Annotated in this window: 99 protein-coding genes and 1 tRNA gene (1 of these 100 running past the window's edge); 48 read left to right on the top strand and 52 right to left on the bottom strand. The window is 55.7% G+C overall.

From position 1 onward, the window contains the following. Nucleotides 1-336: 336 nt before the first annotated feature. Together rpmE and prfA are read left to right on the top strand one after the other, a co-directional pair. On the top strand, nucleotides 337-576 hold the full coding sequence (gene rpmE, locus PKY88_08315; protein ID HOQ05200.1) for a 50S ribosomal protein L31: 240 nt from the start codon (nucleotides 337-339) through the stop codon (nucleotides 574-576). 93 nt (nucleotides 577-669) lie between these two features. Continuing rightward, nucleotides 670-1,761 (top strand): peptide chain release factor 1, encoded by a 1,092-nt coding sequence (prfA, locus tag PKY88_08320; GenBank protein ID HOQ05201.1) that lies wholly within the window; start codon nucleotides 670-672, stop codon nucleotides 1,759-1,761. On the opposite strand, the gene PKY88_08325 is transcribed toward prfA, so the two are convergent. After that, nucleotides 1,758-2,462 carry an isochorismatase family protein gene (locus PKY88_08325; GenBank protein HOQ05202.1) on the bottom strand — a complete coding sequence of 235 codons (705 nt, stop codon included), beginning with the start codon at nucleotides 2,460-2,462 and terminating at the stop codon, nucleotides 1,758-1,760. The two genes, prfA and PKY88_08325, sit on opposite strands and share 4 nt — an antisense overlap. On the opposite strand from PKY88_08325, the gene trmB reads away from it, so the two are divergent. The 16 genes from trmB (at nucleotide 2,447) to PKY88_08405 (ending at nucleotide 21,170) form a co-directional block, all read left to right on the top strand. After that, a complete protein-coding gene (gene trmB / locus PKY88_08330; protein ID HOQ05203.1) occupies nucleotides 2,447-3,286 on the top strand; it encodes a tRNA (guanosine(46)-N7)-methyltransferase TrmB in 840 nt (279 codons plus the stop codon). The genes PKY88_08325 and trmB overlap by 16 nt on opposite strands. Further along, complete coding sequence (gene rsmG, locus PKY88_08335; protein HOQ05204.1) at nucleotides 3,283-4,002, top strand: 16S rRNA (guanine(527)-N(7))-methyltransferase RsmG; 720 nt, start codon at nucleotides 3,283-3,285, stop codon at nucleotides 4,000-4,002. Before trmB ends, rsmG begins: the two co-directional genes overlap by 4 nt. A gap of 591 nt (nucleotides 4,003-4,593) precedes the next feature. Beyond that, nucleotides 4,594-5,721 (top strand): DUF1573 domain-containing protein, encoded by a 1,128-nt coding sequence (locus tag PKY88_08340; GenBank protein ID HOQ05205.1) that lies wholly within the window; start codon nucleotides 4,594-4,596, stop codon nucleotides 5,719-5,721. 127 nt (nucleotides 5,722-5,848) lie between these two features. After that, nucleotides 5,849-6,961 carry a hypothetical protein gene (locus PKY88_08345; protein HOQ05206.1) on the top strand — a complete coding sequence of 371 codons (1,113 nt, stop codon included), beginning with the start codon at nucleotides 5,849-5,851 and terminating at the stop codon, nucleotides 6,959-6,961. Nucleotides 6,962-7,222: 261 nt separating this feature from the next. Continuing rightward, the gene (locus PKY88_08350; protein HOQ05207.1) at nucleotides 7,223-11,218 is read left to right on the top strand and encodes a secretin N-terminal domain-containing protein; all 3,996 of its coding nucleotides are present in this window, start codon (nucleotides 7,223-7,225) and stop codon (nucleotides 11,216-11,218) included. Between the two features lie 21 nt (nucleotides 11,219-11,239). After that, the gene (locus PKY88_08355; protein ID HOQ05208.1) at nucleotides 11,240-11,557 is read left to right on the top strand and encodes a hypothetical protein; all 318 of its coding nucleotides are present in this window, start codon (nucleotides 11,240-11,242) and stop codon (nucleotides 11,555-11,557) included. Between the two features lie 93 nt (nucleotides 11,558-11,650). After that, on the top strand, nucleotides 11,651-11,932 hold the full coding sequence (locus PKY88_08360; GenBank protein ID HOQ05209.1) for a GIY-YIG nuclease family protein: 282 nt from the start codon (nucleotides 11,651-11,653) through the stop codon (nucleotides 11,930-11,932). 207 nt (nucleotides 11,933-12,139) lie between these two features. Continuing rightward, nucleotides 12,140-13,843 carry a type II secretion system ATPase GspE gene (gene gspE / locus PKY88_08365; protein ID HOQ05210.1) on the top strand — a complete coding sequence of 568 codons (1,704 nt, stop codon included), beginning with the start codon at nucleotides 12,140-12,142 and terminating at the stop codon, nucleotides 13,841-13,843. An 84-nt stretch (nucleotides 13,844-13,927) separates the two neighbouring features. Then, nucleotides 13,928-15,139, top strand: a complete 1,212-nt coding sequence (locus PKY88_08370) for a type II secretion system F family protein (protein ID HOQ05211.1) — start codon at nucleotides 13,928-13,930, stop codon at nucleotides 15,137-15,139. Nucleotides 15,140-15,156: 17 nt separating this feature from the next. Beyond that, nucleotides 15,157-15,588: a type II secretion system major pseudopilin GspG gene (gene gspG, locus PKY88_08375; protein HOQ05212.1), complete on the top strand. Its 432-nt coding sequence runs from the start codon at nucleotides 15,157-15,159 to the stop codon at nucleotides 15,586-15,588. Then, nucleotides 15,554-16,129, top strand: a complete 576-nt coding sequence (locus PKY88_08380) for a hypothetical protein (GenBank protein ID HOQ05213.1) — start codon at nucleotides 15,554-15,556, stop codon at nucleotides 16,127-16,129. Before gspG ends, PKY88_08380 begins: the two co-directional genes overlap by 35 nt. Then, on the top strand, nucleotides 16,113-17,057 hold the full coding sequence (locus PKY88_08385; protein HOQ05214.1) for a type II secretion system protein: 945 nt from the start codon (nucleotides 16,113-16,115) through the stop codon (nucleotides 17,055-17,057). Before PKY88_08380 ends, PKY88_08385 begins: the two co-directional genes overlap by 17 nt. 2 nt (nucleotides 17,058-17,059) lie before the next feature. Next, nucleotides 17,060-17,845: a hypothetical protein gene (locus PKY88_08390; protein HOQ05215.1), complete on the top strand. Its 786-nt coding sequence runs from the start codon at nucleotides 17,060-17,062 to the stop codon at nucleotides 17,843-17,845. Next, nucleotides 17,846-19,219, top strand: a complete 1,374-nt coding sequence (locus PKY88_08395; GenBank protein ID HOQ05216.1) for a type II secretion system protein GspK — start codon at nucleotides 17,846-17,848, stop codon at nucleotides 19,217-19,219. Between the two features lie 14 nt (nucleotides 19,220-19,233). Then, nucleotides 19,234-20,667: a hypothetical protein gene (locus PKY88_08400; GenBank protein HOQ05217.1), complete on the top strand. Its 1,434-nt coding sequence runs from the start codon at nucleotides 19,234-19,236 to the stop codon at nucleotides 20,665-20,667. Further along, nucleotides 20,667-21,170, top strand: a complete 504-nt coding sequence (locus PKY88_08405; GenBank protein HOQ05218.1) for a hypothetical protein — start codon at nucleotides 20,667-20,669, stop codon at nucleotides 21,168-21,170. The genes PKY88_08400 and PKY88_08405 overlap by 1 nt, the downstream gene beginning before the upstream one ends. Here PKY88_08405 and PKY88_08410 read toward each other — a convergent pair. From PKY88_08410 to PKY88_08440, 7 genes are all read right to left on the bottom strand, one after another. Further along, nucleotides 21,167-23,221, bottom strand: coding sequence for an ATP-binding protein (locus PKY88_08410; protein HOQ05219.1), 2,055 nt, complete (start codon nucleotides 23,219-23,221; stop codon nucleotides 21,167-21,169). The genes PKY88_08405 and PKY88_08410 overlap by 4 nt on opposite strands. A gap of 229 nt (nucleotides 23,222-23,450) precedes the next feature. Then, nucleotides 23,451-24,098: a response regulator transcription factor gene (locus PKY88_08415; protein ID HOQ05220.1), complete on the bottom strand. Its 648-nt coding sequence runs from the start codon at nucleotides 24,096-24,098 to the stop codon at nucleotides 23,451-23,453. A 180-nt stretch (nucleotides 24,099-24,278) separates the two neighbouring features. Continuing rightward, a tRNA-Pro gene (locus PKY88_08420) sits at nucleotides 24,279-24,353 on the bottom strand. A 732-nt stretch (nucleotides 24,354-25,085) separates the two neighbouring features. Then, a complete protein-coding gene (locus PKY88_08425) occupies nucleotides 25,086-25,757 on the bottom strand; it encodes a tetratricopeptide repeat protein (GenBank protein HOQ05221.1) in 672 nt (223 codons plus the stop codon). Between the two features lie 117 nt (nucleotides 25,758-25,874). After that, nucleotides 25,875-28,301, bottom strand: a complete 2,427-nt coding sequence (gene gyrB / locus PKY88_08430) for a DNA topoisomerase (ATP-hydrolyzing) subunit B (GenBank protein HOQ05222.1) — start codon at nucleotides 28,299-28,301, stop codon at nucleotides 25,875-25,877. A gap of 379 nt (nucleotides 28,302-28,680) precedes the next feature. Continuing rightward, entirely contained in the window at nucleotides 28,681-29,778 is a 1,098-nt protein-coding gene (gene dnaN / locus PKY88_08435; protein ID HOQ05223.1) for a DNA polymerase III subunit beta, read from the bottom strand. 405 nt (nucleotides 29,779-30,183) lie between these two features. Beyond that, a complete protein-coding gene (locus PKY88_08440; GenBank protein ID HOQ05224.1) occupies nucleotides 30,184-30,783 on the bottom strand; it encodes a hypothetical protein in 600 nt (199 codons plus the stop codon). A 165-nt stretch (nucleotides 30,784-30,948) separates the two neighbouring features. On the opposite strand from PKY88_08440, the gene PKY88_08445 reads away from it, so the two are divergent. The 5 genes from PKY88_08445 (at nucleotide 30,949) to PKY88_08465 (ending at nucleotide 34,553) form a co-directional block, all read left to right on the top strand. After that, nucleotides 30,949-31,107 (top strand): hypothetical protein, encoded by a 159-nt coding sequence (locus tag PKY88_08445; GenBank protein ID HOQ05225.1) that lies wholly within the window; start codon nucleotides 30,949-30,951, stop codon nucleotides 31,105-31,107. A gap of 141 nt (nucleotides 31,108-31,248) precedes the next feature. Continuing rightward, nucleotides 31,249-31,476, top strand: a complete 228-nt coding sequence (locus tag PKY88_08450; GenBank protein ID HOQ05226.1) for a hypothetical protein — start codon at nucleotides 31,249-31,251, stop codon at nucleotides 31,474-31,476. A gap of 862 nt (nucleotides 31,477-32,338) precedes the next feature. Beyond that, complete coding sequence (locus tag PKY88_08455) at nucleotides 32,339-32,563, top strand: hypothetical protein (GenBank protein HOQ05227.1); 225 nt, start codon at nucleotides 32,339-32,341, stop codon at nucleotides 32,561-32,563. Between the two features lie 118 nt (nucleotides 32,564-32,681). After that, nucleotides 32,682-33,500 (top strand): diadenylate cyclase CdaA, encoded by an 819-nt coding sequence (gene cdaA, locus PKY88_08460; GenBank protein HOQ05228.1) that lies wholly within the window; start codon nucleotides 32,682-32,684, stop codon nucleotides 33,498-33,500. Nucleotides 33,501-33,524: 24 nt separating this feature from the next. Next, nucleotides 33,525-34,553: a hypothetical protein gene (locus tag PKY88_08465; protein HOQ05229.1), complete on the top strand. Its 1,029-nt coding sequence runs from the start codon at nucleotides 33,525-33,527 to the stop codon at nucleotides 34,551-34,553. On the opposite strand, the gene PKY88_08470 is transcribed toward PKY88_08465, so the two are convergent. Genes PKY88_08470 through der form a run of 3 tightly spaced genes read right to left on the bottom strand, consistent with a single transcriptional unit; the run spans nucleotide 34,519 to nucleotide 39,669 of the window. After that, the gene (locus PKY88_08470) at nucleotides 34,519-36,300 is read right to left on the bottom strand and encodes a carbon starvation protein A (protein ID HOQ05230.1); all 1,782 of its coding nucleotides are present in this window, start codon (nucleotides 36,298-36,300) and stop codon (nucleotides 34,519-34,521) included. The genes PKY88_08465 and PKY88_08470 overlap by 35 nt on opposite strands. 45 nt (nucleotides 36,301-36,345) lie before the next feature. Beyond that, the gene (locus tag PKY88_08475; GenBank protein ID HOQ05231.1) at nucleotides 36,346-38,328 is read right to left on the bottom strand and encodes a tetratricopeptide repeat protein; all 1,983 of its coding nucleotides are present in this window, start codon (nucleotides 38,326-38,328) and stop codon (nucleotides 36,346-36,348) included. A 9-nt stretch (nucleotides 38,329-38,337) separates the two neighbouring features. After that, nucleotides 38,338-39,669: a ribosome biogenesis GTPase Der gene (gene der, locus PKY88_08480; protein HOQ05232.1), complete on the bottom strand. Its 1,332-nt coding sequence runs from the start codon at nucleotides 39,667-39,669 to the stop codon at nucleotides 38,338-38,340. Nucleotides 39,670-39,799: 130 nt separating this feature from the next. Between der and PKY88_08485 the strand changes: the two genes are divergently transcribed. Continuing rightward, nucleotides 39,800-40,522 (top strand): PH domain-containing protein, encoded by a 723-nt coding sequence (locus PKY88_08485; GenBank protein HOQ05233.1) that lies wholly within the window; start codon nucleotides 39,800-39,802, stop codon nucleotides 40,520-40,522. Nucleotides 40,523-40,524: 2 nt separating this feature from the next. Here the strand turns inward: PKY88_08485 and PKY88_08490 are convergent, their stop codons facing one another. The 6 genes from PKY88_08490 to ffh all read right to left on the bottom strand — a co-directional run bounded on the left by PKY88_08490 (nucleotide 40,525) and on the right by ffh (nucleotide 44,266). Then, nucleotides 40,525-40,929, bottom strand: a complete 405-nt coding sequence (locus tag PKY88_08490) for a YraN family protein (GenBank protein ID HOQ05234.1) — start codon at nucleotides 40,927-40,929, stop codon at nucleotides 40,525-40,527. A gap of 18 nt (nucleotides 40,930-40,947) precedes the next feature. Beyond that, a complete protein-coding gene (gene rplS / locus PKY88_08495) occupies nucleotides 40,948-41,304 on the bottom strand; it encodes a 50S ribosomal protein L19 (protein HOQ05235.1) in 357 nt (118 codons plus the stop codon). A gap of 36 nt (nucleotides 41,305-41,340) precedes the next feature. Beyond that, nucleotides 41,341-42,054, bottom strand: a complete 714-nt coding sequence (gene trmD, locus PKY88_08500; GenBank protein HOQ05236.1) for a tRNA (guanosine(37)-N1)-methyltransferase TrmD — start codon at nucleotides 42,052-42,054, stop codon at nucleotides 41,341-41,343. A 12-nt stretch (nucleotides 42,055-42,066) separates the two neighbouring features. Continuing rightward, nucleotides 42,067-42,447 carry a 30S ribosomal protein S16 gene (gene rpsP / locus PKY88_08505; protein ID HOQ05237.1) on the bottom strand — a complete coding sequence of 127 codons (381 nt, stop codon included), beginning with the start codon at nucleotides 42,445-42,447 and terminating at the stop codon, nucleotides 42,067-42,069. Between the two features lie 93 nt (nucleotides 42,448-42,540). Next, nucleotides 42,541-42,852, bottom strand: coding sequence for a hypothetical protein (locus tag PKY88_08510; GenBank protein ID HOQ05238.1), 312 nt, complete (start codon nucleotides 42,850-42,852; stop codon nucleotides 42,541-42,543). 1 nt (nucleotide 42,853) lies between these two features. Next, on the bottom strand, nucleotides 42,854-44,266 hold the full coding sequence (ffh, locus tag PKY88_08515; protein ID HOQ05239.1) for a signal recognition particle protein: 1,413 nt from the start codon (nucleotides 44,264-44,266) through the stop codon (nucleotides 42,854-42,856). A gap of 237 nt (nucleotides 44,267-44,503) precedes the next feature. Between ffh and PKY88_08520 the strand changes: the two genes are divergently transcribed. Next, nucleotides 44,504-45,658, top strand: a complete 1,155-nt coding sequence (locus PKY88_08520; GenBank protein HOQ05240.1) for an iron-containing alcohol dehydrogenase — start codon at nucleotides 44,504-44,506, stop codon at nucleotides 45,656-45,658. Nucleotides 45,659-45,806: 148 nt separating this feature from the next. On the opposite strand, the gene PKY88_08525 is transcribed toward PKY88_08520, so the two are convergent. Next, nucleotides 45,807-46,202, bottom strand: a complete 396-nt coding sequence (locus PKY88_08525; GenBank protein ID HOQ05241.1) for a hypothetical protein — start codon at nucleotides 46,200-46,202, stop codon at nucleotides 45,807-45,809. Between the two features lie 252 nt (nucleotides 46,203-46,454). On the opposite strand from PKY88_08525, the gene PKY88_08530 reads away from it, so the two are divergent. Next, nucleotides 46,455-47,228 (top strand): platelet-activating factor acetylhydrolase IB subunit, encoded by a 774-nt coding sequence (locus tag PKY88_08530; GenBank protein HOQ05242.1) that lies wholly within the window; start codon nucleotides 46,455-46,457, stop codon nucleotides 47,226-47,228. A 7-nt stretch (nucleotides 47,229-47,235) separates the two neighbouring features. On the opposite strand, the gene nth is transcribed toward PKY88_08530, so the two are convergent. The 11 genes from nth to pheA form a co-directional block, all read right to left on the bottom strand. Further along, the gene (gene nth, locus PKY88_08535; protein ID HOQ05243.1) at nucleotides 47,236-47,916 is read right to left on the bottom strand and encodes an endonuclease III; all 681 of its coding nucleotides are present in this window, start codon (nucleotides 47,914-47,916) and stop codon (nucleotides 47,236-47,238) included. A 15-nt stretch (nucleotides 47,917-47,931) separates the two neighbouring features. Beyond that, on the bottom strand, nucleotides 47,932-49,767 hold the full coding sequence (locus PKY88_08540; protein HOQ05244.1) for an asparagine synthase-related protein: 1,836 nt from the start codon (nucleotides 49,765-49,767) through the stop codon (nucleotides 47,932-47,934). 70 nt (nucleotides 49,768-49,837) lie between these two features. Beyond that, nucleotides 49,838-51,682, bottom strand: a complete 1,845-nt coding sequence (locus PKY88_08545) for a cytochrome c biogenesis protein CcdA (protein ID HOQ05245.1) — start codon at nucleotides 51,680-51,682, stop codon at nucleotides 49,838-49,840. 60 nt (nucleotides 51,683-51,742) lie between these two features. Continuing rightward, on the bottom strand, nucleotides 51,743-52,084 hold the full coding sequence (locus PKY88_08550) for a hypothetical protein (protein ID HOQ05246.1): 342 nt from the start codon (nucleotides 52,082-52,084) through the stop codon (nucleotides 51,743-51,745). Nucleotides 52,085-52,212: 128 nt separating this feature from the next. After that, nucleotides 52,213-52,779, bottom strand: coding sequence for a flavoprotein (locus PKY88_08555; GenBank protein ID HOQ05247.1), 567 nt, complete (start codon nucleotides 52,777-52,779; stop codon nucleotides 52,213-52,215). Between the two features lie 11 nt (nucleotides 52,780-52,790). Beyond that, complete coding sequence (locus PKY88_08560; protein ID HOQ05248.1) at nucleotides 52,791-53,021, bottom strand: DNA-directed RNA polymerase subunit omega; 231 nt, start codon at nucleotides 53,019-53,021, stop codon at nucleotides 52,791-52,793. Between the two features lie 3 nt (nucleotides 53,022-53,024). Further along, on the bottom strand, nucleotides 53,025-53,639 hold the full coding sequence (gmk, locus tag PKY88_08565; GenBank protein ID HOQ05249.1) for a guanylate kinase: 615 nt from the start codon (nucleotides 53,637-53,639) through the stop codon (nucleotides 53,025-53,027). Continuing rightward, entirely contained in the window at nucleotides 53,632-54,516 is an 885-nt protein-coding gene (locus PKY88_08570) for a YicC family protein (protein ID HOQ05250.1), read from the bottom strand. The genes gmk and PKY88_08570 overlap by 8 nt, the downstream gene beginning before the upstream one ends. Before the next feature lie 24 nt (nucleotides 54,517-54,540). Next, on the bottom strand, nucleotides 54,541-54,999 hold the full coding sequence (secG, locus tag PKY88_08575; GenBank protein ID HOQ05251.1) for a preprotein translocase subunit SecG: 459 nt from the start codon (nucleotides 54,997-54,999) through the stop codon (nucleotides 54,541-54,543). 23 nt (nucleotides 55,000-55,022) lie between these two features. Then, nucleotides 55,023-55,790, bottom strand: coding sequence for a triose-phosphate isomerase (gene tpiA / locus PKY88_08580; GenBank protein ID HOQ05252.1), 768 nt, complete (start codon nucleotides 55,788-55,790; stop codon nucleotides 55,023-55,025). A 46-nt stretch (nucleotides 55,791-55,836) separates the two neighbouring features. Continuing rightward, complete coding sequence (gene pheA, locus PKY88_08585) at nucleotides 55,837-56,907, bottom strand: prephenate dehydratase (protein HOQ05253.1); 1,071 nt, start codon at nucleotides 56,905-56,907, stop codon at nucleotides 55,837-55,839. Nucleotides 56,908-57,045: 138 nt separating this feature from the next. On the opposite strand from pheA, the gene PKY88_08590 reads away from it, so the two are divergent. Together PKY88_08590 and PKY88_08595 are read left to right on the top strand one after the other, a co-directional pair. Then, nucleotides 57,046-57,561 (top strand): methylated-DNA--[protein]-cysteine S-methyltransferase, encoded by a 516-nt coding sequence (locus PKY88_08590; protein ID HOQ05254.1) that lies wholly within the window; start codon nucleotides 57,046-57,048, stop codon nucleotides 57,559-57,561. 136 nt (nucleotides 57,562-57,697) lie between these two features. Then, nucleotides 57,698-58,327 (top strand): hypothetical protein, encoded by a 630-nt coding sequence (locus PKY88_08595; GenBank protein HOQ05255.1) that lies wholly within the window; start codon nucleotides 57,698-57,700, stop codon nucleotides 58,325-58,327. On the opposite strand, the gene PKY88_08600 is transcribed toward PKY88_08595, so the two are convergent. Genes PKY88_08600 through PKY88_08625 form a run of 6 tightly spaced genes read right to left on the bottom strand, consistent with a single transcriptional unit; the run spans nucleotide 58,263 to nucleotide 63,889 of the window. Further along, entirely contained in the window at nucleotides 58,263-59,654 is a 1,392-nt protein-coding gene (locus PKY88_08600) for a nitrite/sulfite reductase (GenBank protein ID HOQ05256.1), read from the bottom strand. The genes PKY88_08595 and PKY88_08600 overlap by 65 nt on opposite strands. 27 nt (nucleotides 59,655-59,681) lie before the next feature. Beyond that, on the bottom strand, nucleotides 59,682-61,517 hold the full coding sequence (locus PKY88_08605) for a GTP-binding protein (GenBank protein HOQ05257.1): 1,836 nt from the start codon (nucleotides 61,515-61,517) through the stop codon (nucleotides 59,682-59,684). Between the two features lie 19 nt (nucleotides 61,518-61,536). Further along, on the bottom strand, nucleotides 61,537-62,418 hold the full coding sequence (gene cysD, locus PKY88_08610; GenBank protein HOQ05258.1) for a sulfate adenylyltransferase subunit CysD: 882 nt from the start codon (nucleotides 62,416-62,418) through the stop codon (nucleotides 61,537-61,539). Between the two features lie 3 nt (nucleotides 62,419-62,421). Beyond that, on the bottom strand, nucleotides 62,422-63,162 hold the full coding sequence (locus PKY88_08615) for a phosphoadenylyl-sulfate reductase (GenBank protein HOQ05259.1): 741 nt from the start codon (nucleotides 63,160-63,162) through the stop codon (nucleotides 62,422-62,424). Then, the gene (locus PKY88_08620) at nucleotides 63,159-63,380 is read right to left on the bottom strand and encodes a DUF2061 domain-containing protein (GenBank protein HOQ05260.1); all 222 of its coding nucleotides are present in this window, start codon (nucleotides 63,378-63,380) and stop codon (nucleotides 63,159-63,161) included. Before PKY88_08620 ends, PKY88_08615 begins: the two co-directional genes overlap by 4 nt. Nucleotides 63,381-63,439: 59 nt before the next feature. Continuing rightward, nucleotides 63,440-63,889 (bottom strand): Rrf2 family transcriptional regulator, encoded by a 450-nt coding sequence (locus tag PKY88_08625; GenBank protein ID HOQ05261.1) that lies wholly within the window; start codon nucleotides 63,887-63,889, stop codon nucleotides 63,440-63,442. Between the two features lie 158 nt (nucleotides 63,890-64,047). Here PKY88_08625 and PKY88_08630 point away from each other — a divergent pair, with 158 nt between their 5' ends. Then, nucleotides 64,048-64,509: an MgtC/SapB family protein gene (locus PKY88_08630; GenBank protein HOQ05262.1), complete on the top strand. Its 462-nt coding sequence runs from the start codon at nucleotides 64,048-64,050 to the stop codon at nucleotides 64,507-64,509. A 75-nt stretch (nucleotides 64,510-64,584) separates the two neighbouring features. Then, on the top strand, nucleotides 64,585-65,670 hold the full coding sequence (locus tag PKY88_08635) for an AAA family ATPase (protein ID HOQ05263.1): 1,086 nt from the start codon (nucleotides 64,585-64,587) through the stop codon (nucleotides 65,668-65,670). Nucleotides 65,671-65,676: 6 nt separating this feature from the next. On the opposite strand, the gene PKY88_08640 is transcribed toward PKY88_08635, so the two are convergent. From PKY88_08640 to PKY88_08650, 3 genes are read right to left on the bottom strand one after another with little or no spacing between them, the layout of a single operon-like run. After that, nucleotides 65,677-66,540, bottom strand: coding sequence for a fumarate hydratase (locus tag PKY88_08640; protein ID HOQ05264.1), 864 nt, complete (start codon nucleotides 66,538-66,540; stop codon nucleotides 65,677-65,679). A gap of 2 nt (nucleotides 66,541-66,542) precedes the next feature. Beyond that, complete coding sequence (locus tag PKY88_08645; GenBank protein HOQ05265.1) at nucleotides 66,543-68,798, bottom strand: hypothetical protein; 2,256 nt, start codon at nucleotides 68,796-68,798, stop codon at nucleotides 66,543-66,545. Between the two features lie 11 nt (nucleotides 68,799-68,809). Next, nucleotides 68,810-70,594 (bottom strand): SpoIVB peptidase S55 domain-containing protein, encoded by a 1,785-nt coding sequence (locus PKY88_08650; protein ID HOQ05266.1) that lies wholly within the window; start codon nucleotides 70,592-70,594, stop codon nucleotides 68,810-68,812. 58 nt (nucleotides 70,595-70,652) lie between these two features. Here PKY88_08650 and PKY88_08655 point away from each other — a divergent pair, with 58 nt between their 5' ends. Genes PKY88_08655 through PKY88_08670 form a run of 4 tightly spaced genes read left to right on the top strand, consistent with a single transcriptional unit; the run spans nucleotide 70,653 to nucleotide 73,007 of the window. Beyond that, on the top strand, nucleotides 70,653-70,829 hold the full coding sequence (locus tag PKY88_08655) for a hypothetical protein (GenBank protein ID HOQ05267.1): 177 nt from the start codon (nucleotides 70,653-70,655) through the stop codon (nucleotides 70,827-70,829). Continuing rightward, nucleotides 70,802-71,575 (top strand): hypothetical protein, encoded by a 774-nt coding sequence (locus PKY88_08660; GenBank protein ID HOQ05268.1) that lies wholly within the window; start codon nucleotides 70,802-70,804, stop codon nucleotides 71,573-71,575. Before PKY88_08655 ends, PKY88_08660 begins: the two co-directional genes overlap by 28 nt. Before the next feature lie 4 nt (nucleotides 71,576-71,579). After that, the gene (locus PKY88_08665; GenBank protein HOQ05269.1) at nucleotides 71,580-72,653 is read left to right on the top strand and encodes an RluA family pseudouridine synthase; all 1,074 of its coding nucleotides are present in this window, start codon (nucleotides 71,580-71,582) and stop codon (nucleotides 72,651-72,653) included. A 54-nt stretch (nucleotides 72,654-72,707) separates the two neighbouring features. Continuing rightward, on the top strand, nucleotides 72,708-73,007 hold the full coding sequence (locus PKY88_08670) for a nucleotidyltransferase family protein (GenBank protein ID HOQ05270.1): 300 nt from the start codon (nucleotides 72,708-72,710) through the stop codon (nucleotides 73,005-73,007). 373 nt (nucleotides 73,008-73,380) lie between these two features. Here the strand turns inward: PKY88_08670 and PKY88_08675 are convergent, their stop codons facing one another. The 7 genes from PKY88_08675 to recG form a co-directional block, all read right to left on the bottom strand. Continuing rightward, complete coding sequence (locus PKY88_08675) at nucleotides 73,381-76,857, bottom strand: CARDB domain-containing protein (GenBank protein HOQ05271.1); 3,477 nt, start codon at nucleotides 76,855-76,857, stop codon at nucleotides 73,381-73,383. Between the two features lie 129 nt (nucleotides 76,858-76,986). After that, nucleotides 76,987-78,792 (bottom strand): ABC transporter ATP-binding protein, encoded by a 1,806-nt coding sequence (locus PKY88_08680; GenBank protein HOQ05272.1) that lies wholly within the window; start codon nucleotides 78,790-78,792, stop codon nucleotides 76,987-76,989. 95 nt (nucleotides 78,793-78,887) lie between these two features. Beyond that, a complete protein-coding gene (locus PKY88_08685; GenBank protein HOQ05273.1) occupies nucleotides 78,888-81,125 on the bottom strand; it encodes a TonB-dependent receptor plug domain-containing protein in 2,238 nt (745 codons plus the stop codon). 250 nt (nucleotides 81,126-81,375) lie between these two features. Further along, on the bottom strand, nucleotides 81,376-82,236 hold the full coding sequence (locus PKY88_08690; GenBank protein HOQ05274.1) for an HAD family hydrolase: 861 nt from the start codon (nucleotides 82,234-82,236) through the stop codon (nucleotides 81,376-81,378). A 3-nt stretch (nucleotides 82,237-82,239) separates the two neighbouring features. Continuing rightward, nucleotides 82,240-82,920: a TrkA family potassium uptake protein gene (locus tag PKY88_08695; GenBank protein ID HOQ05275.1), complete on the bottom strand. Its 681-nt coding sequence runs from the start codon at nucleotides 82,918-82,920 to the stop codon at nucleotides 82,240-82,242. A 13-nt stretch (nucleotides 82,921-82,933) separates the two neighbouring features. After that, nucleotides 82,934-84,712, bottom strand: coding sequence for a potassium transporter TrkG (locus PKY88_08700; GenBank protein ID HOQ05276.1), 1,779 nt, complete (start codon nucleotides 84,710-84,712; stop codon nucleotides 82,934-82,936). Between the two features lie 46 nt (nucleotides 84,713-84,758). Then, nucleotides 84,759-86,861 (bottom strand): ATP-dependent DNA helicase RecG, encoded by a 2,103-nt coding sequence (gene recG, locus PKY88_08705; protein ID HOQ05277.1) that lies wholly within the window; start codon nucleotides 86,859-86,861, stop codon nucleotides 84,759-84,761. 278 nt (nucleotides 86,862-87,139) lie between these two features. Between recG and PKY88_08710 the strand changes: the two genes are divergently transcribed. Continuing rightward, on the top strand, nucleotides 87,140-89,956 hold the full coding sequence (locus PKY88_08710) for a hypothetical protein (GenBank protein ID HOQ05278.1): 2,817 nt from the start codon (nucleotides 87,140-87,142) through the stop codon (nucleotides 89,954-89,956). Between the two features lie 4 nt (nucleotides 89,957-89,960). Here the strand turns inward: PKY88_08710 and PKY88_08715 are convergent, their stop codons facing one another. Next, nucleotides 89,961-90,629, bottom strand: coding sequence for a protein-L-isoaspartate(D-aspartate) O-methyltransferase (locus PKY88_08715; protein HOQ05279.1), 669 nt, complete (start codon nucleotides 90,627-90,629; stop codon nucleotides 89,961-89,963). Nucleotides 90,630-90,751: 122 nt separating this feature from the next. Between PKY88_08715 and PKY88_08720 the strand changes: the two genes are divergently transcribed. Beyond that, nucleotides 90,752-91,348, top strand: coding sequence for a hypothetical protein (locus PKY88_08720; protein HOQ05280.1), 597 nt, complete (start codon nucleotides 90,752-90,754; stop codon nucleotides 91,346-91,348). A gap of 17 nt (nucleotides 91,349-91,365) precedes the next feature. Here the strand turns inward: PKY88_08720 and PKY88_08725 are convergent, their stop codons facing one another. Together PKY88_08725 and PKY88_08730 are read right to left on the bottom strand one after the other, a co-directional pair. Next, a complete protein-coding gene (locus tag PKY88_08725) occupies nucleotides 91,366-92,190 on the bottom strand; it encodes a type II secretion system protein (protein ID HOQ05281.1) in 825 nt (274 codons plus the stop codon). 1,045 nt (nucleotides 92,191-93,235) lie between these two features. After that, entirely contained in the window at nucleotides 93,236-94,648 is a 1,413-nt protein-coding gene (locus PKY88_08730) for a Gfo/Idh/MocA family oxidoreductase (GenBank protein ID HOQ05282.1), read from the bottom strand. A gap of 209 nt (nucleotides 94,649-94,857) precedes the next feature. Between PKY88_08730 and ileS the strand changes: the two genes are divergently transcribed. From ileS to PKY88_08760, 6 genes are all read left to right on the top strand, one after another. Then, nucleotides 94,858-97,716 (top strand): isoleucine--tRNA ligase, encoded by a 2,859-nt coding sequence (gene ileS / locus PKY88_08735; GenBank protein HOQ05283.1) that lies wholly within the window; start codon nucleotides 94,858-94,860, stop codon nucleotides 97,714-97,716. A gap of 65 nt (nucleotides 97,717-97,781) precedes the next feature. Beyond that, nucleotides 97,782-98,093, top strand: a complete 312-nt coding sequence (locus PKY88_08740) for a nucleotidyltransferase domain-containing protein (protein HOQ05284.1) — start codon at nucleotides 97,782-97,784, stop codon at nucleotides 98,091-98,093. Then, nucleotides 98,083-98,382 carry a DUF86 domain-containing protein gene (locus tag PKY88_08745; protein HOQ05285.1) on the top strand — a complete coding sequence of 100 codons (300 nt, stop codon included), beginning with the start codon at nucleotides 98,083-98,085 and terminating at the stop codon, nucleotides 98,380-98,382. Before PKY88_08740 ends, PKY88_08745 begins: the two co-directional genes overlap by 11 nt. A gap of 70 nt (nucleotides 98,383-98,452) precedes the next feature. Further along, a complete protein-coding gene (locus PKY88_08750; protein HOQ05286.1) occupies nucleotides 98,453-100,930 on the top strand; it encodes a prolyl oligopeptidase family serine peptidase in 2,478 nt (825 codons plus the stop codon). 149 nt (nucleotides 100,931-101,079) lie between these two features. Next, nucleotides 101,080-102,285: a rhomboid family intramembrane serine protease gene (locus tag PKY88_08755; protein ID HOQ05287.1), complete on the top strand. Its 1,206-nt coding sequence runs from the start codon at nucleotides 101,080-101,082 to the stop codon at nucleotides 102,283-102,285. 38 nt (nucleotides 102,286-102,323) lie between these two features. After that, nucleotides 102,324-104,138 (top strand): family 43 glycosylhydrolase, encoded by a 1,815-nt coding sequence (locus PKY88_08760; protein HOQ05288.1) that lies wholly within the window; start codon nucleotides 102,324-102,326, stop codon nucleotides 104,136-104,138. On the opposite strand, the gene PKY88_08765 is transcribed toward PKY88_08760, so the two are convergent. Both PKY88_08765 and PKY88_08770 read right to left on the bottom strand, forming a co-directional pair. After that, nucleotides 104,135-104,416, bottom strand: a complete 282-nt coding sequence (locus PKY88_08765; protein ID HOQ05289.1) for a cupin domain-containing protein — start codon at nucleotides 104,414-104,416, stop codon at nucleotides 104,135-104,137. The two genes, PKY88_08760 and PKY88_08765, sit on opposite strands and share 4 nt — an antisense overlap. 11 nt (nucleotides 104,417-104,427) lie before the next feature. Beyond that, nucleotides 104,428-107,676: a family 78 glycoside hydrolase catalytic domain gene (locus PKY88_08770; protein ID HOQ05290.1), complete on the bottom strand. Its 3,249-nt coding sequence runs from the start codon at nucleotides 107,674-107,676 to the stop codon at nucleotides 104,428-104,430. Nucleotides 107,677-107,934: 258 nt separating this feature from the next. Here PKY88_08770 and PKY88_08775 point away from each other — a divergent pair, with 258 nt between their 5' ends. The 6 genes from PKY88_08775 (at nucleotide 107,935) to PKY88_08800 (ending at nucleotide 113,774) form a co-directional block, all read left to right on the top strand. After that, the gene (locus tag PKY88_08775) at nucleotides 107,935-108,210 is read left to right on the top strand and encodes a (2Fe-2S) ferredoxin domain-containing protein (protein HOQ05291.1); all 276 of its coding nucleotides are present in this window, start codon (nucleotides 107,935-107,937) and stop codon (nucleotides 108,208-108,210) included. Nucleotides 108,211-108,225: 15 nt separating this feature from the next. Beyond that, on the top strand, nucleotides 108,226-109,962 hold the full coding sequence (locus PKY88_08780) for a [Fe-Fe] hydrogenase large subunit C-terminal domain-containing protein (protein HOQ05292.1): 1,737 nt from the start codon (nucleotides 108,226-108,228) through the stop codon (nucleotides 109,960-109,962). Beyond that, a complete protein-coding gene (locus PKY88_08785; protein ID HOQ05293.1) occupies nucleotides 109,959-111,143 on the top strand; it encodes a SpoIIE family protein phosphatase in 1,185 nt (394 codons plus the stop codon). The genes PKY88_08780 and PKY88_08785 overlap by 4 nt, the downstream gene beginning before the upstream one ends. A gap of 20 nt (nucleotides 111,144-111,163) precedes the next feature. Further along, nucleotides 111,164-111,436: an NAD(P)H-dependent oxidoreductase subunit E gene (locus tag PKY88_08790; protein ID HOQ05294.1), complete on the top strand. Its 273-nt coding sequence runs from the start codon at nucleotides 111,164-111,166 to the stop codon at nucleotides 111,434-111,436. Beyond that, nucleotides 111,433-112,887 carry a monomeric [FeFe] hydrogenase gene (locus PKY88_08795; GenBank protein ID HOQ05295.1) on the top strand — a complete coding sequence of 485 codons (1,455 nt, stop codon included), beginning with the start codon at nucleotides 111,433-111,435 and terminating at the stop codon, nucleotides 112,885-112,887. The genes PKY88_08790 and PKY88_08795 overlap by 4 nt, the downstream gene beginning before the upstream one ends. A gap of 86 nt (nucleotides 112,888-112,973) precedes the next feature. Further along, complete coding sequence (locus PKY88_08800) at nucleotides 112,974-113,774, top strand: HD domain-containing protein (protein ID HOQ05296.1); 801 nt, start codon at nucleotides 112,974-112,976, stop codon at nucleotides 113,772-113,774. Between the two features lie 353 nt (nucleotides 113,775-114,127). Here the strand turns inward: PKY88_08800 and PKY88_08805 are convergent, their stop codons facing one another. Both PKY88_08805 and rpsT read right to left on the bottom strand, forming a co-directional pair. Then, a complete protein-coding gene (locus tag PKY88_08805) occupies nucleotides 114,128-115,099 on the bottom strand; it encodes an HD domain-containing protein (GenBank protein HOQ05297.1) in 972 nt (323 codons plus the stop codon). A 107-nt stretch (nucleotides 115,100-115,206) separates the two neighbouring features. Then, nucleotides 115,207-115,343 carry the 3' end of a 30S ribosomal protein S20 gene (rpsT, locus tag PKY88_08810; protein HOQ05298.1) on the bottom strand. It continues 139 nt past the right edge of the window, so the window shows 137 of its 276 coding nt (coding positions 140-276); its start codon lies off the right edge, out of view; it ends in the stop codon at nucleotides 115,207-115,209.

The raw sequence follows: 115,343 nt of genomic DNA on the forward strand, positions 1-115,343 counted from the left end.
ACACTTTTTTGTCGGCCTCCGAAAGACCAAAATCTCTATAAACTTTTGAAAGACCAGAACTTATAAATTTTCTGTAATCGATTCTCCCCCCGAAGAATCCATCTAAACGGCTATTGTAGAAGGAGTTAGCATCCTGTCAAGTCCAAAAACGGAAAAAATCGGTTATCCGTCGTCGGTCATCCGTCTTCCATCAAAAAAAGAGCGAAACGATGCCGCTTGCAGGACGCCGGCGGTCGGCCGCAAAATCAACTTCTTTCCCCAAAACCTCTTGCTTTTTCTTTTTTTCCCGCTAAAATGCTGTGTTTTCGATATGGACATAAATCGGGAGTTAAAAAAATGAAAGAAGGCATTCATCCGGAATATCACGTAGTCAAGGTCCGGTGCGGCTGCGGCAACACCTTTGAAACCCGCAGCACCGCCAAGGAAATCCATGCGGAAATCTGCTCCATGTGCCATCCGTTCTACACCGGCAAGCAGAAATACGTCGACACCGCCGGACGCATTGAGCGCTTCCAGAAGAAGTTCGGCTCCGTCGAGGAGTACTTCAAGAAGAAAGACAAGCAGGACAAAGCGTAGCTCAATCGATTACCCTCTTACGCTGTTGACCTCTGTCTTACCGACCGAGGAGCGGCAGCGTAATTTTTTTGTCCGCATTTTTCAAACACGGCCATGGCGGAATCCCAAAATCAACTGATTGTCCGCAAGCTCGAGCAGCTGGACGAGCGCTGCCGTCAGATTGAGCAGCAGATTACCGACCCGCAGGTGGCCTCCAACCCGGCCCGCCTGGTGCCCCTGACCAAAGAGCAGGGCAAACTGGCCCCGATTGTCAGCCGCTTCCGCGAATACCGCCGGCTGGAAAAGCAAATCGAGGAGGCCGCGGCCCTGCTGAACGAGCCCGGCTCCGACGGCGACCTTCGCGAACTGGCCGAAGCGGAAATCAAAGAGCTCGAAAAAAAGAAAGACGCCCTGCTGGAGGACATCAAAAACGCTCTGGTGATGTCCGACGATGCGGCCGTCGGCTCCATCATTATGGAGCTGCGGGCGGGGACCGGCGGCGAAGAGGCGGCCCTGTTCGTGCGCGACCTGTACAATATGTACCACCGCTACGCCGACAAAATGGGCTGGAAGGTTGAACTGATGGATTTTTCCCCCACGGACCGCGGCGGCTTTCGCGAGCTGATTATGAACATCAAAGGCCCGGGCGTCTGGGCCCATCTGGGCTACGAAGGCGGCGGCCACCGCGTCCAGCGCGTCCCCGAAACCGAATCCCAGGGACGCATCCACACCTCCGCCGCCACCGTCGCCGTCCTGCCGGAGGCCGAAGAGGTCGATATCGACATCAAGCCGGATGATGTGATTGAGCATGTCAGCTGTGCCGGCGGCCCGGGCGGACAAAACGTCAACAAAGTCGCCACCGCCATCCGCCTCGAACACATCCCGACGGGCATCGTCGTGAGCATGCGCGATGAACGAAGCCAGCACAAAAACCGCGCCAAGGCCTGGCGGGTCCTCCGCAGCCGTGTGTACGAATACTACCAGCAGAAGGCCCATCAGGAACGCTCGCAGGCCCGCAAATCCATGATCGGCTCCGGCGACCGCTCCGAACGCATCCGCACCTACAACTTCCCCCAGAACCGGCTGACCGATCACCGCATCAACCTGTCGCTGTACTGCCTGGACAAAATCATGCTCGGGGATATGGACGAATTGATTGCCGCCCTGCAGGATTACGACCGCCAGCGCCGGCTGGAAAATCTCTAATCCAGCGCCTCCGAATCGGCGGCCACTTTAACCAGGCGGCCCTGGCAGCGGTCGCAGGAGCAAATCCCGACCTTCTTGAGATGGGTGTTTCCGACAAACGATTTGCTGTCAATCAGCCGCGCCCCCTTGGCCTGCATCTGACGCAGCGCAATTTCCGCGGCGTGCTTTTCAAACGAGCCGACGGCATCGGCCAGCACAATCACATTGCGCCGGCGCAGCAGAAGCCCCAGCACCAGAAACTTCACCGATGTTTCAATCGGCGCCCCGATAACCAGAAAATCCGTCGCCTTCACTTCGCTGAGCATCCGGTCGGCCCGCGGCTCCTCAAACGGGTCATCGCTGCGGATTTCCTGAATCACCTGGTCGTAGCGTTCAAACAAATCCCGCGGAAAATCCGTGTAGCCGTCGGAGGCATACGCCAGCGAACGGGCCAGATGCGTATAGCGGATCTTTCGAGCCCCCTCCGTGCCCGCCAGACAATACGACGGGCCGTGATGAACGCCGTCGTTCTCGAAGACGCGCACCGTCGAAATCACGCGGATATGCTCCTTGCGCACCCAGGCTATCACGCGTCGGATATTGGCCAGGATGCGGCGGTGGTTGCGGATGCACGCCTTGCCCTCCGCGGTGAACAAATCGCGCTGCGTTCCCACGTCAATGAGAATCCGCCGTCTGCGCAATGTCAATGCCGGCCGTATCATACCTGACCTTCTTTCTGTCGGTTCTGTCCGGCGACCCTGCTCTTTGTACGCTGGGCAGGGCAAACCGTTCGGGTCCTTTGGGTGTATCGAACCGCCGGCGGCTTGACTTTATTAGTTTTTCCGGGCAAAATCGGTTTTTCGGGCGAGACGGTGCCGATAAAAACCGCAATATTTTCAAAAAAATCCAAATGCATAAGAAAATTGTCTTAAATCCGGCGTATCTTCTGGAGGCGGACTCCCTGAACGGGCCTGTTGATTGGGCCGCGCTGTTCGGCCGCACGGCACCGGTGCATATTGAAATCGGCTCCGGCAAGGGGACGTTTCTGGTGCATCAGGCCGCCGCGTTTCCGCAGACGGACTTTTTGGGGATTGAATGGTCCGCCGAATATTACCGGCTGGCCGTCGACCGCATCGCCCGCCGCCGGCTGACCAATGTGCGGATGATTCGCACGGATGCGGCCGATTTTCTCCGCCGGCACGTCGCCGACGGAACCATCGAAATGATCCATCTGTACTTTCCAGACCCCTGGCCCAAGCGACGGCACCACAAGCGGCGGTTCTTCAGCCGCGACAATCTCATTCAAATGCTTCGCTGTCTGCAGCCGGGCGGATGGATTAACTTTGCAACCGACCATGCCGATTACTATGAACAGGCCCGACGGATCGCACTGGAAGCCCAGACCGACGGGCGTGTCGAAACAGTGCCGTTTGTTCGGCCCGCCGGCGCCCGCGAAGGCGAGATGACCGGCACCAATTATGAACGAAAATATCTCAAAGAGGGGCGGGCTGTTTACACCCTCACCCTGCGAAAGAGTAAACCATGAGTGAACTGCTGTCTCTGGATGATTTGCAGGCCCTGCTGCAGCGGCACAGCCGCACCCTCGAGCGGCTGACCGAACGGCTGCTGGCCGAAAACAAAATCCACAACTTGACGCGCATCACGGATTCCGAATCCGTCCGCATCCGCCATTTCCTCGATTCGCTGGCGGCCCTGAAGGTGCTCGAACCATTCGCCGAAGGCCGGACGCTCAAGTGCATTGACATCGGCTCCGGCGCCGGTTTTCCTGTGCTGCCGCTGGCGATCGCCCGTCCGAACTGGCGGTTTGTCTCGGTGGAAGCCACAGGCAAAAAGGCCGCCTTTCAGCGGAAAGTGATTGCGGAGCTGGAGCTGAAGAACGTGGAGGTGGTGGCCGAACGCGCGGAGGAGCTGGCCCATCAGAAGCGCTTTCGCGAGCAGTTTGATGCGGCCCTGACCCGGGCGCTGGCGGATTTGTCTATTGCGGCGGAACTGTCGCTGGGGCTGGTGCGGCCCGGCGGACGCCTGCTGGCCTGGAAGGGGCCGAATATCGAGGACGAACTGAAGCGGGCGCAGGGGGCCCTCATCCAGATGGGCGCCTCCGTGGTCAAAACGTTCGAATATGTCCTGCCGACCGAACCGACCCCGGCCCGAATGACCCTCATCGCCGCCGAAAAAACCCACCCCACGCCCCCCGACCTGCCGCGCTCCTTCGCCCAAATCAAACACAACCCCCTGAAATAAACTTGCGTGCATGACGAGACACAGCTCAGACCGGCGGCCTGTCCTCCGTAGCTTCAGCGAAGAAAGAAGGCGAGAATCCATCTTTTTAAGAAGCTTCCGGCAGCCAGAAAAATCTGAAATTCGAAACGAAAAAACCAAGCATCAAAAAAATACGCGGATTGCTTTCGGGCTCGCTCTTTCTTCACCCTTCCTTTATTTTAATTCCGAATTTGCTCCCAAAACCCGGTCCACAATAGCCCCGGGCGTAAGCCCGGGGAAAGGAGATAATATTTTTGTTCTCTTTTTCCCCGCCCTTGCGGGCGGGGCTATCTTCCGGCGGACAGTGTCCAGCTGCCAGTTATCAGTCATCAGTGAGCAGTTATCAGTCATCAGGTATCTTCTAAATTCATTTGTTTTCCTTCTTCGCTTTTTTTCAAATCTGTGAAATCTGCGCAATCTGTGGTTAAAAAGTTTTTCCGTCCGCTGCAACTGCCCTCCTCAAAAAGGGACTTGCCGAAATCTCCGAGGTTGTGCTAAACTTGCAGTCTTTCTTAGCCGTAAAAGTCAAAAGGGTAAAAAAACCTGTCTATCCAGCAACGGAAAGGTAGTGATATGAAAAGAGGACTCTTTGGATTCTTTTTTGTTTTTATTCTCGGAATTGCTTTGATTTTCGGCTGCAATGAAAGCATGGCCGGCCAGGCCGATGCGGGCAAGACTTCGGTAAAACAGGAAACCCCCGCTGCAACCCCCAGCCCGGGACCTGCGCCCGCCGGACCGGCTAAGCCCGCTGAAACAAAAGAACCCAAGAAGGAAGACAAGAAATCCATCGACGGCCCAAAAATCCTCGTCACCAAGGAATTCCACGATTTCGGCGAGATTGGACCGGGGACCTATCATACCTGCACCTTTACCTTTAAGAACATCGGAAACAAAACATTAAAGATTGACCATGTCCAGAGTACATGCGGCTGCAGCGTCCCCCAGTTAGACAAGAAAGATTATGAACCCGGCGAGTCCGGAACAATCGAGGTAAAATTCCACGCCCCGACCACCAGCGGAGAAACCAAAAAGCAGCTGTATATTGTCAGCAACGATCCTTCCAACGACCGTGCCCAGCTGGAGTTACGCGCGGTGGTGCAGGTAAACGTCCAGACCGAACCGACGGAAGTGTCCTTGATGCTCAACAAGCCCAACGCCGGTCTGGGGCCTATCAAGATTAAAAGCACAGACGGCAAACCCTTCCGCATCACCAAATTCACCTCGCAGGCGGATGCCTTTACCTGTGTGTTTGACCCGAATGCCGCCGCAACAGAGTTTACCCTGACTCCCCAGGTCAATCTGGATGTATTGTCCAAAAATCCAACCGGCGTAATGACCTTCGAGGTGGACCATCCGCAGGGCGGCATCCAGATGGTCCGATATAGTGCCCTTCCGCGATACGAAATCAACCGGCCCCGGATTATCCTCCAGAACGTCAAGCCCGGCCAGAAAGAGCAAAAAGAGGTCGTCATTACCAGCCATTACGGCGATTCGCTCAAGATTGCCAAGTCCGCTTCCCGTGCCGGCCTGATGAAGATTGTCAAGCAGGAAATCAAAGATAACGCGCTGACCTTGACGATAGAGATTACGATGCCGGAACGGGAAACAGCCACTCGGCGGTACTTTTCCGACGAATTGACGATTCAATTCGACAATTCCCAAGAAGTGGAAATCCGCATCAGCGGCTGGTTTAAGAATTAAAGACCTTTTTATACCTCTTTCCGTCGCACCCAAGCGGTTTATCCAAGGAACCGCCGGCAGGACAGATTGTCTAAATTGACAGAACAAGAGTGTTTTCGTGTTTTTCGGCAGGTAAAGGCGGCTGACTATGCTCAAAGCACTGCGTATCGCCAGTCTGGCAGCTGTGATATGTGCCGTCCTCGTTCTGGCGGCGGTGGCAATCCTCGGCTTTCGGGGCGACCCGGACATCGAGGCCTTTCTGGCCAAAGAAGGAGTGGTTGAACAGTTTCGCAAGAAAAGCCAGACAGCACCCGCCGCCAAGTCCGATGCCGTGTCTCCGCTGGAGCAGGCCGCTAAGGCCTTTGCCGTACGGATCGACCCGCCGCCTCCGCCGCCGCCCCCCAAGCCCATTGAACCTCCCAAGCCGCCGGAGGTCAAACCGCCGCAACTGCCCAAACCTCCGGAGCACAAGCAGCCCACACTGAGTGCCAAGTTCACTCTGATTGCCACAGCCCGCTATCCGGACCATCCGGAAAAGTCGATGGCTCTGCTTCAGAATGTCCAGAACGAATACAAATGGTATCGGCAGGGTGAACAGGTCGGCCATCTGGTTATTCAGGAAATCAAGGACGGTTCGATTGTGCTTTATCAGGGCGGCAAGTTTAACTCCGAACTCTTTATGCCGGCCGCTCCGCCGACAAAATCCCTGCTGAAATCGGATGAACAAATCGCATCTTCTGCTCCAACAAGGCCTACATCTGTGGGTTCTTCCGGTGTCTCGGAAGAATCGGGCGAAGGGACTGAAGCCGGCCCGTCTGCCGTCTCCGCCGAAGGGAAGTCCGTTCCTTCCCGCACCCAGATTTCCCGCACCCCTCGACCGCAGCCGACTTCTGTATCTCCTCGGATTACTACCACCCTGCGAACAACAGAAGAATTGCCTGCCGTTGAAATGAGCCCCGAAGAGCAGATTCGGTCCATCGATGAAAGCATATCTGCTATTGAAAATATTATGAGACAGAGCTCTCAGGAGGGGCAAACGGAAGAAGAACGTCAGGCCGAGCAGCAGGCCTGGCAGGAGCTGCTGAAGGTGCTGGCCAAAGAAAAGGAGGCGGCTGTTCAGTCGGCTCAAGCCAAAAAGCCCGCGGAACAACCCTCTGAAGAATCCGCCGAAAAAGAAGAGAAAGCCGAACCGTCACCGTCGGAGGAAGGTCCCCGTCAGGAAAGCACTGAGAAATCAGAAAGTTCCGAGAAAATCGAATAATCCGTTGAATCCGCCCCTCTTTTATCCGATAAAACCCATCGAGCGATTTTCCTGTCTTTTCAGGGAACCCGAATACAGCCCGATGGTCTGAATAGATAGAGAATTTCTGTGAGAAAAAGTCCTGAAAGAAGACGGAAAAGTAGTATGGGCAGGCGCCCATAACCGATAAATAGATAAATACAGGATAGTTTCGGAAAGGCATCGCGGGGAGCGATTGACCTTTCCCTGTGCATTTTGACAGCAAACTGATTGGAGCAAGATATGCACTCGAACCGTTGCGGACGACCGGCAAGCCAAACAAATCGGCGACTGGTTATCGGCTTATTGGCTATCTGGTTTCTCTCGTACGAACAAATCTGCCCGGCCGGCGAACCGTCCCGTTCGGGGGTGGAGCGCAGCCGCCTGTATCGGACGAATCACCGCACAGCGGAAGAAATCAAAGCAACCCTGCTCCAACTGGGAATCGGCCGGCGTGTGGACGCCCTTTCCGACAAGATTCTCATCGTAACCAGCGACCAGTCGGACGACTTGATACGGGCCTCGAGTCTTCTTCAGATGCTCGACCATGCAAGTGTGCGCATCCTCAAGCAGTGGCAGCCGACAGATGCCGGTCTTCCGAGTACGGAATATCTGTTTGAACAGATGAAACTGTCAGAGCTTCAGGCAGGAACCCTGCTGGACCCGCCGGCCAGCAACGCATCGGACCCTCTGCTTCTGGACGAATACAAAGGGGGGCTGCTGGCCGTCGGAAGTGAGGCGATGATTGGACAGCTCGAACAGATTATCAATCAATGGATTGCCAAACACCAGCCGAAGCCGACCGCTGCGCCTGCACCGTCTGCAGAGACAACCCCTGCGCCCGCTTCCGCCCCGCAGACCGTCCCGACCACTTCGGCGGCACAAGAACCGAATCAGCCCCAAACCGAACCTGCTGCGGCGGCTCCATCGGAGCCCTCCGCTGAAACACCACCCCAGCCAACCGCGCCGGCATCTGCGGCTGAACCCAATCAGTCCGCCGCACCTCAGGAAGAGGATTTCTTCAGCCAGGAACTGATGAAGGCCCTGACAGCCGCTCAGGAGAAAGCCGAACAGCTTCAGAAAGAAATTGAAGCAGAAAAGCAAACCGCCCAAGACCAGGGCGAGGAAGAACAGGCCCTGCTGGATGTGATTGAAGCGCTTCGCCGGCGTGCGGAAACGGAGGAGACCGCCGCCGCAGAAGAACCGAATCAGCCCGAAACAGCCGCAGAAAAAACGCCCGCTGCAGAACCGCAGCCGCAGAATATCCCAACCTCTCTGCTGGCGCGCCTGGAGGAGCAGTTGTCTCGGCAGGAGCAGCAGATTGCTGAATTGAAGGCGCTGCTGGCGGAACGAAGCAAGGAGCAGGAAAGGAAAGTGCAAACCGCACCAGCCCTGCCGGAACCGGTGATTCCGGAAGGGGAGAAGGAGCTGGAGCTGACGATTACCCTGCCGGAAAAGGTGGAAATCACCCAGCTGATTGAACTGGTCGGCAAGCAGCTGGGGCTCAACTATATGTATGACCCGACTCAGGTGCGCGGCGATGTGCAGCTGAAGATTCACGATGGAAAAATCAAGGTCAAAGACACCTACGCGCTGCTCGAGTCGGTTATGCGGTTCAAGGGTTTCGTAATGACCCGGCGAGGCAATCTGGTTACCATTGTTCCGGCCAGCCAAATCAAACAGGCCGACCCGGTGATTATCTCGCCGGATGAACCGATTGTTCCGGGAGATGTGATTGTCAGCAGTGTTTTCCAACTGAAACACATTTCACCGGCGGCGGCCCAGAAGATGCTTACAGACCTGCAGCTGGGAACCTCCTTTGTACCGGTCAACGAAACCAACACGCTGATTGTAACGGATTACTCCTACCGAATGGACCGCATCAATCAGGTGATTGCGCTGGTGGACGTGGCGGGAGAGCCGAGGCGTTTTGCCTACCGTCAGCTGCAGTATACTTCGGCGGCGGACATTCTCAACAAACTGAAGACGCTGACAGCCCAGATGAGCGGCATTTCGGTGGCCTCCGCCCCCAGCTCGGAAGAGGGAGCGGCCGCCCGCTCCGCCGCTCCGGTTGTCCAGCGGGATGCGCAGGGGCGGGTCATTGCAACCCGTCCGCAGCCGACGCCTCAGCCGGCCGCCGCAGCTCCGACAGCGCCTACCCAGGACACTGTATTCCTGGACACCGATGAACGGACCAACCGGATTCTGATGATTGGGTATGCCGCCCAGATTCAGACCATTCAGGAGCTGATTGACACGCTGGATGTGCCCAAGTACTACCTGCGATATGTGCGTGAATACTTTATCCAGCATGTAGAGGCGGCGGAGGTCGTGACAGCTCTGAATGAACTGGGGCTTGCCAACGTGAGCGTCGGAACCCAGACTGCCTCCCGCCAGACGGCAGCGACACGGCCGACACTGGCCCGCACAACCCAGCCCGGTCAGCCGGTTCAGACCGTTCAGCCGACCGCTGCTCCCGCAACCGCAGCAGGCGGAGAAGACCAGCCGTACATTTCGATTCGGCCCAATACCAACTCGCTGCTGGTCAATGCGACCAAAGATCAGCACGAGGCGATTGAACTGGTGATTTCCCATGTGGATGTCAAGCAGAAGGACCAGCGGACGATTCAGGAATATGAGATTCAGAATGTTGATGCCCTCTCCGTCGTTAAGACGCTGGAGGATTTGGGGATTATTGCGCCGGGCAAGAGCGAAGAGAGCCGCAGTCAAACCCGCAGCACCGCCGCCGGCACACGCCAAACCGCCGGGCAGATGATGCAGCCCGCCCAGCCGGAGATGCCGACGGCTCTGGCCCTGCCGACCATCGAAGGCGAAACCGTGACGGAGCTGGCGGCGGCTCAGCCGCAGATTGCGATTCTCGAATCGACCAACTCGCTGCTGGTGCACGCGACACCGCGACAGCACGAGGCCATCTCGCTGGTTATCGCCCACGTGGACCGCACACTCGAGCGGGTTTCGACGCCGTATGTGGTCTATCCGCTGGAAAATCAGGACCCGGAAGAGCTGGCAGAGGTGCTTAATGAACTGATACAGGAAACGATGCAGCAGCAGGCCCAGAAGTCCTCGCCGGATGCCAAGATACAGACCGCTCCGACCCCAACGACGGCTCCTCTGCCAACCAAGGAAGAAGAACGCATTCGGATTATTCCCGACCCTAAGACCTATTCACTGATTGTGTATGCCAACAAGAAAAATCAGCAATGGGTCGGCGACCTGATTCGCGAACTGGACCAGTACCGCCCGCAGGTCCTGCTGGACTGCACACTGGTAGAGATTACTAAGAACGAAAAATTTGAATACGACCTCGATATTATCTCGAAAACTTACAGCGAAACAGATTTGCGTTCAGGCACGGGCAGCGGAGCTTTAATCGGCCAACTGGATTCGTTCACAAGCGACCGCTATGCCGACGCGAGAGTCACAACATCAGCTGAAAAAGATGTTTTCAAAGCGTTTTACAACAGCGCCCATGTGCAGGGGCTGCTGACCGCGATTCAAACCAAAGGATACGGGCGCATCATGGCCCGGCCGAAAATCTTAGTTAATGACAATCAGGAAGGAGAAATCAAAACGGAAAATCAAACCTCCATTGCTCAGCAGAAGAGCATTGTTCAGCCGGCCACCGGAACTTCACCTTCCTACACCACAACTGACGTGAGTTTCGCAGATTATTCCTCCGGAATCACCCTGAAAATCAAACCTCACATCAGCAAAGGGAATATGCTTCGGCTGGAAATCAGTCTGAACCGCAAGGACTTTGATTTCTCGCGCGGAAAAGATGTTACTGTTGCCGGAGAAACCTATCCGCGGCCGCCGGATTTGCTTTCCACGGATGTCAACACGGTCGCCACAGTCCCGGACGGCACCACCATTATTTTAGGCGGCCTGGAAACAATCAAACAGTCTAAAGGCACGTCAAAAATGCCCCTCATTGGGGATTTGCCGATTGTAGGCGGTCTATTTCGCGGCGTAGATGATTCCGGCCAGCAGGGCAAGCTTTACGTGTTCGTGAAGGCCAACATTATTCGCCCCGGCGACCGCGGCGGAATGGATGATATGCGGCGGGTATCCGGGCGGAACCGGCGGGCGTTTGAAGAGGAAGAGCGGCAGTTCCAACGGGCTCAGGACTGGCCGGGGATTGAGCCAAAACCGATGGAGCCGGAACGGGTGCTCGAAGAAGATGAAATCCAGACCAGCGAGGAAGAACAACTGTATTAAACCGGCAGAGAAAGGTCGAGTTTGGAGAACAAGAATAGATTGCCGCCTTCCTTCTTCGCTAAAAGCTTTGAAGGACAGGACGCGGGGACAGGAGGAATGGATTCCCGCCTGCGCGGGAACGACAGAGACAAAGGGAACGACAGGGATAATGGGAAGGGCAGGGATAACAAGAATGACAGAGACAACAAGGACGAAAAGCTGTGGGAAGAACAGAGGCAGTGGGAAGGAGGACAGGTCGCGGGGACAGGAGGAATGGATTCCCGCCTGCGCGGGAATGACAGAGACAGCGGAATGACAGAGACAACGGGAAGAACGCAGACAGGAAAAAAGATTGACTGAAAGGAACGACAAGACAAGGGAAGGACAGCAAGGTGCGAGAACGGCACCAGGGGCGAAGCAACCTGTCACTCCCGCGAAGGCGGGAGTCCAGACATGACGTATTATGTCTATATCCTGGCCAGTCAGCGAAACGGCACCTTGTATATCGGCGTTACAAACAATCTGAAAAATCGCGTTTTTCAACATAAAACGGAAAAAGTAGAGGGGTTTACACAAAAATACGGAGTGAAACGGTTGGTTTATTTTGAGACTTTTCGAAATATCCGGGACGCCATTGTGCGAGAAAAACGGCTGAAAAAATGGAATCGTGACTGGAAGATCCGACTGATTGAAGAAAAGAATCCCGCGTGGGATGATTTGTTTGAAAGGGTGTGAAAGAAAAGGTGCGGGGACAGGGAGGAATGGGTTCCCGCCTGCGCGGGAATGACAGGGACAAAGGGAAGGACAGGGGCAGCGGGAAGGACAGCGGCAAGGACGGCTGAGAACAAACAAAGGACAGCCGGATGTGAAAATGGCAAATGCAGCCGGAAGAACAAAGCCGGCCAGTAAAAGCACGGCTGTAAAAAGAAATGAAATAAAAACATGAAAGAATTATTAATCGAGACGGCCCGACGGACCGGGATTATCAAGCCGGAGGCCTTGGAACAGTACCTGGCCGAGCACGCCGACGATGCGCGCCGCATCGACGAGATTCTGCTGTCAGCCCCCCAGTTTACGGAAGAGGCCGTTCTGCGGCTTCTGGCCGAGACGCTCGGGCTGGAGTATGTGGAGGAAATCGACGCATCGACCGTGCCGGCGGCGTTCATCGAGGCCGTTCCGGCGCCGTACGCCCAGCACCACTACCTGATCGGCTTTTACCGCAACGGTCAGGAGGATGTGATTACCATCGCCGTCGCCAACCCGATGAATCCGCTGGTGGTGGACAACATCGCCCGCAAACTGCACAAGCCCGCCGAGATGGTGGTCAGCTCCCGGGCGGCCATCACAGCGGCCATCGACGTGGCCTATGAACAGAAAAATACGGTCATCGAAGAGGTCGCCGAGGAACTGGATTCGCAGAATCTGGACCAGCTGGTCGATGAGGCCCAGAGCAGCGACGACCTGCTGGATGTGGTCAACCGCCCGCCGGTCATCCGGCTGGTCAACGACATCCTCTTTCGGGCCCTCCAGATGCGGGCCAGCGACATCCATGTGCATCCCTACGAGAACAAAATCCAGATTCGCTACCGCATCGACGGCATCCTGTACGACACGCTCACGCTCAACCGCAATGTGCTCTCGCTGGTGATTTCGCGCATCAAGGTGATGGCCGGCATGGACATCGCCGAGCGGCGGATGCCGCAGGACGGACGCACAAGCGTGCGCATCGGCCAGCGGGAAATCGACCTGCGCGTCAGCACGGTGCCGACCAGCTACGGCGAGCGGGCGGTCCTGCGAATCCTCGACAAAAGCACCGGACTGCTGACGCTGGAGGAGCTGGGGCTCTGGAAAGAGGACAAAGAGGCCTTCGACCGGATGATTACCCGCACGCACGGCGTGATTTTTGTAACCGGACCGACCGGCAGCGGCAAAAGCACCACCCTGTATGCGTGCCTGAACCGCATCAACGCCGTCGAGAAAAACGTCATGACCGTCGAGGACCCCATCGAGTACCAGCTGGAGGGCATCAGCCAGATGCAGGTGTCCGCCAAGAAGGGGATGACCTTCGTAAACGCCCTGCGGCATATCCTGCGTCAGGACCCGGATGTGATTATGGTCGGCGAGGTGCGCGACCGGGAGACGGCGGCGATGGCGATTCAGTCCTCGCTCACCGGGCACCTGGTGTTCAGCACGCTGCACACCAACGATGCCGCCGGCGCGGTCAGCCGACTGCTGGATTTCGGCGTCGAGCCCTATCTGGTCAGCTCGTCCCTGATTTGCGTACTGGCCCAGCGCCTGGTGCGGAAGATTTGTCCGGACTGCAAAACCGTCTATCACCCGAACGCACAGGAGCAGCGCGAGCTGGGCCTGACGGACATGCCCGCCGGCGAGTTCTTCTACACCGGACGCGGCTGCAGCAAGTGCTTCGATACGGGCTACCGCGGGCGAACGGGAATTTATGAACTGATGATTGTCAACGATGAGATTCGGGAAATGATTTACCGATGCGAGACGGCCGGGGCGATTAAGAAAAAGGCCCTCGAATACGGAATGAAGACGCTGCGGATGGACGGCGCCCGCAAGGTGCTGGCAGGCATTACCACCATCGCCGAAGTCCTGCGGGTCACCCAGTCCGACAGCATGTAAAAGAATAAAGAAACCACGGATTACACAGATACAATTAAAAAATCCGTGAAATCCGTGGTTCCAGAAGAGCATCAGGACAGTCCAGTGCCGAGATTCAGTTATACAGCGATTGGAAGCGGTCAGAAGACGGAAAAAGGCGTGATTTCCGCCGAGAGCGCCTTTGCCGCCCGCAAGATGCTGCGCAGCAAGGGCCTGCATCCGACGGAGGTCACGCAGATTACCGCTGAGACCGCCGGCCGGTCGTTTCACTCCGTTTTCGGCAACAAGAAAAAGACCGTGGCGGCGTTCACGAAAGAACTGGCGACGATGCTGCGGGCGGGCATCAAGCTGACCGATGCGCTGTCGGTGCTGATTCAGCAGATTCCGGACCCGCAATTAAAGAATGCCATTACGGATGTGCGCGACCGTGTCGTGACGGGTGAGTCCTTTGCCGAGGCCCTGAGCGAATACGAGGCGTATTTTGACCTGATTTATGTGAGCATGATGCGGGTCGGCGAGGTCACCGGCACGCTGGAAGACAGCTTAACCACGATGTCCAATATGCTCGAAAAGCAGCGGCAGCTGGAAGAAAAGATGACAACCGCGATGATGTATCCGGCCATTCTGCTGACCCTTTCCGTGGTGGTGGTGCTGATTATTATGATTTTCTTCCTGCCGCTGATTACCAATGAGCTGGTCAAGGTCGGCCAGACCTTGCCGCTGACAACGCGGGCCCTGATGAAGATTTCCGACCTGCTGACCAGCGCCTGGGCTTTTGTGATTCTGGGAGTGCTGTTTGGACTGAGCTGGCTGTACAAGCGGGCGGTCCGAACGGAGCGCGGAACGGCGCTGCGCGACCGCTTCCTGCTGGCCCTGCCGGGGTTCGGCCCGCTGATTAAGCAGCGGATTGTTTCACGGTTTGCCTCTACACTGGCTACGCTGCTGAGCTCCGGAATGTCGATGGCTGAATCGCTGCGGGTCGTTGCCCAGGTGACCGGCAATGCCGTGATGGCCGAAGCCGTCCGCCAGGCCCGCGAGCGGATTCTGTCCGGCTCCGACATCGCCACACCGCTTCGGGACAGCGGGGTTATCAGCCCGTCGATTGCTCATATGATTACCGTCGGCGAAAAGAGCGGAGAACTCGAACAAATGCTCCGGATGATCAGCCAGAATCTGGAGGCCGAGTCGGATGTAGTTATTGAGCGGCTCAGCAAGTTCGTTGAGCCGATTATCATACTCTTTATGGCTGGTTTGATCGGTCTGATTGCCTATGCGACAATGGTTCCGATTATCAAATTCTCTGTTACGCAATTTTAAGGCAAACGGAGGCTGCTATGAAACACACAAATAGACGGACAAAAGGATTTACGCTGGTGGAAATTATGGCCGTGGTGCTGATTCTGGCACTGCTGATGGGAATCGCCGCCAAAAACTTCATCGGAATGACGGACAAGGCGCGCGTAACAACCACCAAAGCCACCCTGAAGGAGCTGCACGCGGCGGTCAATATGTTCAAGCTGGACACCGGCCGCTACCCCACAGAAGAAGAGGGGCTGCGGGCTCTGATTGAGCAGCCCTCGGACGTCACCGGCTGGACCGGGTATCTGGAAACCACAGATATTCCCAAAGATGCCTGGAAGAATGAACTGGTGTATGTCCTGAATCCGGAAAGCGGAAAGCCCTTTGTCATCATCAGTTACGGGGCCGACGGCAAAGAGGGCGGCGAAGGATATGATGCGGATCTGTACAGCACCGATGTGGAATAAGCACTTCGGATATGTGCTTCTGGAGGTGCTGATTGTGGTGGGGCTGCTGGCCTTCCTGCTGTCGCTGGGCGTTATCAGCTACAGCGCCCTGTGGGGCGGCCGACAATTTCAGCATCAGGCCCAGGAGCTGGTTAACCTGTTCCAGATGGCCCAGGAGGCCTCCGCTCAAAGCGACCGCCGCTACGCAGTAATTCTGGATTTTGTGGAACAAAAATATGTGCTCCGGCAGTTTGCCTCGCTGGATTTGCAGACCATTCCGGAGGAGGAGGCCGTCATTCACACCGGATACTTTACAGACCGGTTTCAGCTGGACTATGTCCTGTATGATGATTTGGAAGACACACGCGACAAAGAAAATGTCACAGAAGCCCGATTTTATGCGGGCCGTTCCGGCTGGCAGTACGGCGGCAAGGTGGTTATCCGCGATGGAGACGGCAATCCCTGGAGCATACTAATCTCGCGGATGGTTCAGCCGGTCCGGCTTGTGGAAGGCGATGTTCCCATCCTGCTGCCTCAAAAACCCGATGAAATGCGATTTTAAACAATCTGTTCGCCGCAGCGGTTTTACGCTCGTCGAGATTGCCGCCTCTCTGGCGATTCTGGTCGGGCTCCTGGCCTCTGTTCTGGTCGTTATGAACCAGGCCGTCGGAGCTTCGATGGAAATTATTGAGCGCCGCAGGGCTTTTGAGACGGCCCGGGAAAATCTCGAATCTCTCCTGACCGCATCCGCCGTCAGCGATCAGATGGAAACCGGCTACAGCGAACGATATCCGGAAATCCGCTGGGAACGGCGGGTGGAGCCCTTTTATGAACCCATCAGCAACCGAATGTGGATACGGGCCGTCAGCAGCGCCTTTTACCGCGACCGCGACGACCAGGAACAGGCGGTGGAGCTGGAACAGTGGCTGACCGGTTTGTCCGCCGAACAGGTCAAGCAGATTTTGGCCCAGCAGGAGCTGGAAGAAAAGATTCTGGACGAACTGTATGGAGAAGAAGAAAAAGCTCTCGAGGAAATGACAAAAGTCTGTCTGGAGCAGGCCGGACTGGATGCGGCCGCCTATGAAAATCTTCTTCAGCGCCAGCGGCGGCAGAAGGTCGCCTATCTGATTGAAAACGGCCTCAGCAAAGAATATGACCAATTGGTGGAAACGCTCGAGAATGACAAGTCTGAATTTCTTCAGAAACTGGGAGTAAACTTTGACCGGCTGAATGACTGTATCCGGTATCTGCAGGACAACCCTCAACTGCTGCCCAGTCGGGGCGGGAGTCCCTCGGAAATTCCGGAGGAAACCTCCCCGGATTCGCCGGCCGAACCGTCTGATGAGCCCGAATCTCCGCAGAAACCCGAGGAAGAGACCGCATCCGAGCCCTCTCTTCCGGAAGAACCGGACTGTCCGTTTGACTGCAGCAAAATTGATCCGTCGCTGAAACCGCTTATCTGCCAACTGACCGGCTGCTGCTGCAACTGAAAATGAAACGAATCGTCCCAAAACATCTTGGTCCGACCGGCGGATTTTCGCTGGTGGAAATGCTGGTTGTAGTCGCCCTGGCGGCGATGATTCTCATCGGCGTTCTGGGAGTCTACCAGCGTCTGCGGGCGGATGCATCCGCCCTGACAGGCAAACTTGACGAAACCCGTCTGGCCGAGGAGGTCCTTCAGCGAATTGCCGAAGACATCGACCGCATTGCCGCCCCGGGCTTTGATGCCGCAGTACAGGTCCGCAACAAAATTGACAACGGTTTCGCCTCCGCCCAACTGACGCTCGAATCGAAATTCTACAGCGGCCAGCCCCCTCAGCCGCGGATTTATGAGCGTGTTATTTGGCAGACGGCCTATGATATGGATGAAGGGGGTTTGATTCTGTATCGAATGCATGGAGGGCTCAATGTGGAGGACAAAGTCCTCGACGAGAATAAGAGTCTGGAGGAACAGACCCTTTTCGTTCCGACCGTCTCCGGGCTGACTTATTTTAAGGTGGAAGCCCTGGACAATGAACAGGCCGCCGCCGTTTGGTCAAAAACGGAACTTCCGAAAGGGCTCCGGATAAGTGTGTCTTTCGCACCGATGGAAGAAGGGCCCGACGGCAAATGGTATGTACCCGAAGAGAAAATCCTCCAGCGAACGGTTGCAATTGACCGGATTCGTGCAATTGCCTATCGGTTTCGCCCGAAAGTTTTGGACGTAAATGATTTCCTGCCGGAAGAATCTGTTCCGGAAGAGCCGAATCAAGTGGAACCGAAAACCCAGGAGCGATAAATGAGGCATTCACGCGGGCTTGTACTGGTAGTGGTGCTGATGGTTCTGGTTGTACTGACGGCCATGACCACCGCCCTGAGTTTGTATATTCAGCACGCCAAAAGACGCGTGAATTATATGATCGACTATCAGCGGGCACGCTATGCCTGCGATTCGGCCTTAAAATATGTCCTGTCGGTGATGCCGGAGCAGCAGTACCGCCTTGCATCCCGCGAGGGGCTGCCGGATTTTTCCGATTTGTTCTGGCTGTCCCAGGAGGACTACGCCGCATATCTTCAGGCCTGGCTGGATGTAGCAGACGAGGAGAAACTCCAGCAGGTTCTGGATTTGTCCGGCCTAACGGAAGAAGAATCCGAACCGCAACAGACCGACTTGTCGCTGTCGGAAATCCTGTCCGCTTTCGTGCAGCGAATGACAGACCCGAACGCCTCCGAAGAAACTCCTGCTGAAGAAGAGCCGAAACCGATTGACCCGCTCAAACTGGTCGTGCCTGGACCGTACGGGCCTCCCTGGCCCCTGGTGTCCAAGCCCATCGAATTAACCTTCGGAGAGGCGGAAGTCACCATCGAGATTGAAGATGAAAACGCCAAAATGCCGCTGGGCTGGGCCGTCTCCGCCAACAAAGCCGCCAAGGCGGCCCTGACTACGTTTTGTGAATGGATGTCGATGACGCCGGAGGAAATCGAAGGGCTTCACAAAGAATGTGCTCTGATTCAGGAACAGAAAACCTTTGTGATAGACCCGCAGCCAATCCTGATCAAATCCCGCACAGCCGCCGCAGCTCAGCAGACCGCTGCACCCGCTCCGGGCGGCACCACTTTCCGGACAACTCGACGTTTGCCGGGCCAGCCGACCCAGCCGAATGCACAGCCGACGCAAAACCAACCGGCTGCTCAGAGCACAGATGTTCTGCGGCCGGCCATCGCACACGCGGCGGATTTCGGCAAACTGTTTCACAGTTCCCTGCTGGACCTGGAAGGCCTGGCTCGCAGCCGGATTGACAGCGGCCTGCGAAATGAATCTCCCCTGCGGTATCTGGCCCTGTGGGGCTCTCAGGAAGTAAATATCAACACAGCTCCCCGTCAGGTGCTCGAAGCGGCATTTATGATGGTTGCCGAGAAACCGGAAGAGCTGGCGAAGACCGTTATTGAACAGCGACAAAGCAAGCCGTTCAGCACCCTGCGGGAACTGGAAGAACTGGTTCCGGAAGAAACTTCGAACCTGCGCTCCGCGGCACCGTATCTGACAACCCAGAGCGTCTTTTTCCAGATTCGAATTGTCAGCCGCTGCGGGAACGCCCGCTGTGCCGCTGTCGCAACGGTATTCAAAGACCAGAAAAAAGTGGAACTGCTGGCCGTGCTCTACGGCCGTTAAACAGGAGATTGGATGTGGAATCAAAATTCGTAATAGGTATTGCCGTAGGCCGACAAGAAGCGGAGGTGGTTGTTCTTGACATCAGCAAACCGGAGCCGCAGGTAGCCGACAGCTTTCGGGTAAGTCCGGAGCCGGATGCTTCAGAACTTCTTTCGCTTGGGGCGGCTGTCGCCCGGGCTGTACGCGCCAAAAACCTGCTGTACGAAGAAGCGGTTGTTTCTCTTCGGAGCGACTTTTTTGCCCAGTATCCTCTGCGCTCGGCGTTTTCGGAACCGCGTCAGATTGACCATACCATCAAGTATGACGCAGAAGAAGCCGCCGCAACAGACGCGGCTTCATTAGCGGTGGCTTACGAAGTAGTCCGCATCCGCCCGGACGGAGCGGATGTGATGGTCTATGCGGCCGACCGGCAGACACTCACCGACCTGCTGCTGGACCTTCAGGGGGAAGGTCTGGACCCCGTTATGATGGAGCCGGAGGCCGTCTCGCTGGCGCGGGCTCTGGAGCAGGTTTCGCCTTCGTTCCGGGAAACCGGCACTCTGTTTGTCTGGCTGTGCGGGGGGCAATGTCTCCTGCTGAAAAATGCCAACAAAGGACGGGCTGTTTACTTCCGCCGAGTTCTCCTGGCCGGAAAGGATGACCTTACGGATTCGCTTGCCCGACAGATTCAGTTAACTTTGGCCGGATGGGCCTGCGGGGAACCGGTTGAAACGGTTGTTCTGGCCGGCGAAACGGAACACATCCGTCCTGACGTTCTCTCGCAAAAACTGTCTCATCCCGTCCAAACAGAAACCCTTCGCTGGCCCGGCGAATCATCTGCCGACTCGGTTCTTGCGGCGGCGGCATGGGGTGCGGCGCTGTCGAGCATTCATCGAGGACGTCGTGCGGACTTCCGCCGTGACTTTCTGCCGTATCAGGGACGCAGGAAGATGCTGCAGAAATCTCTCCGTACCCTGAGCATTTCCCTGACGGTTATTTTTGCGGCCGTCGGACTTTATTTTCAAATGAAATCCCTGCGGCTCCAGGCTTATATCGCCCGTCTCGATGAGAAAGTTGTTGCCGAATACAAAGGATGTATGTACGGCCAAAAGCCCCCGTCCAACCAGCCGATTCTAACCCGTCTTCGGAATGTGCTCCGTCAGGTGCGTCAGCGTCAGGAGGGATTCGGCGGCGGCGATGAGGGGTCTGTGCCTGCCCGCCTGACATTCCTGATGGAGGCCCTGAACAAAACGCCGTCTTCCGTCGATATGCAGATTCAGCAGATATCCATTACAGAACGAACGATTCGCCTGATTGGCGATACGGACGGCAGACGCAGCACGCTGCAGCTTCTCGACGAGTTCAAAAAACACCCGAAACTGGATGTAGAAAGCAACCAGATTTCTCCGGCGCCGCCGCGGGATAAGTTCGAAATTGTTCTTCAGACCAAGAAGGAAGGAGGTGCCTGATGCGAAAGGATTTCTGGAAACAGCCGGATTTCTTCTTTGTTCTGCTGCCGGTCCTGGCGGCGCTATGGGCCCTGCTCAGCGGTCTGGTTTTTTACCCGCGCTATATCAAAGCGTGGAACGACAAAAAAGCCCAGTATGCAGAAGCCGCTGTCCTAATCGATCAGATTCTTCAGCTGGAGCCGGCCCGAGTCCATTACCAGGAACAGGGCGGTCAGAGCGGGGAGTTTGACTATACAACCGAGGTCGACCGCTTTACAAAAGAATTCGGAATCAGTTCGGGCAGTTATACGCTGAACGTTCGCCAGGCCATCAAGCAGAAAGGCAAAACACGCAAAAGCGCCGATTTGTCATTTAAGTCCGTAAAAGTCGAAACGGCGGCGGGGTTCCTTTCCGCTATGCTGGCCCGCTGGCCGGATTTGCAGTGTGAACAAATCGCTCTGGACAAAGCCGGAACCGCCAAAAACGAATGGAATGTGAAATTGCGGCTGGTGTATATCTATTAACGGCCCAGCGTAATCTGCAGGCAAAGGTCGCTGAGTTCCTCCACTTGTTTTTGGAGCTCATCCGGCTGAACACTCCCGCCCGTTAAAAATTTCTGAAGACGGGCGGCTTTTTCCGTCAGTGCAAGCCGATGGAATCGACGCCCCAGCTCCACGAGGCGTCCAGCGTGCTCGGCAAGCGTTTCATAATCACTTCGGGCATAACATTCGCGAATCTGTTCTATCAGGGCGGGCAGTGTTTCATACAGGTCTTCCGGACTTTCAGGCTCCGGAGAGGAGCTTTCGCCGGGAACCGAAGACGCCGCCTGAACTGACAGAAAAGAACGGAGGGTTTCATAGAGCTGACTTCGTGAAACCGGCTCAACCAGAACAGCATTGCTGCCTGCAATCTTAAATTGCTCCGCCGTCTTTTTCGACGTGTCGGATGTAATCACTACTATCGGAAGCTGTTCATCGAAATTGCGCAGTTTAGCCGCTGCTTTGCGGGCCTCCTGAACCTTCTGGAGAGCTATCAGCACCAGATTAAAGGGATTCTGCTTAAGCTCCGCAAGCGCCTCACGCAGGCCCTGAACAACGCACACGTCCAGACCGGCCCGGCGCAGCAGCAGGGAGGCGTGAATCGGATTGGGCGGATCGCTGTCAAGCAGAAGAATGCGGCCGATACAGCCGATATGACGTTCATCCTCCTGCGGCACATGGGCGGGAACTGAAGGGTCAGCCGCCGTGTTCTGCATCGGCTCCACAAAACAAGGCAAAATCAAAGAAAAGGTACTGCCTTTTCCGGGCTGGCTGGCCAGCTCCACATGCCCGCCCAACAGTCCCATCAGCCGGCGTGTTACAGCCAGCCCCAGACCTGTCCCTCCATATTTACGGCAGATAGAAGAATCCGCCTGTGTAAAGGATTCAAAAATCAGGGTCTGTTTTTCCGGTTCAATTCCGATGCCGGTATCCTGCACATCAAAACGAATCCGCTTTTGTCCGGCGGCTGTCTCCGGATAAACACGCACCGACACCCGTCCCTTCTCCGTAAACTTTATGGCATTGCCTACCAAATTCAGCAGACACTGACGAAGCCGCATTGGGTCGGTATAAATAACTCCGGGCAATTCCGGGGAACAATCCGCCTGAAAGTCAAGACCTTTGGAGCGGGCCGAATGCTCCATCAGTTCGGCCACCTCTCGAACAACCTCCGCGCAGGAACAGGGAACCATTTCGATACGCAGCTTGCCGGCCTCAATTTTTGAAAAATCAAGGATTTCATTAATCAGGGTCAGCAGATTCGAGGCAGAACGCTGAATCGTCCGGACATACTGCCGCTGCTCCTCCGAAAGGTTTTCTTCCTGCAGAATCTCTGCAAATCCGAGGATGGCATTCATCGGCATCCGCAATTCATGACTCATATGCGCCAGAAATTCGCTCTTGGCGCGGTTGGCCGCTGCGGCCTCCTCCGCCAGAATGCGGGCTCTCTCAGCGGCGGCGCGCAGCTGACGGTTGGCTTGTTCGATGCGGCGGTTGGCCAGATGCAGCTCATCCTCGGCGGCCTTTTGCTCCGTGATGTCCTGAGCAAACACAATGACGCCGGCCACCTGCCCATTCTCATCCCAATAGGGGATGCGGTCTGCCAGAACCCATCGAACCCGATTGTCGGCGGTTACGTACTTTCGAAGCTGCTTATAGAGGGGCTGGCCGCTCACAATCACCTGCATGTCTTTTTCGAGGGCCTTTTGAGCCCCGTCAGGAAATAACTCATAATAATTTTTTCCGACCAGTTCTTCCACGGAAAGCCCCACGGATTCGGCGGCACAGCGATTGGCCCGCAGGATTGTTCCCTGACAGTCGCGGTACCAAATCATTGCCGGCACGGAGTCAAAGATTGTGTGGAAATCCTTCTCCAGCCGCTCGAGTTTGGCCTGAAGCTGTTTTTGCTCTTCCAGAGACTGAATCCACTTTTGATGGGTTTCCCGAAGCAGCTCTTCCAGGGGCATTGTTCCGCCTTCGGGCAGTGCATGGCTCTGAGAAGGGCGCTTTTGCCGAGCTCGGTCTGTACTGAACATTTCAGACTGTCCCTTTCCGGAGGCCGACATTTTTTCGCGGACAAGACAAATACAAGGACTTCTTTCGGCAGGACACCCTGTCCTGCTGCATCCCGAGAGATACTTTGTCCGCAATCGGCCTTGCCGTTCAGGTTATCGGCCAAAAAAAGGACAGACTTAACATGCGGACAGGAAAAAAACCCAGCGCGTCCGATAAAAAGACAGGTGCTTTTGCTTTCCGTCTGTTCTGTTAAGGATTGTTAGGGGTTAAACCCTCCTGGACAGCATATTTTGTGAGCCCGGCAATGGTACGGATGTTCAGTTTCTGCATAATATGCTCTCGGTGTGAATCGACGGTTTTGGGGCTCAGATTCAGAATCTGGGCAATCTGTTTTGTTGTGTGTCCCTCCGCAACCAGCTGCAGAATCTCTCGTTCCCGCGAAGTCAGGACTTCTCGGGACTGCCAATTCGGATTGGTGAGCATGTTTACATAATCCGTAAACACTACCGAGGCAATCTTGGCACACAGATAGGTCTTGCCCTGCATGATCGTATCGAGGCCGGTTAGAAGTTCCGAAAAAGCAGATTCCTTGAGCATATAGCCGCTGGCGCCGGCTCGAATCATCTTGGCAACCATGGATGCATCCGAATGGGTAGACAGCGCAAGAATTTTAATGTTCGGGTTGTCCGCGAGCATTTGCTGGGTTGCATCAATCCCGTTCAGATTCGGCATCCCAATGTCCATAATGACTACATCAGGCTGCAGCTTCTTGACCAGCTCTACCGCCGTCCTGCCGTCCCCTGCCTGGCCGACCACCTCGATATCCGGACGCCTCTGCAGAAGGACACACATACCCTCCCTGACAATCTGATGATCATCCACCAACACGACTCGCATATGTCTCTCCCTGCCAAAAGAGCCCTTCACTATTTCTGTCTGTCACCGATTCAAAATCTACGAGAACGGCTCTGTGAATGAATAGTCCTCTTTTCCCTGTTCTCTGCCTATTTAATTGTCTGAAGAAACACTTTGGAGCTTCCGCTGCCCTGTCAAAAGAAGCGCTGTGCCTGCTGCCAATCGGGGCGACAGGACTTGAACCTGCGACCTCTTGACCCCCAGTCAAGCGCGCTAGCCAAACTGCGCCACGCCCCGAAAAAACCTGCTTTCCTGTATAGAATCGTACCATCTTGCCGATTTTAAGACAAGAATTTTGTTCTTTCTGCGCAAAATTTACTGTCTTTGACGGCTTTAAGGTGCCTCGGGAGCAGCTTGAAAGGAAAGGGCGGCTGAATTAATACAGTACCGCAGGCCTGTGGGCGGGGGACCGTCCTGAAAAACATGTCCAAGATGGCCTCCGCACCGACTGCATAGGATCTCCGTTCGAACCATCCCAAAACTTCTGTCAATGCGGCGAATCACGGCCCCTTTTTTCTCTACCTCATAAAAGGCAGGCCAGCCGCAGTGAGAGGGGTACTTTGTCTCTGATGAAAATAACACTTGTCCGCACCCGGCACAGGTATAAACCCCTTTCTCAAAATGAGTATTATAAACGCCTGTATATGGCGGCTCTGTTCCTTTTTCTCTCAATATATTGTATTGTTGCGGAGTAAGGAGCTTTCTCCATTCAGAATCAGAACGAAGGATTTTTCCTGCGGAGGTCTCTTTCTTCTCTGTATTTTGGTCTTTGTCGCTCACTTTTGTCTGATAATAAGTATGTTTTGAACAGATATTTCTCACCCACTTGTTTGAAGGGAAAAAACATAGTAAAAAAACTATGTGCGCACACCAAAACATTGGTTTTCTTCTGAACCACGCTTATGTTTTCTGCACTGCAAAAGGATTCAAAAAACCCTTGTAATTCGAAAAGACGAAGCGGACCGTGTCTTAGGGTGCAGCGGCAGGCTTTGCGGTTTCTTGTGAAGGAGCCGTCTTGGCAGAAGGTTGCGGAACTTGTATAACAACACCCATTTTGCCCAGCTGCTCAGCCACATCGGGCTGATAGGGGTCAATCTGGATGCTTTTTCGCAGATATTCTTCAGCCTTGACCAAATCTTTCTTGTTCAGATAGAAAAGCCCAATCTGCTTGTGAAGAAGGGCTGAATTGGGGGAGCGATCGAGGGCTTTTTGATAGCAAGTGAGGGCATAGTCATCCAGTCCCTCTGCTTGGAAGGCACGTCCAAGCAAAGTAAGTGACTCCGCTGACCCTCCGGCTTGATCAATGAAGAGTTCTGCCGCAACCGTCATACGGTCGGCTTGCCGCAAATCCTTATAAACTCGAACCTTAGCGGCTTGAGCGGCATAGTGTACCGGGTCAAACTGAAGTGCTAAGGTAAACTCCCAAGCTGCCCTGTCTAAAAGTCCTTCCCTCTGATAAATCTTTCCAAGCTGATAGTGGGCCTGCGGGTCATCAAATTTTCGGTCAATTCGACTTTGAAGCTGTATTTTCTCTGAATCAATCACATCCGGATTGACGCGGTCGGAAGGTTTTTTCCCAGTTTGACAGCCAGACAAAACCCCCACAGCGGCCGCGGCCAATATTACTGTCATTTTTTTCATCTTGGTGCCTCCCTTGCGCAAGTTTCGGCAATCCTTTATGTCAAATGTCACAGCAGATTATTCTCGACAAGACCAACAGGTTTTGCAAGCAAAAACTTCTTTCCGCTCTTGTCATTCTTAAATATCAAGATTTTGAACCTCGAGGGCGTGCTCCTGGATAAACTTTCTTCTTTTTTCCACATCATCCCCCATCAGAATACTGAACAGGCGGTCCGCTTCACCGGCATCGTCCATATCCACCTTCAGAAGGGTCCGGCGCTTGGGGTCCATTGTGGTTTCCCATAACTGTTCCGAATTCATTTCGCCGAGACCTTTAAAGCGCTTAATTTCAATATCCTCAGAGCCAATCTTGCGAATAACCGCAGGAAGCTGTTCCAGGGAAGGTACGGGGTACGTTTTCTCGCCGGCAGATACTTCGAATTTGCCGCCGGTTTCCTCCAGCTCCTCCGAACGGGACGGACGCTGAAGGAAATCCGTCATATCCATTTGGAAATCCTTTTGAAGACGCTCGTGAATTTCATTCAGGCGAACAACTTCGTGAAGCTCCTCGGCAAGAAATGTTCCGATCGACTCTTCCTGTTCCGTCCGGCTCTCAGAAACCGCCAGTTCCTCCTGACGCTTCTCAAATTCCTCTTTTGTATAAAAGAATTCACTCTGTCCCTGTGCGCGAATGTGATAAACAGGAAGGCGCGCTCCGTCAAAATAACTCTCTACAAACTCACGGAAAACGATGCCTCTTCGCTCCAGAACCGCGATGCTTCGTTCGGCATCATTGAGTATCTTAACCAGCAGGGCCAGCTTTGCCTTCTCAATCACCTGAGTCGTCTTGTCGGAATAACGGACGACGAGGCGGGCTCCTTCCAGGCCGCGGTTCTCCACAAATTTTCTCATCTGGGCCTCGCTGAGGAGGTACTGGCTCTCCTTTTTTCCTTTTTGCTGGATTTCATACAGAGGCGGCTGAGCAATGTAAATCTTTCCGGCCTCAATGAGCTGCGGCATCTGTCGGAAAAAGAAGGTCAGCAAAAGTGTGCGGATATGGGCCCCGTCCACATCTGCATCGGTCATCAGGATAATTTTTCCATAGCGGCATTTTGTAATGTCAAATTCATCGGCGCCGATACCTGTTCCGAGGGCGCTGATAATCGTGCGGATCTCCTCGTGACCGAGCATTTTTTCCAGCCGGGCTTTTTCTACATTGATAATCTTTCCCTTCAGCGGCAGGATTGCCTGGTGTTCGCGGTCACGTCCGGCTTTGGCCGAGCCGCCTGCTGAATCGCCCTCCACAATAAAAATTTCCGTGTTGTCTGTCTGCCGGCTGGAACAGTCCCAAAGCTTGCCGGGCAGGTCCGCCCCGCTGAGGGCCCCCTTTCTCCGCGTCAGCTCTCTGGCCTTGCGGGCGGCCTCCCGGGCGGCTGCGGCCTGAATGGCTTTAGTGAGAATGGCTTTGGCTGCAGACGGGTTCTCCTCAAGGTAAATCGAGAGTTTCTCGTTCACAACACTCTGAACAAAGCCGTCCACTTCCGGGTTAGAGAGCCGTACCTTTGTCTGGGCCTCAAAATGGGGGTCTCGCAGCTTAACGCTGATTACAGCGGTCAGACCCTCCCGCAAATCTTCGCCGGTCGGAGTAATATTCTTAATCATATTGGCGCTGCGGGCATAGGCATTCATGGTCCTTGTCAGCGCCGTTCGAAATCCGGACAGATGAGTGCCCCCGTCGATATTCCGTATGTTGTTGGCAAAGGCCAAAACATTCTCGACATAACTGTCGTTGTACTGGAAGGCGATTTCACACTCCATTCCGGTTTCAAGGTCTGTTTTGGAAAAATAGATTGTGTCGCAGATGGGCGTCTTCCCTTCGTCCAGATACTTTACAAAGGCGCGGATGCCGTCCGTGTAATGGAAAACCTCCTTTTTATTGAAACGGTCATCTTGAAAAGTAATGTGCACACCGGCATTCAGATAGGCCAGCTCACGAACCCGCTTCAGCAGCGTTTCATGTTTGAATTCCGTATCGGGAAAAATCTCGGAATCCGGCATAAAGGTAATCCGCGTTCCTCTTTTGCTGGCCGGACCTACTTCACGAACCGGTCCTTTCGGGACCCCTCGAACGCACTCAAATTGATAGTGCTTGCCGTTGCGCCAGACGTCTGCCTGAAGCCATTCGCTGAGGGCATTGACAACGCTCACGCCGACCCCGTGCAGGCCTCCCGAAACCCGATAGGCCTTGTTATCAAATTTCCCGCCGGCGTGAAGGGTGGTCAGCACCACCTGGAGTGCACTGACGCCCGCTTCCGGATGGATTTCCGTAGGAATACCGCCGCCGTTGTCTTCCACGGAGCAGCTGCCGTCCATGTGGATATGCACAATAATCTGGTCACAGCGTCCGGCAAGGGCCTCATCAATTGCATTGTCAAGAACCTCATAGACAAGGTGATGGAGTCCGCTTTCCTGGCGGTTTCCGATGTACATATCCGGGCGCTTCCGGACGGCCGCAAGTCCCTCTAAAATTTTAATACTGCTGGCATCGTATGTATTGGTGCTCATAGTAATCTGGTTTCTTCTGCTGGCAGAGAAAGAGGAAGCAGGCGAATTTTTTGAATCTTTGCGGAGGGACAAAGCTGACGAAAACGGCGGACCATTTCATCCGACATTGTTTTCAGCTGAAAAAAACAGGGGCCGGAAGCCGCTTCTATAGAAAGGACTCCGTTCCGGAGGCCATCCAGGCGGCAGTACGGACGCAGACTTTCCGGGACAATTTTGTCCCACACATCAAGCAGCTGTCCGTTTTGTTCCAGCTCAGCGGAGCGCTGCTTCAAAAATCGCCCGACAAGATTGGCCAGCGGCTCCGGTCTGTTTTCTCTTGGAAAATCAGGTGAAGCCGTAAGGCCCTGTCTTTTATATTGATAGAGTTCTGCGGGATGTTTCATAAATTGACCGGCATAACGATATAGAGGAAATTGCTGCCGCTTTTTATCAACCCTGGCCGATCCGGCTCTCCCAGATGAAGCTCGAAGGTATCAGCGGAAAGGACGCGGATAGCATCCAGAAGAAACTGCGGATTAAAGCCGATTTCGATAGAGGGTCCGTCATACTCGACCGCCATTTCAATTTGGGCATCACCTGTTTCAGGAGCCCGGCTCGAGAAGAGCATTTTCCCTTTTTGAAGGGAAATCTTTATCCCTTTGCTGTCCTCGCTCGAGAGCAAGGCCGCTCTTTTGACGGCGCTGAGGGCGGACGCTGTATTGAGAACGACTTTCTTCTCATAGTCTTTGGGAATGATGTCTTCGTATTTGGGGAAATTGCCTTCTACCAGTGTTGAGCTGAGCGTCACGCTTGCGCACGAAGCAGAAATCCTGTTGTCGCCGAACGAAACAGCCACGACGGATTCTGCGTCGGAAGGCAAGCGCTCCAGGAGAGCCATCGTTTTAGACGGGACAATAATTTTACCATCGGGCGATTTTGCCGCTTTCTGCAGGGCAATAACGCTGCGGGCCAGGCGCCGTCCGTCTGTCGCCACTAAATTAAGCTTCTTCCCGGCGATTTCCCATAAGACGCCGTTCAGAGCATAACGAGTGCTTTCCTTTGCCGCCGCAAAAAGAGTCTGCTGAATCGACTCCTTTAGAAGGGCCAAGGGCACCTCCAGGTCTGCCTTGCCCGGAAACTCCGGCACCGAAGGATACTGGCGGCTGTCATGTCCGTAGATAGTATATTTGCTGTCACTGGCCGTGAGATGAAGGGTCGACTCCGCCTCTTCAAGAAGAATTGTCTCGTCTGCAGTTTCCCGCACAATTGCACTGACTTTCTCAGCAGGGACAACGGCCTCTCCCTCTTCTGTAATCTCCACCTGCCCGATCTGGCAGACAATTCCCACTTCCAGGTCGGTCGCCGACAAAAAGACCCTGCCTTTATCGGTACGGATTCGGACACACTGAAGAATCGGCTTAGGGGTGCTTCGAGGAATAACGGTTCCTGCCAGCGATAACGCTTCCTGAAAAGCCAGACGATTCAGATTCAGTTTCATCGTTTTCCCCTGCAAAAAACCCTTTTTTTATCTTTTGACACATTCCGCATAATGTACCCGAAAGGATGGGTTTTGCAACTGGATTTTGAACCGCAGAGGAATCTTTGTTTTAACCAAAAAACAGAAGAATCTTTCCTATGTAAATAGGAGAATTCTTTTTATTTTTCTTGTTGTCATATGAGATGTGAAAAAGTTGCATGTTTAGACAAGAGTGTATTCTAACCCCTTTTTTGCAAACAAGTTATTGAAGTAATTTATTCAAAAGATCTTGTGGATAACCTGTAACAAAATCTGTTTGATGTGTAAGGGAATCTGTTGAGAAAGAAGGGATGATAAAATAGAGAACCTCTCTTCTTTGATGGCCTCACAGTTCTCACATTTATTCTAACAAGTTGTTCACAAGTCTCAGCGGTTTTTTTTGGATGTTCGCCAATCGTAAGCACGATAAAGGAGGGCGAGTTCAGATTTTTTCTTATCCAGATTCTCCTGAAGTGTCTTAAAAGAATCTTTATTGCGGTACGTATCCTCTTTGCCGTATTGAAGAGTAAGGGATTCAATTTCTTCTTCGAGGGAAAGGATTTTTTCTTCAATTGTTTCAATTGTCCAGGCATTGAATGGGCGAAGCTCTGGCGGAGTTGATAAAACGGTCGGCGCTGATTTTACAGATATTTCCTTTTTGCTCGTCTCTTTCTTTTCGGCAGCGGTCTTTTCGCACTGGGAGGCAATGAGCTCTGTCCACTGAGTGAAAATTCCTTTTTCATCAGAGAGCTTCTGGTACCATGAGTGGGCGGATTGTATCGTTCGGCCGTTTTTGTCTCTGCCGAGAATCAGCATTTTTTCAAAGAGGGAATCAATGAAGTAACGGTCGTGACTGACGGCCAGAACCGTTCCCTCGTAGAGGTCAAGGGCCTCCTCAAGGGCTTGACAGCTTTCAATGTCAAGGTGGTTGGTTGGTTCATCAAGGAGAAGAACATCCGGTTCCGCGAGAACCAGCTTTGCCAGCATAAGACGGCTTTTCTGACCGCCGCTGAGGGTTTCAGTTTTCTGAAAAACCTGTTCCCCCCTAAAAAGGAAGGCTGCCAGCCTGCTGCGGAGGTTTTCCTGGGTGAGATCCGGCCGAACAGAGGCGGCTTCTTCCAAAACAGATTTTCCAACGGAAAGAGTCTGGGCGTGCTGGTCCAGGTAGCCGATCCGGAGGTTTTCCCGGCGCTGAACAGTGCCTGTGTCGGAATTGTCGAGGCCGAGAAGAATTTTCAGAAGGGTTGTTTTGCCGGAACCATTGGGACCTATGACGACAATTCGATCCCCTCGCTCCAATTCTATATTTAAGTCCTGGAATAGAATATTTGTGCCGTATCGTTTTGATAAAGAAATTCCTGAGATCATTTTTTCGCCTTGCCCGGAGTATGTTCCAAAGCGAAAAAAGATTCTTTTTTCTTTTGGGAGAGATTTCAAAAATTCGGGGTTATTATGGAGGAGGCGGCGCAGGCGGGTCTTGCGTCCCCGTGCGGTACGGCGCATCCCTTCCTGATCTTTGTTGCGGGCAATAAAATCAAGGGTTTTGGCAATAAACTCTTTCCGACGGCGAAGAATGCGCTCTTCGGAAAGCCGTCTTATTTTTTTTTGTTCCAGAAAAGAGGTATAGTTTCCTTTATAAAAGACGGCTTTTCCGTCCTCTATTTCAACGATATGGTCTGACAGCTGGTTAAGAAAATAGCGGTCGTGGCTGATTAAAAGGATGGTCCCCTTATAGTTTTTCAGGAACGTCTCCAGCCATTCTATCCCCTGAAGATCAAGATGATTTGTCGGTTCATCGAGCAGAAGAACATCTGACGGCTGAACAAGGGTGCGGGCCAGTATGAGCCGAGAGAGCTGCCCGCCGCTAAGGGTTGAAACGGGGCGAAAATGAGTGTCTTCGCTCAGCCCCAGTCCGCACAGCACACTCTTAATGGATGAGTCTGGATTCCATCCCCTCTTTTGGTCTAAGAGGCGGTGAATGTGTTCATATTTTGACAGCCCCAGTCTTAAAACGTCTTGCTTGTCTGTCTCAAGTCCGCAGACAACTTCTTCAATTTGGCACGTAAGAGAGCGAATTTCCTCAAGGCCTTCGGCGGCCATGTCAAAAACGGTTTGATCTTTTCTTTCTGGGGGAAAAAGAGTTTCTTGGGGCAGATAGGCAATTTTTAGATTTTTCTGGATATAAATAATCCCTTTATCAGGGGTCTCGCTGCCGATGATTAATTTGAGGAGTGTTGTTTTGCCGCAACCGTTCGGGCCGACAAGACCAACACGCTGCCCTTTGTGAAACGAGACATTCAACCCGCAAAAGACAGATATTGACCCAAATGATTTTTCAATATTCTGAAGCGATATAATAGACATAAACGACCTTGAAAGTTTTTATTATTCAAACTATATCTGTGCTGTACTATAAGGAAAAGAGGTCTAAAAAGAAAGCAGGGCCGTTTTTCCATTGACAGTATTTCGACATAGAATTACTATCCGGTATAAGTGGGAAAGATGTTTAATGTTATGTCTGTTAGCAGCACTGGGGCTAGAAATGGGACGAATCAAACAGTATTATAAGGCGGCGGTTTTTGGACTGATTTTGGTTGGAATTGGGCTTCTGGCTGGCTGTACCGGCGCGCCGGGAGTGACTGTTAAAGAGGTGGACCAGAGACACTACCGGGCCATTCATTCAAATTGGCTGATGTTCCAGGATGATATCGATTCCATACTTCTTTTGGACAGTCCGAGCCGTTTGACGCCACTTTATACACGCTGACAGGCCTGGGTGAGAAAGACAACAGGATTCCTCATTTTAAGAAAATTAAAAACTGTTTTTCGGTGCTGCTGACGGCGAAAACGAGACGGCCCCTTAACAGAAACGGCAAGTCTTGCAGGTGATTGTAGAGCACATCTTAAGAATTTCCCCCTACGAACGACTGGTCATAGCTGCCGAGTTAATCATTATTGGGCTGGTCGTCTATGCGGTTCTGAATTTTCTGGAGGGTACTCGCGGAGAACGTCTCTTTCGGGGGATGGTGCTGGTGCTGTTTACCGGTTCGCTTGTGCTGAATCTCGGAGTCAAAACCTTCGGGATGGACCGGATAGCATTTCTTTATAACGGCTTTTTGCTGGCTGTTTTAATCGTGGCGGTGATCGCCTTTCAGCCGGAAATTCGAAGGGCCCTGATTCGAATCGGGCAAACCTCTCTTTTTACGACCGGCTCCAGCCGGCACATCAGCCGAGGCATCGAAGAGATTGTTTCGGCTGTTTCTCAGATGGCGTCTACCCGAACGGGGGCGATCCTGGTGATAGAACGCCATGTCGGCCTGGGCGAGTTCATAGAAACCGGCGTACGCCTGGATGCACGAATCTCTTCGGAATTAATCAAGACCATTTTCTATCCGGGAACTCCGCTGCATGATATGGCTTTGATTATTCGCGGGGATCGTTTGCTGGCAGCACGTGTTCAGCTGCCCCTGTCGGAGGGAGAGAGTGCTACCGGCTCTCTTGGTTCGCGGCACCGTGCAGCGCTGGGGCTGGCCAGCGGTTCTGATGCACTGGTTATCGTGGTCAGTGAAGAAAGCGGGATTATTTCGGTTGCCCTCGATGGGAAATTGGAGCGGAATGTGACCGAATCTCAGCTGCGCAGATATCTCAAAGAAGCAATGGAGGAGCGGGGGTCTGAATCCCCTCAGGAAACAGGTGCAAATTGACCGAACAATAAAGGGTTTTCGGCGGTGGCGGCGCAGATAAAAAAACTGCTTGTGGTTGCTTTCCTGTCGGCGACGATCTGGATATGGGCCTTTATGTCCCTCGAAAAGGAAACCACGCTTCTGGGGACGGTCGAACTGTCTCCGACCGCAGACCCGGATTATTTTGTGACATTTGCCGGAGGCCAGAGCCGCGCGGCGGTGAAGATTACATTTCGCGGCTCGCCGGCAAAAATTGCGGAACTGGAACGGCGGCACCGGGCAACGGATGCCGACCCGTATCGGGAGCGGCTCGATTTTTACTATGACCCGCAGGAATACGGACACCATAAGGCCGGCACTTATCAGATTCCGCTGGATGAGCTGATTCGCAAAGGGGTTCGAGTGAAGGCCCTGGCTCTGGCGGTCACGGCTTGTGAGCCCTCTGCCGTCGAGGTGCAGGTCCAGCGCCTGGTGCTCCGGGAAGTGCCGGTCGAAGTCCGGGATGAAGCCGGGCAGCTGCTGACTCCGGAGAGTGTTGAGCCCTCGCGTGTGTCAATGTACATTCGGGAGGGAACGGATACCGCCGCTCGTGTGGTTTTATCCGCCAATCAAATCGAGAATGCCCGGCTGCGTCCTGTTCGCGAAAGGCCGTTCATCACGCTGGGCCCGAATGACAAGAAACAGTATGCCTCTCAGACGGTTCTGATTCGCATGCCTTCGACGCTGCCGCTGGAAGCTCAGGTCTTCCAGACGAATCCCGGCCGCATTGGTTTTATCATGCCGGCAGAGCTCCTCGGAGCCTATAAAGTCGAGGTGCTGGATGACTTAACAACGATTCATTTCCGTTCGACGCCGGAGGCAAAGACTCAGTATCAGCAGCAGCCGTATCATCTCTTGATCCAGGTGCTCAGCGGCGATCAGCAAATGGAGCAGACGCCGCCGCGTCCAGTGATTTACAATTTTCCGCAGGACTTGGTTCGGAGAGGGATGATTCAAGCCCCGGAGCCGCCGGCAATGGTTCGGATTCGTCTGATTCCCGTCAGCTCTTCTCCTGCTCCTGCGCCGGCGCCGTAGAGCCCTTCAGGAACAATATAAGAGTTTCGATTGTCATCCAGCAGGCCAGGAGAAAAACTGCTCCGCCCAAGCCGCACAAGAGCCAATTCTGCTGGCGAAAATAACTGATTTCATTGAGAATCATTGCCCAGCCGGTCAGGGCCAGCATGATCAGGCAGGGGCCGGCGGCAACGAGGTATTTCAGCCCGCCTTTGCGCTTCAGATACATCGTAACAACCAGAAGTGCCAGAGCGGCCATCAGCTGGTTGACGGTTCCGAACAGCGGCCACAGCCGCAGGGCCCCCTTGGCATCAGCACCGAAGGAGATAGTCCTGCCGGAAGTATTGATAAAGGCCACGGCGGCCGCCGTTACAACCGCCAGCGTTGTGGCAGTCCAGCGGTTGGCCAGACGAGGGAGTTTAAAATCTGTTGCCAGTTCGCTGATGACGTACCGCTGGATGCGAACAGCGGTATCCATCGTCGTGCCGGCGAACGAGGATGCAAAAACCCCCATGATGGCCGCCCCGAGCACAGCAGGGATTCCGAGAGCCGCCAGCATGTTTGAGGCCCCGATAACAACGGGCTGAAGATTGTTTCCTAATCCGCGTCCTTCCATCCAGCCGGTGTAGAATTGGTCCCATGCAGCCCGCCCGGTCAACCCGCCGGTGCCGATTCCGAGGCCGGCGGCGATACAGATGATGACCAGAACCGCCAGCATTCCCTCCACGAGCATTGAACCATAGCCGATAAACTGGGCGTCAGTCTCGCGGGAAATTTGTTTGGGACTTGTTCCGCTGGCAACCAGCGAGTGAAAGCCGCTGATGGCGCCGCAGGCAATTGTTACAAACATCATCGGCAGCAGCGGCGGCACATCCGCAAAACGAGGCAGATAAACCGGGGCTGAAAGATGAAAATTGTCGTATCGAAAAGCCGCCGCCGGTACGGAAAGGCCCAGCAGCATCATAATCAAAAACAGCTGCCAGGCATTGATGTAATCGCGCGGCTGAAGCAGGGTTGTGACCGGCAGGGTGGAGGCAAACCAGCAGTAAATCAGAAGTATAATGGTCCAGGTTCCGGTGGAGGGGATCGGCCAGGAATCCAGAAAGGCAAAAACGCCGTGGCCGAAGCGGCTTTTCCAGAAGCCCTCCAGCCAGGCCCCGAGGGCAACCGTGGCGTACATTGCCGTCACGGCCAAGAAGGTTGAAAAGGTCAGGGGAGCATTCTTTTTATAAATGGCCCAGCCGAGAAGCACGGCAATCGGAATCTGCAGCCAAATGGCGAGAATGCATTCCGGGTACAGTTTAAATACGGTGGCGATGACCACGCCGAAAATGGCGATGATAATCAGCAGGGCCAGAAAAACGATCAAAAAGAAAATCAGACGTACACGAGGATTGATGTAGCGGGCGGCGATTTCCGAGATGCTTTTGCCTTCGTTTCGCAGAGAAATCACCAGCGTTCCAAAGTCGTGAACGGCGCCCATGAGGATGCAGCCGAGGGTTACCCAGAGGAGGGCCGGCAGCCATCCCCAGATGATGCCGATGGCGGGCCCGACAATCGGTCCGGTTCCCGCGATGGAAGTAAAGTGGTGTCCGAAAATGACTTCTTTGCGGGAGGGCACATAGTCCACTCCATCCTGAAACTCCCGGCTGGGCACAGGGGCATCCGGATTGAGCCGAAAAATTTTTCGGGCCAGAAAACGCCCGTAGGTATGGTAGGCAATCACATATCCGGCTCCGCAAATAAGCATCAGCAGAAGAGCATCCATGGTTTTCACTCCTGAAAGGGTTTGTTTCCCCTGTCTTTTTAGTTGCTATTCTACTTCTTGTCTGCAGACTTTTTCAAGAAAGGATTTGCCCTGCTGGTACAGCTGAAGACGGATATCAATTTCGGAAAGCCGTTTTGTGTCCTGTTCCTGATGAGCCAGACTCCATGCTTCTTGCGCCGCGGCCACTGCCTGCGGAAAATCCCCGACGGCAGCGTAAGCAGCGGCCAGAATATCCAGGCGGCGGGCCGTGGGCCCAAACAGTCGGACCAGATGCCGGCTGAGCGACAGCGCCTCCTGCGGACAGCGCACGGCGTCTTCTTCACAGACCGCCAGTACCCAAGCCAGATTTTCTCCTGCAGGCGAAAAATACGGATTTTGCTCCAGAGACTGACGCCAGAAATTCACCGCCTCCGCCGTTCGTCCCTGAAGGCAGCGGGCCTCTCCCAGGGCGTTCAGCAGACGGGCGTTTCGCGGGCTGTCCTGAAGAGCTTCCAGGAGGGTTTTCTCCGCCGCCTCGACCTGTCTGCTCCGCAAATAGACTTCTCCTATATATCCGAGAATCTCCGAGCGGCTCTTCGGGCGAATTGCCATCGCTTTCTGCAGATAAAACAGGGCTTTTTCATAGTTGTTTTTCTTCAGATGGAAAGATCCGAGATTCACGACACACTGAAACAGGTTCGGATACCGTTCCAGAACGGATTCCGACATTTCAATTGCTCGATCCAATTGTCCAGTTTGGGCCAGTCGATAAGCCAGATTGACCTCCAGAGTCGGATTGTCTCCGGTGACGCGAATCGAGTGTTCAAAAAGGGTGATGGTGTCTTTCCAGCGGTAGGTCTGAAGCCATGTGCCCAATAGAAGGGCCGCAAATCCTGCGGCACAGAAGACGCTGACAAAGGCAATTCGAGCAGGACGTGCTCGTGTCCACTCCCGGACTGTCCAGAAAAGGGCGATTCCGACTCCGACGGAGGGCAGATACGTGTAGCGGTCCGCCATGGCCTGTCGGCCGATTTGGACAAGGCCAATGACAGGAAGCAGAATAATCAGGTACCAAAACCATCCGACGAAAAGCCAAGGCCGCCGGCGATACTGAAGCCCGAAAAAGACGCTGATGCCCAGCAATGCCCCCAGAGATAATCCCAGCCGAATCAGACTGAAATCCGGCCGTAAGGGATATAGAACAGAGAGATTTGTTGGATAGAAGATTTTTGAAAGGTAGCGGAAATACGACACGGCAGCGTTTTCGAGCCGGTACCGAAACGGATAAACGTTCCAGTCCGTCTGTGCTCCGCCCTGTTTTTGAGCAAAATAGAGGATAAAGCAGAATCCGATGCAGAGAAGAAAAAACGGAACCTTTTCCTGCAGCAGAGGTTTCAAATCCTTAATGGTTTTCGCTCTTTCCAAAGGCCAGATGTCCAGAAGCAGAAAGACCAGCGGCCATGTGACGAGCATCCCTTTGGCCAACAGGCCGAGCAAAAGAAGAAGGAAGGTCATGCCGTATGAAAAAAAAGTTTTCTTTTTTGTAAAAGCACAATAGGCGGCGAGCGTAAGAATTCCGAAAAAACCGCACAGAACGTCTTTTCGTTCTGCCGCCCAGGCAACTGACTCCGCACGAAGGGGGTGAATGGAAAAGAAGAGAGCGGCTGCAAAGGCGCACCAGAGTGAGCCGGTGACCCGACGGAGCCATTCGAACAGGGCGGCGGCTGTCAGCAGATGCAGCAGGAGACTGGTCAGATGATGACCGGCCGGATGCAGCCCGAACAGCTCTACATCCGCCATATGACTCAAAAGGGTCAGAGGATGCCAATTGCCCAGAAAAACCGTTGTAAAAGCCCAGCGTATCGACTCAAAGGTCAGTCCCATTCGAACATACGGATTGTCCACAATGTACTCGGTGTCGTCGAAGTCGATAAAGTCGTTCTGCAGGATGTTGCTGAAGGCCGACCAGGCAAGAATTATTAGTAGACATACAGCAACAAAATTACGAGAACGAGAGGAGAAATAATTCTGTTTTGCGGACTGAACCATAATTGTTGTTCAAGACCGATCCGCTTTCCTTGTTTCTTTCGGGCGCAGAAGGAGCCGGATGGGCACCTCTTCGATGCCGAGCAGTTCGCCGAAGCGGTGGACCAGGTAGCGCTGATAGGCCGGGTCAAACAGGCTGATGCGGTTGACAAACAGCAGCAGCGTGACCGGCCGGGTCGCCACCTGTGTCGCATAATAAATCTTCGGAATAATCCCGCGGCTGTGTCCGCCCGCCTTTTCCTCCTCAATCAGCCGAACGGCCTTGTTCAGCTTGGCCGTGGGCACCTCCAGTGACGCCTGCTTGAACAGCTCCATCGCCAAATCCAGCACGCTTTGCACATTTTTGCCCTCCAGAGCCGTCGTAAAGGCAATCGGAGCCCGGCGAAGACCGGCCATCGCTTTTTCCAGATAGTCGGCATAATCCTGCGACCCGGCCCGGTCTTTGGCCAGATCCCATTTGTTGATTACGAGGATGCAGGGCTTGTATTCCTCCTGAATCAGGTGGGCCAGTTTTTTATCCACTTCCGAGACCGGCTCCGTAGCATCCATCACGAGCAGAACCACATCCGCCCGCCGAATGCTCTTGATGACGCGCGTGTAGCCGTAAAACTCGATATCGTTCTGCATCCGGCTCTTCTTGCGGACGCCGGCCGTATCGATGATGATAAAGCACTTGCCGTCCTTTTCGAAGCGGACATCCACAGCATCGCGGGTTGTCCCAGGGATTTCGCTGGTAATCACCCGCGGCTGCCCCACGACGGCATTCAGGAAGGTGCTTTTGCCGACATTGCGTCGTCCGACAATGGCCAGTTTCATCACGGCTTCTTTCGGGGTTTCCGCAGGCAGATGGGCAAGGGCCTCTACGATGCGGTCCAGCAGTTCCGTCCGGTTGATTTTCTGTTCCGCCGATACACAAATCGGCAGGCCGAATCCGAGCGGGGCAAAATCGGCGGCGGCGGAAAAAAGAGAGGGAGTGTCGGCTTTGTTTGCCGCCAGAATGACCGGCAGATTGTGTTTGCGCAGCAGTACGGCGATTTCCTCGTCCAGCGGGGTCAGCCCCTGACGAATATCCACCAGAAAAATCACCAGATTGGCGCTGCTGATGGCCTGAAAAATCTGGTTTTCGATGTGCTCTTCCAGAGCATCCGAATCCACAATGCCGTATCCGCCGGTATCTACCAGTTCAAAGTAGCGGTCTTTGTGGCACAGGATGGTGCTGATGCGGTCGCGCGTAACCCCCGCCGTCGGGTCCACAATGCTGATTCGGCGGCCTGCCAGCGAATTGAGCAGACTGCTTTTGCCGACGTTGGGGCGTCCGATGATGGCTGCGACCGGTAGAGCCATGAGTTGTGAATCTCCGCGAAAAAGATTTTGGATTCGTCAATTCCGGATTATACTGGTTTCCATTATGTTTTCAAGATAACGTCTCGGCTCTGCCGATGGTTAGAGGAAAACAGCTGAAAGTGAGGTTTGTGTGGAACGGGAACGGAAAACTAAGCCCTGTCCTTTTTGCGGAGAGGAGATACTGGCGGATGCCGTCAAGTGCCGCTGGTGCCGCGAGTTTTTGACGGAAGATGAGAATGCCCTTCCGACATCTCATCATGCAGGAATAGTATCCTCTTCCAATCGAGCTGCTCCAAAGCCGGCGGCAGAAACAGCCCTGAAATCTGCTCCGCTTGCGGAAACGCTTTCGGTCAGTCCTTCCCTATGGGGAATGGCAGGAACCCTTCTGGCAGCGGTGCTCTTTGCAGCCCTTGGGATTTGTTTGATGGTTTGGCCGTTTGAAAAATATCTGACGGAACCTGCTCGGAGCCAACAGTCAATCCAGACGGTTTTTCGAGCGGCGGATTGGGCTGGTGCCGTGATTTTGCTGGTGGCTGTTATGCGGGCGGCGTATCGAGTCCTTTACCTCAAAAGCATCGTTTATCAGATAAGCCCGGACCGCATCGAATGGAACCGCGGGATTTTCAGCCGCAAAGTGGACAATATCGATATGTTTCGCATCCTTGACATTAAACTTCGTCGGTCTTTGCTGGATTGTCTGCTGGGCATCGGCAAGATTACCCTGATGACACGAGATGAGACGGATCCTATGTTTGAGTTTGAAAAGCTTCGGCGGCCCCGCGAGGTTTATGATTACATCAAAGCCGCTTCCCTGGCTGCCGACCGCAAACAGGGGGTCGTTCACCTCGAATAAAGTCAGCGGGAGCGCGGCCGAAAGGCCCCCGGATAGTGTCGAATCTGCACCGGGCCGGCAGGGGGGAGAATCACCGTAACAACATCGAACCGCAAAGGGCAATCCGAGAGGTCGTATTGTCTCAGAAAGCACTTTGCGGTCCGAATCAGTTTCTGCTGTTTGGCAAAGGTCACAGCGGAAACGGCCGGGGCATACTCCTCGCTGCGTCGGGTTTTGACCTCCACGAAGGCCACCATGCCGTTACGGTCGGCGGCAATCAGGTCGATTTCACCGCCGCCGAAGGCAAAGTTCCGCGCCACCGTCCGCCAGCCGTTTCGCCGCAGGAACCGTTCGGCCTGACGCTGTCCCCATCGGCCCAGTTTGTGCGGGTCCGCCAGGAGACGCTTTCGTCCGCCGAACAGCAGCATCGATTGGTTCCTGTCTAATCAGGCGGTTGCGGTATGTTCACTGTGCCGCTGGGATAAACGCACGCCCTTGCCGCTGCGCTGACGCAGGTAGTACAGCTTGGCCCGGCGCACCTTGCCGCTGCGGACCGGCTTGATGTCCACAACGTTCGGAGAGTGAAGCGGGAAGGTCCGTTCCACGCCTTCGTCGTTAACAATGCGGCGGACGGTGAACATCTCGTTCATTCCGCGGCCCTTGCGGGAAATGACGATGCCGGTAAACACCTGAATGCGGGACTTGCCGCCTTCTTCAATGCGGCAGTGCACGTCCACGGTATCGCCGATTTCAAAATACGGAATCTCTTTCTTTCGGCTTTTGCTTTCTGCAATTTCTATCAAATCTTTTTTCACGGAAATATCTCCTGTTTTTTTTCATCAAGGGTTTTGACTGTTTTTCATTCGGGCCTCGTACTTCTGCCAGAGGTCCGGCCGAAACTGTCTGGTTCGCTCGATGCGCTGCTGATTTCGCCACTGGGCAATTCGTCCGTGGTCGCCGCTGAGGAGAATCTCGGGTACCTTCATCCCGTTGAAATCCTCCGGCCGGGTGTACTGGGGATACTCCAGCAGTCCGTCGCGGAACGTTTCATCCTCGGCGGACCCTTCATCGCCCAGCGCTCCCTCCAGCAGGCGGACAACGGCATCAATGATCACCATCGCGGGCAGCTCCCCGCCCGTCAGGACATAATCGCCGATGGACAGCTGTTCCGCCCCCAGCCCGATGCGAATCCGCTCATCGAAGCCCTCGTAGCGCCCGGCAATCAGAATCAGCCGGTTCTCGCGGGCCAGCTCGACGGCCTTGTCCTGCGTGAACAGGGTTCCCTGCGGCGTCAGCAGGATGACTCGTCCGGGCTGCGGATGCTGCTGCCGGACATGCCGGAAGGCGTCAAACACCGGCTGGCACATCATCACCATCCCGGGTCCGCCGCCGTAGGGCTTGTCGTCCACCTTTCGGTACTTGTCCGTGGTGAAATCTCGAATATTCCAAAGAGCAATGTCCGCAATGCCCTGCTGCTGCGCCCGCTTGAGAATTGAATGACTCAGCGGTGAGTCAAACATCTCCGGAAACAGGGTCAGGACATCGATTCGCATACGAAATCAGGACTATTCGCCGCCTTCTTTCTTTTCAGACAGCAGGCCGGCGGCGATTTTTTCGGCCTTCGTAAACGGCAGGCCTTTTTTGCGGGCGATTTCCAGGGCCCGCTGGCGCCGTTTGAGCTTTTCTTCATACTGCGGACAGGTGATGCCCTGTTTCTTGAGAATCTCGGCGACTGTGTCCGATGTGCCGGCTCCCTGTCCAATCCAGAACTTCACCCGCTCGAGATTGAGCACCACCTGCTTGGCGGGGTCCTTCTCAATCGGGTCGTAGTGGCCGAGCTTTTCGAGGATTCGGCCGTCGCGCGGCGTGCGGACTTCCACGGCGTTAATCCGGTAGAAGGGCCGATGCCGGCGACCCATTCGGGTCATTCTGATTTTGACTGCCATACGTCGTTCCTTTCTTTCCTTGTATGATCAATTTTCGCCGTCGGCCCGATGCCGAAGGCAAAACAGGTTTCCGGTTCAATCCGGTGCCAAAACTCAGCGGCCCGCTGCCTTTCTTTTTTCGAGGGCGTAGCCGTTCAGAAAAATCGCCAGCAGGGCCGGGTCCGCCCCGGCCTCCTGCGCCAGCTGTTCCGTTCGGGCCTGACTGAGCTGCTCGGCGTTTTCTTTTTCCTGCGGCGTCATCCGGGCTACCGCCCGCGCCAGCTGTTCGTATTCGCTTCGGCTGGGCGCCTGCAGGACCGCCAGTTCACTCCGCCCGTCCAGCCCCGCAAAGCACGTTCGCACCTGCCGGGCGTACGGGTCGTCCATAAATCGTTCCAGCTTCTTCAGATACTCCTCGACAGTCATATCAGCGCCGATGTTTCTTCCGACGCTCCGGACGCTTCCTGGCCGAACGCTGTTTGATCTTCCGCCCGCTGTTCAGCGCGCTGAATACGTCCAGTTTTCCGGTCAGCAGACTCTTAAAGCCGCCCATTGCTCCGCCGGACAGCGATTTCATCAGGTCTCGGCTTCGCTTGAACGTCTTGATCAGCGAAGCCACTTCCTGCACATCGCGTCCGCAGCCGTGGGCAATCCGCCGCCGGCGGGAGGCGTCGATAATATCCGGGTCGCGCCGCTCTTCGGGCGTCATCGAATGGACAATCCCTTCCATCCGGTTGATTTCGCGCTCGTCCATATCCAGCTCGCCCAGCTGCGACATCCCCGGTATCAGTTTGAGCATCGAGGTGATGCCGCCCATCTTTTTGAGGGCCTGCATCTGCTTGAGAAAATCATCAAACCCGAACGTGCCTTTGGCCATCTTGGCCTGCATTTTCTGGGCTTCTTCCGCATCGAACTGCTCCTGCGCCTTTTCGACGAGGGTCACAATGTCGCCCATGCCCAGAATGCGTCCGGCCATTCGGTCCGGGTGGAACTCTTCGAGTTTGTCGAGTTTTTCGCCGACACCGATGAACTTGATGGGCTTGCCGGTGACGGCCTTGACGCTCAGAGCAGCCCCGCCGCGGGCGTCGCCGTCCAGCTTGGTCAGAATCACGCCGTCCAGCTCCAGCCGCTCATTGAAGGCCTTGGCCGAATTGACGGCATCCTGTCCGGTCATCGCATCGCAGACCAGATAAATCTGGTGCGGATTGACGGCCTTGGCGACCTGCTCAATTTGGGCCATCATCTCTTCATCGATATGGAGCCGTCCGGCCGTATCGAGGATAACGACATCGCAGCCGTTCTGGCGGGCAAACTCAATGCCTTTGCGGGCCACTTTAACGGCATCCTGGGTATTGCGTTCGGTGTAAATAGGCACGCCGACCTGCTGAGCCAGCGTTTCCAGCTGGTCAATGGCGGCGGGCCGCTGAAGGTCGTCGGCCACCAAACAGGGCTTTTTGCCTTTGGAAATGAGGTACTGGGCCAATTTGGCGGCCGTGGTGGTCTTGCCGGAGCCCTGAAGGCCCGCCAGCAGGATAATCGTCGGTCCGGGCGAAACAAAATAGATGCGGGTGTCCACCGGCCCCATCAGTTTGACCAGCTCATCGTGGACGATTTTGATCATCACCTGGCCGGGCCGAAGACTCTTAATCACCTCCGCGCCGAGGGCGGCCTGCTGGACGTCTTTGCAGAACTGCTTGACGACGTGATAGTTAACATCCGCCTCCAGCAGGGCTTTGCGCACTTCCCGCATCGCATCAGAGACGTTGGCCTCCGTGATGCGCCCTCGCCCGGTGAGCGAATGAAAAATCGAATTAAATTTGCTGGTTAACGCGTCAAACAAGTCTTCCGACTCCGCTTTTACAGTCTTTACTCTGCGCAGGGACTTCCCGCGAAAACGAAGGATTGTAAGGAAAAGATTGGGCTTTTGCAAGCGGAAAAGCCCTTCCGCAGCAAAAATCGGCCATTAGCGGCTTTACTCTGTCCAGATTTATCAAATTCTGCGACATCAGATTCTTTCTCTTGCCATTTCGTTTTGGGTCTGGATAATATAAGAGAACCGTTAGGAAAGGACAGGCCTATGAATAATTTCGAGTTTTACAATCCGGTTCGTATCGTTTTCGGAAAAGGCACCATTCCTCAGGTTCAAAAGTATCTCCCTGAAGGCAAAAAGGTAATGGTGCTGTACGGGGGTGGTTCTATTAAAAGGAATGGGGTCTATGACCAGGTTGTTCATGGGCTAAAGGGGATACAGTGGACAGAGTTTAGCGGCATTGAACCCAATCCGCTTTATGAAACCTGTATGAAGGCCGTGGAAAGAATCAAGGCTGAAAAGGTCGAGTTTCTTCTGGCGGTCGGCGGCGGTTCGGTTTTGGATGCGACAAAGTTTATTGCCGCCGCGGCCTGCTATCCGGGAAAAGACCCCTGGGACATCCTCACCAGCGGCGGCTCCGTTGTCAAAGCCGCTCTTCCTTTGGCGGATGTGCTCACGCTGCCTGCAACCGGCTCCGAGATGAACTGCTTTTCCGTGATTTCCCGAAAAAGCACGCAGGAAAAACTGGCCTTCGGCAGCCCCCACGTCTTCCCGCAGTTTTCGATTCTGGACCCGGAAACCACGTATTCCCTGCCGAAAAAGCAGCTCCGCAACGGTCTGGTCGATGCTTTTGTGCACGTGATGGAGCAGTATGCAACCTACAGCGTGAACACGCCTTTGCAGGACCGACAGGCCGAGGCTGTCGTCCGCACGCTTTTGGACGCGGCGGAGGATGTGCTCAGCAAGCAGGATTATGACAGCCGCGCGACCTTTATGTGGGCGGCCACGTGCGCTCTCAACGGCACGCTCAGCCGCGGCGTAATTGAGGACTGGAGCACCCACGAAATCGGACATGAGCTGACGGCTTTCTTTGGTGTGGACCATGCTGAGTCGCTGGCGATTGTTCTGCCGGGTGTCTGGAAACACCAGTTCGAGAACAAAAAGGGCAAACTGGCCCAGATGGCCCGCCGGGTCTGGCATATTCTCGGCGGGGATGAAACCTCGCAGGCCAAAACGGCTATTGAAAAGACCGTACAGTTCTTCCATTCGATTGAAATGCCGACCCGCTTAAGCGACTACGGCATCACGGAGGCGGGCATTCAAAAGGTCGTAGAGCGGTTTGAGCAGCGAGGCACCGTGATGGGCGAGCACCAGAACATCCGAGCCCGGCAGGTCGGCGAAATCCTTCACCTGTGTCTGTAAGCAGGTCGTTTCCCGTTTTTTGCTTTTTTGGAAATAATTCCTATTGAGCAAAAAACGTTGTAACTTCTTTCTATTTAATGGACTTATTTTTTTGCAGAATTTAAAGATTTGCTGCAATTACAATCTATACACATCGGGGCCAAAAGGGTCAGAAACGGATTTTGCTGCCCTCGGTCTTTTCCTGCTGTTCGAGGACTTCGACCCGTTCCACACGGCTGCTGTAGCCGACGCTGTATTTGCCGTCTTCCCGTTCAATCAGGAAGAAGATTAAGGATTCCTCATTTTTGGGAATGTGAACAATTCCCTCGCGTTTGACATCTTCAAAGAAATCTTTGGCAATGTTTTTGCCGATCAGGGCCGTGCGGTTGAGGATGATAAGAGGATAGTCCGTAATGATTTCCTGAAGCCGCCGGCGGGTGATATGCATCGCCCCCGCCAAAGGTGTCAGATTCCCGTCCTTGTCGATTTTGTCCCACGTGTCGCCGTAGGTGTCCACTGTCCGGATGTAAAGACTGCCGGTCTTTGTGTGATACTTGTACTGCATCAGTCCCTCCCCAAAAACGTTTCCCCAATTTGTGAACGTTGAACAATCTGGGGGAAATTATAGCACAGCTGACTCGGCCTGTTGTGCATTTTTTCTCAACCCAAAATGCGGAATAGGCACAGGCCGACCCAAGGGGTTTTTTTATGGGACTTACAGCAATTTTTCCGGAAAAATTTTTTGTAAAGAAGTTTCGGCTTGTTAGACTAAAAGGCACAATCAGTTTGTTTCAGCGATTTTTTGGAGGAAATGCTTATGAGACGATGTGGGTGGATTCTTTGGGCGGCGGCTGTCAGTGTTTTGTTCGGTTGTGCCCGGCCGCAGAAACTGAACTGTTCCCAGATTGCCCTCGGGATACATCCGGCCGTTGCGCCGGTGCCGCGTGCGGATGAGTGGTGGACCCGGCGCCATCAGGCGATTCTGGAGCAGATTCCCCGAATGAATCCGCAGGTCGTTTTTATCGGCGACTCCATCACGCACGGCTGGGAAAACAAGGGCAAAGCCGTCTGGGAGCAGTATTACAGTTCCTATGATGCGCTCAATCTGGGCTACGGGGGCGATCGCACAGAGCATGTGCTGTGGCGCCTGCAGAACGGGGAGATTGACGGCATTCAGCCCAAGCTGGCTGTGCTGATGATTGGAACCAACAATGCCGCCCGAGAGCAGTATTCCGCGGAACAGATTGCCGACGGAATTCGGGCGATTGTCTGTATGCTGCGGGAGAAACTCCCCCGCACGAAGGTTTTGATTCTGGCGATTTTCCCGCGCGGCTCCGACGAACAGCGCCGGGACAAAACACAGGACGCCTCCTACAATCCTCTCTGGGCCAAGAACGACCAGGTCAATCAGATGATTTCCAAACTGGCCGACGGACGAAACGTCTTCTATCTGGACATCAACAAGGCCTTTCTTAATAAGCAGGGCGTCCTGACGCGCCAGGTCATGCCCGACCTGCTGCATCCGGAGGAAAAGGGCTATCAAATTTGGGCCGAGGCAATGGACCCGACCTTAAAGCGGCTTTTGAAATAAGACCGGTTCAGACCGCTTTTCCGGCCGAAGGGCAGTACCGGGCAATCGGGCAGCTGCCGCAGTTGGGCTTCCGCGCCGTGCAGCAGGCCCGTCCGTGAAAGACAATGCAGTGGCTGAACTGCGTCCAGCCGCCGTATTTTTCCTTCGGCACAATCTCCATCAGTTCAAACTCGAGCTTGACCGGGTCGGTCTGATTGGACAGCCCCAGCCGTTTGGCCAGCCGCAGCATATGGGTATCGCAGATAATCGCCGGCTTGCCGAAGCAGTTGCCCAGAATCACGTTGGCGGTTTTGCGTCCGACGCCGTTCAGCTGCAGCAGCTCCTCCATCGTGTCAGGCACCTTGCCGCCGAATTGTTCGAGAATACTCCGACAGGCCGCCTGAATACTTTTGGCCTTGTTGTTGTAAAAACCGGTTGAGCGGATGTCCTCGGCCAGCTCCTCCAGCGGCACCTTCAGATAATCCTCCGGCGTGCGGTACTTTTTGAACAGTTCGGCCGTGACGATATTGACCCGAGCGTCCGTGCACTGGGCCGCCAGAATCGTCGCAATCAGAAGCTCCAGCGGGTTTTTGTAGTTCAGCGAAACCGTCGCATCCGGATAGGTCTTCCGGAGGATCGGGAAAATCTTCAGGACCCGCTGACGCGCCTGTTCTTTGTCGATGACGGGTGTTTTTTTGCCGGGAGCCACGCGAAATCCTTTCTGTTATGAAGAAGTATGATGGAACCAGCAGAAGAGCGATACGAGTGTGCCGAACAGTTCATCGCCGATGCTGGAACGCCCGAATCGGTCTTGTCCGGCGGCGTATTCCGCGATAAACCGGCGGCACCCGTCCGGCTCAAACACCTCCCGAACGGCCGCATTCGCTTCCAGAATTTCATTCATTTTTTTATGAAGGCGGGCGTCTTTTTCAAAAACGCCGACCGTGCTGGGCCGCAGGGAAACGGGGTGATGCCAGAGTTTGGCGGTTAGCGCAAACGGGAGCCGCTGCCAGACTGCTCGGGCGGCTTTTTTCCTCCAGGGCAGACGGTAGGTTTCCATTCTTCCGCTTAAAAGCTGTCCTGTATTGGCGTAGATAATATCTCGCAGCGTCGGCAGGCAGCGGGTAATCATATAGTGATAGAAATTTTTCTTATAGAGCCAGTCCGCCGGAAGGCGCAGCATTTTTTCCACATATTCATAACCCAGATGCGGGCTGTCGCCGCTGACGTCGGGGTGCGTGGAAGCCGGTCCGCAGAAAGTAAAGCCCGCATTAAAATAGACCTGCGACCAGGCGGCGATTTTATGGGCTGCCGTCGGCCCGCGCCGGCCGCGAAGCGATTCGACCATCTCCTCTTCCATCGGCCCGAAGGCTTCTTCGAGGACTTCACTGCGAAAGATTTCCTTCAGCTCGTTTTTGGCAAAAAGCCGCCGTCGCTGGGCATACAGCCGCAGCAGCCCGTCCGTCCAGACAGGCTCAATCTGATAGATGGAATTGACATAGTCGCCTGCTATAGGGTCCCCGCATCCGCCGCCGATGTTGTAGCCCGTGGTTCGGCACATCCATTTCACTTTTTGCCAGCCCTTGAGGGGATGGTGAAACGGCAGAAGGCCGCCGCACAGCCGCACAATTTCATCCGCCTCCTCGAAGGCCTCTTCCGCCGTCATCTGGACGACGTGATGCTCCAGTTCGAGCCGCTGACAGACCTGGCGGGCCACCTTAACATCGGGCGTCTCGAGGGTGTCTGTATTGTTGGAAAAAGTGAAGGCGGGCCATTTGCCGTACCGCACGGCTGCACCGGCAACCATTCGGCTGTCCATCCCGCCGCTGAGACTGATGAATCCGGACAGGGAGCGGGCCATCGTTCGGGCGACGGATTTTTCAAAGGCCTCAAATACCTCATCGGCGTAGGAATCCGGTTCTAATCCTTCGGAAACCTCATAACCGAGGTGCCAATAGGTTTTTTCCTGGATGCCTTCGGGGGATGCAGAAAGGCAGGTTGCCGGGAACAGCCGGCGCACGCCTTGTGTGTGCGTGCGGGGGCTGAGCGTGTGCCCATAGCAGGCAATCTGCAGAATCCCGATGGGGTCCGGACGGGCTTTTTGTCCGCACAGATGCATCAGAAAGGTGATGTTGGAGGCAAACCAGAGTGTCCGGCCGTCAAACAGATAATAGAAGGCCCTGGTTGCGTAACGATTGTTAACGATTTTGATTTGTGCCTGCCGCCGGTCTGCCAGAATAGTAACGAACTGTCCTTGGCTGTTCTGAACCCGTTCGGCTGCCTGTTCGAGCGTCAATCCTTCTGCCCAGGCCGGCGGATAAGACAGGTCATGATAGCCCAGTGTCAGAATGAGCAGGTCCTGTGTTTGTCCAAAGAACAGCTGCGGCGGCTGCGTCTGTCGATATTTGGCCAGCAGAACCGCCTGCGGTGTTTTTTCATAAATCAGTTCATACGGCCTTCCGCTGTCCTTCAGGAGCAGCGAATAGGCCTTTATTTTTTCGAAACAAACCTCTCCTTTCGGCTGTTCTTTCAAACAGAAACAGCCCGCAATCAAACTCATTGGGTTTCCCTTTGAACAGTCCGGAAGGGAATCATATCTGAACGAAGAAGGTTTTTCAAGACTGGACCGGTTAAGGAATCCGGCGAACGGCCTCCTGCAGCTGTTCAGGTTCAAAAATTCCGCGGAGTTTCAGGAGTGTTCGGTTTTCGGGATTGAGCAGAATAGTGACCGGCAGGTTGCCGGCCTCGCCGAAGACGCTTTTGAGGTCGCCGGAGGCCGGAAAGTCCGCCTGCGTGGTGTCGGCCTTGACGGTCAGGATGTTCCGCTCGGCCAGCAGTTTGGCGATGTCCGGCCGCTGATAGACCCTGCGCTCCACAATCTTGCAGTTCGTGCACCAGTCGGCGGTAAACTTAATCAAAACAACTTGCCCTTTCTGAAGAGCCTGTTCGATTTGGGCTGCCTCATAGGGCTGCCAGTTCACAGCGGCGGGCGGTTCGGCGGGCAGGAGCCAAAAACCGCATATAACCGCCAGCAGGAGCGCCGCCGCCCGAACAGTCCATCGCCGTCCGGCGGGGGTCTGAACCGAAACCCACTGTCCCCATATCCACACACAGAAAGCAAAAATGACTCCGTATAGGAGCACGTTGATTAATCGATCTTTGTTCAGGGCGGTCAGGGTGAATTTCACCGCCAGAATCAGCAGCAGAAACCCGCCGGTCTTTTTCATCAGGTCCATCCAGGGCCCCGGTTTGGGCAGCCGGTCGAGCAGCCTGGGCATGCTCACCAGCACCAGATACGGCAGGGCCATCCCCGCCCCCATCAGAACAATCGCACTGCTGCCGACCGCGGGCGGCTGAGACTGCGCCCACACCAGCACCGCTCCCAGCAGGGCCCCGCTGCAAGGAGTGCTCAAAAGTCCGGCAAAGAAGCCCATTCCGACGGAACCGAGGATTCCGCCGGCGGCCTGCTGCGTGCCGGCCAGCGAAGGCGGCAGCGTAAACGAAATCACATCCAGAAACGCCAGCGCAAAAAACACCAGCATCAGAAACAGAACAATCACGGCATTCGGCTGCCGATACAGCGAGTTCAGATCAATCACAGCGCCGGTCGTCATCTGAATCAGCACCGCCAGCACCGCAAACACGGCAAAGAAAAGGATGATTCCGCCGCAGAAGGCCAGCCCGAGGGCAAAGCGGCGGGCCGGAGATTCTTTGGCGTTGGCAATCAGCCGCAGAATAATCAGCGGGAGAATCGGAAGCACACAGGGCATCAGGTTGATGGACAGCCCGGCTGGAATCGCCAGCAGAAAATAAAAGAAAGCCGACCGGCGAGTCGGCTGTCCGGCGGTATCTTCCGTCCAGTCCTCCAGCATCCCGGCCAGCGAAGACTCTGCCTGGGGCTGGGTGGGGATAACCACGCTGCCGGAAACCGTCTCCGTGATTTGCTCCAGTTTCGGCAGACCGGACGAGTCGGCGGCGGGGCGGAGCACGCCTCGGAAGGTTTTGCGGAACGGCGTCAGACAGAGTTTGCTCGTGCAGGCCAGACCGCTGAGCGTAATCTCCACAGGGCCCGAGGCTGTTTGAAACCCCGACTCAGCCGGCACAAAAATTTGAAAATTGCCCGCAAAGACCTCAACATCCTGATTGAGGGCCTCCTCCCGAAACAGACTGGGGGTCGGAAAGACGGGTTTGCCGAAGCGGACTCCCTCAGCGGAAATCTCGATTTTCAGTTCCACTCCCGGTGCCGGGGCTGTTTTGGCGGAGGCGTAGTAGTGCAAATCGTTTGTGCCGGCAAATTCCGCGACAATCCCCGGCCGGCCGTCCCGAATGTCCGTGTAAAACCGCACGGACGAACGCTCCAGTTCATATTGATAAATCTGGAAGAAATCCGCCGCCGCAGGGCTGCCCAACAGGACGGCGGCTGTCAAAGCAGACCAAAGCCCCCAAAAGGCCTTCGTATGTGTCCGATTCAGCATTTTGTATCTCCTGAAGACGGCAATAGATACGAAAGCAGCCGACGGCAGGTTCCGACTTTTTTATGGAGAGGTTCTTTCGGCGGCGGGGGACTCGAATGGAAGCAGTCGGTCTATTTTCCGGTTCAGCTCATCCAGTTTTTTCTCGAGGGCCTCCAGCTTTTTCAAAACGGCCTGATTGTCCGCATCCATCTTCAGCAGGTGCTGCTGAACTAGGACCAGATACTGGTCGCTCAGCCGCTCATACGCCTCGATCATCCGCACCATATCGCTTTTATAAGGCGGCACGGAAATCTCATATTCCCGGCTCTTTTCTGATACAGCCGCAAAGGAAAGCAGACCGAGCGTTCCAAAAAGAACAGCAAAAAGCAGGAGCGGTTTGATTGTCCCAGCAAGGGCTTTCATTTTTGTGCCTCCGCAGTAATGATAATTGTCTGTCTGCTATATCGCCAGAGTAGAAACAACTCTTTTCATTGAGTATATCACTGGAAAGAAAGCGGAGGTACTCTTTTTTTTTCGGGGATGAAAGAGACCTATTTTCGAAAGAGTTGAATGAGGGCTTCGAGGATTTCCGCCGGTTCGGCCATCCGCCCGATGCCTTCGGTGCCGCAGGCAAGCCGGCCGGCGGCGGGCCCGACAAAGCGGATATTTCGGGCTGTGAGGGTCTGGATGTTCTGCCGGGTAGCCGGATTCGTCCACATCCGGGTGTTCATTGCCGGCGCCATCAGAATCGGCTTTTCCCAGCAGACGCAAAGGGTTGTGCTCAGCAGGTCGTCGCAAATCCCCGCGGCCGTCTTGGCCAGAATGTCGGCCGTGGCGGGTGCTACAACCAGCGCATCCGCCCAGTCGGCCGTCTGGACATGTCCGATCTGAAACTCCTCCGGTGCCGACCACAGGTCGATATAAACCGGCTGGCCGGTGAGGGCCTCGAACGTCTTGGCCCCAATCAGTTTCTGGGCGGCCTCCGTGAGAATCGTTCGGACCGCCGCGCCGGCGGAGGTCAGTTTGCTGGCCAAATCCGCCGCCTTGTAGGCCGCAATTCCGCCCGCCACGCCGAGAACGATTTTCTTATTCGCCAGAATGCTCAGGTCCACTGCCATTGAAGGAATTCCTAAAAGGGCTCCTTCTTGGGCTTTTCCGCCGGGGTGCCGTAGTCCGGAGCGATTTTGTCCTGTTTAATCTCTTCAATGACGATTTCCATCGGCGTCATTCCTTCGGTGTTTTCAATCAAAGGCCGCCCGCCTTCCATCATTTCCAGCAGACGCTTCTGGATAATCGCCGACAATTTAAACCGTCCGCCGACCTTTTTGATAATGGCTGTGTCTTTGAGTTCTTCAATCATCGTTTATTCTCCTGCTTTTTTCGTTTCATTTTGGATGATTTGTATCACCTCTTCGATGGCCTTGTTCAGGTCATCGTTGACAACACGGTATTTGTACTCCCTGGCCGCCGCCGCAATTTCCTCCTGAGCCCGCTGGAGCCGTTTGAGCCGGGCCTGTTCATCCTCGCCCCGGTTGCGGGCGTTCAGCCGCTTGGCCAGGTCCTCCAGCCGCGGCGGCAGGATGAAAATTGTAATCGCATCCGGAAAATGCCGGACAACCTGCCGGGCACCGTCCACGTCGATTTCGAGCAGGGCGATGCGCCCGGCCGCCAGCGCCTCCTCCACGGGCCGGCGCGGCGTGCCGTAATAATTCCCGAATACGCACGCATGCTCGAGAAGTTCATTGTTGGCCAGGGCCCGCTCAAACTCTTCTTTCGAGACAAAATGATAATCCACACCGTCTTTTTCGCCGGCCCCGATAGTCCGCGTAGTCAGCGACACGCTGAAGTAGGCCCCCAGCCGCCGGATGATTTCCCGGCTGATGGAGGTCTTTCCGACGCCGGACGGCCCGGACAAAATCACCAGCTTGCCTTTTTTATTGGAAGCGTTCGTCATGACGGCACGTTCCGGTCTATTCAATGTTCTGCACCTGTTCCTTGATGCGGTCCACGGCGCATTTGATGTCGATTACCCACTGAGCAATCAGGGCGTCCGAGGCCTTGCTGGCGATGGTGTTGGCCTCACGCAGCAGTTCCTGTGCGATAAAATCCAGCCGGCGTCCGGCCGGCTCATCCCCCTCCAGGCATGCCTCAAAATGGTTCAGATGCGTTTCGAGGCGTATCAATTCCTCCGAGATATCCGACCGCTCCGCAAAGATGGCCACCTCGCGGGCCAGCAGGGCCTGGTCCATCTCCAGCTGGGCCTGAGCCAGAAGGTCCGCCGCCCGTTTGCGAAGCCGCTGGTGGTATTCTTCCACCACGGCGTCCTTGCGCTGCCGAATCAGGGCCAGTTTTTCCCGGATGACCGCACAGTTGGCCCGCAGGTCCTCCGCCAGCAGCTTGCCTTCCTCCAGCCGCGTTTCTTTGAGCCGTTCAAAGGCCTGCCGGGTCAACTCCAGCACCGTCTGACGGATTTTCTCGAGCGTTTCCAAATCCGGTGTGCTCGGCTGAACAATCCCGGGCAGCGTCAGCAGAGAAGCCAAATCGACCCGAAAGGGGCCGCTGTCGCGGCCGAGAAGGGCCGTCAGCCGCTCCATATAGGTCCGCAGGGCCTGTTCATCGATGTCAATCAGGGCCTGGCCGCTGACGTTTTTCATCCGCAGTGAATAGTTGATGCTGCCCCGATGAAAATGCTCTCGATGCAGTTTGTCCAGGTCGTCTTCGAGAAAAGCGGCGATATCCGGCAGTCTCAACTGTGTTTTGAGATAGCGGTTATTCAGAGAGCGGATTTCGACGGTATAGAGCACGCCGTCCACTTCCGCCGCCGCCTGTCCGAACCCTGTCATACTGCTGACCATGGCCGTATCTTCCTTGCAATCCAATTACGGATTTTGGGCAGGAGGAGTTTGCGAAGACGGCTGGGCCGCTTGGGGTGCAGCCGGTGCCGCCGGAGCCGGTGTCTCGGCCGTCGGTGCGGCTGGTGCGGCCGGCTGTTCGGAAGTGGCCGGCGCTTCTGCAGCCGGTGTTTCCGGGCCGCTGCTCGGTGCGGAAGAAGCCGGCGGTACCGAAGGCTGCTCGCGGACTTGGCTCTTGAGTGTTTTGTCGAGCAGTACGCCCAGCACCAGAAACAGCGAAACCAGGCCGATAGTAATCCACGTCAGAACATCACCGGTCTTCGAACCGAGCAGACTGGAAGCCCCCATCCCGCCGAACATCGCACCCAGTCCTCCGCCTTTGCCTTTCTGAATCAGAATAATCAGAATCAGCAGGATAGCGGTCAGAATAAACAGCACCATCAGGACGTTCATCAGAAACGACATCATTGCAAGCGTCATGACCATACGTTGAGTTCCTTTTGTAAAAGTTATTTTTTGAGAGCGGCGGCGGTTTTTACCATCGCCGCAAAATCTTCCACTTTCAGGCTGGCCCCCCCGACCAGCAGGCCGTCCACATCCGGCTGGGCAAGCAGTTCAGCGGTGTTGGCCGGTTTGGCGGACCCGCCGTACTGAATGGTCATTTTTTCCGCCAGTTCCGCCCCGTAGGTTTCCTTCAATTGACGGCGGATGCGTTCGTGGACCTCCTGAGCCTGCTGGGGTGTAGCATTGCGGCCGGTGCCGATGGCCCAGACCGGTTCATAGGCAATCGTGATCGTTTTGACCTGTTCGGCGGAGAGTCCTTCCAAACCTTTTCGAATCTGCTGTTCGACCACATCGAACGTTTTGCCGTTGTCTCGTTCTTCGAGCAGTTCACCCACGCAGAAAATCGGTTTCAGACCCGCGGTGACCGCGGCCTTGATTTTCAGGTTAATCAGCCGGTCGCTTTCTCCGAGAATGTGCCGGCGTTCGGAATGGCCGATGATGACGTATGTGCAGCCGCAGTCCTTGAGCATCTCGCAGCTGATTTCACCGGTGAAAGCCCCATTGCCTTCGTAATAGACATCCTGAGCCCCCAGTTCGATCTGGGAAGCGCTCAGGGCCGCCGCCACCGACTGCAGATAGATAAACGGAGGGCAGACAGCAATGCGGACATTCTGAATCGGCGCCAGTTCACGAACCAGGCCAGCCGCCAGATTCACGGACGTAGCACTGTTTGTGTTCATCTTCCAGTTCCCGGCCAGGAACAAGGTTCTCATAGGGGTCTCCTGTTTTTGTTTTCCGTTCTCATTTCTTTCAACTGGGCTACAGAACAACGGTGTTGCGCGGAAAACTGCCCAGTACCGACAGCTGCAGGCAATGCTTTTTGGCCTCCTCGAGCGCCTTGCGGACATTTTCATCCTGCCGGTGTCCGAGGAAGTCCACGAAAAAGTAATATTCCCACTCGCGTTTTTTGTTGGGCCGCGAGCCGATATTGGTCATATTAATATTGTATTCCTTGAAAACGTTCAGCACATCCACGAGTGCTCCGGTTCGGTGGGCCGTGCTGAACAGAATGATGGTCTTGTCATCGCCCGTCGGCTGGGCATCCTGCTTGCCGATAATCAAAAACCGCGTGACATTGCTGGCGATGTCCTCAATATCCTCGCAGAGGATTTTCAGCCCGTATATTTCCGCGGCGATGGCCGAGGCAATGGCAGCGGCTCCGGGTTCTTCGGCAGCCAGCTGGGCGGCTCTGGAGGAAGAGGCCACGGGAATCGTCTGGGCATCCTTGAAAGTAGCGGCCAGCCAGTTGCGGCACTGAGCAAAAACCTCCGGCTGGGAATAGATTTTGGTAATCTGGGCCATCGGGCAGTTCGCCATTAAATTATGGTGAATTGCCATATGCACTTCTGCACAGACCATCACGTCTGTTTCAATGAAGGCATCGAGCGATTCCCGAACCCCGCCGCCGGCGGAATTTTCAATCGGTACGATTCCGAACTGACAGTGCCCCTTGCTGACCTCTTCGAAGATAGCGCGAATGTCGGCCAGGGCTTCATAATCGACGCTCTGGCCGAACTTTAAGATGGCGGCGTTGTGGCTGAAGCTGCCCTTGGGCCCCAGAAAGCCGATTCGAAGCGGCTGTTCCAGACAGAATGAGCCGCTCATGATTTCCCGCCAGACCGCAAACAGGGCTTTGTTGGGAAGGGGGCCTTTGTTCAGTGCCGCGATTTTGTCCAGTACCTCTTTTTCCCGATGCGGTACGTAAACCGGGTCATTTCGGCCCTTTTTGAGCTTGCCGATTTCGACGGCGATTTGTGCGCGCTGATTGATTAACTCGACGAGTTTTTCGTCGATTGCATCAATCTGCTTTCTTAATTCCTCTAACGTCATCGCCCCAATCACCGCTTTTATCGGATAAAGACAGAAAATCTCCCTTTAACAGGAAACGAAAATATTTATCATATTTCAGGTCGTCCGTCAACGGCTTTTCCTGTCGGGACAAGGAAAGATTGCCTAAAAGCGGTTAATATGGCTCTATATTATTCGTTATTCAAAACGCGCTGGGGTTGGTTTGGGGTTTTGGGGGACGAAAATACTCTCTTTCGTACCTCCCTGCCTTTAAGGAACCGGCGAAGCGCTTTCGCATCTTTGCTGAGCGGAGTGGATGCGAAACACGAACCCAATTATAGGAAAGATATCCAAAAGGCTATACAGGAGTATTTCGAGGGTAAATATATTGATTTCGTCTGGGTGCCGGTTTGTCTGGGGGGGTTGACTGATTTTCAAAAAAGGGTTCTTTGGGTCTTAAAGAGTATAGCGTATGGAAAAACAATTACTTACAGCTCCCTCGCTGCTCAATCGGGTTTTGCGAAAGCATCTCGAGCGGTAGGCCGAGTGCTCGCGGCGAATCCATTGCCGCTGATTATTCCTTGTCATCGAGTCGTTTGTTCAGACGGCAAACTGGGCGGTTTTTCCGCCGAAGGAGGAGTTGAGATGAAAAGAAGACTCCTTCGTTTGGAAAATCCTTTCTGCCCGGCATATTGAGCTGTTGCCTGACGGAACCCCGATGAACCACCTGTGGTTTGCAAAAAGATTCTTTTTAGAGCAGCTCAGGGCGGTTCTCCTTGCTTTTTTTTCAGAGAACTTGTATAGAGTGAGAAACTCTTCAGGAAAAGCTTGAATGGATGCGGCCATAGAGAAAGAAAAAACGGAACACGCAGCGGGCAGTGCTGTTTATATGCGGGTTCGCAAGGTCAATGAAGCGGGCTATGAGGCGGCTTTGCTGGGGCTGTCGCACAACAAAAAGCAGTGCCCGGAGAAGATGGAGGCCGTCGCCCGCCGGCTGGCCGACAAAGACGGCGGCCACAACAAGTTCCTCGAGAGCATTATCGTCTGGCTGGATGTCCGCGCGCCCCGCTACTGGTGGCAGGAGGCCGACACGTTCCGGCTTTCCACCAAGCAGTCCGAAAGCACGATGCACACGCTCAGCGGGGAGCTGCTGGCAGTCAATCTGGACGATGCGGACTCCGTTGCCGCCTTTTTGGAGGCCAATTTTGAGCCGGACAGCTGTTCGCTGGAGACGCTGCGGGCGATCCATCAGGCCGCCGCACAGCAGGATATTGTGGGCGTCAAAAAACGCCTCCCAGAGGGATTCCTTCAGACCCGGCTGTGGTGTATGAGCTATCGGACACTTCGCAATATCATCCTCCAGCGCCGCACACACCGCTTGCCCCACTGGCGGGAATTCATCCGCCAGACCCTCGAGCAGGTCGAGCATCCGGAGTTGCTGCCGGGCCTGATAAGCGAATAACCCGTTCGCTGGTCTGCGTCTGTTCCAGATAGTTTCGGAGCCAGGATTCAATCTGGTCCGACGGAACAGTTTCCGTCTTCTGCCCCAGCAGTGAAGATTGCCCCTGTCCGCCGTTCAGATACACATCGAAGCACTCCTGCTGCCAGCCGTTCAGGGTCTTTCGCCGTCCAATCAGCCCGATGTCGGCCGCGGCGCTTTGGGCACAGCCGTTCGGACAGCCGGAGACGGCGACCTGCCGTCTGGCGGAACGAAGGACCGCTGTCTGCTGGATTTGTATTCCGATTTTTTTGGCATCCGCCAAGGCTCTCGGGCAGCTGTCCGCTCCGGGGCAGGCAACCACGCACGGCAGGTCCGCAAATGGTTTCAGGGAAGCGGGGAGCGGAAATGGGACGTCCCCATATAATTCCTGGCTGTGAGAGAGAGTAATCCGCAGAACGGCTCCCGCCGATTGAGCGGCTCGAGCCAGTTCCAGCGCCGCCCGGGCCGGCAAATCGCCTCTGGGCGGCTGGAGGGTATAAAGCCGCCGGTATCCGCTGCGTCCGCGCGGCAGCGGCATGGACGGCCAGCTCTGCCGACGGAAAAGCGTCTGGAATCGCCGGTCCAGTTCCTTTCGAAACGGCTCATCTCCCAACCGCTCCCGAACGTGCCGCAGCCGTGCCCGGGAACGGTTGTTCCGCTCGCCCAATTCGATAAACATCTCCAGAGCCGCCGCCGCCAGCGGCAGAACCGCTTCCGCAGGCACCTGTTCATATAGGTCCATGCCGGTCCGGGGTATCGGCCCCAGGGAGCCGGCTCCGATGACCCGAAAGGTCCCGTCCGGCTGAACAAGAAATCCCAAATCGCTGAGGTAGGGCGCCCCTCGATTGTCGCACAGCCCGCACAAACTGATTTTGAACTTTCGCGGCAGCATCCGACCGGCCGTCTGTTCATTCAGCCCCTGATGAAGCAGCCGGGCCGCCGGCAGCAGGTCAAAATCGTCCGGATGCAGGTCGCAGCCCGGCGAAACGGTAATATTTCGAATCGAGTCGCCGCAGGCCCCATAGGGGCACAGACCCGCCCGGTCCAGTTCCTCATACAGGGCAGGCACATCGGTCTGGCGGACATTGTGCAGCTCAATATCCTGCCGGATTGTCAGATGCAGCGGCGTATCCGGCGTAAACCGCTCCGCCAGTTCGGCAACCGCCCGCCACTGCTGCCAGGTGATTCGGCCGCCTAAAATCGGGAGTCGCTGCATCCAGAGCCCCTCCTGCTTTTGCGGGTAGGTGCCCCAAAGACGCTGGGGTTCCTGCGGCAAACGGTTGTTCTCCTGTGAATACGGCTGTCCCATCGACGCATTCCTTTTCCGACACACTCTCTACAAATGATACTCGAGCAGATAGTGTTCACGAGTCAGCAGACATTTGATTTTCTCTATCACCTCCGGAACATCAGCCGGCTTTTCGATGTGCAGGTCAGGCTGGGCCTGGGCCAGCTGGTGGGGACCGATCGCCACAACCAGGCAAGGGTACGGCTGATTAAGCGTGCGTATCGCCTGAAGTTCATAGTCATCCAGATGACTAATGGTGGTAATCAGAATCAGACCGGCATCTGTGAACAAGTGAGCGATTTCGCCGAGCCGGCGGATGTATTCATCCCGCTCATCCGTCGTCTGCAAATCGGAATCGACACCGAGCAGAGAGTTGTCCAGTCCCAGATAATAGACCATTCTGCCGGCGTCAAAGAGCCGTTCTTCGAGGGTCTTGGCAATTTCGGATTTTCCGATGCCCGCCGGTCCGCACAGCAGAACCAGCGCGGCATTCTGCTTATAACGGTCAGACCGATTCTGAGATTGAATTCGGCTCCGCTGCCAGTACTTCTGCCGTTTCCGGACATGTTCGGAAATTAGATCTCGTTCGGCGGAGAGAGCATCCAGAATGATGCCGCCGCCGGCGATTTCATAGTTGTCGATAATCACAAAGCGTCCGGTCTGGGCAATGTCCGAAACCACATCAAAGGCGACCGGCCGAAAGGTTTCCAGCAGATATTCGGCCGTATCATGCCGTTCAATCTGAGTTCGGCTGCTGTCTGTGCTCAGGTCGGCTGCATCCAGTACGGTGTAAATCTCCCGCAGCCAGACGGTTTCCCGTGCGGCCGCCAGCTTGAGTTTGTATCGTTTGCCCCTGACCATGGGCTGCCGGCCCATCCAGAACAGATTGACCTTCAGACAGGTTCCGGTCCGGGCGGCCGGCTGGTCGGCCCGGCAGAGAATCTGATTGGGCGGAATGTAAATCTGTTCGGTGAGTGTAAATCCGGTGGATTGGCCTGCATAGGCTTCCGTCTGCGGCGGCCGATTAAATCCTTCGATGGAAGCAATCCGGGACCGTTTGCCAGACGGCAAAAAAATAACCTCATCGCCCACTCGGACAGTTCCGGTTTCCACACGCCCGGCCGCAATCCGGCGGTCATCACCTTCCTCGGTAAACTTGTAAACGTCCTGCACCGGAAACCGAAAGGGCTTCTCGAGGCCGGGGGGCTCTTTTTCAAAACGGCCCATCGCCTCCAAAACCGTCGGGCCGTCATACCAGCACATCCGCGCCGAACGCGTGCACAGATTGTCCCCGAAGCGGGCGCTGACCGGAATGAAAAAACGCGGCTGAAGGTGAACCTGCTGCAGAAACGCCGTATAGTCTTTTTGTATTGCCTCAAAGACATCTCGGCGATAGTCTGTTAAATCCATTTTGTTGACGGCCACAGCAATCTGGCGAATTCCCAGCAGGCTCAGCAGATAACCGTGGCGGCGGGAGTTTTCCCGGATTCCCTCTCTGGCGTCAATCAGCAGCAGCGCCGCTTCCGCCCGGGCCGCACCGGAAATCATATTCTTGAGAAATTCGACATGACCGGGGGCATCAATGATAATGTATTCCCGTCGGGACGATTTGAAAAAGCATCGGGCCGTGTCGATGGTGATGCCCTGAGTCTGCTCCTCTTTCAGCGCATCCAGCAGAAAAGCATACTCAAAGGGTTTGGCGTTGCGGGCGCAATAGGCCTGAACAGCTTCCAGTTTTCCCTTGGGCAGCGAACCGGTATCGGCCAGAAGCCGTCCAATCAGCGTGCTTTTTCCGTGATCGACATGCCCGATTACAACAATATTCATCTGCTGTCGGTTCCGTCCGGATAAAAAATGTCCGGCGGAGGATAATGCCGTCGTCATGGGTTCTCCTCTTTCTGACTTACATATATCCGCTCCGGCGGAGGGTCTCTAATCCGCTGCCGTCTTCCTTGTCCTGCTGTCGTCCGGACCGTTCAGCAATGTTGGCGAATTTTCCGCTTCGAAGCTCCTCGATAATCTCCGCCACGGTTTTCGCCGTCGATTCAACAGGGGCCGTGCACGGCCAGCACCCGAGAGAGCGGTAGCGCTTCCCGTCACCCCGATCAAAATACAGCGAAACAACCGGGATATGTTCCCGCTGGATGTACTCCCAGATGTTCAGCTCGGTCCAGTCCAGCAGCGGATGAATCCGAACATGCGTTCCGGGAGCGAAATCCGTTTTAAATTGATTCCACAGTTCGGGCGGCTGGTCGCTGATCTCCCAGTCACTTTCCTGCCCCCGCGGGGAGAAATACCGTTCTTTGCTGCGGCTGCCTTCTTCATCAGCGCGGGCCCCGACGATCACACCGGTAAACGGGGCACCGTTTTCGACCGTATAAAATTCCCCGCTGTCCGGGTCCAGCACCCGTCGGGGCCATCGGCCGCTGAGGGCGTTTTTCAGGGCCTCGGTTTTCAGCGCTGCACAGCACTGCAGACGGCTGACGGCTCCGTCGGGAAAGGTTTGCCGGCTCTCCAGGGCTTCTCGATTCATCCCGACAATCAGCTTCAGCTTCCACTGACGGGCAAACCGGTCGCGGTACTCGATCATTTCCGGGATTTTAAAAGAGGTATCAATGTGCATCAGCGGAAACGGAACATGGCCGAAAAAGGCCTTGCGCGCCAGCCACAGCAGAACCGTGCTGTCCTTGCCGATGGACCAGAGCATCACCAGGTCCTTGAAGGACCGGTAGGCCTCTCGAAAAATATAGATGCTTTGCGATTCAAGTTCATCCAGATGATCCATGGTTTATCTCCGATTCAGGCAGACTTGATTCCAGTGCAGTCCGCATTCTTTCTGCTCAGGGTTTTCCCACCACCAGCGTCCGGAACGCGGATCCTGCCCCGCTGATACCGCTCGGGTACAGCAGGCACAGCCGATGCTCGGGTATCCCCGGTCGTGGAGTTTGTTGTAGGGAACCCGATGCGTGCGAATATGCTCCCAGACCTGTTCACCGCTCCATTCGGCCAGCGGGCTGATTTTCATCAGACCGAACTGTTCGTCCCGCTGCACACTCTCTACAGAGCTTCGGGTCTGCGACTGTTCTCGACGAAGGCCGCAAATCCAGGCATCCAGGCAAGACAGTTTCCGCTTCAGCGGTTCAATCTTGCGGATTCGGCAGCACAGCCTGCGCAACTCAACGCTTTGATAGAACAGATTGATTCCATGTTCGGCCGTCATCGCTTCAACTTGGCGAAAATCCGGAAACAGCCCTTCAATCCGAATGCCGTACCGTTTTTCCGTTTCCTCCCAGACCTCATAAGTCTCCTGAGGCAGGCGTCCGGTATCCAGGGTAAAGACCGCCGGAGTCTGCTGAAGACGGCACAACATATCCGTCAGGACCTGATCCTCCGCACCAAAACTGGTCGCCAAAGCAATACGGCTGCCAAAAAATTCCAGGGCTGTCCGCAGAATCTCCTGCGGGGGCTGGTGCTGCGTTTTTCGACGGATTTCTTCGAGAAGGGAATCCATGATTTCTTTCGCCTTCAAATTTCATATTCCGGGGCTTTCAGTTTTCCGATAGGAACGCGGTTCCACAATCGTTCGTGACAGTAGAAGACAAGAACCTTAATGAGAATGTCCAGCAGACCGATTTTCAGGGCCGAATCGGGATACCCCGTGACCACCCACGCGGTGAATATGGTGACGACCGTTCCGGTCAGGCGGTAGCTGACGGCTTTCAATACACTGCGGTAATGTGTTTCCATGCAAATATCCAAGAATACTTGTTTTCCTATTATTTTATAGAGGATTATGCAAAAAAAATTTAAATTATGTAGTTGGCCACATAGGAGCACATTCGTTTTTGCTCTTCATGAGCCAAATCTTCAAGACTTGTTGAGTCCAGAACCTGAGAAATAGAACAGTTAATCTGTTCAATTAGTTGTTTTTCACTGGAAGGGCCCTCTATCTCAGGATGAGCGGGGGCCATTTGCTTGTTGGAAGATTCGAGAAATCGAATGATTTGCCCTATCGAGATTTCACGGGGACTTTTAGCCAAGATGTATCCGCCGTGTTTGCCGCGAATAGACAGAACAAAACCGCCCTGACGCAACTCATTGAGAATGACCTCAAGAAAACGAGAGGGGATTTGCTGGGCCTGCGCCAACTTGCTGACAGCCGCCGGCTGCCGCTTATCCAGAAGGGCCAACTGCAGCAGGGCCCGTAGAGCATATCGGCATTTTTGCGAAATCTGAAAGTACTCAAACGGATTCATCAATATAATACCTCATCTATACGGTCGGAATAATGAGATATAGCATAATCCTTTTTCGACACCTCTGCAAGAGAAAAATTAAAAATTTTTCTTGTCATTTTATAAATATTTTATATGAAAGACTTTATAAACAATAATTTTTGGAAAGGACTCCGAAGATGGAGCTGGATTTCTGGAATTGGCCGTTTTGGATGCCGTTTGTCAGTTCTGTTCTGCTCGGGGGTCTGATTGGTCTGGAGCGGGAAATCCGCCGCAAACCGGCGGGCCTGAGGACCAATATCCTGATTTGTCTGGCAACCGCTCTGTTTACCCATCTGGGCCTGTCAATCAGCGACGACTCCCTCGAGATCGCTTCCCGCATCCTGCAGGGCGTCATCACCGGCGTGGGCTTTATCGGAGCCGGAGCGCTCATTCGCGGCACCCACGAAATACACGGCATCACCACAGCGGCCACGATTTGGCTGGTTACCGGCATCGGCATTGCCTGCGGGTTTGGCCTGTATGAGGCCGCCGTGGGAGTGACGGGGATCGCCCTGATTATCCTCTGGGGGTTAATCCCTCTGGACCGACGAATCCGAAGTCTGGAAAATGACCGGACAGGTCCGGATAATCCGGCCTGAAAGCCGCATTTTTTATGGTTTTTCTTTGAGTGCGGCGGTATGATTTTATCCAGAAACTCCACAGGACCATAAGGTATGAAACCGATTTACATAGGCGCTACCCTTCGCGACAGCGGCAAGACCTCGGTTTGTCTGGGCCTGATGCAGCTGCTGCAGGAGCAGGGGCTCAATCCGGGCTACTGCAAACCGGTCGGCCAGCATTATGTCCGCTATCACGACAAAAATATTGATGAAGACGGCGTGCTGATGCACCAGGTTTTTCACCTGAAGGATGACCCGTATTACTTAAGCCCGATTGCGATTGAAAAGGGTTTTACCCAGCGGTTTATTGAAAACCCCGATGTCGGTCCGCTCGAGGAGCAGATTCTTCAGGTGCATCAGAAACTCAGCCGGGAACATCCGATGCTGATTTACGAAGGGACCGGACATGCCGGTGTCGGCAGCTGCTTTGGGCTTTCCAACGCACGGGTGGCCCGTCTGCTCGGAGCCAAGGTGGTGATTGTCACCGAAGGCGGCATCGGGCGGCCTCTCGACGAAATTGCCCTGAGCCTGGCTCTGTTTGCTGACCATAAAGTTGAGGTGATTGGGGTAATTCTCAACAAGATTCTTCCGGAAAAATACGACAAGATTCGACAGACCGCCGCCAAAGGACTGCGTCTTTTGGGGACAGAGCTGGTCGGGGCAATGCCCTATGAGCCGTCGCTGGCGGAGTTTACCGTCGGACAGGTGGCGGAGGAGTTCGGCTATAAGATTTTGTGCGGCACGGATGCTTTAACAAACCGAATTAATCATACGATTATCGCCGCAATGGAGCCGCAGCATGTATTCCGGCATATTGAAGATCATACCCTTGTGATTATCCCCGGCGACCGTATCGACAATATCCTGATTACGATTCTGCTGCTGTCGCGATACGGCGACAAAACCGGCGGGATGATTCTGACCGGCGGATTTGAGCCGCACCCGACCATCGAACCTCTCCTTCGAGCCAGCCAGATTCCGGTGCTGCTCAGCGACGACGATACGTTTACCGTCAGCGCCCGGATGAAAGATCTGGGTTTTAAGATTCGCTCGTACGATACGGACAAGATTATCCGGCTCCATCAAATGGTGCAGGATTACGTCGATACGGACCGGATTTTGAAATCCCTGTCGGAATGACCTCGGCTACAGAACGGCGGAGGCGTGACGGTGGGCGTGGCATTCGATATTGACGGCCGCCGGCAGCGAGGCGATATGACAGGGAGCCGTTTCAATCTGAACGCCCAGCGTGGTTGTATCTCCTCCCAGCCCCTGCGGACCTACCCCCAGAGCGTTGATATCCCGAAGTAAATCTTCTTCAAGGGCGGCGTAGAACGGGTCTGTGTGTCGGCTGCCGACAGGGCGCAGCAGAGCTTTCTTGCTCAGAAGACAGCAGACTTCAAAATCGCCGCCCAGACCGACTCCGACCACAAACGGCGGGCAGGCATCTGCCCCGGCATTTCGGACCTGTTCGACAATCCAGCGGCAGACGGACTGAGGAGATTCGGTCGGTTTAAACATCCGAAAAGCGCTTTTGTTTTCGCAGCCGCCGCCTTTGAGGATGACGCTGAGCCGGAGCTGCTCACCGGGCACGAGACTCCAATGAACAAAAGCCGGAGTATTGGTATTTGTGTTGCGCCGCAGGTGCAGCGGTTCGGCGACGACGCTTTTGCGAAGCAGGCCTTCCTGCGCAGCCAGCGCAACGCCCTGCTGAATGGCATCCGTCAGCGTGGCGGAGGGATTGTCCGCCGGCGGAGTGATTACCGCACGGCTGCCCAGTTCGGCAAAAACAATTGTCAGACCCGTATCCTGACAAATCGGGATGCGTTCGGCGGCGGCAATGCGTGCGTTTTCGAGCAGCTGCTCCAGAATCAGTCGGGCACGCGGGTTGGATTCGTTTTGTGCAGCCTTCCGAACCGCTGCCGACACGTCTTCCGGCAGTTCATAGGCGGCCCGGATGCATAGATCTGCAACGGTCCTGACGATAGACTCAAACGCCAGCAAGCGCATAGTTATCCGTTTTGGCCGATGGTAAATTCGAAACTTTGGTAGCGTGTATTGCCCGGACTGTCGCTGACGGCCAGCGTCAACACGTGATCGCCCGGCTCAAGGTTTTCCACTCGCAGCGTAAATTGTTCTTCTGTCGTATCAAACACCTGGTCATCCGGCAGCAGCCCGGCCCAGTCTTCCCGGCTGTCGAGTGTGTACCGAGCTTCGGCGACAGCCGAAAAAACATCCGCGGCACTGAAACGAATCTCCACCGTGCGGCCCTGAACATTCAGATGTACGTCCTCCACGGCGGGGGCCGTATTATCCACGATAACGGTCTCACTGATCCGGGAGGAGGTCAGGGCGTCGGAAGGGTGATTGGAGCGTTTGTCATCGGCGGTCAGCCGGATTTCATACCGCCCGTCTTCCACCGTTCGGCTGTCCCATTCAAACACGGGCTTTTCTGAATCTTTTTTCAGGGAAATCCAGCGTTTGCGGCCCTGCTTGCGGAAATCGAAATGATACACCAGCGTATCTCCGTTTTCATCCGAAGCCCGCGCCAGGATTTGGAACAGGTAAGGTTTTTGTTTGTCTTTGGAGAGCTGAACCTGCAGGGACTGAATCTGCGGAGAAAGATTCGGAATACTGTGAGCAATCGTTACTTCCTGCAGAAGAGGACTTTGCGCGGATTTGCCTCGAACCAGGGTGAGTCGGTATTGCAGGTATCGTGCAACCGGACAGCCCAAAACCGCCGGTTTGGTCAGCTCTTGTTCCGCCGTCCAGGGAGAAAATGTCGGGTCATTGGGTTCATTAAGATTGCCGCTGCGAACGGAAAACCGGATGGATGCCCCCTCCGGAAGACGCGCTTCGGCCTGAATTTTGCCCCAGCGGGCAGGCTGACCGGCGTCAATGAGGTCGGAGATATAAGTTCCTTCCGGGGCTGCTTCCGGAGCCAGACGAACCAGCTGCGGGGGATTGGACAGCGCCAGCAGAAGCCCTTTCTCCGCATCAGCAGTCAAAGCGGTAATCTGCGCGGATTTGTCATTCTGATACAAAATGGAGCGATGGTCAATGACAGGGTCAAGCCCGAAAAGACGCCCCTGGTTGCCGGTAGCCGCCAGAATGATGCCGTCCTGATAAAGCAGGTCATAAAAGACAACTCTGTCGGAAAAGATTTCCCGCGCGAAACCGTCCGGGCTGATTCGGACCAGCATGCTGGCGGCGCGCGGTCCCGGTCCGACCGGCGGAGCCGGCGGGGCGGTTGGGGGCATCGGCCGCTGTTCTTCGACCGTATTCGCCGCCGTCATATGAAATTCACCCGGCTCCTCTTCTTCATCCCCTCCTTCGTCCGGCTCCTCCGGTTCCGTCGGCTCTGTATCGGATTGGGGTCTGCCGGGCGATTTGGACAGCGCCTGAGCGGCGGAGTCGATCCGTCCGGCCACCGCTGCGGCGCTGGAGGCCGCCAGATAAATGCTGCCCTCAGGGTCCGTGGTCAAGGCGGTAATTTCCTTCTGCTGGCTGTCATAGAGAACGCGGACGGTGCGGGTCTTTACATCAATCTGATACAGCAGACCGCGGGTGTCGCTGCCGGCCAGCAGAGAACCATCTTTGGCCCAGGCCAGCGACAGAATATTTTTGTCGCGGCTTTCGAAAACAATTTCTGCGTTTCCGCCGAACGGCGGAAGGCGATAAATCCGTCCCTTGGGACCGGTGCCGATGTACAGTGTACCCTGAGAATCCGCAAGAACGGCGAAAATATAACGGTCGGTATCCGATTGAAAGAGTACGGTCGGTTCTTTGTCGAACCGAAGCAGCCGGGCCTGCTTGCCGCTGATGCCTGCCAGGAGACGTCCGCCTGCATCGAAGGCCAGAGCGAAGATATGCTCATTGCGCAGCGGGGCAGTCAGGGCCGCCGCAGCATCTTTGGGACGGGAAGAGCTGTCCGTCGGATACAAAATCTCCGTTTGCCCGCGGGCATATTTGAAAAGGGTGCCGTTGGGGCTGGTTCCCAGATAAACGGCCGAACCGTCCGGTTCGGTCAGAACAGCATTGATGGTCCAGACGCCCACAAGGGTTTCGGGCTTCAGGAGAACCTCCGCACGGCGGGCCAGACGCAGGTTGCCGTCGGAATCCACCATCAGATTTTCCAGTTTTCCTTTCAGGAAATGTTCGCTTTTGGAATGACGGGTAATCACAGAAGTAACGGCCTTTGCGGGGCCTGACAGAAGAAATCCGGCGGTCCAAACCGCCGTCAAAAACAAAAACGGCCTTTTGTTCATGAAAGATTCCTTTATGGTTCTATCTGAATGGGGACTGTGATGTTTCCGCTCGGAACCCAGTCCATAGTTATTTGCGTTTGGATCCAGTTTTGCAGCGGCATTGCCGGCGTAAAACGGCGATTGTCCTGCAGGAGAAGCACCCGGCTGGATGGAAGGTCCGGCAGGTCCTGATGGCGAATGGCGATGCCGCCTCGGCCCAACAGAAGGACGGCGGTCAGCTGGTTGCGGGGCATCTGCACAATGCGGCGGACTGCTTCCAGCATCGACGGCAGGTCTTCGGCGGTAAACTGATGCGGCGATGCTTTCTGAAGAAATGCCAGATATTCCTCCCGGTCCAGGACCTGAAGCATATACGTGCCTGCTTTCAGTTCCGCCGGAATCGGCAGGTGGATTGAGTGAACGGTTTTGTCGGTTCGGAAGGACTCCAATACCGCGCGGACGGTCACAGACCGGCCGGGCTTGGGTTTGTCATCGGATAATTCAGCCGCCCAAATTTCTGCAGCACGGGACCGGCCGGAAATGCGCAGGGAAAGCTCCACCGAGCGGATACCGGCCGGCCGGTAGGGATTGTTCATCAGAAGGTTGGCAATCCCGGAAATTTCTGATGCCGGCACGAGGGCTTCCGAATCTGTACTGATATTTTTAAACTGAATGGGTTCCTCCCCTTCGATTTCGACAGTCCCCTGATACTCCAGAGAATGTTCCTGAGGCAAATCCCCGTAGTAAAGGGCTGCCGACATAATGACGACCCGCAGAATTAAGGGGGTCAGCATCGGATGGACAGCCACACGGCAGTTAAATTCTTTGGTCTGCCCGAGGTCTGTGCGTTCCAGATGGATTCGCAGTGGAAGCATCGGGGGTTCCTGCCCGATTCGTCCGAAAATACCGGCGGCCTGATCCGATGTGAGGGTTCCGAGAATCGGTCCGGGAGAGCCGAATTTGAACGAAATAGACCGGCGGGCAATCGTGGTATGAATGTAGCCGGCCGCCATCGGCAGCTGGACGGCTCCGGTTCCCAGCAGACTGTGCCCGTATCCGTAAACGGTGTCGCCGACCACATCGGTGGCTGTTCCAATGGCGGCGATGGAGATGTCCCCTCCGCACAGAACGACGGACAAAACGCCGCCCGGTGTGATTTGACTCTGTCCCTGAGTCCCTGCGGATTCATCAGCGGCTGCGCCGGTGAATGCTGCAAAGCCAAGCGATTCAAAAATCGGCTGGATGGACTGAGCAGCGCCGGCGGGTACCGACATCATCAGGGGAAGCATTGTGCGGCGGCTGGAGCAGGTCTTTCCAAGCCAGTCCAAATACCGCTTCTGGGCTTTTTCAGGATGGATGAGGTCTTTGGGTTCCGGAGCAAGAGAGGGGACCTGCCCGGAGGGAGCGGGAGATTCTATATTCAGCATATCCTGAATTGGACGCACTAAATAAAGCGGCTCGAGTGCATCTGACCAGCCGGCCGCCAGGGCACCGGCCAGCCGACCGTCCAAATACACCGGCGAACCGCTGCATCCCTGGACGGAACCGACGGTTTTGAATCGCTCATCTGTGCCGACGACAAGGATAAAATCCGACCCAGGCTCGGCATTTCGGACAATACTGAGCACTTTCAGAGGGAATTTTTCTACGGCCGTCCCTTCCAAAACCGTCAGGCAGTACCCTTCCATTCCCGGTCTGACCTGCTCGAGCGGGATATGACGGCTGGGATCCAGTGGAGCCGCTGAAAGCGGGCTTGCACCCGGCTGCATCAGAAGTTGAAGAATCACAACGGTCCAGGCCGGCAGGTTTTTTTTCATTTCTGCATCCTCGGTCTTCTTTCATATCTTCCCCTCCGGCGGAGGGGGAAACTATAGTATGGGCAAAGAGTTCTTGCCTGTCAAAAGCAAACTTCTTATAATTGTCGGTTTTGAGAATCTTATCAACGAATCAGCAGGCGGCTTTAAAGCCGGGAAAGCCGAACAGACCTGCCGAGCAGCCGGCATAGGCCGAAAACAGGAATTGTTATGGATGCAGAACATCGTCACGAACTGAAGACCAACGAACTGGCGGAGTTTTTTGCCCAGCTGCCGGATTTTGTGCGGAAGTATTCCAACCAGATTATCGGGGTTTGTCTGATATTGACGGCCCTGATTGTTATTCCTCTTTGGAAGCACTGGCGTCAGGAAAGCCGTCGGGCTCAGCAGGCCGCCATGGTTTCCCGAATTCAGACCGCACGGGAGGCCATTACGAAGGCGACCCGTCAGACGGAAGGAGTTCAGCCGGCCTCTTTGCTTGATTCGGCAGCGGAAGAATTGAGGACCGCATCTCAGACGGCTCCGCAGGAAGACCTGGCGGCTCTGGCACGCATTGAAGAGGCCAAACTGCTCCGTTCCGCTCTGCACCTGCAGGCGGATTTGAGCCCCGAGGAGGTTTCCTCCAGACTGGCCAAAGCTCAGGAGGCCTGTCAGCAGGCCCTCGCGCTGGCTCAGTCTCCGACTCTCAAAGGGCTGGCGGAGCTTCAGCTGGGACTTTGTGCGGAAGAAAGCGGCCAGTACGAACAGGCCCGCGACATTTATACCCGAATTATGCAGAATGCGGCCTATCAGGGAACATCGGTTACCGAACAAGCCCGGCAGCGGTTGGACCAGCTGCAGGACAATTCGGTAAAAGTCGTGTTTGCTCCGGCCCCTCCTCAGGAAAAGGAATCCTCTTCCACTACTCCTGAAGAGCAGCAGGCCGCCCCCGCCGCCCAGCCGTCTCTGGTGCCGGCTCCTCCGGCTGAATCAGCCGCCCAGTAGCCGTATGACGATGGATGAGGAATATCCTCTTTCGGAAAACGGGGCCGAACCGGAAACAGACGAGTTATCCGAACTGTCGGATGAAATGGAAGAGCTGGCCGGGGAGCGCCTGCGTTTTCGCGTGGGCTCCAATCTGAAGTTTCGCCGGCTGGATAAGTATCTGTGCGGCCGATTCAGCCATTTCAGCCGCACCCGCCTGCAGAAACTCATCAAAGAGCAGGGCGTCAATGTCAACGGCCGGCCCGCCAAACCCAGCTATCAGCTCCGAGCCGGCGATGAAATCGATTTGATTCTGCCGCCGCGTCCCATCCGTGAACTGATTCCGGAGAATATTCCGCTGGATGTGCTGTACGAGGATGATTATCTGATTGTGATTAACAAGCAGGCCGACCTGATTGTCCATCCCGCCCGCGGCTACAAACACGGCACACTTGTTAACGCTCTGGTCTATCACTATCAGAAACTCTCCAAAGGCAGCGATGACTGGCGGCCGGGCATCGTCCATCGGCTTGACCGCAACACCACCGGCGTCCTGGTTGTGGCCAAAGACGACACGTCCCACTGGAAACTGTCCCGCCAGTTCGCCGACCGCAGGACCCGAAAGACCTACTTGGCCATTGTGCACGGCACGCCGGCCCTGCGGGCTGACTGCATCAACCAGCCGCTCGGTGTGCATCCGTTTATCCGGGAGAAGTTTGCCATTCGCCCGGACATCGGCAAAGAAGCGGTAACAATCTACGAAGTGCTGGAGGCCTTTCGCGGGTACAGTCTGCTCAAGCTCGACTTGAAAACCGGCCGCACCCATCAGATTCGCGTGCATCTGTCCTGGATGAAGCACCCCATCGTGGCCGACGACCTCTACGGCGGCAAGGTCGTCTATCCCTGGCAGATTGAAGACCGCCAGCCGGCACCGGAAAGCCCGCTGATGGCCCGCACGGCCCTCCACGCCTGGAGACTGGAACTGACGCACCCGGCCACAGGCGAACCGATGACATTCGAGGCCCCGCTGCCGGCGGATATGCAGGCCTTTCTCGAGGCCCTCCGAAAATACCGCCGTGCGGACGTGCAAAAACCGTAATTAACCTTCCGTTTTTACCGGGGTAAAATCAAACTGTGTTTAAAGAGGAAAAGTATGGTTGCGATCTCCTTACCGACTGAATCGATTTCAAGAATATGCCGACAGTTTCACGTCCGCGAAATGGCTCTGTTCGGTTCAGTCCTTCGGCAGAATTTCCGTCCGGACAGCGACATTGATATTCTGGTTATCTTCGACCCGCAAGCCCGCATAGACTTATTTGATTTGGCACAACTGAAGGAATCGCTCGAGGAACTTTTCGGCCGTCCGGTTGATTTGGTCGAAAAAGCCGCCGTCAGAAATCCGTTTCGAAAAAAACAGATATTCGGTCAGCCGGAGGTCATTTATGCGGCCTAAAATCGAGACGGCGCTTTTTTGTGGGATATGATTCAGGCCTGTCGCGATATTTTGGATTTTGCCTCCCATAAAACCTTTCAGGATTTTGAAAACGACAAAATGCTCCGGTCTGCTGTGGAAAGACCAGATTCTTATTTTAGGAGAAGCAGCCGGAAATATTTCTGATTCTCTCAAGCAAAGAACGCCCCCCCTGGAAATTGATTATCGCCCAACGAAATATTTTGGCTCATGAGTATGGAGAGGTTTTGACGGAGCGTATTTGGAACGTTGTTCAGCATCGCATACCTGAATTGCTTGGCCAATTGCAGACACTCCTGCCGCATCCTCCGGACGGCACGGATTGATCAAAATCGGTTTCTATAGGTAAGAATTCTTACGGACCGGGGGCGCGGTACATCAGTCTGAATCGGGCGCCGTTGCGCGGAATCAGCGAGCGGGTTGTGGAGGTGTGCATCGCCCACTGCCAGTCCTCGCCCGCGCCGCTCTCCAGGCCGATATCCAAATCGCATGTGTAGGTGCCGCGAATCACAAGCCCTGTGCCGGTGGAATAGATTGTCCCGTCGGCATTGTACGTCGTCCAGCCGATGGTCAGCCGATGATTGACCGCCGGTTCATACTTTTCCACAATAAACTTGCCGTATCGGCCGCTGTTGGTGATATAGGCAAAATATGTCCCGGGCCAGAATTGGCTTCCGTCCGAACCGCTGATTGCTGTTGAAGACAGCTGGGCGTCCATCGCCGCAACAGCGGTCCGGTCGAGCGCCCCGTATCCTTCCCACAGCCAGTCGTCCGTCCAGTCCTCCAAATCCGTCAGGTCAATCCGCCCTGAATAATTCAAATCCGTCAGGCCGCACCAGCCGGGCAGTGTGCAGTCCGTGCGGAGCCAGGCCTGGGCCAGACGGGCAAAATCCTCCAGATTCACCCGATAATCACGGACTAAATCGGAAGGACTCAAATCCGTATAAAACCCGGCAATTCGGAAATTGTAATCCCACGTGGTGGCGGTCCATAAGCTCCAGGTTTTCATATCATAAGGTGCCGTGGAGCTGCTCAGCGAATACCCCTGACTGTCCGGCCAGGGGTTATCCGTGCGGGCGGCGATCGAAGAGGACAGATTGTTCAGATGTCCGTCCTGGACATATGAGGTGAAAATATAGGTCTTCTGTCCCCACAAATCCATGTTGACCGGGAAGAAGACCCATCCGCCGTTAAACGAGGCGGGGACGTCTTTTGTCACTGTTTTGATGATCGTCCCGTCTGCGGCCCGTATATCCAGCACCAGCGTGACGGCATGGCCTGTACCGGTCGGATTATAGACATAGTCGAACCGGTCGGTGAATTGGAAACCCGCATAGGCAACTTGGGCACTGCGGGGCAGGACGATGCTTTGTCCGCAACCGACATTTCGAGGTGTCCAGGCCGGTCGGTCATCGCCGCCGAACCAGCCCTGAGCATTGTAGGTTTCTTCTTTCCGTTCAAATTCATACACCGTCAGGGAATGAGGTCCCCGGATGTTGTTGTTCTCATCGGCCTCCAAAACCTGCCGGTCCGTATCCGCCTGCAGGTAAATCGACTGTACGCCCGGAATCGGATAAGTATAAGTGAAATTCCAGGTATAGGTTTCATTCACCGCCAGCGCCGGAACATATGCATAAAGCGCTCCGTATTCATTGGACCCCGGCGGGCTGGAGCGGTTGGGATAGAAATCCAGATAGAAACTGCCGGCACTTTGGGACCCGACATTCCGCACAACGCACTGAAACGTCAGCACCTGATCCTGAACGGCGGTTTCCTGCTGCTGACAGACAAAGGATTCCATCACCAAATCCGGCCGGGCCGGCGTAATCCGAAACGGCTGGTCGCTTACGTCGTACGGGTTGCCGTCGGAGGCATCCTGAATGCGGATGAGGCAGTTGTCGCTGGGGGTATTCGGCACCGTCCACAGGAAGGAACCGTCGTTGGCGGTGGACAATGCAATCGGCGGGTCCACCCAGTGGCTGCCGCCGTCCAGTGAATAATCAATCCGTACGAAGGGAATGGTGCCCCACGAGTTCCAGGTGATTTCCCGTGCTGCGCCCGCCGGCCAGCCCTCACCGCCGTTGGGCTGCGTGACGGTTATCGAATACAGAAAGAATCCGTTCAGGACGGTGGCTGTGTTGGAGTAGTCGGAAGTTCCCTGACTGTTAAAGGCGCGCACCCGGAATTTGTAGTAATAGTTAAAGAACAGAATTTCGTTCATCTGGTACGACATCACATTTGCTCCGACACTGTCCAGGATCGTCCAGGAAGACGGTTCGGCGGAAAAATAGGACCACTTTTTGTATTCAATTTCAAAGCCTTCTTCATTGGCGGAGTTGTCTTTCCACTGCAGATGAATCTGCGGGGAGGTGATGGCCGCCGTCAGATTGGACGGAGCCAGGGGCAGCTGGACTGTATTGATTTCCATCTTCTGGCAGTAATTGGCGAGGGCCGCCCGCTCATCGTTCCAGGCGACAACGGCTCCGAAAGGCGCTGGGCCGTCCTTGGCGAAGAGGATTTTCGGGTATTTCTGATGAGCGCCCGGGCTGGACGGATACACATCATCATCAATCACCCAGCTGGACCACATCAGCCCTCCGGCTGCATTCACCCGGCAGGCTCGAATGTTATAACTTAAGCCCCAGTAGTCCTGCCAGGCGGCAATCATCCCGCCTGTTGTGTCGGCACAAACCACAGGATTTCGCTGTGAGCCGGGCGTCAGATTGTTGATGCGGATGCCGTAAAGGGCCCATTGGATATTGCCGTCGCGGTCGATATGCTGGGCATAAATATCACTGTTGCCGCCCATAGCCGGCTCGTTTCGCCAGTCCGTCCAGACCGCATAGGCCCCTTCGGCTCCATTGCTGCAGACGTCAGAGCTGATGCCGTAGGTCCAGGCACTTCCGCCCACCGCCGACGCCGAGACCAGCTCCAGTCCGCCCGCCGCCCAAAGCACTGTGCCGGCGCAGTTGACCCGCTGAATCCGCACATTATCGCTCGTATTCCAGCAGACAATCGCTCCGCCCTGTCCGTCGGCAGCGGCATGAATTTCCGTAATTGCGTTGGTGGTGTTTCCTATCGTGACGGCGGTCCCCCAGAGCGGCACGACGGAACCGCCGCTGACGGCTGCTCGCCGGGCGACAACCTGCAGGCCGTTCAGTCCGGCGACAATCACACCGCCCGCTCCGTCAGAGACGGCATCACCCGGCTTAAAGCCCAGATTCAGCCCGTCCACGCCGCCTGTCAGCACACCGCTGCTGTTAAAATGCACCAGACGGTACACGGCACTGCACTGCAGGGCGGCATACGCACCGCCAGCTCCATCGCCGACCAAAATCGGTTTGGGCTGGCTTGAGCCGCCGTCCAGATACGAACTGGTTAACACGGTCGCGGAGGGCCACAGTTTTGTGCCCAGCTGGTTGACGCGCTGGGCCTTATACACCCACGTTTTGATGGGCGTATCGCTGATTTTCTCCACCCAGACGACAATCGCCCCGCCGGTGCCGTCGGATATCACATCCGGATTCTGATTGTCCAATCCGGATGAAAGAACCACTTCTGAAAGCCATGCCGGACCGGGAATCGGAAATCCCCCGCTGGTTTGTCCGGTATAATCGACCCGCTGCAGGAGAACCTGATAGCCGATATCGGCTTCCCAGGCGAAATAAATCCCGCCGTCCTGGTCCGAGGCAATGTCGAAACGGGATGCGGTGGTGCCGTTGACCGTAATCGGGACGCCGCCGAAATACCAGAGTTTATCGCCGTCACTGCCAAACGAGGAAGCTGAGACATACAAAAGAATAAAGACCGGAAATATATATTTCCCAGACATTGTTCTACCCTCCCTTTTTTCAAGAAAAACCAAGCGCTCTTTGCACAGCTCCGAGGGCGGTATTTTGGATGAACCAGAGATGTTTCCTGCCGTCCTTTTCAGTCAACTATACACAAGGCGGATGTAAAATCAAGAGATATCTGAATTCAAAAATGGGGAATCGACCAGCAAATCCAGCTGGGCAGACTGCATCTGTCGGCGGAAGAAATCCCGATAAATTCCGTTCTGGCTTACCAACTGCAGGTGGGTTCCCTGTTCGACAATTCGTCCGTTTTGAAGGACAAGAATCCAGTCGGCGTGGATGACGGTAGCCAGACGGTGAGCAATAATAAACGTCGTTCGTCCGCGAATCAGATTCTGCATGGCCTGCTGAATCCAGTACTCTGATTCTGAATCCAGCGAGCTGGTCGCTTCATCAAAAATCAGAATGGGCGGATTCTTTAAGAACGCCCGGGCAATGGTAATCCGCTGTTTTTGTCCGCCGGAAAGCATCAGCCCCCGCTCACCGACTTCCGTATCAAACCCCGCCGGAAGGGCCTGAATGAATTCCAGCGCGTGAGCGGCTTTGGCCGCTTCAATCACCTCCTGGTCTGAGGCGGAAGGATTGCCGTAAAGAATATTTTCCCGAATCGTGCCGCTGAAAAGCATCGGTTCCTGCAGCACCATTCCGACGGCTTTCCGCAAAGAGGACACCTTCAGGTCCCGCACATCAATGCCGTCAATCCGCACGGCGCCGGACTGCACATCGTAAAACCGCGGAATCAGACTAACGAGGGTGCTTTTGCCCGACCCGCTGGGGCCGACCAGAGCAATCCGGCTGCCCGGCTCCACAGTAAAATGGATATCCTGCAGAACGGGCCGGTCCGGCTGATAGCCGAACCAAACGTGCTCGAATTCCACGCGGCCCTGAACCGAAGGCAGGTCCACGGCGTCCGGACGGCTGCGGATGTCGGGCTGCTCATCCATAATCTGAAAGATGCGGTCCAGCGCCGCCAAGGCGTTGGCCATCACCACATTCAGCTCGGAAAACCGCTGCATCGGCAGATACAGCGGCCCCAGATACATCATCAGCGCCACCAGATCGCCCACCGTCATTGCCCCCTTGAGCACGCGCATTCCCCCGAAGGCAATCACCACGAGCGGAGCCAGCCCAATCAGCGTGCCGGTAACGGCCTGATTGAGTCCCTGCATCAGAATCCGCTGCATATTGATGGAAAAGAGCTTCTCGGATTGTCGGCGGAATCGCCGTTTTTCCGTTTTTTCTCGACCGAAAGCGTGAATAACGGCGGTGGCGGAAATCCGCTCGCTCACATCGCCGGCCATTGTCGCCAGTTCATCCTGAATCCGCATGGTTGCGGCGCGAATGCTGGTGCTGAAACGGCGGAAAAAGAACAGATAAACCGGATAGGTCGCCAGGGCCGCCAGAGCCGTCGGCATGTCGATTCGAAAGACAAAAAAGAGGATGGCAATCAGGGCAGCGGCGTCCATCCAGGTATTGGTCAGAGCTGTACCGACCAGATTTTGAGCCAGAGCGATGTCGCTGATAAGGCGGGAGACGATTTCCCCGCTGCGGTGCCGACTGAAAAACGAAGCCGACAGCCGCAGGATTCGCCAGTACAGTTCATACCGCAGATGAAACACGGCCCGGTGACTGGCCTTGTCCGCGTAGATATGCCGGATGTACACAAACGGCGCATAAAGAAACAGGTACACGGCGGCCATCGCCCCGGTGCACAGCAGCAGCTGCCGCATTTTTTCTTCTGAAGGCAGGGTTGCGTTTAAGAACACCTGATCCACCAGATAGCGTGTCACCTGCGGGGTCAGCAGCGGCACTGTAAATTTGACGATACCGCCCAGCACTGCCAGCACCAAGTATCCGCTGTACGGCCGCACATATCCCAAAAAACGAATAAAATTGTTTCTTTTTTGAGCCATTCGGATTTTGCCAAAAAGGATTTGCCTCCTCGCAAAGATTCTATCCGAAAAGGTCAGCGGAGGAAAGCTCTCTTTGAGAACAGCCCGCCTGATGTTCAGAAAGTGTGGATAACCTGAAGCCCCAGCGCAGCCGGCTGAATGCGGTACATCCCCGGGAAGTCGTTGGTAAAACCGAACTTGCGCTTGCCTAAGTCTTTATCAAACCAGCCCAGAATGTTGTAGGCATCCAGACGGAACGTGGTGTTGGCGCTGTATTGGTACTCCAGACCCATGTTCCAGAACCAGCTGGGCTCGAACGATTCCAGCCCGTTTTTCTGGTCAAACCGGGCGGGGCTCCAGGCAAACTGCCGGGCGTAGTCTTTGGCGCCGGGCCAGCCCCAATATACAATCGCTGAACTGTTCAGCAGCCACTTGTCCTCGAATCGCCACGTCAGACGCAGTTTCGTCTCATGATTGGACCAGTTGGCAAAGTTGTTTCCATATCCCAGCGGTGCCGCAGTCTCTTCAATCGAGGTAATTTTGTCCGCCAGTGCCGCATGGTCCAGTTTTGTATAGGCATGGGAGAAAGATAATTCGAGTTTGTCGTTCGGCTTATACTTTCCTTCCAGCTCTGCACCGGAGGATTTAAGCGTGGCGACCGGGCCGGTTCCGCCCAGGCTGGATGAGTAGCTGACCAGATTGTGACTATGCATAAACAGACTGGCCCCAAGCCAAAGATGCCGGCTGTGTTCACGCTCCAGCCGCAGTTCCAGGGCATTCAGGGTTTCGTAATCGCTTTCAGACTTGCCGGCAAGCTGATTCCGCTTCATATTCTCCGCCACATCCGTCCGCGAGGCGCGAGAAAGGATCAGCTTGACGGTATCTTTGGGATTTGCGGTATAAACGAAAGTCGCCTTGGGAGAGAACATCGGTTCAACAAATGTATGGTCATCCAGGCGCCCGCTGAAAAAGGCCGTCAGGTCTTCACTGAGCCCCCATTGATACTCCCCAATCAGAGAGACCATGTCCGTGTTCCATCGCGGCATCGGTTTTTTATCGCCCATAATGTAATTCAGAGTGGTTTCCTCTCCGTCCGGAGTCAGGCCGAATTCTTCATGGCTCCATTCTGTTCCGAAGGCCAGTTTGTGCTGTTCATTCAGGTTCCAATTAGCTAAAATACGGCCCTGGTATTCATCCTCCCGATACAGTACTTCCCGGGCCAGCCCATACGGCGTCGATTCAAACTGCGTGCGGTCATAACTGAACCGATAGTGCAGCGAAAAATCCTCCGTCAGTTCCTGTGTGTATTCAGCAGTGAATGTGCTCTGCATATAGCCGACGCCGAAGGCGATATCCCGCTGCGGCCAGCCGCCCTCGAGCGGACGAAATTCGCACTGGTCGACATATTCCCCGCCCTGGGTGAAGCGTGCCCAGATATTCAGTTCCCCCAGTGTATAATGGGCATGCAGCTTCGCTCGCGGCCTTCCTCGATAGGCCTCATTGTAGTTTTTCATGAAATCCGGGTTGTGGTAATATTCATCTACTCCCAGCTGATAGCCCGGCTGATTGGGAGTTCCCCACCAGCCGGAGGGGCCGCCTTCCTTGTACGCGCCCGGTCCGCAAAGGTACCGCAGCGGTGACTTGGAGGGTTCGGCGCCGGGATACAGGGAGCCGCCGGCATACACCAACAGTCCTTCATCTTCCGAAAACATTCGTCCCCATTTCACTTCTCCGGAATAGTATTCTTCAATCATTCCAGACCGAAATGCCGCTTCTGTTCCCTGAAATGTTTTCGGGTCATCGACGATCAAATTGATAACCATCGACAGGGCACCGGCTCCGTACAGGGCCGAACCGGGACCGCGAATGACCTCAATCCGCTGAATATCACGGAGCATCGGCAGGTCCCGCTCACTGTACACACCAAAATCCGTTTTTTCATTCATCTGCCGTCCGTTAACCAGCAGCAAATATTTATCATCTTTGCCTAAAATGCCGCGCAGCCCCATATGCCGCGGCTTGGTGCCGGTAAACACCCACTGAAAGTTCGGCACGTAGATTTCCAGCAGCTCGATCAGACTTCGTGCTCCGGACTGGAGAATCTGCTGACGCGTGATGACCGTCATCGTCATCGGCATTTTGCGTTTGGTAGTCTCGGTCAATGAAGCCGTGCTGATTTCCACGTTCATCAGTTCTTCCAGAGACATTTCGAATAAGTCCGGGGCGTTAGTCTGAGCTTCGGCGGCGGGATTCAGGGAGGAGGCACTGCTGTCCGGCAAAGTCTTTCCGAAAGAAATCCGGACAAAAAAAACCATTAATCCCATATGAAACAACGCGATTGCTGTCTGCTTCATAAAAGGGCCCTCATCTGCCTGCTGTTCTGTTTGGAGAGACTCCTTGCGTGCGATTTCGGAGAAAAAAGGAGAGCGATAAACCTTTTTTTTGCGAAAAACAGCAATTTTTGCGGAAAGGAAAATCGGCGTCCTATAAAAAGCAGAAAAAATGCAACGGGCCGCTGAAAAGAGTGTTTGAGCCGAGGAGAAAGGGATTCATTGAAAAGGATGGACAACGTCGGATAACCACCCTTTTTCCCCGAACAGCGGGTTATGGAATCAATGAAAGGGTTCGACTGATATAATCTACAACAGCATCTTCTTCGTTGGAGGCGATGATTTCATCGGCATAAAGTTTCAGGGATTCGTGTGCATTGGCCACGGCGACGGCCCGGCCGGCCGTGCGGAACATCTGTATATCATTGATATGGTCGCCGAACACCACGACATTGTCCATCGCAAATCCGTACATTCGGGCCAGCTCTGCTACGGCCTTGGATTTACAGGCGGCGGCGTCGTGAATCGTCAGCCACCAATGACCGTTGGAGTAGGGATTTTGAAAATGAAAGCATTCGAGCCGCGGGCCGTACTGTTCCTCCAGATACCGGGCCAGCCGTTCGACCAGCCGGTCTTCCCCCATCACCGCAAACGAGACTACTTGAAGCGAAAGCACCTTTTCCAGCGGTTCCACCCGGCACAGGCGGGCCCGACTGTGCTCCATCAGTACCCCATGAAACCAGCGCATCTGTTCATTCAGAAGATCCTGATAATACAATTTGTCTGAATGTCCGTCATATCCGCAGATAAACGGAGCCAGCCCGGTTCGGCGAATTTCTTCATACACCGCTTCGGCCAGATTTTTTTCAATGGCTTTGACCTGCAGAGCCCGGCCGGTGGCAAAATCCGACAAAAACGCCCCGTTGACGGCAATCACCGGCAGACGCAGCGGCACCCCTTTCAGCAGCGGCACAATCTCGCTCCAGGTGCGGGCGCTGGCGACGGTAAAGTTTACCCCCGCCTCCAGCAGTTCGCACAGCCGGCGGCGGCTGGTTTCCGAAAGTGTTCCGTCATTGCGCAGCAGCGTGCCGTCCAGGTCTGAGACATACAGGATGCGGCGAATATCCGAATCCACGTTTTATTCCTGCGGAAGTTTGGCCAGGTCTCTGTCCGTGCCGGCCACCATCAGGATATCGCCGGCATAAATCACGGTATCGGGCATAGGGACGTTGATGATGCTGTCCTCCTCTTCGGCGTGCGGACCGCTTTCGCGTTTGATGGCCACCAGATTGACATTATACCGCTGGCGAAGCTGGAGCTCGCGGACGGTCTTGCCGTGGAAACTGTCAGCTGCTTTCACTCGCGCCAGACTGTAGCCCGGTGCAAAGTCGATTTTTTCATCAATGTGCGGGGCAATCAGCTTGTATGCCCATCGCTGGGCCGTTTCAATTTCCGGATAAATGACCTCGGTGGCTCCCACCGCACTGAAGACCTCGCCGGCCGTCAGGTCCGCCGCCCGCGCATAAATCTTCGGAACGCCCAGCTGCCGGAGGTTGACGACCGTCAGAATTGCTGATTCAAAAGCCCGGCCCCGCTCGCCCATTCCGACAATGGCGACATCGACTTTGTCTACGCCCTGCGCGCGGAGGGCTTCCATATCTGTGCTGTCCAGACGCACGGCATGGCTGACCTGATCGCGGATGTCTTCGATAATCTCCCGCTCTCGGTCGATGGCAATCACCTCTGCTCCGCTCATGGCCAGAGCAATTGCCAGTTTTTTCCCGAACCGTCCCAGTCCGATGACTGCAAACCGTTTCATAAGATCTCCTCGGTTAACCTACTACAACCGGCTCCGACGGATAGTCAAAGCCGGCCGGCTTGATTTCGTGCGTCAGCCCCGCCAGAAGCGTCAGCGGTCCCAGCCGCCCGATCAGCATCGTGAATATGATAATCCATTTGCCGGCGGCTGTCAAAGACGGCGTAATCCCCGTGCTCAGCCCCACGGTCGCCAGGGCTGAGGCCGCCTCGAACAGCAAATCCAGAAAGGCAAAATGGCTGTGACGTTCGGTAATTGCCAGCCCCAGCGTTGCCGTCAGCAGCGTCAGCCCGAACAGAAAAACCACAGTTACCGCACGGCCTACAATCAAAAGCCGAATCGACCGGCGAAACATCTCCACATCCCGCCGTTTGCGGAACGACGCCCAGGCAATCATCACCACGACGGCAAAAGTGACGGTCTTGATGCCGCCGGCCGTGGAGCCGGGCGAGCCGCCGATAAACATCAGCACAATCAGGATAAACCGAGAGGCCTCCGAAAGAGAGGCGATGTCCACCGTATTGAAGCCGGCGGTTCGGGCGGAAACGGAATGAAAAAAGGCCGTCAGGATGTCGCCCTTATAGGGGCCTTCCGGCCGGCAGGATTCAAACAGCAGCAATGCTCCCGTCCCTCCGACAATCAGCAAAGCACTGACAGTCAGTACAATCTTGGTCTGAAGCTGCAGCCGCACCGGTGAGCGGGCGGCAAAAATCAGGCCCGGATGCATTCGTCTGTGAAAGAATCGAACCAGAACGTCCTGCGCTGCCGTCAGCAGATTGTACAGCACGCTGAATCCCAACCCTCCCACAACAATCAGCGGTGCAATCACCAGATAAACCTGCGGAGACGACCGGTAACCCGACAGATTATCCGAGAACAGACTGAACCCTGCATTGCAGAAAGCGCTGACGGAATGGAAAATGCTGCAGAACCATCGACCCTCCGGCGTGGAAAAGCGCCCGTCCATCGGCTTCCACATTGGATAGAGAACCAGAGCCCCGACGGCTTCAATCAGCAGGGTGGTCAGGAAGATAAAGGCAATCATCCGAACAATGCGGCTGAGGGTCTGGGTATTCAGCAGGTCCTGCATTGCCGCCGATTCCTGGACACTCAGCGCCTGCCCCAAAATCAGCGCCATCACCGCCCCGAAGGTGACAATTCCCAGACCGCCCAGCTGGATCAATGTCAGAATAATGACCTGTCCCATCGGTGTAAAATCTGAACCGGTATCCTTGACAACCAGACCGGTTACGCATGTGGCACTGGCGGCAGTAAATACGGCATCTGTAAACGATAAATGTTCCACATTGTTCGAGCGAGGCAGCATCAGCAGACCGGAACCGGCCGCAATCAAAATGACAAACAAGCCGGCCAGTGCGCGCGGAGGATTTTTGCCCGTGGCTGCTACAGCGACCATTGTCCGGCACACTTTGACAATCACCTGAAGCACCAGATAGGTATCAATGGCTATTAAAATGGCCAGACTGGAACTGTCCGGAGAAAACCAGTGCCCTGCACCGGCCACGGAAAGCAGTAGAATCGATAGAAGCGGTATCTCAAACCAGTTGTATTTCAAAAACTCTCTGCGGGATTCCGCATTTGCAAAGCGAACCGCTTTTTCGGCCAGAAAAATCAGCAGAGAGATAAACTGGGCTGCATAGAGCACAGCCGTCGGCAAAAGCACCCGGTCAAACCCATAGAGCAAAACAAAAGTTCCTGCTGCCGAAGCGGCCGCAAGACCATTGGCAGCAATGACAAGACGCTCCAGAGCGGCATTTTTGTAGTGGATCTTCATATTTCGGACTACTTACCGTTTCCGAAAGATTTTTTCCAGTTTTTTTTCAGCCGATATCCGCCAGCCCCAGTGCTGCTCCAAACCGTTCAATCAGGGCTTTGCGCAAGGCCGCATGCTCCGGTCGAGTCAGACAGGGGTCTTGTCGAATCAGTTCAAAGGCATTCTTGCGGGCAAACGTCAGCAGGTCAAAATCCTCGACAATATTGGCAATTTTCAAATCCGGCAGGCCGTGCTGGCGGGTACTGAACAATTCGCCCGGCCCTCGAAGACGCAGGTCTTCCTCGGCTATCTCAAAGCCGTCGCAGGTACGCGTCAGCACCTCCAGACGCTGCCGGGCCTCCGGATTGTCCGTTTCGGAAAACAGCAGACAATACGAGCGGTTCTGCCCGCGTCCGATTCGGCCGCGCAGCTGATGCAGCTGGGCCAGCCCGAACCGCTCGGCATTCTCAATCACCATCAGCGTTGCATTCGGCACATCCACACCCACTTCAATCACCACCGTGCTGACCAGAATCTGAATCCGTCCCGCCCGAAACTCCGCCATAATCTGCTTTTTTTCTTCAACCGGCATTTGTCCGTGAAGAAGCCCCGCCCGAAATTCCGGAAAAACGGTTTTGGACAAAAGATGGTATTCCTCCGCCGCGGCTTTTCGCCGGCCGTTTTCCTCCGGGCCGTTTTCACCTTCGATGCGGGGATACACAAAATAGGCCTGCCGGCCCGCCTGAATCTGCCGGCGCAGAAACTCCATCGCTTCGCGGCGTTTGTCCGGCGGCACCCATCGCGTAATCACTTCCCCGCGTCCGGGCGGACGATGCCGAATCACCGACACATCCAGATCGCCGAAGACCGTCATCGCCAGCGTCCGGGGGATGGGGGTGGCCGTCATCACCAGACAATGCGGCGCAGCCCCTTTGCGCAGCTGCGCCCGCTGATGCACACCGAACTTGTGCTGCTCATCAATCACCGCCAGCCCCAAATCCGCAAACGCAATATCCTCCTCCAGCAGGGCGACGGTGCCCACTACGATGTCAATCTGTCCGCTTCGAAGTTCGTCGGCAATGCGGGCTCGTTCCGCCGGCGGCATTCCCCCAACCAGAAGTGCTCGTCGGACCCGGCTGCCTTTCAGATACCGTTCGATACTCTCGGCGTGCTGCCGGGCCAGAATCTCCGTCGGCGCCATCATTGCCGCCTGCTTGCGGTTGGCGACCGCCAGCAGTGCCGCATAGAGGGCCGCAACGGTTTTGCCGGAGCCGACATCCCCCTGCAGCAGCCGGTTCATCGGAACGGTGCGGCTCATATCCTGCACGATTTCCCGGATGACCGTCTCCTGATCTTCCGTCAGAAGAAACGGAAACCGCTGCCGAATCCGCCGGTCAATCTCCTCCGTCCAGACCATCGGAAAGGCGCGGCACTGATGCTCCATCTGATGTCTTCGAACGGCCAGTCCCAGCTGCATCAGAAACAGCTCATCGTATTTGAGCCGCCGCAGGGCCTGATGCACCTGTGCTTCGTTTTCCGGCCGATGAATCTGCCGATAGGCCTCCGCCCGTCCGCAGAAGTCATTCTTTTTCAGAAACTCCTGCGGATAAAACTCCGGCAGCTGTTCACAGAGGACGTCGAGGGAGGATTGAATGATTTTCTTAATCTGCCAGGAAGGAAGTTTGGCGCTGGCCGGATACACGGGACCGCTGAAGGCCTCGATATCCTGCGGCTCATCCGCCCGCAGAATGTGGAATCTCGGATTGGTCAGCTGCAGCTGGTGCTTGTATTCGCTTACCGTCCCGATGGCCGCCAGACGCTGACCGGGCTCAATCTGGTTGATCAGGTATTTGCCGTGAAACCACACAATCCGGCAAACCCCCGTCTCGTCCGCCAGCATCACTTCAAAAAACGGAATCTTCCGGTGCGCCTGATAATCCGTCTGCTCGACAATCCCGATTACGCAGACGGTTTGGCCCTTTCGGAGGTCGGCGATTTTTGTCGGCTCCGGTGCAAACCGCCAGTCGCGCGGAAAATAATTCAGCAGGTCCTCGGCTGTATGGACCCCCAGTTCCGCCAGCGCTTCGGCCCGGGCCGGCCCGACCCCCTTGAGGTATTGAACCGGCGTTAACAAAGTCGGCGAATTTTTCTGCCCCGGTGATTCACTCACACGTTCTTATCCGTACAAATCTGCTGATGAAACCGTTGGATACAGTTCGTTTTTGTTTATGATGACCCAGAAAACTTTTTTTTGCAAAACTTTTCCTGCCGACTTTCTTGTAATGCCTGCGAAATAATGGTTTACGTGATTATCCGACAATCCTTCTCTTTTTTTGGGCGTCTGATTAAAATGCGTCTTTCCGTTGTTTTGGACGGTTTGATAGGGTATAATAATCCTGTTTTGAAGACAGTCTCAAAGGAGTGAGCGAAGAGACAAAGGAGGATAGGATGAAACATGGTAAGCATAGCGCTCTAATCATTTTGTTTTGCTGGATGTCAGGATATTCCCTTGTTTGCGCCGATGAAGTCATTTACAGCAATACGGCTTATTCAGGGTTTGTTTTTTCGCCGGACCCTATCGTTTTTGATTACGGCATTTCTGCCGGCGGATTTGTCAAAACCCTCCGAATCGGGTACCTGAACAATTACTCTTCCTCCAACTGGATTCGGCTCGATTTTTACGATGATTTCAACAAAACCTATTATGAGATGTGGGGGCATCTGAAAACCATTCTTATTCAAAATCTTCCAACTACGGACGGTCAGATGGCGGTATATGATTATGTTCTGCCCGAACAGGACCGTTTCACCCTTCCGGCCGGTTCCTTTGGTTTTACGCTGGAGACATCCTTCGGGATGAATGCAGCCCTGGCCTCCGGCGGAGCCGGAAATGAAAACCGGATGTGGGAATACGACCCCTTTATGGAGGTATGGAAGCCGTTCTGGTTTGGAGGGAATCCCTGGGCCGGGATTTATCTTCAGATTATCAGCGGTCCGCCGATTGAGGAAATTACCTGCGACATTAAAGGATACAAATTCAATGACTTGAACGCCGACGGCATCTGGGACGCAGGTGAGCCGGCTATGCCCGGCTGGGAGATTTATCTGGACCTGAATGACAACGGACAAAAAGATGCCGGAGAGCCGAGTGCCGTCACCAGTGACCCCAACGGTATGTATGTCTTTGAAAACCTGCCTGCTCCGGCGATTTATATAATTCGGGAGGTGCCCAAGGCCGGGTGGACGCAGACTTTTCCCGGTCCGTCTCATCAGGAAAATTTTGGCCTGATTGCCGAACCCAATCACATCTATTCCGGTTTCGACTTCGGCAATACGCAGCAGCTTATCGGGGGAATCTCCGGTTCGGTGTTTCACGACGCCAACGGCAATTCCGTTCGCGACGGCCAGGAAACGGGGTTGGCCGGCTGGCGGGTTTTTGTCGATATGAACGCGAATGACCGCTGGGATGCCGGTGAGCCGTATGCGTTCACGCTTGCGGATGGAACGTATCAAATCTCCGGTTTGGGGCTGGGAACGTACCGGCTTGCCGAAGAAATCAAGGGGGGGTGGGTGCAGACCGTGCCGACGGCATCCTGTACGTACTCTGTGGTGCTCACCGCTGCGGCGCCGAATGCGGAGGATATCCATTTCGGCAATCATACGTTTTATGGATACGGCGGGGGAGCAGGCACACCGTCCAGCCCTTATCTGATTTCCAATCATCTGCATCTGCAGGCCGTCGGGGCTCATCCCTGGGACTGGGATAAACATTTCAAGTTGACGGCGGATATTGATTTGTCCAAATATAACGGTGCTCAGTTCAATCTCATCGGCCGATATGCTGTCGGGGAAACTCCGCTCCCCTTTACAGGGGTCTTGGACGGAAACGGCTTTGCTGTTTCGAATTTCATCTTTCGCTATGACGGTATGCCGCAAATCTACATCGGCCTTTTCGGGTACATTCTGGGAGGACAGATCCGCAATCTCCGCCTCGAAAACGGAAATGTCTCCACCTCCACAGGCCTGGACAGCGGTGTCCTGGCAGGGCTGCTCGGCAGCGGCTCAGTCCTTTCTGGTTGTCATCTTGTCGGCGGCCGTGTAGAAGCGGGGGATTGGGCGGCCGGAGCCTTGGCGGGTGCCGTCGATAAGGCTTCAATCTTTGATTGTTCCGCTGCCGCAGCGGAAGTGATTTCCGCACAGGGTGAAGCGGGCGGTTTGGCCGGTAGGAATATCGAAGGAACACTTTGGAACTGTTCGTTTCAGGGGATGGTTTCCGGATGGATTGATGTAGGCGGTTTGGTCGGCTCTAATCTGGGGCAGATTCTCCGCTGCCGTGTGAATGCCTCGGTCGATGGTGTTCTCTGTGTCGGCGGACTGGTCGGAGAACATGCCCTGAATGGATGGATTGAGCAGTCCTTTGCAGAGGGCGAAGTCAGCACTCGTTCGGATCCGCTATTGGGTTTGGAGGGCAGTGAGGCAGGGGGGCTGGTCGGACGCAGTATGGATGGGGATCTTCTGAACTCTTACTCAACAGCCGCTGTGAATGCCCAGGAAAATGCAGGCGGATTGGCGGGGGTTTGCTGGGGTTCTCAGCCCGGCTCTTGTATGATTACGAATTGTTACTCAGTCGGTTTGGTGACGGGCGGCTCCGGGCTTGGCGGATTGATTGGGCGGAATGTGGATGGAATGACCGATATTATCGGCAGTTTTTGGGATATGCAGACCTCCGGCCAATCTGTCAGCGAAGGGGGTACCGGTTTGACGACCGCCCAAATGCAGGACCCCGCTTTCTATTTGGAAGCCGAATGGGATTTTGTTCATATCTGGCGTCTGTGCAGTCTTGGGGAAGAATACCCGACCTTCCGATATCTGTATCCCAAGGCGGATTTTGTGTGTCCGGCCGGTATCGGAGCGGAAGACCTGCAAACCCTTGCGGACGAATGGCTGGCAGAGAAGCGCAGGGCGGATATCGCTCCCGCCGGCGGTGACGGCTTTGTCGATTTTCTCGACTGGGCCAGAATGGCCTCTGCCTGGCTGACGGATTCTTCTTCGGGGCAGTGGAATGGTCTTTGTGACCTGGCTCCCGCGGAGGGGGATGAAGTTGTTGACTTGCTGGATATTGCCGTTTTTGCCGAGCAGTGGCTTTTCCGCAGCGCTCTCTGGGGAGATATAGCCCCTGAGCCCGAAGGCGACGGCCGGGTTGATTTGGAGGATTTCTGTCTCTTTGCTCGCTCCTGGATGCTGGAAGAGGAGCCCGGAGAATAAATCTTCAGGGTTCGCAAAAGCCGTACTGCCCGATGAGTTTGACAAACCGGCACCCGCAGACGCTTGAAGGATGCAGGATGCCTTTTTCTTTCCGATAAACCGTCAGGGTCTGGGTCCAGGATTCTCCTACCGGTGCAACCAGAAGCCCGCCTTCGGCCAGCTGCTTTTCCAGCGGTTTCGGCACCGACGGTATGGCCGCCGTTAGGAGAATTCGCTCAAATCGCATCTTCTCATCCGGCCAGCCCGCGCTGCCGTCTCCGACAAAGAACTCTACATTTTCGATTCCCAGGCGGGCCAGGACCGCCTGCGCCCGCGCCGACAGCTCGCTGAACCGCTCGATGGTATAGACCTTCCTGCACAGCAGCGCCAGCACGGCCGTCTGATAGCCCGAACCGGTGCCGATTTCCAGCACGGTCTCTTCGCCTTTGAGCCGAAGACACTGCGTCATCAGGGCCACGATATACGGCTGGCTGATGGTCTGCCCCAGCCCGATGGCCAGCGGGTAATCCGCATACGCCTGCGCGGCATACTCCGGCTTGACAAACCACTCCCGCGGCAGACGGCCCATTACCTCCAGCACCCGCAGGTCGGTGATATCCCGACCTTTCAGGTCCTGCTCAATCATCTGACGCCGCTGTTCGGCGAACCGCTCGCTTTCCTGAAAACTGACCATGCCGTCTATCTTGACTGTGAAGTTCCCTTTTTGCAAACCTTTTTCACAATGAAACCTTCTTGCTATTCGGCCGAGACAAGAACATAATGAGAAACAACAATGTCCAAAAAGGAGACACAATCATGCAAAAGACCCAATGGTTTCTGACGGCAATTCTAATCATAGTCGGGCTCGGCTGTGTTCCGTCTCTGCACGAACTGTACACAGACGATACAGTTGTCTTTGACCCCAAACTGGTCGGCTGCTGGCAGACGGAAAAGGGAGAGCTGTGGTGCTTTACCCGCCGGGCGAACACCAGCAGTTATGACCTGACGATTGTCGAGGAAAGCGAGAAGCGAAGCTACATGACGGCCTATCTGGTTGAAATCGGGCCTCATCGCTTTCTGGATATCTCTCCCAAGGAATTGAAGCGGCCGGACCTGGGCGGCTGGCAGGAGTACCACCTCCAGCCCGTCCATACCTTCTATCTGGTGGAGGCGACGGAGCCGAATCTGCTGCTGGCGGCGATGATGCCGGAGGCGATGGAGAAGCTTCTCGAGGAAAAGCCGGCGCTGCTGAAGCATGAAAAGGTTGATGACCGGCTGATTCTGACGGCCAGCACGCCGCAGCTGCAGGAGTTTCTCAGCAAACCGGAGATGGTGGACCAGGTCTTCGGTGACGCTGCTCCTCTCAAGCCGTATAAAACTTCCTCCCCTGAGGAAAAAGGCCAGCCGAATTAGGGGCGAAATACGGGTTTTTATGGATAGAACCGCTCGAAGGGGAAGTTGCGAATCATATAGGCCAAATCCGTCCCTTCGCCGGCCGGAATCTCATTGAAATTGACCCGCTGTTCTTTGGCCATTTTGAGGGTGGATTTGTCCACCCAGCGGTGTTTTTCTCCGTGTCCGTCGGCAAACCCGAGGATGCTCCGGCCCAGGTGGGCAATCGAAATCGGGTCGATCCAGGTATTGGGCGTCTGGGGCTTGATGACCCAGGAATTGACATTCATCCCGCGGCCGTCCACTTCCTCCACGAGGATGTATTTGTCTCCGGGCGATTTGATGGTGGAGGTCTTCAGGTGGGGGTAATAGCCCTGCCACTGGATTTCTGAGGAGGAGTTGGGGCCCACGCCTGCGGCGAGGGAATAGCTGCGGTATCCGCCGACACCGGTGCCGTTGACCGTCGTCGGGGGATGCAGGTGCCGCTTGTCGGACGGGCAGTGATAGATTTCAGCCCCTTCGGAATAGGGAAAGAGCAGGCCCTTTTCGATACCCCGTATCTCATCCTCGGCCGTGGAGTTTTCCGGTGCGACGGTTGTGCCGTCCTGCCGCTGCGGGGAGGCCACCCAGCAAAAGAAGGGGTCCCGGATGGAGCCGACCATGGAACCGACGATGCGATTGTTGTTCTCGTAGGCATAGACCGTCCAGGCCTTGGACAGGCCGTTGACGTGGGTCAGGCAAATTGTCCCTTCCGCCTGAAGTTTGGCCGCCTTCAGTGCCGGCAGGACAATCGCCAGCAGCAAACCGATAATCGCAATAACCACCAGCAGCTCAATCAGCGTAAAAGCCCTTCGGGTTTTCATAAGCCGTTTTCCGCCCTGCACTATCCGGTTTCTCCTCTGTTCATAGATTCTCCTATTTAGTAATAGCGCCGGCAGGCCTCTTTTCTGACTTTTTTTCTGAAGTATGTAAAAATCGTGTTTTTGGACTGGGAATGGGATTGCGGGGTATCCTGGACAGCCGGCATTTGGGAAACGGCGCGATTGAAAAAATCGGGAACGGTCGGATTTGCTGGTTTTTGAGCGAAAAAAGGGGTTTTGGGCGGAAAAATATCAGGGAAAGTACTGATTGAAACGCGCCCAAACGCGCTGCAAACGTGCAGCAAACGCGCTGCAAACGAGATGGAAAAGAGTTTTTTTAACCACAGATTTCACGGATTACACAGAGATTAGATAACCACGGATTTACACGGATGAACACGGATTGCATAAAGATATAACCACGGATTACGCGGATTCCAGAGATACTTTAACCACGGATTACGCAGATTACACAGATTATAGAACCACGGGTGGGAAAGAAATTTAACCACGGATGGACACGGATTCGGAAAGGAAGAATGAAGAATTAAGAAGGAAGAAAATGCGGCCAGTGGGCGGGTGAAGATGTTCGATGTTTTGCGGCCCATTTGTTCCTCCTTCTATCATTGGGGGTATTATACCACAGAGAGGAGCAAAAAGCAACCGCAGATTTGAACCACGGATTTCACAAAGTATATAACCACAGATTACGCGGATTACACAGATTTTATTTCACCACGGATTTACACGGATGGACACGGATTGCATAAAGTATATAACCAAAGATTACACGGATTGCACAGATTCCAGCAGCCAGAGGCCAGTCGCCAGCTTCCGGCGGCCAGCGGGAGAAAAATCCGAAACACGAAGTTCGACCTGTCTTCGCTTCGCTCCGACGCGACAGGGGAAGACAGGGATACAGAGTCGGAATGCAGGAATACATGTAGTCATGGGGCGGGTGAGGAATGGAGAATGATAAAGAGGCGCTGCGGCCTGCCGGATGTTTCGGCAGGGCAGCGCCTCTGAATTTGGGGGAATCTATCGTTTCTTAGACGGCCTGGATGCGTTTGACCTGCGGCTCCAAGTCCGTTAGGTCTTTGATTTTCACGGGCTTGCCGGTGTCGATGCTCTTTCGGGCGGCGATTCCAATCAGAATTGACATCGCTCCGTCCCGGCTGCCCGCCGAATGCCCCAGCGGGTCCGGGGCATTCGGGGATACAAACAGCCGCTCGCGCAGGCGTGCATCCCCGCCGCCGTGTCCGCCGTACATCTTGGGCACTTTGACTTGCTCCACCGGTCCGAAATTATGGGAAACCATAATTGAATTAAACTGGGTTGGGTCCTCCTGGAGGTCCTGCTTCATCTCCAGCGCATGCAGCTCTTCCTGGCTGGGCATCTGCAGACCCTTCTCCCAGGGAATTCCGTCCCAGCTGTCCAGCCGGCCTTCGAATCCGTTAAAGGCAATCTGCCAGCCTTCAAACGGCGAGTACGTGGTCAGCGAATAGCTCACCTGCACGCCGTTGGCGTATTTGATCTGCACGGCCATTTTGTCGAAGATGTCAATTTCCGGACGCCACAGACATGCATCCCGCAGATAGCCGTCGTATTTCTCATTGGCCACGTAGAGATTCATCAGGTGTTGGTCTTTGGTGATGTCCCAGTAAAACTTGCACTTGTCCTTGTGCGGGCAGGTTCGACAGTGCGTGTGCCGGAAGGGGTTGTTGCGGCCGTAATGGTCCAGCGCCCCGAAGGCGTGGACTTCGATGGGGTCTGAATCAATCCACCAGTTCAGCAGGTCAAAATGATGTGTGGCCTTGTGCAAAAGCAGGGTTCCGCTGCACCGGCGCAGGCCGTGCCAGCGGCGGAAATACGACGCGCCGTGGTCGGTGTTCAGGTACCAGTGGAAATCCACGGAGGTCAGTCGGCCGATTTTGCCTGCTGCCAGAACTTCCTTGATTTTTGTAAAGTGTGTTCCGTAGCGGTAATTGAAGCCGACGTGCACTTTGCGTTTGGTTCGTTTTTCCGCCTGGAGGATTTTGCGGCATTTGTCCTCATCGATAGTCATCGGCTTTTCCGTGATGACTTCCGCCCCCATTTCAAGGCCTTTGACGATAAACTCGTGATGGGTGCCGTCCACGGTGGTGACAATCACGGTATCCGGCTTGGTCTGGTCCATCATCTGCTCAAAATCGGTGAAGGTGGGGCAATCGACGCCGATGTATGTTTTGGCGTAAGCTACGCGCCCGGGATTGATGTCGCACAACCCTACAAACTCCAGCCGGTCGCTGTGATTTTCGACCAGCGATTTGCCCCAGAGCGAGATTCCTCGTACACCGGTTCCAACCAGAACCAGACGTTTTTTGCGAGGCGTCGGAGCAGCAGCTCCGAAGAGGGAAGAAGGGCGGACCAGGGCGGCCGCTGTCGTCATTCCAGCCGCCGCCAGAAATTCTCTTCGCTTCATAAGCATACCTCCCGAAACAGGTTTGGACGATTGAAAACCGTTCAGCTGCCGGCTTTCCGCGCTTCCTTTATAATCCAAACCCGGCTTGACGGCAAGAAATACCTTGTTCCTTTGTAAAAACCGCATCCTTTCGTCGTTTTGCCGGTCTTTCTTGACAGCAGGGGGATAAAACGATAGACTGGTTCCTTCTTTTGAATTAAGGGTCGATTATGTCGGATACAGAGAAAACAGGGTATCGTCATACGTTAAATCTGCCGCAGACGAGTTTTGCGATGAAGGCCAACCTCGTGCAGCGCGAGCCGCAGCAGCGGAAGACCTGGGAGCAAGAGGACATCTACGGCAAGATACTCCAGGCCCGGCAGGGGGCGCCTTTGTATGTGCTCCATGACGGCCCGCCGTATGCCAACGGCGATATCCACATGGGACACGTTATCAACAAGGTGCTCAAGGACTTTGTCGTCAAGTACAAGACGATGAGCGGCTTTCTCTGTCCCTATGTGCCCGGCTGGGACTGTCACGGTCTGCCGATTGAAGTGAAGGTGATGGCCGAACTGGGCGAGGCCGCCCGCACGATGAGCAAACTCGAAATCCGCCGACAGTGTCATAAATATGCCGGCAAGTATGTCAAGCTGCAAACCAAGCAGTTCCAGTCGTTGGGCGTCTTCGGGGATTTCGCCAACCCATATCTGACCCTCAAGCCGCAGTATGAGCAGGGGATTCTCGAAGTCTTTGCGGAACTGGTCGGCAACGGGCTGGTGTATAAGCAGCTCAAACCCATCCATTGGTCGGTGGGCTGTCAGACGGCCCTGGCCGATGCGGAACTGGAATACAAGGACATTGCCTCGCCGAGCATCTACGTCAATTTCCCGCTGGAGGAGCCGTCGGCGGCTCGGGTGCGTCAGATGGGCCTGGCCGATGCAGACAGCACGGTCTGTTTTATGATTTGGACGACGACGCCCTGGACGCTGGCGGCCAATCTGGCAGTGGCGCTGCATCCGCATCTGGAGTATGTCTGTCTGTCGTACACAAAGAACGGACGCAAATGGGCCTCAATTGTCTGCAAGAGCCGTCTGGAGGCGGTTGTGGCCGCTGCGGGCTTGACAGAGGGGACCTATACCGTCAGCGTCCCGCGGCTCGGCAGTGAGTTTCAGGGCCTGCGGTACCGCCATCCCTTTGTGGAGAAAAATCCGACGGACAAAGACGCCTGGTTTGCCATCAATGAAACGTTTGTGACGACGGAAGACGGCACCGGCATTGTGCATATTGCCCCCGGCCACGGCGAGGAGGACTATCAGGCCGGACTGAACAACAATCTGGCGGTCTATTCTCCCGTTCAGGACGACGGCTGCTATGATCAGACCGTGCCGGCCTGGCTGGCGGGCAAAAATGTTCTGCAGGTGGACCCGGTGGTCAACGAGCATCTCCGTCAGATCGGCCTGCTGGTGCACGAAGAAAAAATCGTTCACAGTTATCCGCACTGCTGGCGCAGCAAGATGCCCGTTATCTTCCGCGCCACAGAGCAGTGGTTTATCAGCGTGGACAAGCCCGCCGCCGCCTTCGGCAAGTCCCTGCGGCAGATGGCCCTCGAACAGATCGGACAGGTCCGCTGGATTCCCGCCTGGGGCGAGAAGCGCATCCGCGGCATGCTCGAAACGCGTCCGGACTGGTGCATCAGCCGCCAGCGGGCCTGGGGACTGCCGATTCCGGCCTTTACCAACAGTCAGGGCAAGGTGCTCCTGACGCGCCAGTCCGTGCTGGCCGTCGCCCGCACCATCGGACAAAAGGGCTCCGACAGCTGGTTTACGGATTCCCCGCGCCAGCTCCTCGGCGAAGACTTCCCGCTGCCGGAGGGCTTCTCCTGGGACGACCTGCACAAGGAAGAAAACATCTTTGATGTGTGGTTTGAGTCCGGCTGCAGCTGGCATTCCGTCGCCGTCAAGGCGGGCTGGCCCATTCCGGTTGATTTGTATCTGGAGGGGTCCGATCAGCACCGCGGCTGGTTCCAGCTGTCGCTGCTGCCGGCGCTGGGGGCGGTCGGCAAAGCCCCGTTCAAGACGGTCCTCACGCACGGCTTTACCGTCGATGAGAAAGGAATGAAGCAGTCCAAATCCGCGGGCAACTATGTCAGCGCCCTGGAGGAAATCGAAAAGTACGGCGCCGACATCCTGCGGCTCTGGGTGGCCAGCGTCAATTATCAGGAGGATATGCGCTGCAGCGATGAACTCATCGGGCGTCTGCAGGAGGCCTACCGGAAGATTCGCAATACCCTGCGCTATCTGCTGGGCAATCTGGACGATTTCGAGCCGGCGAAGATGACGGTGCCGTATCCCGACCTGCTGCCGCTGGACCAGTGGGCGATGGAAGCCCTGCAGAAGCTGATCGTCCAGGTCCGGCAGGCCTACGAAGATTTTGCGTTTCATCGGGTCTTTTCGCTCCTGTACAACTTCTGCGTCGTCGAGATGAGCAGCATCTATATGGATGTCCTGAAGGACCGAATGTACTGCGACGGAACCGACAGCCGCAGCCGGCGCAGTGGACAGACCGTGATGTATGCAATCCTCGATGCCCTGATTCGGATGCTGGCGCCGATTCTGGTTCATACAGCCGAGGAGGCCTGGGCCGCCGTCCCGTTCAAATCCGAACCGCTGGACAGCGTTCATCTGGCCGGGATGCCGCAGCCGGATGCGTCGATTCCCTGGGAAGCCGACGAACCCAAATGGCAGAAAATTCTGGCCCTGCGCGACGAGGTCCTTCGCGTCCTCGAGCCCCTGCGGAAAAACCAGGTCATCGGCTCCAACCAGGAGGCCTGGGTCCGCCTGACCGTGCCCGAAGAGGAGTATGCGCTTCTGGAGCAGCTCGGCGCCCAGACCTTCGCTTCGCTGTGCATCGTCAGCGGCGTCACGGTCGAAAAAGGTCCGGCCCTTCAGGCCGCCGCCGACCGAAGCCCCTATCCGAAATGCCAGCGCTGCTGGAACTATTGGCCCTCCGTCGGTCAGAACAGCGAGTATCCGGACCTGTGCGCCCGATGCATTCAGGTCCTTCAAAATACGACGGGCAAAGCCCTGTAGTCTCTGCTGGACGCAGCGATTCTTTTCAAGTAAAATACCCGATACAAACAGAGGAATAGGAAAAGATGGTGACAATCATCCGGCAGCATTTGGAAGAACTCGTCTGTCTGTGCCGCCGATATCGCGTCAAACGGCTGGAATTGTTCGGTTCTGCCGGGACGGAAAACGGGTTTCAGCCCGATCGAAGCGGCCTGGATTTTTTGGTTGCGTTTCAGCCGATGTCTCCTCGAGAGCATGCCAAAGCTTATTTCGGCCTTCTGGCACAGATGCAGGATTTGTTCGGCTGCCCGATTGATCTGGTCGAAATCGAAGCCGTCCGCAACCCTTATTTTCTCGAGCAGGTCAATCGCTCAAAACAGGAGATTTATGCGGCCTGAGGTTCGGAAATATCTGTGCGATATCGAGAAGGCCTGCGAAGCAATTCTTCTTTTTGTATGCGGCAGGACGCTGGAGGATTACGAAAAAGATCTGCTTCTGCAAAGCGGTGTGGAGAGGCAGTTCATCATTATTGGGGAGGCCCTGAACAAGGCCGTTCATGAGGAGCCCGCCCTGGAAGAACATATCAGCTGTCTTCGCGAAATCATTAATTTGCGGAGTGTTATCGTGCACGGGTATCCTCGAAGAGGACCTGCTGCCGCTCTATCGCGAAGTGAAAAAACTTCTTGAATGACGGGTTGATAAAGACGAGACATCTATGCTTTCCAATGCACTTTCTTTTTTTTCCCTGCTGGTTTGGATGAATAGTTTGAACAGCGCTGTCGGAGCAGACATCACAGAAAAATATCGGCGGGCTCTGGCCGTCGAGCAAATCACAAGCGGCAAGGTATTCAAAGAGAAGGTTGTGCCGCACTGGTTTGACGGCGGCAGTCAGTTCTGGTACCTCAATGACCTTCCGGACGGGCGCAAAGAGTTCATCCGGGTTCATGCCCTCCGCGGCTACCGGCGGGAGGCCTTTGACCATGCCCGTCTGGCGGAGGCCCTTGCGCAGGTGTCGGGAGGACAGGTGGACCCGCAGCGTCTGCCCTTCGGACAAATCCGTCTTTCGGATGATGACGGCACCCTTACTTTTTCCGCCTTTGGGAAAACCTGGAGATGCGATTTAAATACGTATGTCCTTCAGGAATGCCTGCCGCAGGAGGGGCTTTCCGAAACTCTCCAGCCCCAGCCGGACATCCGCCCCAGCCGGGACAGTCAGGAAGAGACTTTCATCATCTTTCGAAACCGCACCGACCGGCCCGTCCGGCTTTACTGGGTGGATACCGCCCGGCGTCGGCAGCACTATGCTGACCTGCCGCCCGCTCAGGAGCATCGTCAGCATACCTATGTCGGCCATGTCTGGCTGGCCGCCGACCCGAATGACCGTCCGCTGGCCGTCTTTATCGCCCAGTCCGACGGGGCGGTCGCCGAAATCACCTCCGACCTGCTGGCCGAGCCCAAAGTCTGCGACAGCCGCGGTTCCCAGCCGTCGCCCCTGCGCTCCCCGGACGGCAAATACCAGATTGTCGTTCGGGATTATAATCTGTTCCTGCAGGAAACTGAAACCGGCACGGAAACGGCGCTGACCACCGACGGCACAGCGGAACACTTTTACACCCGGCAGGTCTATTGGTCGCCCGACAGCCGGTCTGTAGCCGCCGTCCGGACCCGCAGGGGCTTTGACCGAAAAATTCATCTGATTGAATCCTCTCCCGAAGACCAGCTCCAGCCCAAACTGCACACCTTCTCCTATGCCAAACCCGGCGATGAAATCGACCGCGACAGTCCCTGTCTGTTCGACATTGAATCCCGAAAGCAAATCCCCATTTCCGATGCCCTGTTCCCGAATCCCTGGTCCCTTACGGACTTCTGCTGGCAGCCCGACTCCAAACGTTTTCTGTTCTGCTATAACCAGCGGGGCCATCAGGTCCTGCGGATTTTGGCCGTCCGCGCTGAAGACGGGCAGGTGCAGACCGTCATTGAGGAAACCAGCCCGACCTTCATCGACTACGCCGGTAAATACTTCTTCCGCTATCTGGAAGCGACGCAGGAAATCATCTGGATGTCCGAGCGGGACGGCTGGAATCATCTCTATCTGTATGATGCCGCCGAAGGCCGCCTGAAAAATCAGATAACTCAGGGCCCCTGGGTCGTCCGCCGCGTCGTCGAAATGGATGTCGAAAAGCGGCAGATTTGGCTGGAAGCCGGGGGCGTCCGGCCCGAGCAGGACCCGTATTATCTCCATCTGTGCCGCGTTAATTTCGACGGCACCGGTTTTGAGATTCTTACAGAAGGGGACGGGACCCACGAGGTCGAATTTTCGCCCGACCGCCGCTTCTTTCTGGACCGCTGGTCGCGTGTCGATTTGCCCCCGATTACCGACCTGCGTAGCGCTGCAGACGGACGGCTCATCTGCCGGCTGGAGGAGGCCGACTGGTCGGCCCTGCTGGAAACCGGCTGGAAGCCGCCCATTCGCTTTGCCGCCAAAGGCCGGGATGGGCAGACCGATATCTACGGCATTCTCATCCTGCCGTCCGCCTTTGACCCCAATGAAAAATATCCGGTTCTGGAGGAAATCTACGCCGGTCCGCAGGGGGCCTTTGTGCCCAAGGCCTTCGGCCGACAGACCCGCCAGCGGCAGCTGGCCGAACTGGGGTTCGTTGTTGTCCAGATTGACGGGATGGGCACATCGTACCGCTCCAAGGCCTTTCACGATGTCTGCTGGAAAAATCTGGGCGACAGCGGCTTTCCGGACCGCATTGCCTGGATGAAAGCCGCCGCTGAAAAATATCCCTTTCTCGACCTGACCCGCGTCGGCATCTACGGCGGTTCGGCCGGCGGGCAAAGTGCGCTGCGGGCCCTGCTGGCGCACGGGGATTTTTACAAAGCCGCCGCCGCCGACTGCGGCTGCCACGACAACCGGATGGACAAAATCTGGTGGAATGAGTTGTGGATGGGCTGGCCGGTCGGCCCGCATTATGAGGAACAGTCCAATGTCACCAACGCACACAAACTGACGGGCAGGCTCCTGCTGACCGTCGGCGAGCTGGACCGCAATGTGGACCCGGCCTCGACGATGCAGGTGGTCAACGCCCTCATCAGGGCCGACAAGGATTTCGAACTGCTCGTCATCCCCGGCGGCGGCCACGGAGCCGGAGAAACCCCCTATGCCAGACGAAAACGAATGGATTTCTTCGTCCGGCACCTGCTCGGCATCGACCCGCCTGCGCGAAATTAAAGCAGGGGTTTTGATACGAAGGCCTTTCCCTGAGCGGTGCTTTCAAAATATCCATTCCAGGTTTTGCTCTTGTTCCTGTCTGTCTGGAAAGGTACAATGCCGGTTCAGGAAAGTGAATCGAAGAATTCTGAAACCGGAATCGTAAACCCATGCTGCTTCCAATAGGCACGAGCGTGCGGCCGCGGCAGACGCCGTATGCCAATTATCTGCTGATCGGTCTGAACGTTTTCTTCTATCTGCTTTCGATGCATTTGGTGACGGATCCCCGCAGCGGGGCGCGGTATTTTGACCTTCGGCCGTGGGCATACAACTTTATGCTCTGGCCGGAGCGTCCGCAAATCTGGCAGTTTGTGACCTATTCGTTTCTCCACGCCGGCGGGCAAATGTACATCCTCCATTTGTTTGGAAATATGTATTTTCTGTATCTGTTCGGCAACAGCGTCAATGAGAAGCTGGGCAATGTTGCCTATGTATGCCTGTATCTCGGTGGGGCGGTGTTTGCGGGACTCGGACACGCTCTGCTGCATACCAATCCGGTCCTTGGCGCCAGCGGGGCGGTGGCGGCGGTCACGGGGGCGTACCTGGTTCTCTTCCCGAACACCCTGATTACCGTACTGTACTGGATGTTTTTCATCGGGACGGCGGAGTTTCGCGCGCTGTATTTTATCGTCTTCAAAATGATTGTCTGGGACAATATCATCGAGCCGAAGCTGTCCGCGTCCGCTGTGGCTTATGATGCTCACCTGGCGGGTTATCTGTTTGGGATTGCGGCGGTGATGGGCCTGCTGGCTCTGCGTCTGGCGGACGGGGACCATCAGGACCTCTGGTCGATGCTGCGGCAGTGGAACCGCCGGCGCCGGTTTCGCGATCTGGCGGCGGCCGGGTACGATGCCTTCGGTCCTTCGGGGGCTGTTCGGACGGTACCGACCGCTGCAGGAGAACAGACACAACTGGGGGAGGAATCACGGAATCCTTTCATTCAGCAGCTGCGAGAGGAGATTGCCGAACTGCTGCGGCGGCACGATGCGGCGGATGCAGCCGAGGTCTATCTAAAACTGCTTGACGCCGACCCGACGCAGGTTCTCGGCCGGCAGAACCAGCTCGATGTGGCCAATCAGCTGATGGCGTCCGGACGCTGGGTGCCGGCGGCCAGTGCGTATGAAAAATATCTGAAGCACTACGGGGGGTTTGAACACAGCGAGCAGGTGCATCTGATGCTCGGGCTTCTCTACGGGCGATACCTCAGCGAGCCGCGCCTGGCCGTCAGCCACCTGCGGGCGGCCCTCGAACACTTAACCGACCCCAACCAGGTCAAACTCTGCCAAGATGAACTGGCCCGCCTCGGCGGTCTGTAGGAAACAAAGAAGGGAACCCAAAAGGGAGTCATTCGAAGATGAAAGCCAAGCGACTTGCCGCCGTTTTTGTCTGGCTGTTTTCGGCGGTCTGCGGATTCTGTTCGCAGGATTCGGAAACGATGTATCTGTTTACCTCCTTCCGCGGCGACGGAGACGGGCTGCATCTGGCCGTCAGCGAAAACGGACTGGAATGGACCGAAATTGAAGGCGTGTTTGTTCAGCCGACGGTCGGCAGCGGCCTGCTGCGCGACCCGCATATCCTCCGCGGCCCGGACGGAACCTTTCATCTGGTCTGGACGACGGGCTGGCGCGACAAAGGCATCGGATATTCCCGCTCGCAAGACCTGAAGACCTGGACGCCGCCGCGCTGGCTGCCCCTGATGGAAAACACGCCCGGCACACGCAACTGCTGGGCCCCGGAGACCTTCTATGATGCCAAACGCGGCGAGTTCCTGATTGTCTGGTCCTCCGATGTGGAAGGCCGCTTTCCGGAAACCGTTTCCCCCGACCGGATGAACAACCGCACCTATTATGTGACAACAAAAGATTTCCAGACCTTCTCCGAACCGAAACTCCTCTTTGACCCGGGGTTTGACCACATTGACGCCACGCTGCTCGAACACGAAGGACGCTATATCCTGACGGTCAAGGAAGGAGATATGCAGCAGAAGGGAATCTGGGGGCCGATTCATCAGGCGGTCGCCGATGACCCGCGCGGACCGTACGAACTGCTCGAAAAGCCTGTTCTGACGGCCCGAGCCGAAGGCCCGACGCTCTGCCGCATCGGCGATGCGTATGTGATGTACATCGATTATTACGTCCACGGGCGCTATGGAGCGCTGCAGACGAAGGATTTTCAGACCTGGACGGACATCAGCGAACGGATGAAACCGGTGCGCGGCCAGCGGCATGGAACGGTCCTGCCCATCCCCCGGGCGCTGGGGCAGGCCCTGCTGGCCGTTCGGCTTCCGCTGCCGCCGCCGCCCGTCCTGCCGGGCTATCACGCCGACCCGCACATTGCCGTTTTCAACGGCCGATACTACCTGTATCCCACGACAGACGGAACGGAGGGCTGGGCGGCAACGTCTTTCAGCTGCATGTCCTCCGAAGACCTGGTTCACTGGAAAAACCACGGCATCATCCTGCGGCTGGGCGTGGATGTCCGTTGGGCCGAGCGGAATGCCTGGGCGCCGGCGATTGCCTTCAAAAACGGGAAATACTATTTCTACATCTCCGCCGCCCAGAATATCGGCGTTATGACAGCCGACCGTCCGGAGGGCCCCTACACCGACCCGCTGGGAAAGCCGCTGGTGCCCAAAGGCAAATACCGCGGACAGGCCATCGACCCGATGGTTTTCATCGATGATGACGGGGCGGCCTATCTGTACTGGGGACAGGGACAATGCTACACCGTCAAGCTCAATGAAGACATGATTTCGTTTGAGGAATCGGCGGTGCAGCGAATCACCCCGCCCAACTACAACGAAGGCCCCTTCGTCCTCAAGCGCAAAGGCATCTATTACCTGATGTGGTCGGAATACGACACCCGCGACCCTCGCTACAGCGTCGCCTACGGGACCTCTGATTCCCCGCTGGGACCGTTCAAAAAGGCCGCCGACAATCCGATTCTGCAGGGAAAGGACCTGGTCAAAGGCGCCGGACACCACTCCGTCGTTCAGGTGCCGGGCAAAGACGAATGGTATATCGCCTATCACCGGTTTGCCATTCCCGACGGCAGCGGCTACAAGCGCGAAACCTGCATCTCGCCGATGCGGTTTAACCCCGACGGCACCATCCAAAAAGTCGATGTGTACGAAGGCGTCCGCCCGTTCAAAAGCCGGCCGCAGGATTAGTCAAAATCGTAGTGCTTGCGCACGGGGGCGGTCACCTTCCAGATGCACTTGAGCCCTTCGGGAAAAACCACATAATCCCCCGGGCCGAAGGAGACCGAACGCCCGCCGGCCGGATTGTCCGTGACCGTCACTTTGCCTTCGAGAATCAGGCATTTTTCCGTCTGCGTGTATTCCCATTCAAACTCGCTGACCGGACAGGACCAGGTCGGCCAGGTTTTGCACGTTTTGGCCTCTTCGGCGGTCGGCTTTCGAACAATCACATCCTTGACCGTAGGCATAGCAACCTCCCCTATGGCTTATAAGGTTCCACAGTAAACTGATACCGTCCGGACGGCACGGAAAGCGTCAGCCGTCCATCCTGCAGTCCGAGTATCCGAATACATCTGTCCTGATGCAGACTTCGTCCGCTTTCGCGAACCTGCTCGGCTTTTCGAGCAGGCAGAGAAACCTCCGCCGTCGTATTGGCGGGTATCTGCACATCCAGCACAAACCGATCTCCTTCGACAGACCAGTTTGAAACGATGCGTCCGCGCACGGATTCATACGTTGTTTTGGCCCAGGTGAGTTTGCCGCCGGGCTGCGGGGCAATCCGAATAATGCCGAACCCCGGCTCCAGCGGCTGGATGCCGCCGACCTGCTCAAAGAGCCACTGCCCGACCGCCCCGAACGAATAATGCGCAAACGAATTCATCCCCGGGTCGGCAAACCCCTCTTCGGGCGTCCAGCCGTTCCACCGCTCCCAAATTGACGTCGCCCCCTGGCGAATGGAGAATCCCCACGACGGAAACGTCTCGTTGTGGAGCAGCTGATAAGCAAGGTCGTTGCGGCCGATTTGGGCCAGGGCCAGCATCAGGTCTTTGGTGCCGACAAAGCCGGTGGACAGATGCCCGTTTCGCTCCTGAATCCGCCGAACCAGATGGGCGGCGGCGCGTTCCCTCTGCCGGGGCGTCAGCAGGTCATAAACAATCGCCAGCACATACGCCGTCTGCGAGTCGCCTTCGATGCGTCCGTCGGGCTTGACATACGCCTTCTGAAAGGCCCGGCAGACTTTTTCCGTCAGCTCCCGATAGGTCCGGGCATCCTCCGGCCGGTCCAGAACCTCCGCCATCTGCGAGAGCAGCCGGCTGCAATGGGCAAAATACGCCATATAGATCACTTCATTGGGCGTCGGGTCATCAATATGAAGCCAGTCGCCGAAACAATGGAACTGTTTGGGCGGCAGAAGGTCTTCCGTGGATCGGTTTTTGGTAAACTCCACAAACCGTTTCATCGCCTCATAATGCGTTTCGAGTATCCGCCGGTCGCCGTACATCCGCCAAATCGTCCAGGGACAGATGACGCCTGCATCCGCCCAGGCCGGCCCGCCGTCGGCCCCTCCGCTTCGAATCGGCGGGGCATATCGCGGAAACGGGCCGTCCTGACGCTGTGCATCTGTTAAATCGGTCAGCCATTTGGTAAAGAAGGCCTGCACATCATTGTTATAGCAGGCCGTCTGGATGTAGACCTGCGCATCGCCCGTCCAGCCCAGCCGTTCATCCCGCTGCGGACAATCCGTCGGAATATCAATAAAGTTCATCCACTGCGTCCAGAGGATATTCGAATAGAGCCGATTGACCATCGGGTCAGAGCATTCAAACCGGCCCGCCGTCGGCGTATCGCTGCTGAAGGCCAGCCCCGTGACGGCATCCAGCCCCGGCCGATAGTCCAGACCGGTGATTTCCACATACTGAAATCCGTGGAACGTAAACATCGGCTGCCAGATTTCCTCGCCCGTGCCCTCGCAGATGTACACATCCTCGGCGGCGGCCGTGCGGAGATTGATGGTATAAACGGTCCCGTTCGGATTGAGCCGCTCGCCGTGGCGAATCTCGATGCGCTGACCGGGTTTGCCCTTGACCTTCAGCCGCACCACGCCGGCAAAGTTCTGCCCCAGATTAAAGACATAGATGCCCTTGGCCGGCTCCTGAACCGAAACGGGTTTTATTTCCGCAATCATCTTCACCGGTTCCGAGACCGCCGCCTGAACAAGGGGCTCAACCGGCTGTCCGCCGACGCTGACGGGCCGCCAGGTGCGGTCGTCAAAGTCGGATGCGGCCCAGCCGGGCATCTCCAGTCTCGCATCGTATCCCTCCCCGGCAAGCAGGTCGGCATAGAAAAGCGGACCTGTGGCACCCTTCCACTCGGGGCCGGAGGCAATCACCTGCCGGGTGCCGTCCTTGTAGTCTATCACCAGCTGAAGTTTCAGACGCGGCTGCGTGCCGTAGTGATGGCGGTTCATCCCCCAGCCGACGTAGCCCGCATACCAGCCGTCGGCCAAAACGGCCCCCAGAGCGTTTCCGCCTTTGCGGAGGTGCTCCGTCACATCATAGGTGCGGTAATAAATTCGTTTGCGATAATCCGTCCAGCCGGGGGACAGAAAGTCCGAACTGATGCGCTGCCCGTTCAGATAGAGCTGATAAATGCCCAGCGCCGTCGCATACAGGCGGGCCTTCTCCACCGGTTTGGACTCCATAGAAAAGCGGTGCCGCAGATACCGCGCCGGCGGAAGCGTGCGCACCTGCGGACGCGTCTCCTGCCATGGGGCATCTCCGAATGTCCCAACGATGGCCGCCGCCGACCAGCCGGAGTCATCCGTCAACGGCTTTTGCCAGTTGTCGATGCTCTCTTTGGTGACCTTCCAGCTGTCATCACTGACAAACTCCAGCACCTGCCCATCCACGGTTTCAATGCGGACCACGGCCAGAAAACCGGCCGGGTTGCGCTCCTGTCCGCCGTTGGCCGCCGAGACGGCCAAAACATTCCGGCCTGCCTGCAGATAATCGCGGAGGGTAATCTCATGAAGCAGGCGATGGTCTCCGAAAGAGCGGAGGATTTGCCCGTTTAAAAAAGCCTGAAACGAATCGTCCGCCGTCATCCAACATTTTGCGGATTTCACCGCCCATTCGGCGGGCAGGTCAAACGTTTTGCGCAAAAAACACCGTCCGGGCTCCGTCCCGCCGGCAGCCCCGGCATCCGACCAAATCCAGCGGGCCTTCTGAATCACCGCCGGCGCCGGCTGGGGCTCTGTCTGCACATCCAGACCAATCCACTGGGCCGACCAGTCTATCGGCTCCAGCAGCCCCATCGTCCAGCGGGCCGGCCGGCTCCAGTCTGAAACGCGTCCGTCTTTATCCCACACCCGAACGCGCCACCAGCAGTCCATCCCGCTTTCGAGTTTCCTGCCCGCATAGACGATTCCATATGTTTGAGAGCCCTCCACCCGGCCGCTGTCCCACAGGTCCGCCCGTCCGTCTTTCAGCAGGCGCAGGCTGGAAGCGGCCTGAATCTGATAGGCGGTCTGAACCTGTCCGCGCTGCTCAGAGAGCAGAGTCCACGAAAGCCGCGGCCCAAGCACATCAATTCCCAGCGGGTCGATTCGGCTCTCGCAGCGCAGACACGCCGGAGAAAGGCCGTCGGCCGTTCGGGTCCTCTGAGAAGTCCGGCTGCAGGAAAGAAGGAAAAGAAAGGATACTCCTAACAAAATGACGGTTTTTTTCATGATTTTTCCCTTCCGAAAAGGATTCTCAGGCGAGAAGATGTCTTTGATAGGATTTCATAGCACAGACGGCTGTTTTTTGTCAATCAGAAAGAGAAGAAAATATAAGACATACTCTATATATTTTTCTATTGAATCCAATAAATGTGATAAATATCACATAAATTAAATTGACTCCTGCGTTAAATATTTTATATTTGTATAATATTGTGAAACATATAACACATTTTTGACGAAAGGACGTATCATCAATAATAAATTATGATGGATGAAAGAGACTTCAGAAGACCTGTCGAAGTGGTTTTTTGTATGGGCAGCAGCTGCTTTAGCCGCGGCAACGGAAAAACCCTGTCTTTCATTCAGAACTATTTGAAAGAAAACGGTTTGGAAAATCAGGTCCAGTTAAAAGGTGTGCTTTGTCAGGGAAAATGCCAAAACGGACCCAATATAACCATTAATGGCGCCCTCTACCAAACCACCGAGCCCGGTGTTGTGATTGATTTGATTCGGCATCATCTTGCTGCGGGGCCGCAGTAAAGCCAGGAGATTTGGATGAATCCGCTTCACCCAATTTTCACGGAAACAACCCGATGCCAGGACTGCTACAAGTGCCTGCGGCAGTGTCCGGTCAAGGCCATTGACATCCGCAACGGCCACGCCAGCGTAATGCCGGAGATGTGCGTCCTGTGCGGCTCCTGCGTGCAGACCTGCCCGATGGGCGCCAAACGCATTCGAAGCGACCTCGAACGGGCCAAAATGCTGCTGCGTCTGAAAAAGCAGGTGATTGCCTCGATTGCCCCCAGTTTTGCCGCCGAATTCCCGGAGATTCAGCCGGGCCAACTGACTGCGGCCCTCAAGGCCCTCGGATTTGCCGCCGTCAGTGAAACGGCCCTCGGGGCCGAAGAGGTCAGTGCCGCCGCCGCCCGAATGATGGAAACCGAAGGGGGGCTGGCGATTTCCTCCGCCTGTCCGGTCGTAGTCGAGCTGATTCATCGGTATTATCCGCAATACAGCCCAGCTGTTTGCCGAATGCTCAGCCCTGTGCTGGCTCACTGCAAACTGCTCCGCCGTGAATTCGGACCGGATATCAGCATCGTTTTCTTCAGCCCCTGCATAGCCAAAAAAATCGAATCTGACCGAAACCCCGACCTGCTGGACGTGGCCCTGACCTTCAGCGAACTTCGCCAGTGGTTTCAGGAAGAGGGCATTGACCCGGCCGCCGTGGTGCCCGAAGCCGAGGATGCTTTTGTCCCTCGCCTGGCCCGGGACGGTTCGCTGTATCCGATTGACGGCGGGATGCTGGCCGGCATCCGCTCCAACAGCCCGGTAACCAGCCGGCATCTGATGGCCTTCAGCGGGATGTCCGCCATTCAAAGAGCCCTCGAAGACCTTCAGGAGCTCGGCGGACAGGAACCGCTCTTTCTGGAACTGCTGGCCTGTGAGGGCGGCTGCATCAACGGCCCGCAGATCAGCAATCCGGGCCGCACCGTCGTCAAGCGAACCCGGATTATCGACACGTTCGAAAACCGCCGGGGCCTGCCCGAGCCGTCTGCCGGTCTGCCCATCGAACACAGCTGGCGGCTCGAACCGGTTCGGCAGCGCTGCTATTCCCCTGAACAGATTCAGGAAGCCCTCAAGCGCGTCGGCAAATTCGGTCCGGAAGACGAGCTGAACTGCGGCGGGTGCGGCTATGACAGCTGCCGACAGTTTGCCAAGGCCCTGCTGGACGGACGCGCGGAGGAAACGATGTGCATGGGCTATATGCGGCAGCTGGCGCAGAAACAGGCCGATGCCCTGCTGCGCGCCATGCCCTCCGGGGTTGTCATCGTCGATGAACACCTGCAGATTCTCGAAAGCAACCGGCGTTTTTCCGAACTGATGGGCCCGGAGGCAGTCCGGGCTTATGAAGCACGGCCGCATCTGACCGGCGCCGCCCTGCACAAAATCGTTCCGTTCGCCGACTTGTTTGCGCAGGTGCTTCAGAGCGGGGCTGCCGGGCTTGAAAAAGAGGTCAAGGTCGGAAAAACCATCTACCACGTCACCCTTTTTACCATCGAAAAGCACCGGCGCATCGGCGGCATCATTCAGGATGTGACGCTGCCGACCGTCCGCAAAGAACAGATTATCAACAAGGCGCGCGAAGTGATTTCCCGCAACCTCGAAACCGTTCAGAAAATCGCCTATCTGCTGGGAGAAAACGCCGCCGATTCGGAAGTGATTCTGAATTCGATTGTGGAGATGTTTCAGCCCGCCGCGGATGCCAAACCGCGGCCTTCGGATGAACCATGAACAACCGTTTTTTCATTGAAGTGGACTGTGCCCGGCAGAACAAACACGGCCAGGGGGCTCCGGGCGATGTCTTTCTGTCCCAGCGGGACCCGGATGAGGGCCGTATTGTCTGTGTGCTGGCCGACGGGCTGGGCAGCGGCATCAAGGCCAATGTTCTGGCAACCCTGACGGCCACGATGGCCCTCAAGTATGTCCGCTCGGATATGGACATCTGCAAGGCCGCCGGTGTGATTATGTCCACGCTGCCGGTCTGCAGCGAACGTAAAATCGGCTACTCGACGTTCACCATTGCCGACATTCACCCGGACGGCCGCATCCGGATGATGGAATACGACAATCCGCCGGCAGTTCTGCTGGAGGGACCGACCGTCCTGCCGCTGGAGAAAAAATCGATGGAAATCGAAACGGCCCATCTCGGGCGCCGTCCGCTTTTCTACAGCGCCTTTCAGGCCCGCCGGGAGATGCGGCTGGTGCTCTTTTCCGACGGCCTGTCCCAGGCGGGGATGGGACGCCCGCAAACCCCGCTGGGCTGGACGACGGAAAAAGCCGTTCTGTTTCTCCGCGAGCAGATTCGCCGTCTGCCGAATATCTCCGCACGACAGCTTTGCCGCGCGGCCGTGACGGAGGCCCTCCGCCAGGACCAGTTCCAGGCCCAGGACGACATCAGCTGCGCTGTGATTTATTTTCGCCGGCCCCGGAAGCTGCTCGTGGTCACCGGGCCTCCGATTGACCGCAAAAAAGATGCCCAGCTGGCGGTCCGGGTTACCGAATTCGACGGACGCAAGGTCATCTGCGGCGGCACAACCGCCAACCTCATTGCGCGGGAACTGGGCCGAACTGTTCAGGTGGATTTGAGTTTTCTGGACCCGGAGATTCCGCCGGTCTCGACGCTCGAAGGGGTGGACCTGGTCACGGAAGGCACGCTGACGATGTCCAGAACCGCTCAGCTGCTCGAACAGAATCATGAGCCCGACACGAGTCGGCCGAACGCCGCCGTGCGGCTGATGAATATTCTGCTCGAAAGCGACCAAATTGAATTTGTCGTCGGAACCAAAATCAACGAGGCCCATCAGGACCCGAATCTGCCGGTGGAGCTGGATATCCGCCGGAATCTGATTCGGCGGATTGTCTGGCTGCTCAACGAAAAATATATGAAGCAGGCCTCGATTGAATTGATTTGAGAATGGAAAGGAACAGGGGCATGAAACCGCTTACGATTACCATCTGTACGGGAACAACCTGCTATGTGATGGGGTCCGGATATCTGCTTTCGCTTCAGGAGCAGATTGAGTCGGCCTGCTCGAGACCGGTGGAGATTGTCGGCTCCTCCTGCCTGGGGCTGTGCAAAGACGGCCAGTACGGCCGCGCCCCCTTTGTGCAGATCGGCTCAACCGTGATTGCCGAAGCCACTGCGGAAAAAATTATCGAAACCCTTAAACAGCAGACTGCCCGCAATCCTATGGAGCAGATATGAACGGCGATAACAATGTCCAGCGAAACAAACGGCGTCTTCTGATTGAAACAGCGGCGCTGGCCTTTCGAGGCCGCCTGGCGGAAGAAATTGATGCCCTGCCGGTCAAACTGTTCCCGAAAGGGTCAACGCCGACGCGCTGCTGCATTTATAAATCCCGCGCGATTACCCGATACCGGCTGATGGCCGTTCTCGGATACAGCACGCAGGACGAAACGGACGAATGCACGCCGCTGTCGGAGTATGTCCGGCGGGCCGAAGAATCCCCGCCCCGAAGCGGCCCGATTCTGACCGTCATCAACGAGGCCTGCAGCGCCTGTCTGAAAGGACGCCATTACGTCACCAATGTCTGCCGCGGCTGCGTCGCCCGCCCCTGTGTAACCAACTGTCCTAAACAGGCGGTGCAAATCATCAGCGGCCGGGCCCGAATCGACGAAGAGCGGTGCGTCAACTGCGGCCTGTGTCTGCAGCAGTGCCCCTACCACGCCATTGTGTATGTGCCGATTCCCTGCGAAGAGGTCTGCCCCGTCGGGGCGATTCGCAAGGGCCCGGACGGTCACGAACAGATTGACGACGACAAATGCATCGACTGCGGCAAGTGCCTGCAGGCCTGCCCGTTTGCCGCGATTGCGGAGCGCTCCCAGATGGTGGATGTCATCCGCCGACTGCGCGAGCAAAAGCCCATCGCCGCGCTGCTGGCTCCGGCCGCAGCCGGCCAGTTTCCTCAGGAGTTCTCCAAACTGGTCAGCGCTCTATTGAAAATGGGCTTTACCCGCGTGGTGGAGGTGGCCGCCGGAGCGGAGATGACCGCCCGGCACGAAAGCCGCGAGCTGCAGGAGAAGATAGGCGCCGGACAGGCCTTTCTGACCAGCAGCTGCTGTCCGGCGTATGTGCAGGCCGTCCGCAAACATATCCCCGCGCTGGCTCCGTTTGTCTCCCAGACGCCCTCCCCGATGCATTTTACGGCCCAGCAGGTCAAACAGCAGCAGCCGGATATGCTGACGGTTTTTATCGGACCGTGCATCGCCAAACGCCGCGAGGCCGTGGAGAATCCGTATGTGGATTATGTCCTGACCACCGATGAGCTGGGGGCCATGCTCGTGGCGGCCGGCATTGAACTGGCCGATTGTCCGCCGGCGGAATGGGCCGAAAGCCCGCTGCCGCAGGCCCGTGCCTTCGCTGTCAGCGGCGGCGTGACCGAAACCCTTCGCGCCGTCAGCCGCCAGCCGGACGCCGTTCGTCCGATGCTCATCGACGGGCTGGACAAAAAGTCGCTCAAACTCCTCTCCCTCCTGCCCGCCCGCGGCACCGGAGGGGCCAATTTCGTCGAAGTGATGAGCTGTGCCGGCGGCTGCGTGGCCGGGCCGTGCAACATCAGCCAGCCCAAAACCGCCGCCCGAAAGGTCCGCGACTTTGCAGGCCTGCAAAGTCCGGCGGCACGAGCCGTTTCCTGATGGGCTTTGAAACCGCCGGGTTGGGAGTAGAAAACCGGCCTGCACCGTGATACAATCCCTGCCTTTGCAGGAAAGGCGGACAATTTGTGGACAGCGGACAGCTGAACAGACTGAAAAAATGGTTTGCCGAGTATGTCGGCGGCTTCTACTCCGGCGGGCAGGATGCGTATCTCGACAAGCACATCCGGCTTAAAGAGGAGCATACCGCCCGCGTCTGTCAGGAGATGCGCTATATCCTGCACGGTCTGAAGGTCCGTCAAGCCGACGGCCTTCTGGCGGAGGCGGCGGCCCTGCTGCATGATGTCGGACGGTTTGAGCAGTTCCGCCGATACCGCACCTACGCAGACCCCAAAAGCTGCGATCACGGCCTGCTGGGCTGCCAGGTGCTCTGCGAAAACGGCACACTGGAAGGCCTCGACGAACCGGAAAAGAAGATTCTGCTGGACGCCGTCCGCTGGCACGGCGCCAAGACGGTACCGCCGGAACTGGAGGAACGCTCGGCTTCCTTCTGCAAACTCGTGCGCGATGCGGACAAACTCGATGTGCTCGGGCTTCTGATTGACAATTTCACCCGCTATTACCGCGACCCGAAACATTTCGACCTGGAGGTGGAGTTTGCCGACGAACCGTTTGTCAGCCCGGACGTGCTGCAGGCCGTTTTCAGCGGGCAGCTGGTGGATTATCGGCAGATTCGCACGCTTCACGATGCCCAGATGGTCCTGCTGGGCTGGGTGTATGACATCAACTTCGGCCCCGCGCTGGTGCGGATTCTGGACAAGCAGTATCTGGACAAAATCGCCGCCTTTCTGCCCGATACCCCCGAGGTCCGCCGGGCCGTCGAGCACATCTTCACATACGTCCGCAGCCGTTTGAATCCGAGTCACTGAAACCCTTCCGAGAGAGGGATTTTGCAGATTGTACGGATTTTTATTTAACCACGGATTACATGGATTGGGGAAGGAAAGAATTAAGAATATAGAGAAGCCAGCGACCGGCTTCCGGCGACCAGCGGACGGGAGCAAAAGAAGTCATCAGTTATCAGTCAACAGTCATCAGTGACCAGTTATCAGAAAAAAGGGGCGTCATAGTATTGAAATCATATCGTACACTTGTCAAGGAACCCTGCCGCTGAATCACAATCCTGAACTGGGCAAGGAGGTTTTCAAACAGTCTGTGAAATCCGCACCATTTGCGGCTGCTTTGGTTTTTTCGTCTTGCCGTCGGGAGGAAAGAGAAAAATTTATTCCGTTTCGAGGACGCGGTTGCGGTAGAGTTTGGTTTCCAGCGACTTCTGGTAGGAGGTCCAGTTCCCCTCGCCCGGGTCGTTTTCAATCAGCATGGTCGTCTGGTTCATCTTGGCGTCGAGGTTGTCGATGTAGTGGACCATGAAGGCCTCCGGTGTGGCGGGCACCTTGACCGCCCCGAATTCCGGCAGACCGTGATGGCTGATGACAATGTGCAGCAGGTTGTCCAAAATCTCCTGCGGGATGGGTTTCCCTTCCTGCGCCAGTTTGTCGGCCTTTTGCGCAATCAGCTGACAGCCCTGAATAATATGCCCCAAAAGCTGCCCCTGATCGGTATAGCCGATGCTCACCTTGTAGGACAGCTCCTGCGTCTTGGCGATGTCGTGCAGAAAGACGGCCGCAATGACCAAATCTTTCTGAATCTTCGGATAGAACGGGAAGAGGGCCTTGGCGGCCTTGAGCATATTGAGCGTGTGCTCCAGCAGCCCGCCCAGATAATTGTGATGCATCTGCATCGCCGCCGGCGCCGTGCAGAACTGCTTCATCAGCTCCGTATCCTTCACAAAGGCCGAGACGAGATTGCGCAGAGGCTCGTTCTCAATCGCCGCCAGAATGCCGAGCATCTCTTTGTACATCTGGGCGATGTCTTTGTCCGTACGGGGGATATAGTCGGCCGGATTGACCTTGGACGGGTCCACCGGCTGGATGTCATTGATAACGATTTGCAGGGCGCCCTGATAGAGTTCACTCTTGCCGCGGATGTGCACATATCCTTCCGGAGGAATCTGCTGATAAATTTCCTCGGTGGCCTGCCACATCCGGCTGTTGAGCTTGCCGGTCTTGTCGGACAGGAACATGGCGATATAAAGATCGCCTCGTGTGGTGTTGCGGAGGATGGGCTGGCTGACTACGTAGATATCATTGATTGGCTGGTTGGGCTGGATGTCTTTAATAAACAGATGCGCCATAGGTTTTCTCCCGGCAGGCGAGGGCTCGTCCGCCTGCGATAAAAAAGGCCGTCGCAGCGGACGGCCTTTGGGTTCCCGTCAGAGCAGGGTGTTTTGTGCCGAGCGGTTCAGCCGGCCTTGACCTGCATCTGGTTGAGCCGGCGGGCCATACGCGACTTGATGCGGGCCGCCGTGTTTTTATGCATCGTGCTGGTGGAGGCCACCTTGTCCAGCTTGCGCACCAGCGCTTTAAACTCCTGCTGAG

This window comes from Anaerohalosphaeraceae bacterium (genome assembly GCA_035378985.1).
In the GTDB taxonomy this organism is placed as follows: domain Bacteria; phylum Planctomycetota; class Phycisphaerae; order Sedimentisphaerales; family Anaerohalosphaeraceae; genus JAHDQI01.

Bases quoted from the DNA above. Each gene is read 5' to 3' on its own strand.
- rpmE (HOQ05200.1), top strand. From the start codon at position 337: ATGAAAGAAGGCATTCATCCGGAATATCACGTAGTCAAGGTCCGGTGC.
- prfA (HOQ05201.1), top strand. From the start codon at position 670: ATGGCGGAATCCCAAAATCAACTGATTGTCCGCAAGCTCGAGCAGCTG.
- trmB (HOQ05203.1), top strand. From the start codon at position 2,447: ATGCCGGCCGTATCATACCTGACCTTCTTTCTGTCGGTTCTGTCCGGC.
- PKY88_08325 (HOQ05202.1), bottom strand. From the start codon at position 2,462: ATGATACGGCCGGCATTGACATTGCGCAGACGGCGGATTCTCATTGAC.
- rsmG (HOQ05204.1), top strand. From the start codon at position 3,283: ATGAGTGAACTGCTGTCTCTGGATGATTTGCAGGCCCTGCTGCAGCGG.
- PKY88_08340 (HOQ05205.1), top strand. From the start codon at position 4,594: ATGAAAAGAGGACTCTTTGGATTCTTTTTTGTTTTTATTCTCGGAATT.
- PKY88_08345 (HOQ05206.1), top strand. From the start codon at position 5,849: ATGCTCAAAGCACTGCGTATCGCCAGTCTGGCAGCTGTGATATGTGCC.
- PKY88_08350 (HOQ05207.1), top strand. From the start codon at position 7,223: ATGCACTCGAACCGTTGCGGACGACCGGCAAGCCAAACAAATCGGCGA.
- PKY88_08360 (HOQ05209.1), top strand. From the start codon at position 11,651: ATGACGTATTATGTCTATATCCTGGCCAGTCAGCGAAACGGCACCTTG.
- gspE (HOQ05210.1), top strand. From the start codon at position 12,140: ATGAAAGAATTATTAATCGAGACGGCCCGACGGACCGGGATTATCAAG.
- gspG (HOQ05212.1), top strand. From the start codon at position 15,157: ATGAAACACACAAATAGACGGACAAAAGGATTTACGCTGGTGGAAATT.
- PKY88_08380 (HOQ05213.1), top strand. From the start codon at position 15,554: ATGATGCGGATCTGTACAGCACCGATGTGGAATAAGCACTTCGGATAT.
- PKY88_08385 (HOQ05214.1), top strand. From the start codon at position 16,113: ATGAAATGCGATTTTAAACAATCTGTTCGCCGCAGCGGTTTTACGCTC.
- PKY88_08390 (HOQ05215.1), top strand. From the start codon at position 17,060: ATGAAACGAATCGTCCCAAAACATCTTGGTCCGACCGGCGGATTTTCG.
- PKY88_08395 (HOQ05216.1), top strand. From the start codon at position 17,846: ATGAGGCATTCACGCGGGCTTGTACTGGTAGTGGTGCTGATGGTTCTG.
- PKY88_08405 (HOQ05218.1), top strand. From the start codon at position 20,667: ATGCGAAAGGATTTCTGGAAACAGCCGGATTTCTTCTTTGTTCTGCTG.
- PKY88_08410 (HOQ05219.1), bottom strand. From the start codon at position 23,221: ATGTTCAGTACAGACCGAGCTCGGCAAAAGCGCCCTTCTCAGAGCCAT.
- PKY88_08415 (HOQ05220.1), bottom strand. From the start codon at position 24,098: ATGCGAGTCGTGTTGGTGGATGATCATCAGATTGTCAGGGAGGGTATG.
- PKY88_08425 (HOQ05221.1), bottom strand. From the start codon at position 25,757: ATGAAAAAAATGACAGTAATATTGGCCGCGGCCGCTGTGGGGGTTTTG.
- gyrB (HOQ05222.1), bottom strand. From the start codon at position 28,301: ATGAGCACCAATACATACGATGCCAGCAGTATTAAAATTTTAGAGGGA.
- dnaN (HOQ05223.1), bottom strand. From the start codon at position 29,778: ATGAAACTGAATCTGAATCGTCTGGCTTTTCAGGAAGCGTTATCGCTG.
- PKY88_08440 (HOQ05224.1), bottom strand. From the start codon at position 30,783: ATGCTGGCAAAGCTGGTTCTCGCGGAACCGGATGTTCTTCTCCTTGAT.
- PKY88_08450 (HOQ05226.1), top strand. From the start codon at position 31,249: ATGGAGGAGGCGGCGCAGGCGGGTCTTGCGTCCCCGTGCGGTACGGCG.
- PKY88_08455 (HOQ05227.1), top strand. From the start codon at position 32,339: ATGGGACGAATCAAACAGTATTATAAGGCGGCGGTTTTTGGACTGATT.
- PKY88_08470 (HOQ05230.1), bottom strand. From the start codon at position 36,300: ATGGATGCTCTTCTGCTGATGCTTATTTGCGGAGCCGGATATGTGATT.
- PKY88_08475 (HOQ05231.1), bottom strand. From the start codon at position 38,328: ATGGTTCAGTCCGCAAAACAGAATTATTTCTCCTCTCGTTCTCGTAAT.
- der (HOQ05232.1), bottom strand. From the start codon at position 39,669: ATGGCTCTACCGGTCGCAGCCATCATCGGACGCCCCAACGTCGGCAAA.
- PKY88_08490 (HOQ05234.1), bottom strand. From the start codon at position 40,929: ATGCTGCTGTTCGGCGGACGAAAGCGTCTCCTGGCGGACCCGCACAAA.
- trmD (HOQ05236.1), bottom strand. From the start codon at position 42,054: ATGCGAATCGATGTCCTGACCCTGTTTCCGGAGATGTTTGACTCACCG.
- rpsP (HOQ05237.1), bottom strand. From the start codon at position 42,447: ATGGCAGTCAAAATCAGAATGACCCGAATGGGTCGCCGGCATCGGCCC.
- PKY88_08510 (HOQ05238.1), bottom strand. From the start codon at position 42,852: ATGACTGTCGAGGAGTATCTGAAGAAGCTGGAACGATTTATGGACGAC.
- PKY88_08520 (HOQ05240.1), top strand. From the start codon at position 44,504: ATGAATAATTTCGAGTTTTACAATCCGGTTCGTATCGTTTTCGGAAAA.
- PKY88_08525 (HOQ05241.1), bottom strand. From the start codon at position 46,202: ATGCAGTACAAGTATCACACAAAGACCGGCAGTCTTTACATCCGGACA.
- PKY88_08530 (HOQ05242.1), top strand. From the start codon at position 46,455: ATGAGACGATGTGGGTGGATTCTTTGGGCGGCGGCTGTCAGTGTTTTG.
- PKY88_08540 (HOQ05244.1), bottom strand. From the start codon at position 49,767: ATGAGTTTGATTGCGGGCTGTTTCTGTTTGAAAGAACAGCCGAAAGGA.
- PKY88_08545 (HOQ05245.1), bottom strand. From the start codon at position 51,682: ATGCTGAATCGGACACATACGAAGGCCTTTTGGGGGCTTTGGTCTGCT.
- PKY88_08550 (HOQ05246.1), bottom strand. From the start codon at position 52,084: ATGAAAGCCCTTGCTGGGACAATCAAACCGCTCCTGCTTTTTGCTGTT.
- PKY88_08555 (HOQ05247.1), bottom strand. From the start codon at position 52,779: ATGGCAGTGGACCTGAGCATTCTGGCGAATAAGAAAATCGTTCTCGGC.
- PKY88_08560 (HOQ05248.1), bottom strand. From the start codon at position 53,021: ATGATTGAAGAACTCAAAGACACAGCCATTATCAAAAAGGTCGGCGGA.
- PKY88_08570 (HOQ05250.1), bottom strand. From the start codon at position 54,516: ATGGTCAGCAGTATGACAGGGTTCGGACAGGCGGCGGCGGAAGTGGAC.
- secG (HOQ05251.1), bottom strand. From the start codon at position 54,999: ATGGTCATGACGCTTGCAATGATGTCGTTTCTGATGAACGTCCTGATG.
- tpiA (HOQ05252.1), bottom strand. From the start codon at position 55,790: ATGAGAACCTTGTTCCTGGCCGGGAACTGGAAGATGAACACAAACAGT.
- pheA (HOQ05253.1), bottom strand. From the start codon at position 56,907: ATGACGTTAGAGGAATTAAGAAAGCAGATTGATGCAATCGACGAAAAA.
- PKY88_08590 (HOQ05254.1), top strand. From the start codon at position 57,046: ATGGCTCTATATTATTCGTTATTCAAAACGCGCTGGGGTTGGTTTGGG.
- PKY88_08595 (HOQ05255.1), top strand. From the start codon at position 57,698: ATGGATGCGGCCATAGAGAAAGAAAAAACGGAACACGCAGCGGGCAGT.
- PKY88_08600 (HOQ05256.1), bottom strand. From the start codon at position 59,654: ATGGGACAGCCGTATTCACAGGAGAACAACCGTTTGCCGCAGGAACCC.
- PKY88_08605 (HOQ05257.1), bottom strand. From the start codon at position 61,517: ATGACGACGGCATTATCCTCCGCCGGACATTTTTTATCCGGACGGAAC.
- cysD (HOQ05258.1), bottom strand. From the start codon at position 62,418: ATGGATCATCTGGATGAACTTGAATCGCAAAGCATCTATATTTTTCGA.
- PKY88_08620 (HOQ05260.1), bottom strand. From the start codon at position 63,380: ATGGAAACACATTACCGCAGTGTATTGAAAGCCGTCAGCTACCGCCTG.
- PKY88_08625 (HOQ05261.1), bottom strand. From the start codon at position 63,889: ATGAATCCGTTTGAGTACTTTCAGATTTCGCAAAAATGCCGATATGCT.
- PKY88_08630 (HOQ05262.1), top strand. From the start codon at position 64,048: ATGGAGCTGGATTTCTGGAATTGGCCGTTTTGGATGCCGTTTGTCAGT.
- PKY88_08635 (HOQ05263.1), top strand. From the start codon at position 64,585: ATGAAACCGATTTACATAGGCGCTACCCTTCGCGACAGCGGCAAGACC.
- PKY88_08640 (HOQ05264.1), bottom strand. From the start codon at position 66,540: ATGCGCTTGCTGGCGTTTGAGTCTATCGTCAGGACCGTTGCAGATCTA.
- PKY88_08645 (HOQ05265.1), bottom strand. From the start codon at position 68,798: ATGAACAAAAGGCCGTTTTTGTTTTTGACGGCGGTTTGGACCGCCGGA.
- PKY88_08650 (HOQ05266.1), bottom strand. From the start codon at position 70,594: ATGAAAAAAAACCTGCCGGCCTGGACCGTTGTGATTCTTCAACTTCTG.
- PKY88_08655 (HOQ05267.1), top strand. From the start codon at position 70,653: ATGGGCAAAGAGTTCTTGCCTGTCAAAAGCAAACTTCTTATAATTGTC.
- PKY88_08660 (HOQ05268.1), top strand. From the start codon at position 70,802: ATGGATGCAGAACATCGTCACGAACTGAAGACCAACGAACTGGCGGAG.
- PKY88_08665 (HOQ05269.1), top strand. From the start codon at position 71,580: ATGACGATGGATGAGGAATATCCTCTTTCGGAAAACGGGGCCGAACCG.
- PKY88_08670 (HOQ05270.1), top strand. From the start codon at position 72,708: ATGGTTGCGATCTCCTTACCGACTGAATCGATTTCAAGAATATGCCGA.
- PKY88_08675 (HOQ05271.1), bottom strand. From the start codon at position 76,857: ATGTCTGGGAAATATATATTTCCGGTCTTTATTCTTTTGTATGTCTCA.
- PKY88_08680 (HOQ05272.1), bottom strand. From the start codon at position 78,792: ATGGCTCAAAAAAGAAACAATTTTATTCGTTTTTTGGGATATGTGCGG.
- PKY88_08685 (HOQ05273.1), bottom strand. From the start codon at position 81,125: ATGAAGCAGACAGCAATCGCGTTGTTTCATATGGGATTAATGGTTTTT.
- PKY88_08695 (HOQ05275.1), bottom strand. From the start codon at position 82,920: ATGAAACGGTTTGCAGTCATCGGACTGGGACGGTTCGGGAAAAAACTG.
- PKY88_08700 (HOQ05276.1), bottom strand. From the start codon at position 84,712: ATGAAGATCCACTACAAAAATGCCGCTCTGGAGCGTCTTGTCATTGCT.
- PKY88_08710 (HOQ05278.1), top strand. From the start codon at position 87,140: ATGAAACATGGTAAGCATAGCGCTCTAATCATTTTGTTTTGCTGGATG.
- PKY88_08715 (HOQ05279.1), bottom strand. From the start codon at position 90,629: ATGGTCAGTTTTCAGGAAAGCGAGCGGTTCGCCGAACAGCGGCGTCAG.
- PKY88_08720 (HOQ05280.1), top strand. From the start codon at position 90,752: ATGCAAAAGACCCAATGGTTTCTGACGGCAATTCTAATCATAGTCGGG.
- PKY88_08725 (HOQ05281.1), bottom strand. From the start codon at position 92,190: ATGAAAACCCGAAGGGCTTTTACGCTGATTGAGCTGCTGGTGGTTATT.
- PKY88_08730 (HOQ05282.1), bottom strand. From the start codon at position 94,648: ATGAAGCGAAGAGAATTTCTGGCGGCGGCTGGAATGACGACAGCGGCC.
- ileS (HOQ05283.1), top strand. From the start codon at position 94,858: ATGTCGGATACAGAGAAAACAGGGTATCGTCATACGTTAAATCTGCCG.
- PKY88_08740 (HOQ05284.1), top strand. From the start codon at position 97,782: ATGGTGACAATCATCCGGCAGCATTTGGAAGAACTCGTCTGTCTGTGC.
- PKY88_08745 (HOQ05285.1), top strand. From the start codon at position 98,083: ATGCGGCCTGAGGTTCGGAAATATCTGTGCGATATCGAGAAGGCCTGC.
- PKY88_08750 (HOQ05286.1), top strand. From the start codon at position 98,453: ATGAATAGTTTGAACAGCGCTGTCGGAGCAGACATCACAGAAAAATAT.
- PKY88_08755 (HOQ05287.1), top strand. From the start codon at position 101,080: ATGCTGCTTCCAATAGGCACGAGCGTGCGGCCGCGGCAGACGCCGTAT.
- PKY88_08760 (HOQ05288.1), top strand. From the start codon at position 102,324: ATGAAAGCCAAGCGACTTGCCGCCGTTTTTGTCTGGCTGTTTTCGGCG.
- PKY88_08765 (HOQ05289.1), bottom strand. From the start codon at position 104,416: ATGCCTACGGTCAAGGATGTGATTGTTCGAAAGCCGACCGCCGAAGAG.
- PKY88_08770 (HOQ05290.1), bottom strand. From the start codon at position 107,676: ATGAAAAAAACCGTCATTTTGTTAGGAGTATCCTTTCTTTTCCTTCTT.
- PKY88_08775 (HOQ05291.1), top strand. From the start codon at position 107,935: ATGATGGATGAAAGAGACTTCAGAAGACCTGTCGAAGTGGTTTTTTGT.
- PKY88_08780 (HOQ05292.1), top strand. From the start codon at position 108,226: ATGAATCCGCTTCACCCAATTTTCACGGAAACAACCCGATGCCAGGAC.
- PKY88_08785 (HOQ05293.1), top strand. From the start codon at position 109,959: ATGAACAACCGTTTTTTCATTGAAGTGGACTGTGCCCGGCAGAACAAA.
- PKY88_08790 (HOQ05294.1), top strand. From the start codon at position 111,164: ATGAAACCGCTTACGATTACCATCTGTACGGGAACAACCTGCTATGTG.
- PKY88_08795 (HOQ05295.1), top strand. From the start codon at position 111,433: ATGAACGGCGATAACAATGTCCAGCGAAACAAACGGCGTCTTCTGATT.
- PKY88_08805 (HOQ05297.1), bottom strand. From the start codon at position 115,099: ATGGCGCATCTGTTTATTAAAGACATCCAGCCCAACCAGCCAATCAAT.